Source organism: Streptomyces sp. NPDC006174, assembly GCF_040614075.1.
GTDB lineage: Bacteria > Actinomycetota > Actinomycetes > Streptomycetales > Streptomycetaceae > Streptomyces.
In genome coordinates this window covers 114,314-224,486 of record NZ_JBEXTJ010000004.1, presented here as the reverse complement: position 1 = coordinate 224,486, position 110,173 = coordinate 114,314, and the positions used below count along the sequence as shown (strand labels likewise).

The 110,173-nt window shown below is 71.6% G+C and carries 105 protein-coding genes and 6 pseudogenes (2 of these 111 cut by a window edge); 51 read left to right on the top strand and 60 right to left on the bottom strand.

Annotated features, from left to right (window positions below; genetic code table 11):
- The 3 genes in view from ABZ267_RS11025 to ABZ267_RS11015 are tightly spaced (at most 8 nt apart) and all read left to right on the top strand, a layout consistent with a single transcriptional unit that may run on beyond the window.
- Positions 1 to 445 carry the final stretch of an ABC transporter ATP-binding protein gene (locus tag ABZ267_RS11025; RefSeq protein WP_356753192.1) on the top strand. 476 nt of this gene lie to the left of the window's left edge, so only the last 445 of its 921 coding nucleotides appear in the window; the start codon falls outside the window, past its left edge; its stop codon occupies positions 443 to 445.
- Between the two features lie 8 nt (positions 446 to 453).
- Positions 454 to 1,428, top strand: coding sequence for an iron-siderophore ABC transporter substrate-binding protein (locus tag ABZ267_RS11020; RefSeq protein ID WP_356753190.1), 975 nt, complete (start codon positions 454 to 456; stop codon positions 1,426 to 1,428).
- A 2-nt stretch (positions 1,429 to 1,430) separates the two neighbouring features.
- Positions 1,431 to 3,578, top strand: coding sequence for an iron ABC transporter permease (locus ABZ267_RS11015; protein WP_356753188.1), 2,148 nt, complete (start codon positions 1,431 to 1,433; stop codon positions 3,576 to 3,578).
- 81 nt (positions 3,579 to 3,659) lie between these two features.
- Here ABZ267_RS11015 and ABZ267_RS11010 read toward each other — a convergent pair.
- A pseudogene (locus ABZ267_RS11010) lies at positions 3,660 to 3,832 on the bottom strand (hypothetical protein); the annotation flags it as partial.
- Positions 3,833 to 3,939: 107 nt separating this feature from the next.
- Here ABZ267_RS11010 and ABZ267_RS11005 point away from each other — a divergent pair.
- Positions 3,940 to 4,185: pseudogene (locus ABZ267_RS11005) on the top strand (substrate-binding domain-containing protein); the annotation flags it as partial.
- Between the two features lie 107 nt (positions 4,186 to 4,292).
- Here the strand turns inward: ABZ267_RS11005 and ABZ267_RS11000 are convergent.
- The 3 genes and pseudogenes from ABZ267_RS11000 to ABZ267_RS10990 form a co-directional block, all read right to left on the bottom strand.
- On the bottom strand, positions 4,293 to 5,465 hold the full coding sequence (locus ABZ267_RS11000; protein ID WP_356753186.1) for an MFS transporter: 1,173 nt from the start codon (positions 5,463 to 5,465) through the stop codon (positions 4,293 to 4,295).
- Positions 5,462 to 5,905, bottom strand: a complete 444-nt coding sequence (locus ABZ267_RS10995) for a nuclear transport factor 2 family protein (RefSeq protein ID WP_356753184.1) — start codon at positions 5,903 to 5,905, stop codon at positions 5,462 to 5,464. Before ABZ267_RS10995 ends, ABZ267_RS11000 begins: the two co-directional genes overlap by 4 nt.
- Positions 5,906 to 5,987: 82 nt before the next feature.
- Positions 5,988 to 7,121: pseudogene (locus ABZ267_RS10990) on the bottom strand (hypothetical protein).
- Positions 7,122 to 7,627: 506 nt separating this feature from the next.
- Between ABZ267_RS10990 and ABZ267_RS10985 the strand changes: the two are divergent.
- A complete protein-coding gene (locus ABZ267_RS10985) occupies positions 7,628 to 8,218 on the top strand; it encodes a hypothetical protein (RefSeq protein WP_356753182.1) in 591 nt (196 codons plus the stop codon).
- A gap of 132 nt (positions 8,219 to 8,350) precedes the next feature.
- On the opposite strand, the pseudogene ABZ267_RS10980 reads toward ABZ267_RS10985, so the two are convergent.
- A pseudogene (locus ABZ267_RS10980) lies at positions 8,351 to 8,602 on the bottom strand (alpha/beta hydrolase); the annotation flags it as partial.
- 70 nt (positions 8,603 to 8,672) lie between these two features.
- Here ABZ267_RS10980 and ABZ267_RS10975 point away from each other — a divergent pair.
- Positions 8,673 to 8,861 carry a hypothetical protein gene (locus ABZ267_RS10975; protein ID WP_356753180.1) on the top strand — a complete coding sequence of 63 codons (189 nt, stop codon included), beginning with the start codon at positions 8,673 to 8,675 and terminating at the stop codon, positions 8,859 to 8,861.
- Between the two features lie 603 nt (positions 8,862 to 9,464).
- Here the strand turns inward: ABZ267_RS10975 and ABZ267_RS10970 are convergent.
- Positions 9,465 to 10,247: a hypothetical protein gene (locus ABZ267_RS10970; RefSeq protein WP_356753178.1), complete on the bottom strand. Its 783-nt coding sequence runs from the start codon at positions 10,245 to 10,247 to the stop codon at positions 9,465 to 9,467.
- A 198-nt stretch (positions 10,248 to 10,445) separates the two neighbouring features.
- Here ABZ267_RS10970 and ABZ267_RS10965 point away from each other — a divergent pair.
- Positions 10,446 to 11,179 (top strand): annotated as a pseudogene (locus ABZ267_RS10965) (DUF4394 domain-containing protein); the annotation flags it as partial.
- A gap of 16 nt (positions 11,180 to 11,195) precedes the next feature.
- Here ABZ267_RS10965 and ABZ267_RS10960 read toward each other — a convergent pair.
- The 3 genes from ABZ267_RS10960 to ABZ267_RS10950 form a co-directional block, all read right to left on the bottom strand.
- Complete coding sequence (locus ABZ267_RS10960) at positions 11,196 to 11,885, bottom strand: class F sortase (RefSeq protein ID WP_356756599.1); 690 nt, start codon at positions 11,883 to 11,885, stop codon at positions 11,196 to 11,198.
- 74 nt (positions 11,886 to 11,959) lie between these two features.
- Positions 11,960 to 12,784, bottom strand: coding sequence for a hypothetical protein (locus tag ABZ267_RS10955; protein ID WP_356756601.1), 825 nt, complete (start codon positions 12,782 to 12,784; stop codon positions 11,960 to 11,962).
- A 279-nt stretch (positions 12,785 to 13,063) separates the two neighbouring features.
- Complete coding sequence (locus ABZ267_RS10950) at positions 13,064 to 13,378, bottom strand: hypothetical protein (protein ID WP_356756603.1); 315 nt, start codon at positions 13,376 to 13,378, stop codon at positions 13,064 to 13,066.
- Between the two features lie 216 nt (positions 13,379 to 13,594).
- Here ABZ267_RS10950 and ABZ267_RS10945 point away from each other — a divergent pair.
- Positions 13,595 to 14,071: pseudogene (locus tag ABZ267_RS10945) on the top strand (hypothetical protein); the annotation flags it as partial.
- A gap of 93 nt (positions 14,072 to 14,164) precedes the next feature.
- Here ABZ267_RS10945 and ABZ267_RS10940 read toward each other — a convergent pair.
- A complete protein-coding gene (locus tag ABZ267_RS10940) occupies positions 14,165 to 15,130 on the bottom strand; it encodes a pirin family protein (protein WP_356756605.1) in 966 nt (321 codons plus the stop codon).
- A gap of 160 nt (positions 15,131 to 15,290) precedes the next feature.
- Between ABZ267_RS10940 and ABZ267_RS10935 the strand changes: the two genes are divergently transcribed.
- Both ABZ267_RS10935 and ABZ267_RS10930 read left to right on the top strand, forming a co-directional pair.
- On the top strand, positions 15,291 to 15,644 hold the full coding sequence (locus ABZ267_RS10935; RefSeq protein WP_356756607.1) for a tetratricopeptide repeat protein: 354 nt from the start codon (positions 15,291 to 15,293) through the stop codon (positions 15,642 to 15,644).
- A 121-nt stretch (positions 15,645 to 15,765) separates the two neighbouring features.
- Complete coding sequence (locus ABZ267_RS10930) at positions 15,766 to 16,434, top strand: hypothetical protein (protein WP_356756608.1); 669 nt, start codon at positions 15,766 to 15,768, stop codon at positions 16,432 to 16,434.
- A gap of 12 nt (positions 16,435 to 16,446) precedes the next feature.
- Here ABZ267_RS10930 and ABZ267_RS10925 read toward each other — a convergent pair whose 3' ends face one another.
- The 4 genes from ABZ267_RS10925 to ABZ267_RS10910 all read right to left on the bottom strand — a co-directional run bounded on the left by ABZ267_RS10925 (position 16,447) and on the right by ABZ267_RS10910 (position 19,255).
- A complete protein-coding gene (locus ABZ267_RS10925; protein WP_356756610.1) occupies positions 16,447 to 17,157 on the bottom strand; it encodes a TetR/AcrR family transcriptional regulator in 711 nt (236 codons plus the stop codon).
- 33 nt (positions 17,158 to 17,190) lie between these two features.
- Positions 17,191 to 18,009: an SDR family oxidoreductase gene (locus ABZ267_RS10920; RefSeq protein WP_356756612.1), complete on the bottom strand. Its 819-nt coding sequence runs from the start codon at positions 18,007 to 18,009 to the stop codon at positions 17,191 to 17,193.
- A gap of 197 nt (positions 18,010 to 18,206) precedes the next feature.
- Complete coding sequence (locus tag ABZ267_RS10915) at positions 18,207 to 18,971, bottom strand: CbtA family protein (RefSeq protein ID WP_356756614.1); 765 nt, start codon at positions 18,969 to 18,971, stop codon at positions 18,207 to 18,209.
- Between the two features lie 68 nt (positions 18,972 to 19,039).
- The gene (locus tag ABZ267_RS10910; RefSeq protein WP_015612945.1) at positions 19,040 to 19,255 is read right to left on the bottom strand and encodes a CbtB-domain containing protein; all 216 of its coding nucleotides are present in this window, start codon (positions 19,253 to 19,255) and stop codon (positions 19,040 to 19,042) included.
- A gap of 265 nt (positions 19,256 to 19,520) precedes the next feature.
- On the opposite strand from ABZ267_RS10910, the gene ABZ267_RS10905 reads away from it, so the two are divergent.
- A complete protein-coding gene (locus tag ABZ267_RS10905) occupies positions 19,521 to 20,105 on the top strand; it encodes a histidine phosphatase family protein (RefSeq protein ID WP_356756616.1) in 585 nt (194 codons plus the stop codon).
- A gap of 10 nt (positions 20,106 to 20,115) precedes the next feature.
- Here the strand turns inward: ABZ267_RS10905 and ABZ267_RS10900 are convergent, their stop codons facing one another.
- The 3 genes from ABZ267_RS10900 to ABZ267_RS10890 all read right to left on the bottom strand — a co-directional run bounded on the left by ABZ267_RS10900 (position 20,116) and on the right by ABZ267_RS10890 (position 24,053).
- A complete protein-coding gene (locus tag ABZ267_RS10900) occupies positions 20,116 to 20,796 on the bottom strand; it encodes a 4'-phosphopantetheinyl transferase superfamily protein (protein ID WP_356756618.1) in 681 nt (226 codons plus the stop codon).
- Entirely contained in the window at positions 20,793 to 21,743 is a 951-nt protein-coding gene (locus ABZ267_RS10895) for a metallophosphoesterase (protein WP_356756620.1), read from the bottom strand. Before ABZ267_RS10895 ends, ABZ267_RS10900 begins: the two co-directional genes overlap by 4 nt.
- Before the next feature lie 141 nt (positions 21,744 to 21,884).
- Complete coding sequence (locus tag ABZ267_RS10890; RefSeq protein WP_356756657.1) at positions 21,885 to 24,053, bottom strand: hypothetical protein; 2,169 nt, start codon at positions 24,051 to 24,053, stop codon at positions 21,885 to 21,887.
- Positions 24,054 to 24,171: 118 nt separating this feature from the next.
- Here ABZ267_RS10890 and ABZ267_RS10885 point away from each other — a divergent pair, with 118 nt between their 5' ends.
- Positions 24,172 to 25,059: a glycosyltransferase family 2 protein gene (locus ABZ267_RS10885; protein ID WP_356756622.1), complete on the top strand. Its 888-nt coding sequence runs from the start codon at positions 24,172 to 24,174 to the stop codon at positions 25,057 to 25,059.
- Between the two features lie 24 nt (positions 25,060 to 25,083).
- Here the strand turns inward: ABZ267_RS10885 and ABZ267_RS10880 are convergent, their stop codons facing one another.
- Both ABZ267_RS10880 and ABZ267_RS10875 read right to left on the bottom strand, forming a co-directional pair.
- On the bottom strand, positions 25,084 to 26,283 hold the full coding sequence (locus ABZ267_RS10880; RefSeq protein ID WP_356756624.1) for an undecaprenyl/decaprenyl-phosphate alpha-N-acetylglucosaminyl 1-phosphate transferase: 1,200 nt from the start codon (positions 26,281 to 26,283) through the stop codon (positions 25,084 to 25,086).
- Between the two features lie 232 nt (positions 26,284 to 26,515).
- A complete protein-coding gene (locus ABZ267_RS10875) occupies positions 26,516 to 28,099 on the bottom strand; it encodes an amidohydrolase (RefSeq protein ID WP_356756626.1) in 1,584 nt (527 codons plus the stop codon).
- 213 nt (positions 28,100 to 28,312) lie between these two features.
- Here ABZ267_RS10875 and ABZ267_RS10870 point away from each other — a divergent pair, with 213 nt between their 5' ends.
- Positions 28,313 to 29,257: a methionyl-tRNA formyltransferase gene (locus ABZ267_RS10870; RefSeq protein ID WP_356756628.1), complete on the top strand. Its 945-nt coding sequence runs from the start codon at positions 28,313 to 28,315 to the stop codon at positions 29,255 to 29,257.
- A 14-nt stretch (positions 29,258 to 29,271) separates the two neighbouring features.
- The gene (gene ddaH / locus ABZ267_RS10865) at positions 29,272 to 30,084 is read left to right on the top strand and encodes a dimethylargininase (RefSeq protein ID WP_356756629.1); all 813 of its coding nucleotides are present in this window, start codon (positions 29,272 to 29,274) and stop codon (positions 30,082 to 30,084) included.
- Between the two features lie 269 nt (positions 30,085 to 30,353).
- Here ddaH and ABZ267_RS10860 read toward each other — a convergent pair whose 3' ends face one another.
- Positions 30,354 to 30,752, bottom strand: a complete 399-nt coding sequence (locus ABZ267_RS10860) for a VOC family protein (protein WP_356756631.1) — start codon at positions 30,750 to 30,752, stop codon at positions 30,354 to 30,356.
- Positions 30,753 to 30,890: 138 nt separating this feature from the next.
- Between ABZ267_RS10860 and ABZ267_RS10855 the strand changes: the two genes are divergently transcribed.
- Positions 30,891 to 31,865: a WYL domain-containing protein gene (locus ABZ267_RS10855; RefSeq protein ID WP_356756633.1), complete on the top strand. Its 975-nt coding sequence runs from the start codon at positions 30,891 to 30,893 to the stop codon at positions 31,863 to 31,865.
- Positions 31,866 to 31,890: 25 nt separating this feature from the next.
- Here the strand turns inward: ABZ267_RS10855 and ABZ267_RS10850 are convergent, their stop codons facing one another.
- The 3 genes from ABZ267_RS10850 to ABZ267_RS10840 all read right to left on the bottom strand — a co-directional run bounded on the left by ABZ267_RS10850 (position 31,891) and on the right by ABZ267_RS10840 (position 34,076).
- A complete protein-coding gene (locus ABZ267_RS10850) occupies positions 31,891 to 32,778 on the bottom strand; it encodes an SDR family NAD(P)-dependent oxidoreductase (protein WP_356756635.1) in 888 nt (295 codons plus the stop codon).
- 155 nt (positions 32,779 to 32,933) lie between these two features.
- A complete protein-coding gene (locus tag ABZ267_RS10845) occupies positions 32,934 to 33,506 on the bottom strand; it encodes a TetR family transcriptional regulator (protein ID WP_356756637.1) in 573 nt (190 codons plus the stop codon).
- A 93-nt stretch (positions 33,507 to 33,599) separates the two neighbouring features.
- Entirely contained in the window at positions 33,600 to 34,076 is a 477-nt protein-coding gene (locus tag ABZ267_RS10840; RefSeq protein ID WP_356756639.1) for a hypothetical protein, read from the bottom strand.
- Between ABZ267_RS10840 and ABZ267_RS10835 the strand changes: the two genes are divergently transcribed.
- Positions 34,065 to 35,618 carry a CocE/NonD family hydrolase gene (locus tag ABZ267_RS10835; RefSeq protein WP_356756641.1) on the top strand — a complete coding sequence of 518 codons (1,554 nt, stop codon included), beginning with the start codon at positions 34,065 to 34,067 and terminating at the stop codon, positions 35,616 to 35,618. The two genes, ABZ267_RS10840 and ABZ267_RS10835, sit on opposite strands and share 12 nt — an antisense overlap.
- On the opposite strand, the gene ABZ267_RS10830 is transcribed toward ABZ267_RS10835, so the two are convergent.
- Together ABZ267_RS10830 and ABZ267_RS10825 are read right to left on the bottom strand one after the other, a co-directional pair.
- A complete protein-coding gene (locus tag ABZ267_RS10830; protein WP_356756643.1) occupies positions 35,543 to 36,031 on the bottom strand; it encodes a hypothetical protein in 489 nt (162 codons plus the stop codon). The two genes, ABZ267_RS10835 and ABZ267_RS10830, sit on opposite strands and share 76 nt — an antisense overlap.
- A 58-nt stretch (positions 36,032 to 36,089) precedes the next feature.
- Positions 36,090 to 36,737, bottom strand: a complete 648-nt coding sequence (locus ABZ267_RS10825) for a GntR family transcriptional regulator (protein WP_356756645.1) — start codon at positions 36,735 to 36,737, stop codon at positions 36,090 to 36,092.
- Positions 36,738 to 36,927: 190 nt separating this feature from the next.
- Between ABZ267_RS10825 and ABZ267_RS10820 the strand changes: the two genes are divergently transcribed.
- Together ABZ267_RS10820 and ABZ267_RS10815 are read left to right on the top strand one after the other, a co-directional pair.
- A complete protein-coding gene (locus tag ABZ267_RS10820; protein WP_356756647.1) occupies positions 36,928 to 39,300 on the top strand; it encodes a SpoIIE family protein phosphatase in 2,373 nt (790 codons plus the stop codon).
- Between the two features lie 229 nt (positions 39,301 to 39,529).
- On the top strand, positions 39,530 to 40,774 hold the full coding sequence (locus tag ABZ267_RS10815) for a DUF6357 family protein (protein ID WP_356756649.1): 1,245 nt from the start codon (positions 39,530 to 39,532) through the stop codon (positions 40,772 to 40,774).
- 34 nt (positions 40,775 to 40,808) lie between these two features.
- On the opposite strand, the gene ABZ267_RS10810 is transcribed toward ABZ267_RS10815, so the two are convergent.
- The gene (locus ABZ267_RS10810) at positions 40,809 to 41,456 is read right to left on the bottom strand and encodes a TetR/AcrR family transcriptional regulator (protein WP_356756659.1); all 648 of its coding nucleotides are present in this window, start codon (positions 41,454 to 41,456) and stop codon (positions 40,809 to 40,811) included.
- A gap of 160 nt (positions 41,457 to 41,616) precedes the next feature.
- Here ABZ267_RS10810 and ABZ267_RS10805 point away from each other — a divergent pair, with 160 nt between their 5' ends.
- Positions 41,617 to 43,089, top strand: a complete 1,473-nt coding sequence (locus tag ABZ267_RS10805) for an MFS transporter (RefSeq protein ID WP_356756651.1) — start codon at positions 41,617 to 41,619, stop codon at positions 43,087 to 43,089.
- 55 nt (positions 43,090 to 43,144) lie between these two features.
- Here the strand turns inward: ABZ267_RS10805 and glgC are convergent, their stop codons facing one another.
- From glgC to ABZ267_RS10790, 3 genes are all read right to left on the bottom strand, one after another.
- Positions 43,145 to 44,362: a glucose-1-phosphate adenylyltransferase gene (gene glgC, locus ABZ267_RS10800; RefSeq protein WP_356756653.1), complete on the bottom strand. Its 1,218-nt coding sequence runs from the start codon at positions 44,360 to 44,362 to the stop codon at positions 43,145 to 43,147.
- 37 nt (positions 44,363 to 44,399) lie between these two features.
- The gene (glgA, locus tag ABZ267_RS10795; RefSeq protein WP_356756655.1) at positions 44,400 to 45,563 is read right to left on the bottom strand and encodes a glycogen synthase; all 1,164 of its coding nucleotides are present in this window, start codon (positions 45,561 to 45,563) and stop codon (positions 44,400 to 44,402) included.
- A gap of 215 nt (positions 45,564 to 45,778) precedes the next feature.
- Positions 45,779 to 47,218 carry an NAD(P)/FAD-dependent oxidoreductase gene (locus ABZ267_RS10790; RefSeq protein WP_356753691.1) on the bottom strand — a complete coding sequence of 480 codons (1,440 nt, stop codon included), beginning with the start codon at positions 47,216 to 47,218 and terminating at the stop codon, positions 45,779 to 45,781.
- Between the two features lie 114 nt (positions 47,219 to 47,332).
- Here ABZ267_RS10790 and trxA point away from each other — a divergent pair, with 114 nt between their 5' ends.
- The gene (gene trxA / locus ABZ267_RS10785) at positions 47,333 to 47,731 is read left to right on the top strand and encodes a thioredoxin (protein WP_356753690.1); all 399 of its coding nucleotides are present in this window, start codon (positions 47,333 to 47,335) and stop codon (positions 47,729 to 47,731) included.
- A 90-nt stretch (positions 47,732 to 47,821) separates the two neighbouring features.
- On the opposite strand, the gene ABZ267_RS10780 is transcribed toward trxA, so the two are convergent.
- A complete protein-coding gene (locus ABZ267_RS10780; protein ID WP_356753688.1) occupies positions 47,822 to 48,088 on the bottom strand; it encodes a hypothetical protein in 267 nt (88 codons plus the stop codon).
- A 61-nt stretch (positions 48,089 to 48,149) separates the two neighbouring features.
- Entirely contained in the window at positions 48,150 to 49,172 is a 1,023-nt protein-coding gene (locus ABZ267_RS10775) for a LacI family DNA-binding transcriptional regulator (protein ID WP_356753686.1), read from the bottom strand.
- 117 nt (positions 49,173 to 49,289) lie between these two features.
- Here ABZ267_RS10775 and ABZ267_RS10770 point away from each other — a divergent pair, with 117 nt between their 5' ends.
- The 5 genes from ABZ267_RS10770 (at position 49,290) to egtD (ending at position 54,354) form a co-directional block, all read left to right on the top strand.
- The gene (locus tag ABZ267_RS10770; protein WP_356753684.1) at positions 49,290 to 49,757 is read left to right on the top strand and encodes a type II toxin-antitoxin system PemK/MazF family toxin; all 468 of its coding nucleotides are present in this window, start codon (positions 49,290 to 49,292) and stop codon (positions 49,755 to 49,757) included.
- 172 nt (positions 49,758 to 49,929) lie between these two features.
- Positions 49,930 to 51,276, top strand: a complete 1,347-nt coding sequence (egtA, locus tag ABZ267_RS10765) for an ergothioneine biosynthesis glutamate--cysteine ligase EgtA (protein WP_356753682.1) — start codon at positions 49,930 to 49,932, stop codon at positions 51,274 to 51,276.
- A complete protein-coding gene (gene egtB / locus ABZ267_RS10760; RefSeq protein WP_356753680.1) occupies positions 51,273 to 52,640 on the top strand; it encodes an ergothioneine biosynthesis protein EgtB in 1,368 nt (455 codons plus the stop codon). Before egtA ends, egtB begins: the two co-directional genes overlap by 4 nt.
- A complete protein-coding gene (egtC, locus tag ABZ267_RS10755; protein WP_356753678.1) occupies positions 52,640 to 53,395 on the top strand; it encodes an ergothioneine biosynthesis protein EgtC in 756 nt (251 codons plus the stop codon). Before egtB ends, egtC begins: the two co-directional genes overlap by 1 nt.
- Positions 53,392 to 54,354, top strand: a complete 963-nt coding sequence (gene egtD / locus ABZ267_RS10750; protein ID WP_356753676.1) for an L-histidine N(alpha)-methyltransferase — start codon at positions 53,392 to 53,394, stop codon at positions 54,352 to 54,354. Before egtC ends, egtD begins: the two co-directional genes overlap by 4 nt.
- Here the strand turns inward: egtD and ABZ267_RS10745 are convergent.
- The 3 genes from ABZ267_RS10745 to ABZ267_RS10735 all read right to left on the bottom strand — a co-directional run bounded on the left by ABZ267_RS10745 (position 54,297) and on the right by ABZ267_RS10735 (position 57,408).
- The gene (locus ABZ267_RS10745; protein ID WP_356753674.1) at positions 54,297 to 55,196 is read right to left on the bottom strand and encodes a lysophospholipid acyltransferase family protein; all 900 of its coding nucleotides are present in this window, start codon (positions 55,194 to 55,196) and stop codon (positions 54,297 to 54,299) included. The genes egtD and ABZ267_RS10745 overlap by 58 nt on opposite strands.
- Positions 55,193 to 55,999, bottom strand: coding sequence for a GNAT family N-acyltransferase (locus ABZ267_RS10740; RefSeq protein ID WP_356753672.1), 807 nt, complete (start codon positions 55,997 to 55,999; stop codon positions 55,193 to 55,195). The genes ABZ267_RS10745 and ABZ267_RS10740 overlap by 4 nt, the downstream gene beginning before the upstream one ends.
- 155 nt (positions 56,000 to 56,154) lie before the next feature.
- Entirely contained in the window at positions 56,155 to 57,408 is a 1,254-nt protein-coding gene (locus ABZ267_RS10735) for an extracellular solute-binding protein (RefSeq protein WP_356753670.1), read from the bottom strand.
- A 203-nt stretch (positions 57,409 to 57,611) separates the two neighbouring features.
- Between ABZ267_RS10735 and ABZ267_RS10730 the strand changes: the two genes are divergently transcribed.
- Entirely contained in the window at positions 57,612 to 57,827 is a 216-nt protein-coding gene (locus tag ABZ267_RS10730) for a dodecin (RefSeq protein ID WP_356753668.1), read from the top strand.
- Here ABZ267_RS10730 and ABZ267_RS10725 read toward each other — a convergent pair whose 3' ends face one another.
- Positions 57,828 to 58,316, bottom strand: coding sequence for a hypothetical protein (locus ABZ267_RS10725; RefSeq protein ID WP_356753666.1), 489 nt, complete (start codon positions 58,314 to 58,316; stop codon positions 57,828 to 57,830).
- Between the two features lie 75 nt (positions 58,317 to 58,391).
- Here ABZ267_RS10725 and ABZ267_RS10720 point away from each other — a divergent pair, with 75 nt between their 5' ends.
- Positions 58,392 to 59,402 (top strand): MsnO8 family LLM class oxidoreductase, encoded by a 1,011-nt coding sequence (locus ABZ267_RS10720; RefSeq protein WP_356753664.1) that lies wholly within the window; start codon positions 58,392 to 58,394, stop codon positions 59,400 to 59,402.
- A 73-nt stretch (positions 59,403 to 59,475) separates the two neighbouring features.
- Positions 59,476 to 61,896 carry an excinuclease ABC subunit UvrA gene (uvrA, locus tag ABZ267_RS10715; RefSeq protein ID WP_356753662.1) on the top strand — a complete coding sequence of 807 codons (2,421 nt, stop codon included), beginning with the start codon at positions 59,476 to 59,478 and terminating at the stop codon, positions 61,894 to 61,896.
- Between the two features lie 46 nt (positions 61,897 to 61,942).
- Here the strand turns inward: uvrA and ABZ267_RS10710 are convergent, their stop codons facing one another.
- The 3 genes from ABZ267_RS10710 to ABZ267_RS10700 are packed head-to-tail and all read right to left on the bottom strand — an operon-like array spanning position 61,943 to position 65,341.
- Positions 61,943 to 62,689 (bottom strand): succinate dehydrogenase/fumarate reductase iron-sulfur subunit, encoded by a 747-nt coding sequence (locus ABZ267_RS10710; RefSeq protein WP_128848928.1) that lies wholly within the window; start codon positions 62,687 to 62,689, stop codon positions 61,943 to 61,945.
- Positions 62,686 to 64,635, bottom strand: a complete 1,950-nt coding sequence (locus ABZ267_RS10705; protein WP_356753660.1) for a fumarate reductase/succinate dehydrogenase flavoprotein subunit — start codon at positions 64,633 to 64,635, stop codon at positions 62,686 to 62,688. The genes ABZ267_RS10710 and ABZ267_RS10705 overlap by 4 nt, the downstream gene beginning before the upstream one ends.
- Position 64,636: 1 nt before the next feature.
- Entirely contained in the window at positions 64,637 to 65,341 is a 705-nt protein-coding gene (locus ABZ267_RS10700; RefSeq protein WP_356753658.1) for a succinate dehydrogenase cytochrome b subunit, read from the bottom strand.
- A 95-nt stretch (positions 65,342 to 65,436) separates the two neighbouring features.
- Between ABZ267_RS10700 and ABZ267_RS10695 the strand changes: the two genes are divergently transcribed.
- Complete coding sequence (locus tag ABZ267_RS10695) at positions 65,437 to 66,333, top strand: LysR substrate-binding domain-containing protein (protein ID WP_356753656.1); 897 nt, start codon at positions 65,437 to 65,439, stop codon at positions 66,331 to 66,333.
- 15 nt (positions 66,334 to 66,348) lie between these two features.
- On the opposite strand, the gene ABZ267_RS10690 is transcribed toward ABZ267_RS10695, so the two are convergent.
- The 4 genes from ABZ267_RS10690 to ABZ267_RS10675 all read right to left on the bottom strand — a co-directional run bounded on the left by ABZ267_RS10690 (position 66,349) and on the right by ABZ267_RS10675 (position 71,278).
- On the bottom strand, positions 66,349 to 68,523 hold the full coding sequence (locus ABZ267_RS10690) for an EAL domain-containing protein (protein ID WP_356753654.1): 2,175 nt from the start codon (positions 68,521 to 68,523) through the stop codon (positions 66,349 to 66,351).
- The gene (locus ABZ267_RS10685) at positions 68,520 to 69,338 is read right to left on the bottom strand and encodes an SAM-dependent methyltransferase (RefSeq protein WP_356753652.1); all 819 of its coding nucleotides are present in this window, start codon (positions 69,336 to 69,338) and stop codon (positions 68,520 to 68,522) included. Before ABZ267_RS10685 ends, ABZ267_RS10690 begins: the two co-directional genes overlap by 4 nt.
- A gap of 244 nt (positions 69,339 to 69,582) precedes the next feature.
- Entirely contained in the window at positions 69,583 to 70,554 is a 972-nt protein-coding gene (locus ABZ267_RS10680; RefSeq protein ID WP_356753650.1) for an SCO0930 family lipoprotein, read from the bottom strand.
- A gap of 427 nt (positions 70,555 to 70,981) precedes the next feature.
- Positions 70,982 to 71,278 carry a hypothetical protein gene (locus ABZ267_RS10675; protein WP_356753648.1) on the bottom strand — a complete coding sequence of 99 codons (297 nt, stop codon included), beginning with the start codon at positions 71,276 to 71,278 and terminating at the stop codon, positions 70,982 to 70,984.
- 11 nt (positions 71,279 to 71,289) lie between these two features.
- Here ABZ267_RS10675 and ABZ267_RS10670 point away from each other — a divergent pair, with 11 nt between their 5' ends.
- The 3 genes from ABZ267_RS10670 (at position 71,290) to ABZ267_RS10660 (ending at position 72,980) form a co-directional block, all read left to right on the top strand.
- Positions 71,290 to 71,454 (top strand): hypothetical protein, encoded by a 165-nt coding sequence (locus ABZ267_RS10670; RefSeq protein ID WP_356753646.1) that lies wholly within the window; start codon positions 71,290 to 71,292, stop codon positions 71,452 to 71,454.
- Positions 71,455 to 71,467: 13 nt separating this feature from the next.
- Positions 71,468 to 72,232, top strand: a complete 765-nt coding sequence (locus ABZ267_RS10665) for a hypothetical protein (protein WP_356753644.1) — start codon at positions 71,468 to 71,470, stop codon at positions 72,230 to 72,232.
- Between the two features lie 184 nt (positions 72,233 to 72,416).
- Complete coding sequence (locus ABZ267_RS10660; protein WP_356753642.1) at positions 72,417 to 72,980, top strand: hypothetical protein; 564 nt, start codon at positions 72,417 to 72,419, stop codon at positions 72,978 to 72,980.
- Positions 72,981 to 73,080: 100 nt separating this feature from the next.
- Here ABZ267_RS10660 and ABZ267_RS10655 read toward each other — a convergent pair whose 3' ends face one another.
- On the bottom strand, positions 73,081 to 73,563 hold the full coding sequence (locus ABZ267_RS10655) for a hypothetical protein (RefSeq protein ID WP_356753640.1): 483 nt from the start codon (positions 73,561 to 73,563) through the stop codon (positions 73,081 to 73,083).
- A 346-nt stretch (positions 73,564 to 73,909) separates the two neighbouring features.
- Between ABZ267_RS10655 and ABZ267_RS10650 the strand changes: the two genes are divergently transcribed.
- Positions 73,910 to 74,572: a class F sortase gene (locus ABZ267_RS10650; RefSeq protein WP_356753638.1), complete on the top strand. Its 663-nt coding sequence runs from the start codon at positions 73,910 to 73,912 to the stop codon at positions 74,570 to 74,572.
- Between the two features lie 54 nt (positions 74,573 to 74,626).
- Here the strand turns inward: ABZ267_RS10650 and ABZ267_RS10645 are convergent, their stop codons facing one another.
- Positions 74,627 to 75,478: a polysaccharide deacetylase family protein gene (locus tag ABZ267_RS10645; RefSeq protein ID WP_356753636.1), complete on the bottom strand. Its 852-nt coding sequence runs from the start codon at positions 75,476 to 75,478 to the stop codon at positions 74,627 to 74,629.
- Between the two features lie 141 nt (positions 75,479 to 75,619).
- Between ABZ267_RS10645 and ABZ267_RS10640 the strand changes: the two genes are divergently transcribed.
- Positions 75,620 to 76,081, top strand: coding sequence for a universal stress protein (locus tag ABZ267_RS10640; protein WP_356753634.1), 462 nt, complete (start codon positions 75,620 to 75,622; stop codon positions 76,079 to 76,081).
- A 10-nt stretch (positions 76,082 to 76,091) separates the two neighbouring features.
- Here the strand turns inward: ABZ267_RS10640 and ABZ267_RS10635 are convergent, their stop codons facing one another.
- Entirely contained in the window at positions 76,092 to 77,303 is a 1,212-nt protein-coding gene (locus tag ABZ267_RS10635) for a CapA family protein (protein ID WP_356753632.1), read from the bottom strand.
- A 269-nt stretch (positions 77,304 to 77,572) separates the two neighbouring features.
- Here ABZ267_RS10635 and ABZ267_RS10630 point away from each other — a divergent pair, with 269 nt between their 5' ends.
- A complete protein-coding gene (locus ABZ267_RS10630; RefSeq protein WP_356753631.1) occupies positions 77,573 to 78,145 on the top strand; it encodes a sigma-70 family RNA polymerase sigma factor in 573 nt (190 codons plus the stop codon).
- Here ABZ267_RS10630 and ABZ267_RS10625 read toward each other — a convergent pair.
- Entirely contained in the window at positions 78,079 to 78,276 is a 198-nt protein-coding gene (locus tag ABZ267_RS10625; RefSeq protein WP_356753629.1) for a zf-HC2 domain-containing protein, read from the bottom strand. The genes ABZ267_RS10630 and ABZ267_RS10625 overlap by 67 nt on opposite strands.
- Before the next feature lie 112 nt (positions 78,277 to 78,388).
- On the opposite strand from ABZ267_RS10625, the gene ABZ267_RS10620 reads away from it, so the two are divergent.
- Positions 78,389 to 78,910: a hypothetical protein gene (locus ABZ267_RS10620; RefSeq protein ID WP_356753627.1), complete on the top strand. Its 522-nt coding sequence runs from the start codon at positions 78,389 to 78,391 to the stop codon at positions 78,908 to 78,910.
- Positions 78,911 to 78,933: 23 nt separating this feature from the next.
- On the opposite strand, the gene ABZ267_RS10615 is transcribed toward ABZ267_RS10620, so the two are convergent.
- The 4 genes from ABZ267_RS10615 to ABZ267_RS10600 all read right to left on the bottom strand — a co-directional run bounded on the left by ABZ267_RS10615 (position 78,934) and on the right by ABZ267_RS10600 (position 82,824).
- A complete protein-coding gene (locus ABZ267_RS10615; RefSeq protein WP_356753625.1) occupies positions 78,934 to 80,151 on the bottom strand; it encodes a histidine kinase in 1,218 nt (405 codons plus the stop codon).
- Positions 80,148 to 81,650: a cation acetate symporter gene (locus ABZ267_RS10610; protein WP_356753623.1), complete on the bottom strand. Its 1,503-nt coding sequence runs from the start codon at positions 81,648 to 81,650 to the stop codon at positions 80,148 to 80,150. Before ABZ267_RS10610 ends, ABZ267_RS10615 begins: the two co-directional genes overlap by 4 nt.
- Positions 81,647 to 82,009: a hypothetical protein gene (locus ABZ267_RS10605; protein ID WP_356753621.1), complete on the bottom strand. Its 363-nt coding sequence runs from the start codon at positions 82,007 to 82,009 to the stop codon at positions 81,647 to 81,649. Before ABZ267_RS10605 ends, ABZ267_RS10610 begins: the two co-directional genes overlap by 4 nt.
- 62 nt (positions 82,010 to 82,071) lie before the next feature.
- Positions 82,072 to 82,824: a LytTR family DNA-binding domain-containing protein gene (locus ABZ267_RS10600; protein WP_356753619.1), complete on the bottom strand. Its 753-nt coding sequence runs from the start codon at positions 82,822 to 82,824 to the stop codon at positions 82,072 to 82,074.
- 71 nt (positions 82,825 to 82,895) lie between these two features.
- On the opposite strand from ABZ267_RS10600, the gene ABZ267_RS10595 reads away from it, so the two are divergent.
- The gene (locus tag ABZ267_RS10595) at positions 82,896 to 83,531 is read left to right on the top strand and encodes a zf-HC2 domain-containing protein (RefSeq protein ID WP_356753617.1); all 636 of its coding nucleotides are present in this window, start codon (positions 82,896 to 82,898) and stop codon (positions 83,529 to 83,531) included.
- A 13-nt stretch (positions 83,532 to 83,544) separates the two neighbouring features.
- Here the strand turns inward: ABZ267_RS10595 and ABZ267_RS10590 are convergent, their stop codons facing one another.
- The 4 genes from ABZ267_RS10590 to ABZ267_RS10575 all read right to left on the bottom strand — a co-directional run bounded on the left by ABZ267_RS10590 (position 83,545) and on the right by ABZ267_RS10575 (position 89,324).
- The gene (locus ABZ267_RS10590; protein WP_356753615.1) at positions 83,545 to 84,405 is read right to left on the bottom strand and encodes a DNA-formamidopyrimidine glycosylase family protein; all 861 of its coding nucleotides are present in this window, start codon (positions 84,403 to 84,405) and stop codon (positions 83,545 to 83,547) included.
- 130 nt (positions 84,406 to 84,535) lie between these two features.
- Positions 84,536 to 85,897, bottom strand: coding sequence for a wax ester/triacylglycerol synthase family O-acyltransferase (locus ABZ267_RS10585; RefSeq protein ID WP_356753699.1), 1,362 nt, complete (start codon positions 85,895 to 85,897; stop codon positions 84,536 to 84,538).
- Positions 85,898 to 86,018: 121 nt separating this feature from the next.
- Complete coding sequence (locus ABZ267_RS10580) at positions 86,019 to 88,085, bottom strand: SpoIIE family protein phosphatase (RefSeq protein ID WP_356753613.1); 2,067 nt, start codon at positions 88,083 to 88,085, stop codon at positions 86,019 to 86,021.
- A gap of 99 nt (positions 88,086 to 88,184) precedes the next feature.
- A complete protein-coding gene (locus tag ABZ267_RS10575) occupies positions 88,185 to 89,324 on the bottom strand; it encodes a DUF6777 domain-containing protein (protein ID WP_356753611.1) in 1,140 nt (379 codons plus the stop codon).
- Positions 89,325 to 89,507: 183 nt separating this feature from the next.
- On the opposite strand from ABZ267_RS10575, the gene ABZ267_RS10570 reads away from it, so the two are divergent.
- Genes ABZ267_RS10570 through ABZ267_RS10560 form a run of 3 tightly spaced genes read left to right on the top strand, consistent with a single transcriptional unit; the run spans position 89,508 to position 92,142 of the window.
- The gene (locus ABZ267_RS10570; protein ID WP_356753609.1) at positions 89,508 to 90,344 is read left to right on the top strand and encodes a YndJ family protein; all 837 of its coding nucleotides are present in this window, start codon (positions 89,508 to 89,510) and stop codon (positions 90,342 to 90,344) included.
- Entirely contained in the window at positions 90,341 to 90,853 is a 513-nt protein-coding gene (locus ABZ267_RS10565; RefSeq protein WP_356753607.1) for a DUF1990 domain-containing protein, read from the top strand. The genes ABZ267_RS10570 and ABZ267_RS10565 overlap by 4 nt, the downstream gene beginning before the upstream one ends.
- 29 nt (positions 90,854 to 90,882) lie before the next feature.
- Complete coding sequence (locus ABZ267_RS10560; RefSeq protein WP_356753605.1) at positions 90,883 to 92,142, top strand: lipase maturation factor family protein; 1,260 nt, start codon at positions 90,883 to 90,885, stop codon at positions 92,140 to 92,142.
- A 15-nt stretch (positions 92,143 to 92,157) separates the two neighbouring features.
- Here the strand turns inward: ABZ267_RS10560 and ABZ267_RS10555 are convergent, their stop codons facing one another.
- Positions 92,158 to 92,334 carry a hypothetical protein gene (locus ABZ267_RS10555; RefSeq protein ID WP_015612873.1) on the bottom strand — a complete coding sequence of 59 codons (177 nt, stop codon included), beginning with the start codon at positions 92,332 to 92,334 and terminating at the stop codon, positions 92,158 to 92,160.
- Between the two features lie 380 nt (positions 92,335 to 92,714).
- Complete coding sequence (locus ABZ267_RS10550; protein WP_356753603.1) at positions 92,715 to 94,199, bottom strand: SDR family NAD(P)-dependent oxidoreductase; 1,485 nt, start codon at positions 94,197 to 94,199, stop codon at positions 92,715 to 92,717.
- A gap of 236 nt (positions 94,200 to 94,435) precedes the next feature.
- Between ABZ267_RS10550 and ABZ267_RS10545 the strand changes: the two genes are divergently transcribed.
- The 5 genes from ABZ267_RS10545 (at position 94,436) to ABZ267_RS10525 (ending at position 99,424) form a co-directional block, all read left to right on the top strand.
- On the top strand, positions 94,436 to 95,332 hold the full coding sequence (locus ABZ267_RS10545; RefSeq protein ID WP_356753601.1) for an RNA polymerase sigma factor SigF: 897 nt from the start codon (positions 94,436 to 94,438) through the stop codon (positions 95,330 to 95,332).
- A gap of 224 nt (positions 95,333 to 95,556) precedes the next feature.
- Positions 95,557 to 96,786, top strand: a complete 1,230-nt coding sequence (locus ABZ267_RS10540; RefSeq protein WP_356753697.1) for a SpoIIE family protein phosphatase — start codon at positions 95,557 to 95,559, stop codon at positions 96,784 to 96,786.
- Entirely contained in the window at positions 96,783 to 98,432 is a 1,650-nt protein-coding gene (locus tag ABZ267_RS10535; protein ID WP_356753599.1) for an ATP-binding protein, read from the top strand. Before ABZ267_RS10540 ends, ABZ267_RS10535 begins: the two co-directional genes overlap by 4 nt.
- Positions 98,429 to 98,872: a response regulator gene (locus tag ABZ267_RS10530; RefSeq protein WP_356753598.1), complete on the top strand. Its 444-nt coding sequence runs from the start codon at positions 98,429 to 98,431 to the stop codon at positions 98,870 to 98,872. Before ABZ267_RS10535 ends, ABZ267_RS10530 begins: the two co-directional genes overlap by 4 nt.
- A 96-nt stretch (positions 98,873 to 98,968) precedes the next feature.
- Complete coding sequence (locus tag ABZ267_RS10525; protein WP_356753596.1) at positions 98,969 to 99,424, top strand: ATP-binding protein; 456 nt, start codon at positions 98,969 to 98,971, stop codon at positions 99,422 to 99,424.
- A 59-nt stretch (positions 99,425 to 99,483) separates the two neighbouring features.
- Here ABZ267_RS10525 and ABZ267_RS10520 read toward each other — a convergent pair whose 3' ends face one another.
- On the bottom strand, positions 99,484 to 100,659 hold the full coding sequence (locus ABZ267_RS10520) for a PP2C family protein-serine/threonine phosphatase (protein ID WP_356753594.1): 1,176 nt from the start codon (positions 100,657 to 100,659) through the stop codon (positions 99,484 to 99,486).
- An 86-nt stretch (positions 100,660 to 100,745) separates the two neighbouring features.
- On the opposite strand from ABZ267_RS10520, the gene ABZ267_RS10515 reads away from it, so the two are divergent.
- Complete coding sequence (locus ABZ267_RS10515; RefSeq protein WP_356753592.1) at positions 100,746 to 101,261, top strand: MarR family transcriptional regulator; 516 nt, start codon at positions 100,746 to 100,748, stop codon at positions 101,259 to 101,261.
- A gap of 221 nt (positions 101,262 to 101,482) precedes the next feature.
- On the top strand, positions 101,483 to 101,845 hold the full coding sequence (locus ABZ267_RS10510) for an STAS domain-containing protein (protein WP_356753590.1): 363 nt from the start codon (positions 101,483 to 101,485) through the stop codon (positions 101,843 to 101,845).
- A 53-nt stretch (positions 101,846 to 101,898) separates the two neighbouring features.
- Here the strand turns inward: ABZ267_RS10510 and ABZ267_RS10505 are convergent, their stop codons facing one another.
- Positions 101,899 to 102,603 (bottom strand): (2Fe-2S)-binding protein, encoded by a 705-nt coding sequence (locus ABZ267_RS10505; protein WP_356753588.1) that lies wholly within the window; start codon positions 102,601 to 102,603, stop codon positions 101,899 to 101,901.
- A 243-nt stretch (positions 102,604 to 102,846) separates the two neighbouring features.
- Between ABZ267_RS10505 and ABZ267_RS10500 the strand changes: the two genes are divergently transcribed.
- Complete coding sequence (locus tag ABZ267_RS10500; RefSeq protein WP_356753586.1) at positions 102,847 to 103,944, top strand: DMT family transporter; 1,098 nt, start codon at positions 102,847 to 102,849, stop codon at positions 103,942 to 103,944.
- Positions 103,945 to 104,030: 86 nt separating this feature from the next.
- Here the strand turns inward: ABZ267_RS10500 and ABZ267_RS10495 are convergent, their stop codons facing one another.
- On the bottom strand, positions 104,031 to 105,434 hold the full coding sequence (locus ABZ267_RS10495) for a transglycosylase family protein (protein WP_356753584.1): 1,404 nt from the start codon (positions 105,432 to 105,434) through the stop codon (positions 104,031 to 104,033).
- 226 nt (positions 105,435 to 105,660) lie between these two features.
- Here ABZ267_RS10495 and ABZ267_RS10490 point away from each other — a divergent pair, with 226 nt between their 5' ends.
- A complete protein-coding gene (locus ABZ267_RS10490; RefSeq protein WP_356753582.1) occupies positions 105,661 to 106,737 on the top strand; it encodes a LacI family DNA-binding transcriptional regulator in 1,077 nt (358 codons plus the stop codon).
- A gap of 16 nt (positions 106,738 to 106,753) precedes the next feature.
- On the opposite strand, the gene ABZ267_RS10485 is transcribed toward ABZ267_RS10490, so the two are convergent.
- Positions 106,754 to 108,100: an ROK family transcriptional regulator gene (locus tag ABZ267_RS10485; RefSeq protein WP_356753580.1), complete on the bottom strand. Its 1,347-nt coding sequence runs from the start codon at positions 108,098 to 108,100 to the stop codon at positions 106,754 to 106,756.
- A 141-nt stretch (positions 108,101 to 108,241) separates the two neighbouring features.
- On the opposite strand from ABZ267_RS10485, the gene ABZ267_RS10480 reads away from it, so the two are divergent.
- Both ABZ267_RS10480 and ABZ267_RS10475 read left to right on the top strand, forming a co-directional pair.
- The gene (locus tag ABZ267_RS10480) at positions 108,242 to 109,552 is read left to right on the top strand and encodes a sugar ABC transporter substrate-binding protein (protein ID WP_356753578.1); all 1,311 of its coding nucleotides are present in this window, start codon (positions 108,242 to 108,244) and stop codon (positions 109,550 to 109,552) included.
- Positions 109,553 to 109,563: 11 nt separating this feature from the next.
- Positions 109,564 to 110,173, top strand: partial view of a sugar ABC transporter permease gene (locus ABZ267_RS10475; protein ID WP_356753576.1) — the 5' portion only. Its footprint extends 401 nt past the window's final position; 610 of the gene's 1,011 nt are visible here — the first part of the coding sequence; it begins with the start codon at positions 109,564 to 109,566; the stop codon falls past the right edge of the window.

The window sequence follows — 110,173 nt, the reverse complement described above, 5'->3', positions numbered from 1 at the left end:
CGACCACGCGCTCGCCGTCACCAACCTCACCGACTTCGCCGAGCGCGGTGTCGAGAGCCTCTCCGGCGGCCAGCTGCAGCGCGTCTGGTTCGCCTGCTGTCTCGCACAGGACACCGACGTGCTGCTGCTCGACGAACCGACGACCTACCTCGACCTGCGCTACCAGGTGGAGATCCTCGATCTCGTCCGCGATCTCGCCGACACCCACGGCGTGACCGTCGGGGTCGTCCTGCACGACCTGGACCAGGCCGCCGCCGTGGCGGACCAGGTCGTCCTGCTCTCGTCGGGGCGGATCGCCGCCTCCGGCACCCCCGCGGAGGTCTACGAATCCGAGCGGCTGACCCAGACCTACGGCATCCGGATCGACGTCGAACCGGACCCCTCCACCGGCATCCCGCGCACCCGCGCGGTGGGCCGCCACCACCTCCGTACCGAAAGGCCCTGAACCCTCTCATGAAGAACCAGTACCTGACCTGGCCCGTCCTCGCCGCCACGGCCGCGCTCGTCCTCTCCGGCTGCGGCACCACCGAGGCGCCGAAGGAGGAGTCCGCCAAGGAGGGCTCGGTGACGGTCACCGACTCCCGTGGCAAGAAGGTCACGCTGGACGGTCCGGCCAAGCGGGTCGTCGGCACCGAGTGGAACGTCGTCGAGACGCTCGTGACGCTCGGCGTGCAGCCGGTCGGCGTGGCCGACGTCAAGGGCTACACGGCGTACGACACCTCCGCGCCGCTCACCAAGGGCGTCAAGGACATAGGCACCCGCGGCGAGCCCAGCGTCGCCACCGTGGCCGGTCTCAAGCCCGACCTGATCGTCGCCACCAGCGACCTCTCCGACTCCGCCATCGCGCAGCTGTCCAAGGCCGCGCCGGTCGTCGTGGTGCGCTCGGCCGACGCCGGCCGGCAGATCGACCAGATGGTCGACAACGTCAACCTCATCGCCGAGGCCACCGGCACCGAGGAGAAGGCCAGGAGCGAGATCGCCTCCTTCCGCAAGGCGGTCGAGGACGGCAGGAAGAAGCTTTCGGCGGCCGGGCTCGGCGGCAAGGAAGTGGCCTTCGCCGACGGCTGGCAGGAGGGCAACCAGGTCTCGGTGCGGCCGTACGTCAAGGGCTCGCTGCTCGCCGATGTGAACACCGAACTCGGCCTGGTCAGCCCGTGGAAGCTGGATGGCGACAAGGCCTACGGACTCGCGGCCACCGACGTCGAGGGGCTGACGAAGATCGGCGACGCGCGGTTCGCGTACATCGCCAACGACGCCGACGGCGGCGACCCGTTCAAGGACGGGCTCAAGGACAACGCGGTGTGGAAGTCGCTGCCGTTCGTGAAGAACGACCAGGTCCACCGGCTGCCCGACGGCATCTGGATGTTCGGCGGGACCGCGTCCATGCGGGACTACATCGACGCGCTCGTCGGCGCGCTGACCGCCTGACGATGAGCACCCGCACCACTCCCGCCCCGCCCGCCGCCGTCGACACGGTGGCGGGCGCGGCCGGTCACGCCGATCCACCCTCCCCGGCCGCGACCGGCCGCCCGGCCCGCCGCGGCCGCCTGTTCCTCCTCGCGCTCGCCACGCTCCTGGCCCTCGGCGCCCTCGCGGTCGTCCACCTGAGCCAGGGCACGGCAGCCGTCGACCTGCACACGCTCTGGCAGCTGCTCACCGGTCCGGCCTCCGACCGGAGCGCCGACGAGCAGAGCGCCGCCGTGGTCCTGGACTCCCGGCTTCCCCGGCTCGCGGCCGGGCTCCTCGTCGGCTGCGCGCTCGGCGCGGCGGGCGCGGCCCTCCAGTCGGTGTCACGCAACATGCTGGCCTCGCCCGACACTCTCGCCGTCAACGCGGGCGCGTACCTCGCGGTCGTCGCCGTCGCCGCGTTCGGCATCACGCTGCCCGCGCTCCCGGCGGGCGGTACGGCCTTCCTCGGCGGGCTGCTCGCGGCGGGCGTCGTCCTCGGTCTGTCGCGGGCGGGCGCCGGTCCGATCCGGCTGGTGCTGGCGGGCTCGGCGCTCACTCTCGCGCTCTCCGGGCTGAGCGGGATGCTGCTGCTCCTGCGCTCCCAGCAGACGACCGGTCTGTTCGCCTGGGGCAACGGGTCGCTCGCGCAGATCGGCATGCAGTCCATCGACCGGCTCGCGCCCGTCGCGCTCGTGGCGTTCGCCGGGCTGATGCTGATGGGCCGGCGGCTGGACATCCTGGCGCTCGGCGACGACGGTGCGGCGGCCGTCGGCGTCAGTCCCCGGCTGACGCGCTCCGTCGCCGTGGTCCTCGCCGTGCTGCTCGCGGCGGTCGCCGTGACGGTGGCGGGGCCGATCGGCTTCGTCGGGCTGTGCGCGCCGGCGGTGGTCCGCCTGCTCAGTACGTGGGTTCCGAGCCTGGTCCGCCACCACGTCTTCATCCCGGCGTCGGCGCTCGCGGGCGTGCTCGTGGTGCTCGGCGCGGACGTACTGCTGCGTGCGGTGTTCGGCGCGCAGGCGGGAGCCGAGGTGCCGACCGGGATCGTCACGACCTGCTTCGGCGCGCTCGTCCTGGTCTTCCTCGCCTACCGGTCGCGGGACATGGGCACGGACACCGGCTCGACGGCGTTCGCGCGGCTGCGCAGCCGGCGTGCGTTCGTCGTCACCGTGGTGGTGACGGCTGTGGGACTGCTCGGCGCGGTGGTGGCGGCGACGCTCCTCGGCGACGCCACGCTGCTCCTCGGCGATGTGGTCAACTGGCTCGCGGACCGGTCCGGACAGTTCACGACGTACGTCCTCGACACCCGCGTCCCCCGGGTCGCCGCGGCCCTGCTGGCCGGTGCGGCGCTGGCGGTGGCGGGCACGGTCGTCCAGGCGGTGTCGCGCAATCCCCTGGCGGAGCCGGGCGTCCTCGGCGTCGTCAGCGGGGCCGGGATCGGAGCGGTGGCCGTCCTCACCGTCGTACCGCTGGCGAGCTTCTGGCTGATCGGCGGTTCCGCGCTGGCGGGTGCGGCGGCGGCCGCCGCACTGGTCTTCGGTCTGGCCGCACGGCGTGGGCTGGAGCAGAACCGGCTGGTGCTGATCGGTATCGGCGTCCAGGCGGGCGGCGGTGCGCTCGTATCGCTGCTGATCGTGCTCACCGACCCGTACAACGCGACGAAGGCGCTGGCCTGGCTCGGTGGTTCGACCTACGGGCGTACGTTCCCGGAGCTCATCCCGGTCCTGGTGGCGCTGGCGGCCGCGCTGCCGGTGCTGGCCGTGCTGCGCCGCGACCTCGACCTCATCGGTCTTGACGGCGACACGCCTCGGTTGCTCGGTGTCCGCCTGGGCACCACCCGGCTGGGGCTGCTGTCCATCGCCGTCGTCCTGACCGCCGGGGCCGTGGCGGCGGTCGGCGTGATCGGCTTCGTCGGCCTGGTCGCGCCGCACGCGGCCCGGGCGCTGGTGGGCCGGCGGCATGTGCGGGTCGTCCCGGTGAGCGCGCTGCTCGGTGCACTGCTGGTGGTCGTCTCGGACACGGTGGGCCGGACGATCATCGCTCCGGCCCAGATCCCGGTGGGCCTGCTGACCGCGGTGATCGGCGCGCCGTACTTCATCTGGCTGCTCTGGCGGTCCCGCGGCGAGGGGTGAGGGGCTTACGAAAACGGAGCCGGGTCCGGTGGCGTACGAAACGCACCGGGCCCGGCTCCGTTTTCGTACCGGGCGGACGGGTCAGGCCCTGAAGTGGTGGTCGCCGGAGCCGACCGCGAAGACGGCGCAGCCGTCCGCCATCCGCAGGTGCCGGGCGCCGCTGTGTTGGAGTCCCACCGCTCCCACATCGTCGTGGCGCCCCGGTCGATCTGGTAGCACCAGCTGGGGAAGGTCGGTCGGAGCAGGAGCCGGTACCCGGCGAGGAGGCCGAGTACCTGTCGCTCTTCGCCGAGCAGCGGGTGCGCGGTGTGCTGCTCACGCCGGCCGACGCGACCGGGCGCGACATCGCGGCCTTCCGGCGCCACGGCATCCCGTTCGTCCTCGTCCCGTGTTCTGCGCCAACGACCTGCTGGCGCTGGGCGTGCTGCAGTCGCTGTTCGCGGCCGGGGTGTCCGTCCCCGGCGATCTGGCCCTGGTGGGATACGACGACATCGAGTTCGCGGCGGCCGCCGCCGTACCGCTCACGTCCGTACGGCAGCCCGCGGTGGCGATGGGGGCGCCGGCGGCCGGGCTGCTGCTGGAGGAGACCGGGACCGGCGGCGATCCGGCGGCGCACGAGCACCGGCGGGTGGTGCTCCAGCCGGAGCTGGTGGTGCGGCGCTCCAGCCTCTCCGCGCGGTGGAGGAGGCCGTACGGTGGTGGCTCCGGCGTCCGTCACGCGCGGGCGGCGGTGCTCCGGGCCAGGTGCAGGCCGACGCTCAGCGCCAGGACCAGCACACACGCGGCGAAGGTCAGCCCGGCGTTCCTGAGACCGATCCAGAGGGTCAGGGCGCCGACGCCGACCACCGGCAGCGAGATGCCCAGGTAGGCGACGACGAAGAACGTGGAGACCGTCGCGGCCCGGTGCTCGGCCGGTGCCGCCGCACTGATCGCCGTCACCGCGCCCCGGAACGCCAGCCCCTGGCCCAGGCCGCCGCAGAGCGCTCCGGCGACGAGCAGCGGCAGCGAGGCGAAAAGCAAGGAGGCTGCCACCAGCACCAAGCCGCCGACCAGGACGAAGCACCCGCCAGGCAGCGCCCGCCGCTCCCCCACCCGGCCCATGAGCGCCTGGCCGGCCGTCGACGCGAGGAAGACGGTGAAGACGACAAGGCCGGTCAGGGCCAGGTTGTGCACGTCGAGCGTCTCGGCCACGAACGCCGGCGCGACCGCTGTGAAGAGGCCGAGCAGCGAGAACCCTGCGAAGGCGGCCAGCGCCGATGGGGCGAACACGCCGCGCACCTGAGGCGGGACGGCGAGCCCTTGCGGGCGCAGTCGTGGCCTTCGTACGCGGGAGGTGACGGTCTCCGGCAGAAGCCAGGTCAGCACGGCGGCCGCGGCGAGCAGCGCCAGGTGCACCAGGAAGGGCAGGCGCAGGGGCCAGGGTGCGTACTCGGCGAGGAGCCCGGCCAGGAGCGGGCCGCACCCGAGGCCGCCCATGTTGGCGGCGGTCGCGGCGAGACCGGCTCTCGCCGCCCGTCCCGGTGGCGCGAGTTCCATCACCGTGACGGTCGCGGCACCGCTCAGCAGCCCGGCGGCGAACCCCGACAACAGACGGCCCGCGAAGAGCGCGGGCAGCCCGCCTTCGAAGAGGAAGCAGAACGCGCTGACCGCCGAGAAGCCGAGCGCGGCCAGGAGGACGGGCCGCCGGCCGGCCTCGTCGGAGATGTTCCCGGCGAGGAGCAGCGTGGCGATGACACCGAGCGCGTAGACGGCGAAGACGACGGTCACCATCAGTTCGGAGAAGCCGAGCTCCTCGCGGTAGAGCCCGTACAGCGGTGTGGGCAGCGTGGTGCCGGCCATGCCGATGGCGAAGACGGCGGCGGCCGCCGGGTAGCCGAGGCGGCTCATGAACCCTCGGGTAGGGCGGCGGGCGTGATGTGGCTCAGCACGCACCGCCACTGGCCGCCGCGCCGGACGAAGATGTCCGTGGTCCATTCGTCGGCGTCGAAGCGGTCGCCGCCGTAGTGCGCGGTGTTGGTGATTCGTGCGGTGACCACGGCGGTGTCCCCGTGAACGCGGATCCTCGGCGGGGTGATGGCCCGCATCGCCGAGTGGGTGAGGTCGCCGGAGGTGACGTAGGCGAGGAAGGTGTCGCGGTCCGTGATGCCGGACTCGGAGACGATGACCCACTCGTCCGCCATGAAGGCGGCGATCCGCTCGGCGTCGTTCGCGACGATCGCGTCGGCCCATGCGTCCACGGCGGAGGCGAGCAGCGCGTGGGTCGCTGGGTCCGCCGGGCCTTCGGGGCTGTCCGGTGGCGGCTCGGGCCGGTCTCCGCTGTCTGCCATTTTTCGAGCGTAGCCGTGGGCGGCGCGGGCCGCAGTTCATGGCGTGCGGCCCGCGCCGCCGTGCCTCAGTGGCGGCGCAACGTCAGCGCGATCCGCCGTACCGCCGCTCGAATCCGGCGAACGCCGCCTCCTGGCGCCACTGGGTCGCGGCCTTCGGATTGCTCTCCAGGTGGCGGACGCAGTCCGGTGCGGGCGGAACGATGCCGGGCCTGGCTCCGGCGCAGGCGCGCACCGGGCGGTAGCCGGCGCGGATGAATCCGGTGGCCCACAGGCCGTCGCCGTCGAGGAACGCGTACTCCAGCGAGGCGCGGGCCAGGTCCTTCAGCTCGGTGTAGCTCAGGCCGTAGGTCTCTCGCGCGTACTGGTACTCGTGGCTGATGTCGATGCGCGAGACGCCCGGGTCGTCGGTGGCCAGGACCACGGGAACGCCGTAGTGGCGGTAGGCGTTGAACGCGTGGTCGCCCCCGGCCACGCCGAGGATCTGCTTGTTGCTGCTGAACGGCACCTCGACGGCGACGCCGCGCCGGGCCATGGTCCGGGCGAGTCCGCGCCAGTCGTCCTCGTGGACCAGGTCGACACCGTGGCCGATGCGCTCGGCTCCGGCGACGAGGACGGCCTCGCGGATGTGGAAGGTAAGGTCCTCGGGCTTGACCAGGCCGGGCGTCAGCTCGCCGGCGCGCAAGGTGATCCGGACGTTCCGGATACTGGGTGCGCAGGTACTGGAGCATCCGCATCTGGAGGCTGTAGTTGCGCAGCGCGCTCTCGCCGTCCTCCGGCTGGACGAGGTTGACCGCGACGAACCGCGGGTCGCGCTCGGCGAGGCGCAGGCCGACGGCCATCTGGGTGAGCACGCGCTCGTTCGAACTGCCGCGGGAGAGTCGATGCACAGCCCGTTCTCGCCCCGCGAGCTGGATGAGGTACTCGGTGGTGACCGCTCCGGACAGGTGGTTGTGGAGGTCGCCGCCCCTGGGCAGCGCGGCGAAGAAGGCCTTCAGCCGGGCCGGGTCGCTCTGCAGGACGTCGAGCCGGGCGTCGGTCCGGCGCTCGGCCTGCGTGGTGAGGCGGTGCGGTGCCTGGGCGGTGGTCCGGGCCGCCGGGTCCTGCGCGGGTGCGGCGGCGGTCGGGACGATGGGAGCAGCGTGAGGAGAGCGAGTGCGCCGATCCCGGCTGGGACCAGGGAGTTGGGACGGTGTGCCGTCCTCATCGACGAGATCACCGCCGAATGATCGCGTCGGCGGCCACGCTTCCCACCCGAGCCGCGTGGATCAGGAGCAAGATCCACCCGATCGAGTGGGGAGCCGTGTCCTCCTCCTTGGCACCGGCTGTTCAGACACCGGGTTTCCGTACGGCGATACGGTCATGCGGTCGGCGGCCGCACGGAGTTGGAGCCGTACGAGGTGCGGCTCGACGGGCAACCCGCACCTGTGCGGAAGCCGCTGGTCGGCGAGCCGGCGGGAGCCGTCGCCCTCGGCCTCGTCGTGATCGGTGGAGACGCTGACGTGCCGCCACTTCTCGTCCTCCTCCACACGGCCCGCCCAGGCTCCACGTCCGTACGTGTACGCGTCGAGACCAACAGCAGGCGCAGCGGCGGCTCGTCGAGACCGCTTCCTGCCCGGCGGAGGCGACGGGCCGGTCGTCACCGGAGCCTCGCCTACGATGAGGACCGACCACAGGGCCGCCGTACAGCGGGCGCCCTGATCCGACGGGCGGGGGCCTCAACGCATGGACGACTACCCCCGGGTGGACCGCGACACGGCACCCGACCTCTACGGCCGGCTGCGCGTGCGCGCCGACGGCCTCGACCCGGCACGGTGGCTCACCGGACTCACGGAGGCCGAGGGCGGTTTCGGCAGGGTGGCCGGGATCTCCGGCCCCGGCTTCGCCGCCTACGCCCGCGTCCTGCACCCGGCGACGGAGGACGGAGACGCGGCCGAGGGCCCGACCCCGCCGGACGTCGCCGAGGCGCTGATCCCTGTCCTGGCCCGGCACACCACCACCGCCGACACCTGCTGGTTCGGCCTGTGGCAGGGCTACGGCCGGTGGGACTTCGACCGCTTCCCCGCCTTCCTCACGCCAGGCCGCGAAGAGGTGCTGCTCTCCGGGACGTTGGCGGATGTCGTGTCTCCGGTGGAGCTGGACGAGTTCGCGGAGCTGCCGGACCTGTGGTGGCCGGAGGACCGTGCGTGGTGCGTCGGCGGGGACGTGGGTCTGGTGAGCACCTATGTCGGCGGTTCTCGGGAGCTGATCTCCGCGCTGCTGGCGGCGCCCGGGATCGAGGTGCACGCGGTGGGGCCGCGCGACCCGGTGCGCTGAGACGACGACGTACGACGGGCTTGTCCCGAAGCGGACGACGGGGCGGGACCCTCATGTCGCGGGTCCCGCCCCTTATTCACCGCGTCACACGGCTTTCACCGCGTCATACGGCTCTGTCCCGTACGAACTGACTCAGAACCGGTCCGGAGCGCGCTCCGGGAGCGGGGAGCCGGGGATCTCGTCCCGCCGCTGGTTCTGCCGTGCCTCCGCGTTCGACTCGGCGGTCGCGCGGCAGGACACGTCCTGCGCCGGCAGCTTCCCGATGAGCAGGTATCCGGTGACCCTCCCGTCCGCGCACGCGTTGCCGCTCGGGTAGATGCCGTGGCCCTCGCCGCCGAGGACGGTGACCATCCGGGAGCGCTTCAGGTCCTGGTGCAGAGCCCGGGGTGTCGGAGGGACCTTGCTGTACTTCGGTCTTCCCAGCAGTGGACCGGTCAAGTGCGGTGACGCCGTGATGTCCCCCAGAGAGTGGTGCGGACGGGCGGGCCACACCCAGCTCCACGGCGGCAGCAATTACGACGCCATGGCCGCCGAACAGCACGCCGCCTCGGTGCCTCTGGTGGTCTTCGGCACCATCCTGCTCGTGCTCGGACTGCTCTGGTTCATCGCCCTCGTCTACGCGACGCTCCGTGACAGCCGCTGAACTACCTCCCGGAGAGAACCGGAGCTTTCACCACACCCGTCCGCCCGACGCCGGTTCGGGCGATCGTCCCAGCTCGGCGCACCCTCCTACGCGCCTTCAGCGGCGTCGCGGACAAGAACTTCCTGTTCGAGAACGACTACATGCGCAAGCACAAGCTGCGGCAGGTCCTCGACATCGCCTTCGGAGTCCACGACGACCGCGCCGTCGCACTCGGCCGTCGCTGTCTTCGTCCAGGAGCGCGAGACTCCTCGCCACCCGGTCCGGGCTCATTCCCCTGCACAGTGCCGTGGCGAGTCGGCGGTAGGTGAAGCCGTCGGCTGAATCGTGCCGCAGCAGCACCACTTCGACGGCGACCGGCGGCGCATCGGGCGCTTCGAGCGGGTGAGCGGCATGGTGCACGGCTCCATCGTCGGCGGGGGCCCCGGAAGGGAGGGGCCCTTCAATGATCTTATTGCAAACTATATGCAGATGCGCAATTCGACTCATAAGGGTCGCGGCCTCTACGCTTCCGCAGAGGTCTGCTGGTCGTCGGTTTCCTCTTCCCACCGCCACTCGCTGCCCTCCGCCGAGTCGCGGACCCGGACGCCCCCGGCTGCCACGGCCTCACGCACCGCATCCGCCAGCTCGTAGGCGCCCTCCGTGCGAAACCTCGTACGGAGCTCCAGCAGAGGAGCCACGATCCGCCCGAGTGTGCGCTCCGGCTCGCTCAGACCGCGTCCGGCGGCCCCTGCGAGACGGCGGATCAAGCCATGCAGAACCGTACGGGCCCATTCCCCGCCTTGGGTCCTCCTCCATGTCGGCGCTCCACGTCGCGATCACCGACTCCAGCTCCACCACGACGTCGGCCATTCTCGCGGCGTCCCTCGCCTTCTGCACGGCGCTGAAACTCAACTCGGCCGCAGCAACTGTCTCTTGGAGCGTGGCCGCGTCGCTCCTGGCCCTGTGCGCGGCGTCGCCGGCCACTTCGGCGGACTGACGGGACGAGGGAACCGCCGCGGGCCGTGTGCCTTTCACCAGCCCGCGCAGCTGCTCCAGGGTCAGCGCGGTGCCGCCGAACACCGGGGCACTGATCCCCTGACGTCGGATCGTCATGGCACCCCGACCCCACACTCGTACCAGCGAGGTGTCGAGATCGACGATGACGGCTGTGTGCTCGTCGATGCCGAGGACGGCACTGTCGTCAGGAAGTTCCTCTTCCAGAGCGGTGAGGCGGGGTTCGCCGAGGCAGCAGAATCGACTGTCGTGCGTGCCGCCCTCGGTGTTGTCGTAGTGCGGGATCACCGCTACCCGCAGTCCGAGCGTGCCCATCAGGTCCAGCCCGGTGAGCCACTCGGGGGGATGTCCGGCCTTGTAGATCTCGTAGGCGGGCAGCGCCGCGAATCCCACCGTGCATGCCGCCGGAAGCCATGACCGTCACGCCGTACCCGCGCCTCACTCGCTCGCGGAGAATCTCTCCGAGGCGCTGGGTGTTCCAACGGCCCAGCGCGTACGAAGGGCTGCCGGGCCCGGAGAACACCCACTCCGCTCTGCGGATTCGGTCGCGAACCCTGTCCGCGCCGCCGGCGTCCAGGAGGCGGTCGTTCAGGGCTGACCACCGACCAGCGGCTGGTCGCGTTCGGGATCGACCGGCCCGCCGAGACCTCGGCCATCAGGAAAGTGGCCGGGCTGCGCGGGGACACCAAGATCGTCGGGGTCGACTTCCGCGTCCAGAACGGGAAGCTCTACGGCGTCGGCGACAAGGAGGCGGCATCTACACCCTCGGCACCTCCGACGCCCAGGCCCGGAAGGTCTCCCAGCTCACCGTCTCCGGCAAACGGTTCGGCGTCGACTTCAACCCCGCCGCCAACCGGCTCCGCGTCATCAGCGACACCGGACAGAACCTGCGGCACAACATCGACGACAACACCGCTCCGCCCGGCACCACCACCGACGGCACCCTCACCAACCCCACCACACCACCCTCCACCGCCCAGGGCGTCACCGGCGCCGCCTACACCAACAACGACCTCAACACCGCCACCGCGACCACCCTGTTCGACATCGACCCCCTCACCGACCGCCTCTCCCTCCAGTCACCCGCCAACGCCGGCAACCTCACCCCGACCGGAAACCTCGGCATGGACACGGGCCCGGACGCCGGCTTCGACATCTACTTCTCGCCGAAGCACGGCACCAACCACGGCTTCGCCACCCTCAACACCGCGGGCGCCGCCCACCTGTACGCGATCGACGTGCTCACCGGCACCGCCCGCGACCTCGGCACCTTCCCCCGGCACCACCAGGTCACCGACCTCGCCCTACCCCTCGACCAGCACTGAGCGCCAGCCCGCTGAGTCATCTGCCCCGGTGGCCGGTCAGGCTGGCGTAGACGACGACGTTGTCGGCGTAGCGGCTGTCCTTCTCGGAGAAGTCGCCGCCGCAGGTGATCAGTCGGAGTCCGGCGTGGTCGAGGTTGCGGTAGACCTCGACCGTGGGGAAGTCGTCCTTGGGGTAGGTGGCGGTCCGGTCGACGGCGAACACCGCCGTCGTGCCGTCCGCGCGCCTGACGTCGATGCGGTCACCGGGTTCGAGTTCGGTGAGCTTGAAGAAGACGGCCGGTACTCCGTCCCAGGTGACATGTCCGGCGATCACGGAGGGACCGATCGCGCCGGGGGTGGTTCCGGGGCGGTACCAGCCGGCCTTCGCCGGGTCCTTCGGCGTCTCCATCGCGCGGTTCTTTCCCAGCCCGAGCTGTTCGAGGTCCGACGTGACCTTGAGTGACGGGATCGTGATGCTGAGGGGACGGGCGGGCGGCAGTGCGGTGGTCCGCGCCTCGGCGGAAGGCGCCGGTGAGCGTGCCGGTGTATGTGGGGCGGCGGACGGGGCGCCCTTGTCGGCCGCGGGGGGTGGGGCGGGTTGCTGTCGCGCGGTTCCCAGCGCCAGCAGCAACCCGCCCGTCACGAGTAGCGCGGCGATGGCGAGGAGAGGGACCCGGCGCCGCCAGGACGACCTGCGGGGCGGATTCTCGTCGGGTGCCCTGTCCATCGCTTCACCTTTTCCTGTTGCCTGTTTCCTGTACTCGGCCGTGATGGGGCGTCAATCAGGTACGGAGCCGGTGGTCAGCCGTCGTGACGGGCTTCCGACGTCCGCGTCCGGCGGCGTACGGCGAACAGTCCGCCGGCCGCGAGGACGGCCGCGCCTCCGGCGGCGAGCATGCCCGGCGACTCCACGCCCTCGGTGGTCCCGCCGCCGGTCTCGACACCGCCCGCCGGCATGGAGCCGACCGCGGCGCCCTTGACCATGCCGCAGTTGGCCGGGGCGGTGGCCTCCTGAGGCAGCTTGGGGTCGAGTTCGCTCTTGCCCGCGCCGAAGTCGTACTTCCCGTCGTTGTTCCGGTCGATGCCGTGCTGCACGACGTGCAGGTCCTTGAGGTGGTCCGCCACGTCCTTGGAGACGGTGATCGTGCGGGAGTAGGTCAGCTTTCCGTCCTTGTCCGCGACGGGCATCCGGTCCACCGCGAGGCCGCTGTCCTTGGATGTGTCGCCCTTGGTGGTCAGGGAGATGTTGATGTCCCCGTACATGGGCAGGCCCTCGGCGGTGGTGACGATGCCGTCGCCGTCCTTGTCCGCGCTCTTGTCCGGGCAGCGGAAGTCGTGGCCGTCGGTGGAGCCGTGGATGTGCTGGGCGTGCGGCTGGCCGGGGACCAGCCCCTGCGCGTCGATCTTCACGGTCAGCTTGTCGCCCTCCAGGCTGACCAGGGCGGCGCCACTGGCGCCGGAGTCGTTCAGCTGCTCCAGGTCGATCTGGTACGTGTCGCCGTCGACCGCCTTCGTTGTGCCGGCGGGGTGCCCCTCGTGAGCCAGGGCCGGCACGGACACCCCGAGGGTGAGCGCGGCGGGCAGAACGAGCAGTGCGGCGAGGCGGGTTGTACGGCGGGCTATCACGAAGACGCATCCCCTTCCGGAAGTTCCGGCGCGGAGCCGGAGCTTCATTCGGTTGCTGATGTCGTCTATTCGGAGCCGGACACGGGATCGATTGGTCTGGCCACGACAAATTTTTCCTGCCGCCCGGCTCCGGCAGGAACCGCCCTGCTCAACCGATGCGTTCCGGGCACTGCACCACCGTATTCACGTGGATGTGAAGCAGGGCCCTGGTGCGGTCAGGCCGGCAGATGCGGTTCTGTGCGCGTGCGTCGCGAGGTGTCGCGTAGCCGTGGTCCGGGACTACCGGCCTTCCTGACCGGCGCCACGGGCGATGCCGAGCGTCGACAGCAGGTCCTCGCGGAACTTCATCCAAACCGCTTGGCAACGCGGTACCTTCACGCCCGCCACCCACTGCCCCTCTCCCGCCCGAACGCGGGTCAGTGCGGCGGCGAACCGGTCGCCGTAACCGTCGAACCGGGTCAGCGGGTCGGCCATGCCGCGGACGAAGTCGGCCAACTCCGCACTGAAAGAGGTGAGTTCGTCAAGCGCACGGGCGTCCCACGCCAGGTCGCTGTGGTCGTCGGTCGCCAGCCGGTCGTCCTCGGTGGGCCTCAACTGCCTGTCGGTGCAGCCGAGCCTTCGCAGGGAGGCGTCGAGCCGGCCCGGATCACCTTGCGGCCGGCGCCGTCGGAGTTCGGGTCGAAGGGCGCCATGCTGCCGCCGAACTTCGTGGCCGGGATGACACCACCGCGGCGCCCCGGGCGCTGGGTGAAGTAGCGGCCCAGGGTTTCCTCAGAGGGTGCACTTCGAGAGTTGGCGCCGGGCGGTTTCATGCGAGCCACGACGCTGCGGGTCGTGGTGGGGAGGCGAACTACGCGGCGGAGGTACGCGCACTGGGGAAGCGGGTGCCGCGTGCTTATCACCGCGCCAGGGCAGCCAGAGCCAGCAGCGGCAGATCGGTGCCCACACTCACCGCCGTACCCGGCTGAAGCTCCCCTCCGGGCAGCACATCGGACAGCCGACGGAACCGAACTGGCCCGCGGCTACTTCCACGAGCGCAACCCCCACGACCACGCCGAGGAAGGAGTCCTGCCTCAGCTCGCCGCCGATGACGTACGACTCGCCACCGCGACGACCTACAGCTCCCTGGAGCCCCGTGCCAGGCGAACATCCCGACCTCACCCCTGCGCCCAGCTCATCCAGCACGTCGGCCTCCGTCGCGTCGTAACCGCGTGGAGCGAGCCCGACACCTTCGTCACGGCTGCTGCGGGCACCGAGATTCTGGAAGCCACTGGCGTAACCGTCATCGCACTCCCCGCATACGCGAACGCTGCACAGGTCCCCAACCGCCACCTGCTCCGATGTGGAAGAACGGCCAGACCGTCCATAGGTTTCCCCAGTTCAGCGTACTCGTCCACGTGGCCTCAGCGGGGTCGCGGGCAGTTCCGGGGCGGGCAGGCGGGCGCCGTCGTAGCCCCGTACCTCACCGAACCGCGAGCCCTCCTCCCAGTCGTTTCGCGCCTGCACGATCTCCTCACCGGAGCGGCCGATGAAGTTCCAGAACATCACGATCTCCTCCTCGAACGGCTCGCCGCCCAGAAGCATCAGGCCCGCGTCGGAGAGGGCGCGCAGCGGCAGTTCGGTGCGGCCGCAGCCGAGGTAGAGCATCGAGCCGGGCAGGACCGGTACACCGTCGACCTCGGCCTCTCCGGACATCGACAGGACCGCGTACTCGAAGTCCGGGTCCAGCGGGAGGCGGGTCTCGGCGCCTTCGGTCAGGGTGAGGTCGGCGCCGACGATCGGGGTGTAGGCGGTGCCGGGTGAGGCCGCGCCGTCCAGTTCGCCGAGGATCACGGTGGCGGTGAGGCCGGGGGCGGTCACGGTGGGGAGGTCCGTGTGGTGCTGGAAGTGCGGCTCGACGTTGCGGTGGGCGTCGGGGAGGGCCACCCAGAGCTGGGCGCCGTGGAGGAACCTGGCGTGCGGCTTCGGGCTTTCCTCGGAGTGGCTGATGGCGCGGCCCGAGGTCATGAGGCCGAGCTCTCGGGGGCGTACGGTCTGCAGACTGCCCAGGCTGTCGCGGTGCAGGACCTCTCCGTCGTGGAGCCAGCTGACGGTCTGGAGGCCCATGTGCGGGTGCGGCGGCACCTGCATACCGGGCTCGTCCGCGATGTCGTCGGGCCCGTAGTGGTCGACGAACGCCCACGCGCCCACCATGCGGCGGCCCAGATTGGGCAGCAGGCGGCGCACCTCGGTGGATTCGCCGAGCGGTACGCGGCGCGGATTCAGAAGTTCACGGACCGGCTCGGCGACGACGAAACCACGCCCTCCGCAGACGGAGGGAGTGGCCTGGCGATCGAGATTGCTCATGGCGCTCAACCTATTCCCGTACGGGCGTGGAGCGTCGGCATCCACGCCAAAGTTTTAGTGGAATGTTCAACCATTATGCGGTGTTGTGCTGACCGACGGATGGCGGGACGCCTGGTGGTCGCCGCCGGACACGTAACCCGCACGATGACGAGGAGGACACGTGAACGAGACCTACTACGAGTTCGGCACGGCCGCCGACCGATGGGACCGGGCGCAGATGTTCTTCGAGGCAAAGGAGTACCTCACGGCCGCCCGGATCCTCGGCGGGCTCGTCGAGGAGGCGCCGGAGCAGGTCGCGCCGCGGCTGCTGCTGGCCCGCTCCTACTACCACTCCGCCCGGCTCGGCCGCGCCGAGGAGGAGCTGCGCGCGGTCCTGGAGCGCGACCCGGTCGAGAGCTACGCGCGCCTCATGCTCGGCCGGACGCTGGAGCGCCAGGGGCGGCGGGCCGAGGCGGCGACGCAGCTGCGAATGGCCGCCGCGTTCGACGGCGACTTCGGGCCGCGGGAGAGCTGACTCCGGTCCGCACGAGGACGCGTACGACGACAGGGCCGCGCCGCTCCGGTGCGGCCCTGCCCTCCTTTACCCGCCCGTACGAGCAACCGATAATGAGTTTTCCGGGACGAAGGGGCGGGGGATGCGCGGAGCCAGAGGTGCGGAATTAGGCCGGGCGCGGGCGGTCGCGCTGATCGCGGCGGTGGCGGCGTTGACCGTGTCCGGCTGCTCCGGGAGCGGCCAGGACGGGGCCGGGGCCTCGGGCAAGTCCGCCGCCCGCGCGCCCGGGGTGCACAGCTGGACCGGCCGCCCGTGCGCACTGCTCACGGACGCGCCGCTCGCCGAAGGGTTCGCCGTCGGCTCGACCACCGATTCCGCCGACCCGGACACCAGGGAGGACATCGGCGAGAACGGCACCCGGCCCCGCTACCGCCAGACGGGTTGCCTGGCCGGTCTCACAGGTCCGGACGGGGCGCTGTGGGAACTCAGCACGACCGCCACCGTGTACGAGGACACCGCACCCGCCCGCCACGCGTACCGCGTCAAGGAGGACCTCGACCGGGCGCACGGGCGCGGGCCGGAGCGGGTCCACGCCACCGCGTACGCCAAGCCGGCCGACGACCAGGGCCGTCCCGGCCGCACCCTCGTGCTGTGGAACGGCGACCTGCTCCTCTCGGTGACCGCGTACGGCCCGTACGGCAGCAAGCAGCACGACGTACGCGACGACCTTGCCGGCATCGTCGAGACCACCGCCCGCCTCATGGAGGACGGCCTGCGCGACCGCGACGCCCCCTCCCCCACCACCTCCTGACGGCGTGCCAAGTCAGTCCTCCGGGCCGGTGTTCGCCACCCGGTCGAGCCACTCCTTCATCAGCGCCGCCTCGGCGGTGCTGAGCCCCGAACCCTGCGCCTGGCGCAGCAGAGCACTCAACCTGGCGGCGGCCGGTGGGATTTCGATCTGCTCCGGCGCGCTCGGCGCCGCGTCGGGGGTGAGGATCGAGGCGTGCACGGCGTCGCGCACCCGGCGGGACAGGTCGGCGTCGTCGAAGGTCGCGGGGCGGGCGACCAGCATCAGCGCCACCCCCACATTGGCCGACATGACCATCTGGGCGGCGAGCTCGGGCGCGACCCTTATCCGGCCCTGCGCGGCCGCCCGTTCCAGGTCGCGGGTCAGGATGCGGTGCGACTCCAGCGCCGCGGCGGGAGGCGTCCGCATCGCCGGTGAGTTCATCAGGCGGTAGAGGTTCGGGTTGCGGACGGCGAATTCCACGTGGCTGTCCCAGCCGCGGCGCAGGTCCTCCACCGGGTCCGTGCTCTCGTCGCGCTGCCGCTTCGTCGCGAGATAGCGCTCGAAGCCGTGGTCGACGACGGCCGACAGGAGGCCTTCCTTGTCCCCGAAATGGCGGTAGAGCGCGGGAGCTCCGACCTGGGCCGCCTCGCACACGGCGCGCGTGGAGATGTCACCGTCCGGCGAATCGCCGACCAGCTCGGCGGCCACCTGGAGGATGCGGGTCCGCGTGTTCGTCGTACTCATCGCAAGGACGCTATCAAGGCGGGCCCCAGCCCCTCAGACGATGCCGCCGTTGGCTCGCAGGACCTGACCGTTGACCCACCGGGCCGGACCGGCGAGGAAGGAGACCACCTCGGCTATGTCCTGCGGGGACCCTAGCCGCTCCAGCGGAGGCTGCGCGGCCATCCGTGCGACGGTCTCCTCGTCCTTGCCGTCCAGGAAGAGAGCGGTGCCGGTCGGTCCGGGAGCGACGGCGTTGACCGTGATGTCCCGGCCGCGCAGCTCGCGGGCGAGGATCAGGGTCATCGCCTCGACGGCCCCCTTGGTGGCGGCGTACGCCGTGTAGCCGGGCAGTGCGAGCGACAGCACGGAGCTGGAGAAGTTGATGACGGCCCCGCCGGCGCGCACCCTCCGCGCGGCCTGCTGGTCGACGACGAAGGTGCCGCGGATGTTGGTGCGGTACATCCGGTCGAGCTCGGCGAGGTCGAGTTCGGCCAGCGGCGCGAGCGCCATCACGCCCGCGGCGTGGACGACCACGTCGACGCCTCCGTACGCCGCCTCGGCCGCGTCGAAGAGTCCGGCCACCGCGGCCTCGTCGGCCACATCCGCCTGGTGCGCCATCGCCTGGCCGCCCGCCGCGGTGATGGCGGCGACGGCCGCTTCCGCCTCGGTCCGGTTGCCCGCATAGGTGACGACGACCGCGAGGCCGTCGCCGGCGAGCCGCTCGGCACTCTCCCGGCCGATGCCCCGTGATCCGCCGGTGACCACAGCCACCCGGCGGGACGCACCGGCGGTCGACACGGCCTCGGACCCGGCGTCGGACCGGGTCTTCGACCGGGCATCCGACTCGGCCTGGGTCTCGGTCTGTTCGGTCATGACATCACTCCCGGCGACAGGGGTCGCGGCGGTTCCGTGGATCCCGATGACATCAACGCTAACAGCAGCACGTTAGCGACGCTACTCCAGTTGGCCCCCGCATCCGTAGCCGTGCTATCCCCACCACCGGACCCGGAAACGACAGAACCCGCCGGATACACCCCGGCGGGTTCCGTACAGGACGAGAGCGTGGACGGTCAGCCCACGGGCGTCGCCACTCGGGGCGCGTCGGCGCCGTTCGCGGAGACCAGCAGCCGCTCGGTGAGGTGGCCGAAGATCAGGCCGAACCCGGTCCAGAACGTGGTCTGGACGGCGAGCGTGGAGAGCCGGAACTTCCAGAGCAGGGTGGCCGGGAAGTCCTTGCCGACCTCGTCGAAGGAGGGCAGGAAGGCGTAGGCGAGGCCGATCACCAGGACGAAGCCGGCGGCCGCCGCGATGGTCGCGTTCCAGTTGCCCAGGCTCGGTGCGAGCCGCTTGCCGATGATCACGGCGGCGACGGCCAGCAGCACGCTGAGGGCGACCATCAGGAAGAACAGGGTGGTGCGCTGCCCGATGGTGTCGGGGTTGCCGACGGCCGGCGGGTTGGCCGGGTACTTCAGGAACGGCACGATGTAGACGGTGAGCAGGGCCGCTCCCGCGATCAGCGCGGCCGTGGCGCGCGGGCCAAAAGCGCCGATGCGCCCCAGCGCGTACGAGAAGACGAGCGCGGCGATCCCGCCCACCGCGACACCGAAGACCAGGAGTGCGGTGGCGAGGCCGCCGGTCGCCTGCATGGTACGGCTGACCAGTTCCTCCTCCTCACCGCCACCGTGGCCGGCATGGCTGTGCGCCTCTTCGAGCGCGATGGCGGCGTCCACCTGGGACTCGCCGAGGAAGTACGCGACGGCGAGGGCCAGCACACCCGCGATCACGCCCGCGATCATGCCGCGCACGAGCAGAGCTCTGACAGATATGGAGTTCACGAGACGTTCCCTGTTTTCCTGGTTCCCTGGATTCCTTGACCACGTGCCTGCCGGATACCGCAGGCGGCTCAGTGGCAGGGGAAACCGAGCAGGTGACGGCCGTCGTGGACCCATTCGTGGACGCCTTCGCCCGAGATGAGCGCGGTGGCACCCTGTTCGGCGCCGACGAAGTACAGCAGTACGAGCGCCAGGATGCCGACGAAGACAGCCCAGGGGGCGATGGCCTTCGCCGAGATCGGGGTGATCGCGGGTGCGCCGGTTGCGGGAGCGGCGGACTGCGCCATGGCGGAACCTCCTGTGGGAACACGCGTCCCTGTCGTGGTGCCTCGGACGAAGGTGCTGGGTCTGACTTCCCGCACAGGTACGGGTACACAGTGGCGCGACCGTGCCGGATTCTCACCGGGCTTCCGTCACATCCTCGTCAAGTTCGACGTGACCATACCGCCTGTACGCAGGCACCGCCATGGTGCAATCTGCGGAGCTTCAGGCCTCGAATCGCCTGCCGGTCATGGGCGTTGAGGCCTCCACGGAACGACTTGAGGCAGGAACATGACAGTACGGGTGATGTTGGTCTCACCGGCGATGAACGCGGCGCTCCGGGAAGTCCGCTTCGACGGTGACGCACCGCTGGACCGGGCCGGTGAGCGGAGCGCGCGGACGGCGGGCGCCGCCGTGCCGAAGTCCGGCGCGGCTCTGAGCGGCCCGTCCGAGCGGTGCCTCGGGACGGCCGCCGCGCTCGGTCTCACCGCCCGCACCGAACCTGCGCTCACCGGCTGGGACCTCGGGCGCTGGAGCGGCCACCGGCTCGACGAGGTCGGCGCCACCGAACCCGACGCGGTGGCCGCCTGGATGGGCGACCCCTCGGCGGCTCCGCACGGTGGTGAGTCGCTACGGGCGCTGGTGGAGCGGATGGGCGGCTGGCTGGACGGGGTCGGCGGCGGAAAGGCGGCGAGCCTCCTCGCGGTCGCCGAACCCGCCGTCGTACGAGCCGCCGTCGTGCACGCGCTCGCGCTGCCGGTGGAGGCGTTCTGGCGGCTGGACGTCGCGCCCCTCGTCCTCACGGAGCTGAGCGGCCGGTCGGGCCGGTGGAACGTCCGGCTGGGACGGCCGCTCGCCTCGCCTGACGGGTCCTGAGATTCGCTCCTCAGGAATCCTTCCAGTCCGGCCGCAGCAGCACCGCCGTGGCGACGATGCCGTCCTCCACCCGCCATGTCCCGTCCAGCACCGGCGGCACGGCCGGATCGGTGCGCAGCAGCCGTGCGGTGAAGCTGCCTTCCGTTGCCTGGTCGTCCTTCCGGTGGAACGTCAGATCCGCCTCGTCGAAGTCCAGCTCGGTCAGGGTCAGCGGATACCAGGTCTTGAAGACGCTCTCCTTGGCGCTGAACAGCAGCCGGTCCCAGTGGATCCCGCCCGCCTCCCCGGACGATGGCGCGGCGAACCGTTCACGCTCCGAGGGACGCACCACCAACTCCCCCACGCCTTCCGGCAGCGGAGCGTGCGGCTCGGCGTCGATGCCGAGCGAGAGCACGTCCGCCGCGCGGGCCAGCGCCGCCGCCCGGTACCCGTCGCAGTGCGTGAGGCTGCCGACGATCCCGTCGGGCCACAGGGGCATGCCGCGCTTGCCGTGGAGTACGGCGACGGGCTCCAGGCCGAGCGGGCGCATGGCCCGCCGTGCGCAGGCCCGCGCGGTCGCGAAGTCGTTGCGTCGTTTGGTCACGCTCCGGGCGATCAGCTCCTCCTCCTCGGGGAAGAGGACTCCGTCCGCCACGCTCTCCTCGCGCGTCGCGGCGCAGGAGACGTCACCGGGCAGCAGCCGCTCGATCACAGGGAACCTCCGGAGGTGGCGTTGCCGGTACGGGCCGGAGGCGCGGACTCCCGTTCGTACGGGAGGATCTGGCGCAGGAGGCCGCGTGGATGGCCTCTCTCTCGCCACTCCCTCGGGTAGCCGATCGAGACCTCCTCGAAGCGCACACCGTCGTACCAGGTCGTACGCGGAATGTGGAGGTGCCCGTAGACGACGGCCGCGACGTTGAAGCGGCGGTGCCAGTCGGCGGTGAGCACGGTGCCGCACCACTGGGCGAACTCCGGATACCACATCACGTCCGTGGGTTCGCGGACCAGTGGCCAGTGCCCGGCGAGGACCAGCGGGATCTCCGGGTCGTGCGCGGCGAGTCTGCGCTCGGTCTCCGCGACCCGGGCCCGGCACCAGTCGTCGCGGGTCGGATAAGGGTCGGAGTCGAGGAGGTACTCGTCGTTGCAGACGATGCCGGACTCGTGGGCGACGGCCAGCGACTCCTCCTTCGTGTGCGTCCCCGGGGCGCGGAAGGTGTAGTCGTACAGGAGGAACAGCGGCGCGATCGCCACCGGTCCCTCGGGGCCCGGCCACAGCGGGAACGGGTCCTCGGGCGTGATCACGCCGAGTTCGCGGCAGAGCTCGACGAGGTGCTCGTACCGGGCCTGGCCGCGCAGCTGGACCGGGTCCTTGTCCAGGGTCCACAGCTCGTGGTTGCCGGGCGTCCAGATCACCTTGGCGAAACGTTCCGCGAGGAGGCCGAGCGCCCACCGTATGTCCTCCGGGCGCTCCGCCACATCGCCGGCGACGATGAGCCAGTCGGCGTCGGAGGCCGGGCGGAGGGACTCCACGATGGGCCGGTTGTCGGTGACCGCCGCGTGCAGGTCGCTCACGGCCAGCAGGCGTCCGGCTCCTCCTGGAGCGGCGGCGGAGCCGGGCGAGGGAACACTGGACGGTGCGGGATCGCTCGGAGCGGTCATGTGCGCTGGTTCCCCGTTCTGTCGGCCGTCGTGCGGCTCCGTCCGCAGGTGCGGGGCCGCTGAAGACGTAGCCTCTCATGTGCCTCTGACACCCGCCCCGGAGTTCGTCCGCAACCTTGTCGTCGATCAGCTGACGTGAGGTCACCGACGTTTTTGGGAACGGTGGTTGTTCAACTCCTCCACCGCGCCGAGCGCGTCACCGACGGTCGTGTAGTCGACGGCGACGAAGTTCACCGGACTGCCGCGCTCCGCCTCGCACTCCCGGGCCCGCTCAAGCAGCCAGTCACGGGAGTTGATCCGGCCCGCGTCCAGTCGGCTGCCGCCTCCGTTTGTGACGAAGTGGTTGAGCAGGAAGAGGCGTTTGCCGGTGTCGCCGCGGTTCGGTTCGCAGGTCATCTCGCCGGGGCTGCGGAAGGCGAACGGGGTCTCCATCCCGTACCGGTAGAAGTTGCGGTACCAGGGCGCCGGGCCGTCCGCCTTCTCGGCGAACACCACCAGCCGCCGGCCGCTGTCGACCATCTCCTCCAGCGTCGGCCACGGTTCGTCGGGGTCCTCGGACGGAGTGTGGAGCAGGTCGTCGAGCCCGGCCCGGCGGAACGCCTCCTCGGTCTCCTCGGCGCCGATGTCGTCCTGGACGATCAGCGTCACGATCTCGGTGGGATGGTCGCGGAGCCAGTCGCCGATGTCCTTCAAGGTAGGTGTCAGTCCGATCGCGCCGGCCCGGCAGACGCTGTGGCAGAGCCAGAGGCCCGCGCGCGGCGGGTTGGCCTTGTCGACGGCGGAGGAGATGAGCCGGCGCTGCTCCGGCGTGAACTCCGGGTTGTCGAGGCGGGCGGCGATGTCCTGCGGGCTCTCCCAGTGGTACGTGTCCAGCATGAGCGCCCGGACGCCGGTGTTGAGCTGGGTCGTGATGTCGGGGTCCTGGAGGGGTCCGATGAACCGGTCGGCGGTGGTGGACATGGCGTTGTGGGCCGTGAGGTGCGCGACCTCGTCGTAGCGGAGCTCGCAGAGTTCGGCGCTGCCCTGGCAGCGGCGGGGCGCGGACGGGCCGAGTACGGGCGGGACGAGCAGCGCGCCGGCCAGCGCGGCGCAGGTGACGCCGGCGGCCACACCGCGTACGGCGGTGGGTGCCGGGAGCGTACGCGGGCGTACGAGGAAGGCCCAGCCGGTGGCGGTGAGGAGGGTGCCGCCGACGAGGGCGGTGAGCGCGGCGGTCAGTCCGGTGGCCACCGCCTGGTCCACGGCGTTGCGCTGGAGGTCCTCGACCAAAGCGGTGACGCTCGGCGGCCAGGAGGCCTCGGTCGCGAGGAAGCGGCCTCCGGTGACCAGCCGGGTGAGCAGGACGGCCGCCGCCGCGAGGATTCCGCCGCAGGCGATCGCCTGGCCCAGCCGCATCAGCCGCCGGGCCGGGGCGCCGGGGCCGGTGGCCCAGAGCGTCGCGAGAGAGGCCAGAGCCAGGACGGTGGCCAGGATCTGGAGGTACGTCAGCCACTGGACCCGCTCGCGCGCCTGCTCCAGGGCGTCCAGGTCGTTGCCCGCCGCCGCCAGGGTCGCGGTGAGGTCCCACGTACCCCCCTGGAGCGTGGTACGCAGGTCGGCGGCGGCGGTCCGTGAACCGTCGGCGAGTGCGGCGGCCGCGGTCGTCGCCAGCGCGGTCGATACGTCGCCGCTGCTCAGGGCCGTTTCGAGTTCGGTGCGCAGCTCCGTCCGGTCCCGCTCGGGCACCAGCCTCAGCAGGGCGTCGGTGGCGCGGGTCGCCTGGTCGCCGGTGAGCGGCAGGGTGGGCAGAGTGGGCGCGCGGCCTTGCCTGAGGGCTTCGAACGAGGTGGTGAGGTCGTCGGTGAACCGGGCGAAGTCCGGTTCCTCCTGGCCCTGGAGGCTTGCGACCAGGTCACCGAAGTAGATCCGGGCGAGGTCGGCGAGGTTCGCCAGCACCGGGTCGATGTCGACGGCGAGCCGCAGTTCGTCGGTGTCACCGCGCAGGTAGCCGGTGAGCGCGAGGATCTGCTGGTCGGTGAGCGAGCGGACCGTCTCCGGCGGCAGGACGACCTTGATGTTGGAGGTCACGAGCGCCTCGGGCACCGGCAGGTGGGCGAGGAGGTCACGGGTGACGGGAGCGATGGCCGGGTCGACGAGCACCTCGCTGTAGAGACGGTCGTACGCCGACTCCTCGTCCAGGACGGACCGGTAGTACTCCGGTGAGAGGACGGTGGCGCGGACCGTCGAGGTGAACGCCACCGTCATCACGCTCAGCGCGGCCAGCACGAACGCCACCACGCGCACCGCCCGGCGGGTCCGGCCCGGGGCCATAGGACCGGGTTCCGGGGGAAAGGAGTACTCCATCGGTGCGGCGCTCACTCACTCAGCCTATGCGGATTATCAGCTTTCATGCATGAATGATGAGATTCGTGCAGTGAGGAGCTCCGCCGTGCACTCCGTCCACCTGGCCGTGCTGATGACGAGTCACAACCGGCGCGCGAGGACCCTGTCGGCGCTGAGTGCCCTGGCGAACCAGCAGGGCCTTCCGGCCCACGCCACGATGGGCGTGCATCTGGTGGACGCGGGCTCCACCGACGGCACTCCGCAGGCCGTCCGGCTCCTCCATCCGTCCGTCGAGGTGATGTCGGTGGGCGCCGACGTCCCCCGTAACCAGGCCATGCGCATCGCCAGCCGCAACAGCCGCAGCGGCGGAGGCGGCGGCGGCTCGCACCGCGGCAGACCGGGCGGCCCGAGCCACCGGTGGACTCACCAGCTCTGGCTCGACGACCGGGTCGAGCTGCTCCCGGACGCCTTGGTCCAGCTCCTCGGCGCGGCGGATGTGGTCGGGGCCGGTGCGGTCGTCGTCGGTGCGGTCCGGGGTGCGGACGGGGCCACGGTGTACTCGGGGCGGCGCGGACGGTCGCTCACGCTGGTGGACCCGGACGGGGAGCGGCCCGAGTCGTGCGATACGTACGACGGCCGGGTGGTGCTGCTCTCGCGGGCCGCGTACGACCTGGTCGGGGATCTCGACAAGGTGTTCCGCCACCGGATGGGCGACTACGACCACGGCTTCCGCGCCCGGCGGGCCGGAGTGCCCGCATTCGTCGCGCCGCGGCCCGTCGGCGTGTGCGCGGAGGGCCCAGGTGTCCCCGGCTCCAGGGAGCCGGGGATCGGGATGCGGGAGGCGCTGCGCCGGGTGACCTCGGTGACGGAGCTGCCGCCGCGCCAGTGGTGGGTGTACTGCCTGCGTCACACCTGGCCGTGGGCGCCGTTCCTGATGGTGTCCCCGTACGCGCGGACGGCGGCCCGGGCCACGCTCGGCCGGTGGCGGGCGTGAGGGATGCGGGCGGGCGTGTTCGGGTCAGCTCCGGTCGGCGGTGAGGCCGACGGCGGGGCGGCCGGTGGGCGGCGGAGGCACGGTGGGGCGGCCGGCGGGCGTCCTGGCCGGTTCGGCGGCCGCCGGTGAGGTGCGGGTCGGTGCTGCGGTTCCGGCCGGTGCGGGGCGCGTCGGCCGTGCGGTCGGTGCTGTCGCTCCGGTGGCCGGGCGGCGGGCGGCGGGCCTGGGCGGAGCTACGTACGCCGGGATCCTGAGCAGCGCGAGGACGGCCAGGGCGCTGCCGGCCGGCGGTACGAGGGCGAGCGCGGGGTGCACCACGTCCGCGTACACCAGCGTGCCGAACACCACCGCCACGCCCGCCCACAGCCCGAGGACCACGGCCGTGCCGGGCACGGTGACCCGGATCCGGCGCAGCCGGTGCCCGATGTGGTCGCCGCAGTCCTGGAGCAGCGGGCGCGAGGCGCGGCGGCGGGAGACCAGGACGAGCGCGGTGTCGGCGAGAGCGACGGTCGCGAGGACGGGCAGCGCGGCCCAGGCGGCGCGCTCCGGCGGGGCCGCCAGGTGGATGAGCACGCCGGAGGAGGCGAGGACGAAGCCGGTGAAGAGGGAGGCGGACGCGCCGGGGCGGATGCGCGCGGGGTGCCAGTTGTGGAGGAGGAAGCCGATGAGGCCCGCGAGGAGGACGGCGGGCAGCAGGGCGAGGTCCGACCGGCCGTCGACGGCGGCGCAGGCGAGCAGGCCGGCGGCGGTGACAGCGCCTACGGTCGCCAGGGCTCCGTCGGAGGTGTCGAGCAGCGCGAAGGCCTGTGTGACGGCGACGATCCAGAGCACGGCGAGAACACCGGCCGCCGGCGACAGACCGGCGAGGCAGACGGCGAGCGTGGCGGCGGCCGTCTGGACCACCACCCGCACCGGCACTCCGAGCGGCCGTACATCGTGGACGAGCCCCAGCACGGCGACGGCCCCGGCCCCGGCCAGCAGTCCGGTGACGGCCCGTCCGGAACCGTCCGCCGCGCCGAGTGCCGTACCGGCGGCGGCAGCCGTGCCGACGCCGAGGACGACCGCCGCGCCGCCCAGTCTCCGTACCACCCCGGCGCGCGAGGGGCGCCCGCCCGGCGCGCGGCCGGCGCCGGAGCGGAGCGCCGTACGGCGGACGCCCTTGGCGAGTACGACCGTGATGAACAGCGCGGCCAGACCGGAGGCGATGATCCCAAGCACGTTCACCTGTCCTGCCTTTCCTCGTTCGTGAACAGCGGCGCGCGGGGCGCCGGGCGACCGGTGGAACACGGCGGCCCGGGCGCTCGTCCGGTTGCGGTGTCGGGGTGACGTAGGACGCCAGTGGAGTGGCGGTCTCCCCAACCTACGGGGCCGATGTCCCTATTCACCCTGAATAACACGAAAAAGGCGGTGATTCCCTGATCTCCTGGCGAAGGACAGAGCCTGATGCCCGGGCCCCTCAGGCCGCGGCGGCCTCCCGGGTGTCCCGTCCGTCCACGTACGTCGTCACGATCTCGATGTCGCCGATCCGTCCGACGTCCACCCGGTGCGGGTCGTCGCCGAGGACCACCAAGTCGGCGTGCTTGCCCGGCGAAAGCGTGCCGGCCACCTCGTCCCAGCGGCAGGCGTGGGCGCCGGCGACCGTGTAGGCGCGTACGGCTTCCGCGGTGCCGATCGCCTCGTCGCCGCCGATGAGCCGGCCGGAGGTGGAAGCCCGTTCGGCCATGAACTGGATGGCCCGCAGCGGTGAACCGTCGGTGACCGGCCGGTCGGAGGAGCCGACGAGGGTGACGCCGTGGTCCAGGAACCCGCGGCCGCGGTACATCCAGCCGGCCCGCCGCTCCCCCATCACCGTCGCGTAGTCGTCGCCGAAGTACCGCAGGAAGTTGGGCTGGACCACCGCGCTCACGCCGAGCGCGGCGAAGCGCGGCAGTTGGTCGGGGCGGATCAGTCCGGCGTGTTCGATGCGGTGGCGCGCGTCCGGCCGGGGCTTCAGCTTCTGGGCCTGTTCCAGGGCGTCGAGCGCGAGGTCGGCGGCGCGGTCGCCGATCGCGTGGACGGCGAGCTGCCAGCCGGCGAGGTGGCCTTCCACGATGAGCCGGGTCAGCCGCTCGGGATCGTCCTGGAACCGGCCGGTGTTGCCGTCCGTTCCTTCGTACGGGGAGGTGAGCGCGGCCGTGCGGGCCATCATGCCTCCGTCGGTGTAGATCTTCAACGCGCCCAGCGAGAGCCAGTCGTCGCCGAATCCGGTGCGCAGCCCGAGGTCCAGCGCCTGGGTGAAGCCGTCGTCGGCGTGGGCCGCGCGGGTACGGAGGGTGTCGCCGGACGCCATGAGCTGGACGCGCAGAGGCAGTCGGCCCCGGTCGCGGAGGAGTTGGTAGGCGCCGAGTTCGACGGGGCTGTGGCCGAGCAGCCCGCCGCCGATGCCGGCCTCGGCGCAGGCCGTGATCCCCTCGGCGAGGCAGCCTCGGGCGGCGTGCTCGATCGCGTCGGCCAGCTCCTCCTGGGAGTACGGCAGCCGCAGCCGTCGGGCGGCGGTCATGGCGCTCTCGGCGAGGAAGCCCTCCTCGTGCTCCACCTCGGCCGGCAGCAGGTCCAGGACCGCGCTGTTGACGACGCAGGCGTGTCCGGAGTCGTGCATCAGGAAGACCTTGCGGCCGTGGCTGACCCGGTCCAGTTCGGCGGCGGTCAGGTGGCGGCCCAGCGCCCGTTGGTCGTAACCGGCGACATCCAGCCAGGCGCCGGGAGGTGCGGGACGGCGGGCGGCCTCGTCGACGGCGGCGAGGATGTCCTCGGCCCGCTCGCACGGGGCGACGCTCGGCGTACGGGCCTTCAACCCGGCCCAGGCCAGGTGGACATGGCTGTCGATGAAGCCGGGCAGCACGGTGGCGCCCTGGAGGTCGACCACCTCGCGGGCCGGGAGTGAGGTCACCGCCTCGTCCACTCCGACGATCCGGCCCCGCCAGATTCCCAGGTCACGGGCGACCGGACGGTGCGGGTCGAGCGTGAGGAAGCGGGCGTTCGTCAGCCTCGTACAGAGCATGGGAGGTCCCTCCCCGTCGCGGTCGGACCCACGGCGCGCGGCCGGAGAGCGGGCCGGGCCAAGCTAGCCCGCGCGGCCTCGCCTGTCGACGTGAGGGTGCGTTTCCGGCCGACCTGACCTCTCAACCCCGCTGTGAATCATGGGCCGTTGTGCTCTTAGGTAAGGCTTGCTTTACTGAGTCGCCGGTCATCGCTCTTCCAAGGAGGCACCTCCATGCGGGTCGTCATGTTCGGTTACCAGACCTGGGGGCACCGCACCCTGCAAGCGCTGCTGGACTCCGAGCACGACGTGGTGACCGTCGTGACGCACCCGAAGAGCGAGCACGCCTACGAGAAGATCTGGAGCGACTCGGTGGCCGACCTGGCGGAGAAGCACGGGATCCCCGTGATCATCCGCAACCGGCCGGACGCTGAACTGGTGGACCGCCTCGAGGAGGTGGCCCCGGACATCATCGTCGCCAACAACTGGCGGACGTGGATGCCGCCGGAGATCTACAACCTGCCGGTCCACGGCACGCTGAACATCCACGACTCCCTGCTGCCGGCCTACGCGGGATTCTCGCCGCTGATCTGGGCGCTCATCAACGGCGAACCGGAGGTCGGCGTCACCGCCCATCTGATGGACGAGGAGCTGGACGCGGGAGACATCGTCGTCCAGCGTTCGGTAGCTGTCGGTCCGACGGACACCACCACCGACCTCTTCCACCGTACGGTCGACCTCATCGCCCCGGTCACCACCGAGGCGCTGGGCCTGATCGCCTCGGGGCGGACCGAGTTCACACCGCAGGACCGCTCGAAGGCCAGCTTCTTCCACAAGCGGGCCGAGGAGGACATCCGTATCGACTGGAACTGGCCGGCCGAGGACCTGGAGCGCCTGATCCGCGCCCAGTCCGCTCCTTACCCGAGCGCCTTCACCTTCCACAAGGGACAGCGGCTCGACGTGCTCTCCGCTGTCGTGTCCGAGGGCCGCTACGGCGGGACCCCGGGCCGGATCTTCTACCGCGAGGGCGACGGCGTCGTGATCGTCGCCGGAGCCGACGCCCGAACCGGCCGCAACCACGGTCTGGCCATCACCCGCGTACGGACCGAGGACGGCCGGGAACTTCCCGCGACCGAGTACTTCACCTCGATGGGCGGCTATCTCACCGGCCGCCCCTGACGATCGGGACACCCATGCGTACCGCACGTGCCCGGCACTACCTCATGTGCCGGCCCACCTACTTCGACGTGGTCTACTCCATCAACCCGTGGATGGACCCGAAGAAGCCTGTCGACACTCCGCTGGCCATCGCCCAGTGGGAGCGACTGCGCGAGGTCTACCTGAGCCTCGGGCACACCGTCGACACCATCGAACCCGTCCGCGGTCTCCCCGACATGGTCTTCGCCGCCAACGGCGCCACCGTCGTCGACGGGCGCGCCCTCGTGGCCCGCTTCCGGGACGCCGAACGGATCGCCGAGGGTCCGGCGTACCACGACTGGCTGCGCGACCACGGCTTCCCGGAGGCGCGCACCGCGAGCGTCGTCAACGAGGGCGAAGGCGACCATCTGCTCGTGGGCGACCTGCTGCTCGCCGGTACGGGCTTCCGCAGCGATCCGCGTTCCCATGACGAGGCCCAGGAGTTCTTCGGCCGCCCGGTGATCGGGCTGACACTGGTGGACCCCGACTACTACCACCTGGACACCGCTCTCACGGTGCTCAACGAGAAAACGGTCGCCTACTACCCGGGCGCCTTCTCGCCCGGCAGCCTCGCCGTGCTGCGACGGCTCTTCCCGGACGCCGTGATCGCCTCGGCGGAGGACGCGGCGGTGTTCGGGCTCAACGCCACGTCGGACGGGCTGAACGTGGTCCTGCCGCAGAACGCCACCGCTCTCGCCGACCAGCTCCGCGACCGCGGCTTCCGCCCGGTCGGCGTGGACCTCTCCGAACTCCTCAAGGCGGGCGGCAGCGTGAAGTGCTGCACGCTGGAGCTCCGGCCGGCGCGCTGATCCACCACTTCCGATGCCCTCGTCCCGGTCGACGGCCGGGACGAGGGCATCGCGGTGGCCCTCGCCCAGGGGGTGTCCGGCGGATCAGGGCCGGATGGGCCGCGGCGTCCGGTGTGGTGCATCGCAAGGCGCTGGAACGTCCTCATCGCGGAGCGATCCGGGCGTTTCGGCAACGCCGCGGGGGATGGGGCCTCCCCTGCTCGAGCGCAGCCGAGAGCTTGGGGAAGTGCCAGACGCCGCGGGCCTGGCTCTGGTCCGCCGGGCACGCCCTAACCGACGTTGACCATCCAGGTGATGCCGAACCGGTCCACGAGCGCGCCCGCCTCGTCACCCCATGCCTGCTTCTCCAGCGGCATGGTCACCGCGCCGCCGACGGACAAGCTGTCGAAGTGTCTGCGGAGTTCGGCGCCGTCGCCACCGAGGTAGAGCGCCACATCGCCGCCCGCGTGGTGCGGCATCCCCTCCGGCACGTCCCAGGCCATCAGCGTGTATCCGTCCGGCGTGTCGAGCCGGGCGTGCATGACCTTGTCGGCGCGGGACGAATCCGGTGAACCGAAATCGGCGACCGTGCCCAACTCCAGCTCGCCGCCGAAGACTTCCCTGTAGAACGCCATCGCCTGACGCGCGTTCCCGTTGAAACCGATGTACGGGTTGAGTCGGGACCCCATCCGCTGCTCCTTCGTGTGTGCGGACCTGCCGGACGGCCCTGGCGGCCCGTGTGTGCGGGACCTGCCGCCGGTCGGAACGCCTTGAGCCTCGCAGCGATTCACGACACCTCATGTCATGTATTCCTTTAGGGTTTTCGGATGCGTGCCGATCGGCTGGTCTCCCTGGTCCTACTGCTGCGCCAGCGCGGCCGGCTCTCGGCGACCGCGCTGGCGCGCGAGCTGGAGGTGTCGCCTCGCACCGTGCTGCGCGACATCGAGGCGCTGTCCGCGGCCGGCGTCCCGGTCCACGCCGAGCGCGGGCGGCACGGCGGTTTCGCGCTGCTGCCCGGCTTCCGGACCGAGCTCACCGGGCTGAACCACGACGAGGCGCTTGCGCTGCTGGTCGCCGGATCGCGGCGCGGCGCGCAGGCGTTCGGCCTCGGCTCGGCGCTCGCCTCGGCCATGCTCAAGGTGGTCGACGCGCTGCCCGCGAGCCATCGGGACACCGCGGCCGGTGTGGCCGAGCGGCTGCTCATCGACCCGGAGACCGACCTGCTCTCGCGCCGGCTGACCACCGATGAGGTACCGGCCCCGGTTGCGGCCGAGGTCCGGCGCGCGGTCCTCGCCGGACACAAGCTGCGCATCCGGTACGCGGCGGTGGACCGGGCGCCACGGTGGCGCACCGTGGACCCGATCGGCCTGGTCACCGTCCGGGAGCAGGGGTACCTGCTGGCCACGCGCTCCGGTGAGGACCGTACGTACCGCCTCTCCCGGATCCTGGCGGCCGAGGAGCTCGCCGAGCCCGCGCAACGGCCGGACCGGGTCGATCTGGACCGGGCCTGGCAGGAGCGCGGCGTACGGTTCCGGACCGGCGGCGACCAGGTCACCGCGCTGGTACGCGTGGAGGCGGCGCGGCGGGAGGAGTTGGCGGGCACGGCGGTGGCCGTCCTCACCGAGGAGGCCGAGGCGGACGGCCGGCTGCGGCTGGAGGTGACCTTCCAGGACGCGCGGCACGCCGAGTGGGCGCTGTGGAAGCTCGCCACGGAGGCGGAGGCCCTGGAACCGCGGTGGCTGCGTACCGCGCTGCGTGAACGCGCCACCGCGCTCGCCTCGCGCTACGGAGCGTCCTCCTGAACGACCGGACCGGCCGCCGGCGTACTCACGGGTGGTGCGGGCCGTTCAGCGGTGCCAGCTCACGGCTGAACCGGAGGACGCTCTCGATGGACCGAGGGTCGTCGGCGCCGCGGAACAGCCGTACGGGCCGGGCTTCGGACCCGATGAGCAGGCCGGTCTTCCCGTCGAGAGAGGCGTCTGTGGCGGCGAAGAGGGACGACCGGGCGGCCACGGAGGCGGGTCCGGAGGTGCCGCGTGCGAAGGCGCGGCGGACCAGCGGCCACAGCAGGCGCAGCGGCGGAGAGACGATCCTCGGTGACGTCATCGTGCCGTTGGTCATGTCGGTGGCGGCGCCGCCGGGGTCGGCGGCGAAGACCGCCACTCCGGTGCCTTGGAGGCGCTCGGCCAGGTGCACGGTGTAGGCGAGGTTGGCGAGCTTGGCCCGGCCGTACCAGTGGAAGCCGTAGTAGCCGCCCGGAGGTTCGACGGCGTCGAAGGTGCGCTTGGCGTTCCTGATCGCGGCGGAGGAGACGTTGACGATCCGGCTCGGCGCGTCCGCCCGCAGCCGGTCGAGCAGCAGCTCGGTCAGCAGGTACGGCGAGAGGTGGTTCACGGCGAACGACGCCTCGATCCCGTCGACGGTCCGCTGCCGGTCGGCGAACATCGCGCCGACGTTGTTGACCAGCACTCCCAGCGGCCCTTCGTCCGCCAACTGCGCGGCCAGCTCGCGTACCTGGCCGAGCGACGCCAGGTCGGCGGCCACGAAGCGCGGTGCGCCTCCGGTCGCGACCGCCGCCATCTCCTGGACCGCCTTCGCGCCGCGCTCGGCGTTGCGGCCGACCACCGTGACGGCGAAGCCCCGCTGCGCGAGTCCCTTCGCGGTCTCCAGGCCGATCCCTCCGGTCCCCGCTGTCACCACTGCCCGCCGGTTCATCGGCACTCCTCCACCCACGCCACAAACGGATGACTATCCGTTTCTATGGGCGCACGCTACCACGAACGGATAGCTATCCGTTTAGTGCGAGGGGCGGCCGAGATTCCGAGGCTTCTCGCCACCACCGGATGCGGGTTTCGCAGGATGTGCCGCCGTCAGCGCGGCGGGTGCAGGCCCTCGAGCAGAAGGTCGAGGTAGAGATCCCGGACGTCGCCGCTTCCGGAGCGCACCGCGTGGGCTACGCCGCAGAGCAGGCGGCGTACGTCGTCGGCCTCGATGGAGCCGCGGACCGCACCGGTCCGCCGGACGCCATCCAGCAGACCGGTGACCGCCCGGTCGAGCTCGGCCTTCATCTCTGAGGTCGGCGCGTCGGCCTCGCCCGCGGACTCCAGCACGGCCGCGAAGTCGGGGTCGTCCAGCATGCGGTCGAGCGTGAAGCGCAGGAGCCGGCGCAGGCCGGCGTGCGGGTCCGGGACGGCGGCAGCGGCCCGCGCCTCGGCGACCAGCTCCCGGAAGCGTTCCGTGGAGAGCGCCTCGACCAGGGCATGGCGGTTGGGGAAGTGCCGGTAGACCGTGCCGACACCCACGCCGGCGAGCCGGGCGACGGCGTTGAGTTGAAGGGAGTTGTCACCGGCGGCCACCTGCTCGCGGGCGGCCTGGAGGATGCGGACGCGATTGCGGGCCGCATCGGCCCTCAGCCCCTTCTCCTGCCCCGCTCTCGGTGTCACCAGGACAGCATAGGCAGAGCCGACGGCTGGACCTCCGGTGCATCGGTCACCCAGGCAGCGCGCGACCGCCGACCGCCCGGCAGATCCCGCTCGTCACCGCGACCCTCCCGGGATCAGCACGCTCTGCACCGCCGGCCCGACGAGCGCGGTCAACTGCTCGCGCTCCGCGCCACTGAGCGTAGGGACGCCGACGACACCACGGCCCACCACGAGGCCGACGAGCATCGACGACACGATGCCGACCCGGAGCGTCACGTCCTCGTCCGGTACGCGCGACGCGAGAGCGTCCACGAACAGCCGTTCCTGGAGGAACTCACGGAGTTGCTCGTTGGCACCGTCGTTGGCGATGGCGCCACGGAGCATCGCCATGAGCGGCTCCGAGCTCTGCACGTCCCGCTCCCACACGTCGAAGAAGGCGCGGACCACCCGTTCACCGAGGCCGGCTTCGAGCCCGGCACCCGGACGCTGGAGGCGGGCTTCCGCATCGCTCCGCCGTTCAAGCCGCTGCCCGTCGACATCGTCTTCGACAAGGACGTTCCGGTCACCCTGCGGGATGGCGTGACGATCCACGTGGACCTCTTCCGGCCCGCCGGGGCCGAGCGGGTGCCGGTCATCGTGGCGTGGAGCCCGTACGGGAAGGGCCAGGGGACGTCCGCCAGCGTGATGGGCCTCTTCGGCATGGTCGGGCTGGACAACGCGGTCGTCTCGGGCCTCGCGAAGTTCGAGGGTCCGGACCCGGCGTACTGGTGCGCGCAGGGCTACGCGATCTGCAACCCGGACATCCGGGGCGTGGTGGATTCGGAGGGCGACAGTGTCCTGTGGGACCGGCAGGAGGGCCGGGACTGCTACGACCTGATCGAGTGGCTGGGCGTCCAGGACTGGTGCACCGGCAAGGTCGCGATGAGCGGTACGTCGTATCTCGCGGTCTCGCAGTGGTTCACCGCCGCCGAGCAGCCTCCGCACCTGGCGGCGATCAACCCGTGGGAAGGCGTGAGCGATGTCTACCGCGACCTGGTGATGCGCGGCGGGATGCCGGACAACGGGTTCGCCGAGCAGCTCCAGAACAACAGCTTCTGGGGCAAGGGCCAGCGGGAGGACATCCTCGCCGAGGCGGAGCGCCACCCGCTGATGAACGAGCTGTGGGAGAACAAGATCCCGCGGTTCGAGAAGATCGACGTGCCCGCCTATGTCGTCGCCAGCTACTCCAACAGCTTGCACACCGCCGGCACCTTCCGCGCCTGGCGGCGGATGGCGTCCGAGGACAAGTGGCTGCGCGTCCACAACAGCCAGGAGTGGCCCGACTACTACGACGCCGCCAACACGGAGGACCTGCGCCGGTTCTTCGACCACTTCCTCAAGGGCGAGGAGAACGGCTGGGAGCGGACACCACGGGTGCGCTACTCCCTCCTCGACCTCCACGGCGGCGACCGGGTGAACGTTCCGGCGGAGGAGTTCCCGCCGGCGGACGTCACGCCGGTGCGGTACTACCTCGACGGACTGACGCGGAGCCTGGCGACGACAGCACCCGGCGTCGGGGCGGCGGCGGACTACACCGTCGGAACCGACCTCGACCTGGTGTCCTTCGTGACCCGCTTCGACCAGGAGACCGTGCTCGTCGGATACCCGAAGGCCCACCTGTGGGTCGAGGCGGAGGGCGCGGACGACATGGACCTCTTCCTCCTCGTCCAGAAGCTCGACGCGTACGGCACACCTCTCCAGGCCTTCACCGTGCCGAACCGGAACGCGCGGGTGCACGACGTCACCGAGCGCGGCACGTCGATCCTGCGGTACAAGGGCTCGGACGGACGGCTGCGCGTCTCGATGCGCCACCTGGACGAGAAGCTGTCCACCGAGGACGTCCCGGCGCACAGCTTCGACCGGGTGGAGAAGCTCTCTCCCGGCGAGGTCGTGGAGGTGGAGATCGATCTGCTCCCGCTCGGACTCACCTTCCATCCGGGCGAGCAGCTGCGCCTCGTCGTCAGCAGCCGCTCCCCGCTCGGCACGATGATGCCCGGAAACCGTCCGTACACCACGCCTCACGGTGGACGCCACATCGTCCACACCGGCGGCGACCGGGCCTCGTACCTCCAGCTGCCGGTCAAGCCCGCCTGACCGGCGTGCTGCTCGCGCGACCCGGTCGGTCGCTGCCCTGGAGCCACTCCGAGGTCTCCGCGTAGAAGGCCGCCGTCGCGGTCGCCCAGCAGGGACTCGTCGGGCATCCGCCGGTCGGCCGCGGGTTCGGGGTCGGTGAGCAGGAGGAGCGTGTGCAGCGTCGCGGCCTCGGTCCCCATCCGCAGCGTCTCGAACGGGGCCGGTCCGCCGCCGAAGTCCGGGACCTCTCGGGTCATGGTGCGGGCCAGTTCGCGGCCGGTGGTGACGGCCCAGGCGACAGGTCCGGGACCGAGGCGTTCGGTCGCCTCGGCGAGGCCCTGCGGAGAACTGGCGGGCGGTGGCGGCGGTTCCGCCGGGTCGGGCGCGAGCAGGAAGATCCAGTCCGACGGGGAGCCGTCCCGGTGAGCCGCCATGGCACCCTCCTTGCCGTCGTCGGAGCGGTGTGCGCCCGGAGCGCCGAGCCGGTCGCGACTACACCGCCGTGGCGGGGTCCTTCGCGATGACCGTGCGCAGCGCCTGCGAGGTGCGGTCGATGTGCCGGGCGAGCAGTGCCGTCGCGGCGTCGGCGTGCCGGCGCAGCACGGCGTCGACGATCTCCTGGTGCTCGGCGGCCACATCACGTTCGGTGTCGTGGCCGACCGGCCGTGACCAGCGCCGGTACAGCGTGGCCTCCTTCCTCAGCCCGGTGGCCACGGCCAGCGGCCGGGCGTTGCCGCACGCGGCGAGCAGGGTCTGGTGGAACTGCTCGTGGACCGTGAACCACTCGCTGTCGAGCGTGCCGTCCGGCCGTACGGCAACGGTGCCGGCCAGGTGGTGGTGGGCGGCGACCACGGACGCCTCCCACCGGAGGTCGCCGCGCTCCATCGAGCGGCGCAGGACCAGGGTCTCCACCTCGGTCCGGGCGTCGGTCAGCTCGTCGAGGTCGCGCAAGGAAATGGTGACCACGCTGAAGCCCTGCTGCGGTACGGCCTTGACGAGGCCCTGCTCCGAGAGACGGGTCAGGGCCTCGCGGACGACCGACTGGCTCACCGCGAAGCGCTGGGCCAGCTCGACCAGACGCAGCCGCTGTCCAGGCGCGAGTGACCCCTGGAAGATCTCCTCGCGGATCCGGGCGTGCACGATGCCGCCTCTTGTCGCCTACTCACCAGCAGTGACCGCAGAACATAGCAGCCGAACGGACGACAACCTCCTCGATGATCGCTAATCCGCGCCTTTCCGGGTGCCGGTGGCGGCCACTGCGATCTCGTAAATCGTAATGAACCAACATAATAAGGATGACCAGGGTCTCGAAGAGTTGGTGAGGGCCAGCGTGGACACCTTCACAGGCAACGACAACGGCACCCATGAGTTCAGCGGCACGCTGATGGACCTCGTGGCCGCGCTGATCGACGATCTCGGGACGGTCAGGCAGTGGTCCTGCGCCGCCGCGCGGCTGCTCGGCCGGCCCGCCGACGAGGTGTGCGGCCGGCCCGCGACGGAGCTGTTCGCCGGCAGCGCGGACGACGCCCTTCCCGACGACGGCGCGAGCGCGCTGCTGCGTGACGGCGACGGCCGAGGCCTCGCCGTCCGGTGCCGGATGCTGCCGCTGCGCGGAACCGCCCACCGACTGCTGCTCGCCGTCCCCGTCGACCGTGCCGAGGCGTCCGAAGGTGAGGCGGCGGCTCTGGTGCGCGCCCTGCTCGTACGGGAGCGGATCGGCGTCGAGGTGCGGGATGCCGGTCTGCGGCTGATGCACGGCAACTTCACGGCGGCCGGGATGCTGGGGCTGCCGACGGACGGCGCCTCGGCCGGCGTGCTGGAGGGGCCCGACGCCGCGGCCGCGGCCGGGCTCGGCGCCGTACTGGAGGCCGGGACCGTGCCGGGCGACGAGGCCCGGCCGGAGCCCGACCCGTCCGGACCGGCACCCTGTCACCTCTTCACGGTGGCCGCTGTACGCACCACGGACCGCGACGGGCGGTCCTCGGGCGTCACGGTGCTGCTGACGGACGCGGCGGCGCAGTGGCGCGCCACCCAGCGGCTCCGGGTGCGGCACCGGGCCGCCGTCACCATCGGCCTCTCCCTGGACGTGCACCGCACCGCTCAGGACGTGGCCGATGTGCTGGTGCCCGACTTCGCGGATCTGGTGGCGATCGACCTCGCCGAGTCCGTCCTGGTGGGCAACGAGCCGTCCAAGGTGTTCGGCGCCGGCGACCTGCACCTGCGCCGGGTGGCCGTACGCGGCACCGACGGCTGGCCCGCCGGGCTCCTCAGCCCCGGCGAGGTGTTCCCCACGCTGCCGGACCGGCCCACCATCCGCAGCCTCCAGGAAGGACGGACGGTCATCGCCGACCGCGCGCTCCTGGACCGGGCGATCGGCGACGGCCCGACGCGGCGGATGCTGATCCCCGAGAACGGCCGCTCCCTGGCCGTCGCCCCGCTCTACGCCCGAGGCCTGGTGCTGGGAGTCATCGGAGTGTGGCGCACGGACCGCTACGAGCCCTTCGACGAGCACGACGCGGATCTGCTGACGGAGATCGCCGCGCACGCCGCGCTCAGCATCGACAACGCTCGCCGGTACGACCGGGAGCACCGCGCCGCCGTGACCTTGCAGCAGAGCCTCCTGCCCGCCGCCGCCACCCGCACCCCGGCACTGGACGCCGTGGGCCGGTACCTGCCGGCGGCGGGCGGCGCGGAGATCGGCGGCGACTGGTTCGACGTACTGCCCCTGCCGTCGCTCCGGGTCGCGATGGCCGTCGGCGACGTGCGAGGCCACGGACTGCACGCCGCGGCCACCATGGGGCGGCTGCGCACCGCCGTACAGACGCTGGGCGATCTGGAGCTGGCCCCGGACGAGCTGCTCACCCGGCTGGACGAACTGGTGGCCCGGCTCGCGGCCGAAGCGAGTCCCACCGAGCGCGACTCGGTGGGAGCCACCTGCCTGGTCGCGCTCTACGACCCGGTGACGCGGCGGTGCACCTTCGCCAGCGCCGGCCATCCGCCGCCGGTCGTGGTCGCGCCGGACGGGACCGCGCGCTCCGTCCCCGTACCGCCGGGACCGCCTCTGGGCGTCGGCGGGCTGCCGTTCGAGACGGCCTCGGTCGAGCTGGCCCCGGACAGCTGGATCGCGCTGTACACCGACGGGCTGCTCTGCGGGCAGGACGGTGACATGGACGCGGATGTGGACCGGCTCGCCGTGCGCATCGCCGAGCTGCACCGGTCGGGAAGCCCGCTGAAGGAGGCCTGCGACTCCCTGACGGCCGAACAGGCACGACGGCCCGCCTCCGACGACACCGCGCTGCTCCTCGCCCGCATCCGGCCGCTGCGTCCCGACGCCGTCGCCGAGTGGGAGTTCCCGGCCGACCCCGCCACGGTCGCCGAGGCCCGCGCGGCGGCCTCCGCCAAACTCACGGAGTGGGGTCTGGAGCTGCTCGACTTCTCGGTCGAACTGATCGTCAGCGAGCTGGTGACCAACGCGGTGCGCTACGCCGGCGGCCCGATCGGTCTGCGCCTCATCCACGACACCCTCCTGTACTGCGAGGTCAGTGACCCCAGCAACACCCAGCCGAGGCTGCGCCGCGCCGCTCTCGGAGACGAAGGAGGCCGCGGCCTCTTCCTCGTGGCGCAGCTGAGCAGCCGCTGGGGCAGCCGGTACGGGCAGTCGGGCAAGACGATCTGGGCCGAGCTGGAGACGGGCCCGACGTGAGGATCCGGCCTCGGGCCGCACAGCCCTCTCCACGACAACCCAAGCAATGACCACCCAGATCCTCGTCCGCGTGCACCTCGCCCCGCGCCTGCGGCAGACCTCCTCGGAGCCGGGCCGCGCAGGCTAGGCGAGGTGGTCCTCGGCTCCCCCGGCCAGGAGTCCTCCGAGCGGTCCATCTCGACGTTGGGGGCCCGTCCCTGAGCCTCGTCGGATGGGCAAGACTGGCCCCATGAGAGACATCGTTTTCACGCGCCTGAGCGGCTGGATCCCGAACGTGATCCGCGAGGACGGTGAGCTGAAGCTGACGCTGGGTGCCGGGGCCGACGCCAACCACGATCCGCGCACGTTCACGTTCCCGATCAAGGAAGCCCACCATGTGGTGATCCAGGAGGATCTGGCCAGACACCTGCTGCTGTGGAGTGCGGTCCTTCCGCTGTGCGACGCCGCCGGAACCCGGGGCAAGCTCGATGAGAGCGCCGCCGTCGCGCTCCTGGACCCGATCCTCCTCTCCGCGCCCGAGGACGTCGACGCGCTCTTCCGGCGCATCCCGTGGGACCGAGGCCGGCTCATCGCCCACGGGGCCGGCATCGATCTGCTGGAGCGCGGTCAGGTCTGCGCGGCGATGCGCACGGCGACCGAGACGTCCGACGCGAAGCGAGCACAGGAGTACCACGCGCGCCGCCGCCGCGCCGATCGCGGAGTCGTCCTCGGTCCGCTCGACGCCGCGATTCTGCGGTACACGGGCCAGTACCTGCACGGCGCGACGATTCCGAGGCGGACGCCCGACGCCGTCGACCCCGCGCTGCTGCCCGAGGTCGTACGGGTGGTCGCCACCGCCGAGCAGGCGTGCGCCGGGATGCGGATCAGCCGGGATCCACGGCGAGGAAAGCGCGCCACGGACAAGCGCGACTGGGACCGGATGGCGGCGGCGGTGGAAACCGCCGTGCGCCGCGCACACGCCGAGCTCGCCGATGACGCGGTGCGTTCCGTGAGCTTCCTGATGTGCTCGGAGGCCGCGGACCGCTCCAAGAACGCGCCCATGGAGGATGACGAGGCGGGTGGAGGCGGAAGTGCGAGGAAGACGGCTCTCTCCTTCACCGACGACAAGGGCGTCGAGAAGAAGTGGCGCCAGGGCGGTCCCCGTACCGCCACCGCGGAGTTCTGGGAGTTCGTCGGCGATCGCTCCGCCGCGGACAACGAGGTGTTCACCATCGAGGACGAGGAGATGGGCGAAGGGATCCAGCTCCACTTCTACGCGGACTCCATCGCCCGGGTCACCACGGTACGAAAGGGTCGTGGCGGGTCGGATCCGGAGTACCGGGTCGAGTACAGCCTCGTCGACGGGATCGGCGGGTACCGGAAGCTGGTGAGCACCTTCGTCCTCGGCGGCTGCGCCGCACTCGGACAGCACGGCCCCTGGATGACGGATGTCGCCGAGTTCGAGCGCGCGCGCCGACGGCGCGACGCCAAGTAGTCCCGCCCGGCCTCGCGTCGCCCGGGCGACGCGTTCAGGCGCCGGCCTGGAGGCGCAGCCCCGCCAGGGTCAGGTCCAGCGCGGCGCGGAACTGCTCGATGTCGTCGTGCCCGTCGAACTCGTCGACGATCTCGTGCACGAACGGGAAGTCGGCGGCATCGAGCTCCCGCCACGTCGCGGCGAAGCGGCCGAGGAACTCGTCACGGCCGAGGGCACCGTCGAGAACCTCCTGAGGCGGTTCCTGACCCAGGTCCACCGCCGATCCGACGACGACCGTCGTGATCGCCGAGACGGCGTGGAACCGCTGGCGCGCGGTGAGCTTCAGCCGCAGGGTCGGCTGCCCCAGCTTCTCGTACAGGCGCAGGGCGTTGCCCTGGACGTCCGTGTTGCGCATGAAGTAGTTCCCGAGCCAGGGCCGCACCAGGATCGCGTCGAACAGGGTCAGTGACATCGCGCGCAGGTCGTCGATCGGGTCGTCGCCGGGCTCGATCGCCTCGATCTCGGCGAGGACGCCGCCGATGACGTGATCGGTGGCGCGGTCGAGCAGCTCGTCCTTGCTCGCGACGTACCAGTAGATGCTGGCCACGCCACCTCCGAGGCGCTGCGCGAGCGCGCGGAACGTCAGCGCCGAGGGGCCTGCCTCATCCAGAAGTGCCACCGCCTCGGTGAGCACGGACTCCATCGAGTGCGAAGCCCGGCGGCGGCCGCCCGCGGCGGCGCGGTTCTGGTGGCGCGGCATGACCTCTGTCCCTTCGTTTGCATCTCTATCGAACGCTGTTCTATCGTACCTCATGGAACACCGTTCGATAGTCGAGCGGCGTTCGATAGAAAGGAGCGCCGCCATGACGACCGCGATACTCAAACCCCCCGCCTCCCGCACCTATCCCTCCCTGCGCGCCGCGTGGATCCCGCTGGCCGCTCTCTGCCTGGCCTTCTTCGTTGAGATGGTCGACAACACCCTGCTGTCGATCGCGCTGCCCACCATCGGGCGCGACCTCGGCGGCGGGACCACCGCACTGCAGTGGGTCACCGGCGCGTACTCACTGACCTTCGGCGGCCTGCTGCTCACCGCCGGCTCCATGGCCGACCGGCTCGGCCGCCGCCGCGTCCTGCTCGTCGGGCTGACCGTGTTCGGCGCGCTGAGCCTGTGCGCCGTCTGGGTCACCACCGCGGGCGAGCTCATCGCCCTGCGCGCCCTGCTCGGCATCGCCGCCGCGGCGATGGCCCCGATCACGAACTCGCTGGTGTTCCGCCTCTTCGACGACAAGGCGCTGCGGATGCGCGCCATGACGGTGATGATCGTCGTCGGCATGTCCGGCTTCATCCTCGGACCGCTGATCGGCGGCACGGCCCTGGCCCATGTGCGCTGGGAGTGGCTGCTCGTCGTCAACGCCCCGATCGCGGTGATCGCCTGGATCGGGGTCCGCCTCGGCGTCTCGGCCGACCGGCCCGAGGACCTGACCCGCGACCGGCTCGACGTGCCGGGCGCCGCGCTGAGCGTCGCCACCATCGGGCTCGCCTGCTACGCGCTGACCAGCGGCGTCGAGAACGGCTGGCTCTCCGTCCTCACCATCGGTTCGGTCGTGGGCGCGGCCGTCGCCGCGACCGCCTTCGTCCGCCACGAGCGCCGCAGCCCGGCACCCATGCTGGACCTGCGCCTGTTCTCCGACGGCACGGTCCGCGGCGCCGCCGTGGCGCAGATCGGTACCTCCATCGCGATGGCCGGCGTGATGTTCGGACTCATCCTCCACTTCCAGTACGCGTACGGCTGGAGCCCCGTACGGGCCGGCCTCGCCAACCTGCCGCTGATCGTGACCATGCTGCTCGCGACGCCGGTGTCCGAGGGACTGGCCCGCCGCTACGGCCACCGCGTCGCCTGCCTGGTGGGCGCGGCCTGCCTGGCCGTCGCACTGGCGGGACTGTCCTGGGGTGTCGAGCACGGCTACCTCGTCATCGCGCTCTGCATGGTGATCATGACGATCGGACTGCGGACCGTCATGACGATCTGCGCGGTCGCGCTCGTCGACGCGATGCCGGCCAACCGCACGTCCATGGGCACCGCGCTCAACGACACCGCGCAGGAGGTCGGCACCAGCGTCGGCACCGCCGCGGTCGGCACGCTGATCGCCGCGCTGGTCACCACCCAGCTCCCGGCCGGCGTGTGGAGCAGCGACCTCGTCGCCTCCTTCTTCCACGGCGAGCGGATCGCCTACGCCGTACTCGCCGTCGCCGTCGGCGTGATCGCGACGGTCGGCGCGCTCAGCCTCACGAACTCCCGCAGCGTGGAGGAGGCAGCGCCCGCGGAGGCCGCCTGACCGTGCACGGGCGTAGGGGTGTCTTGCCTATCCGCTCCTGATAGGCAAGACACCCCTAGGACACCGCCTGGCCCTTGCCGAGAGCGATGACGCCGTTGCGCGAAACGGTGTAGAGCTTACGGTCCCGTTCGGGGTTGACGCCTATCGTCGCCCCGGGCGGGACGTCGACGTTCTTGTCGAGGATCGCGTTGCGCACGACCGCTCCCCTGCCGACGCGCACGCCGTGGTGCAGCACGGAGCCCTGGACCACCGCGCCCTGCTCGACGATCACACCGGGCGAGAGCACCGACCCGGTGACCTGGCCACGGATCACGCAGCCCGGGCTGACGATCGACTCGCCGGCGATGCCTCCGGAGACGAAGCGGGCCGGGGCCTGGTGGTCCGCGTGGGTGTACATGGGCCAGCGTCGGTTGTAGAGGCTGAACAGCGGCTGCTCGGAGATGAGGTCCATGTGGGCCTCGTAGTAACTGTCCAGAGAACCCACGTCCCGCCAGTACCCGTGCTCGCGCCGGGTCTCGCCCGGTACGTGGTTGTCGTCGAAGTCGTAGACGTGCGCGGCCCCGCGCTCGGTGAGCATGGGCAGGATGGACCCGCCCATGTCGTGGACGGAGTCGTCGTCCTCGGCGTCCTGGTGGAGGGCGTCGACGAGAACCTTCGTGGAGAAGAGGTAGTTGCCCATCGAGGCGAAGACCTTGGTCGGGTCGTCGGGCAGGCCCGGTGGGTCGGAGGGCTTCTCCAGGAAGCGTTCCACGCGTGAGCCGTCGGAGGCCGGGGTGATGACGCCGAAGGCGGAGGCTTCCGCACGGGGCACCTTGATGCCGGCGACGGTGACGCCGGCGCCGCTCTCGATGTGCCGCTCCAGCATCTGGCGTGCGTCCATGCGGTAGACGTGGTCGGCTCCGAACACGGCTATGTAGTCCGGCTGTTCGTCGTGGACGAGGTTGAGCGACTGCAGGATGGCGTCCGCGCTGCCGAGGTACCAGCGCGGGCCGAGGCGCTGCTGGGCCGGGACCGGCGTGACGTAGTTGCCGAGCAGGCTGGACATCCGCCAGGTGGTGGTCACATGGCGGTCCAGCGAGTGCGACTTGTACTGGGTGAGGACGCAGATCCTCGTGATGTCGGCGTTGACGAGGTTCGACAGGACGAAGTCGACCAGCCGGTAGGTCCCGCCGAAGGTCACCGCTGGCTTCGCCCGGTCGGCCGTCAGCGGCATCAGCCGTTTACCCTCTCCTCCCGCAAGGACGATCCCGAGCACCGAAGGTCCAGCGCGCATGGCCACTCCCCCTCCTGAAACACCGAACCGTTCTCGGCTACACCTTTTTGACGGTCTCCTCGTACACCTCGAGAGTCCGCCGGGCGACCATGTCCCAGCCGAACTCCCGCACCGCACGTTCGCGGCCCGCCTCGCCCATCCGCCGGGCCGCCGGACGGTCGGCGAGCACCTGGCCGATCGCTTCGGCGAGATCCGCCTCGAACCGGGCCGGCTCGTCGGCCTCGTACGGTACGAGCAATCCCGTGTCGCCGTCGGAGACGACCTCGGGGATGCCGCCGACCGCGGAGGCGACCACTGCCGTGCCGCAGGCCATCGCTTCGAGATTGACGATGCCCAGCGGCTCGTACACGGAAGGGCAGACGAACACGGCGGCTCTGCTGAGGAGTTGGATGACGTCGGGGCGCGGAAGCATGTCCGGGATCCAGTGGACCCCGTCGCGCGAGCCCTTGAGTTCGCCGACGAGTTCGCGGAACTCGGCCTCGATCTCCGGGGTGTCGGGCGCGCCCGCGCAGAGCACCAGCTGTGCGGAGGGGTCCAGGCGGTGGGCGGCGCGCAGCAGGTGCGGGACACCCTTCTGGCGCGTGATGCGGCCGACGAACAGGACGAAGGGGCGGTCCGGATCGACGCCCAGGCGGCGCAGTACGTCGACTCCGGGGACGGGCCGGTACAGGCGGGTGTCGATGCCGTTGTGGACGACCCTGACCCGGTCGGGATCCAGCTGCGGGTAGCAGCCGAGGATGTCGGCGCGCATTCCGTGCGAGACGGCGATCACCGCGTCGGCGGACTCCACGGCGGTGCGCTCGGCCCAGCTGGACAGCGCGTAGCCGCCGCCGAGCTGTTCGGCCTTCCAGGGCCGCAGAGGCTCCAGCGAATGGGCGGTCATCACATGCGGGATGCCGTAGAGCAGTCCGGCGAGGTGGCCCGCGAGGTTGGCGTACCAGGTGTGCGAGTGGACGAGGTCGCGGCCTTCGAGCGCGGCGGCGATGGACAGGTCCACGGAGAAGGCGCGCAGCGCGTCGTTGGCACCGTCCAGCTCCCGGCCGGGCCGGTGCCGGACCAGCCCGTCCGAGGCCCCCTCGCCCCAGGAGTGGACCTGCAGATCGGTGAGCGCGCGTAACTCCCGTGCCAGGAACTCGACATGGACACCGGCGCCGCCGTAGACGTCCGGCGGGTACTCACGGCTCAGCAGTCCCACCTTCACGCCGGTCCCCCTCATGTCGACGATGACTCTCTTCCCTTGATGGCCACTCACATGCCTCTGCGGGGAAGAACACGGCGGCGCGCGGTCCCTTGTACCGGGAAAATGGGGTTTTGCCGGGGCCTCGGCCGTATACGGCCGAGGCCCCGGGGCGATGCGGTCGAGGCGGGCCGGCACGGTCTCCGGGACCGGCATGTCGCGCGCCTCGGCGGCGGCTCCTACCCCCGGTACGTCTCCAGCAGCCGCAGCCACACCTCGCTGATCGTCGGGTACGCCGGAACCGCGTGCCACAGCCGGTCGATCGGGACCTCGCCCGCCACCGCGACCGTCGCGGAGTGCAGGAGTTCGCCGATGCCGGGGCCGACGAAGGTCACGCCGAGCAGGATCTCGCGGTCCAGGTCCACGATCATCCGGGCCCGGCCCCGGTAGCCGTCGGCGTACAGGCCGGAGCCGGCGACCGAGGCGAGGTCGTAGTCGACCGCGCGGACGCGGTGGCCCGCGCGTTCGGCCTCGGCGAGGGTCAGACCGACGGACGCGGCCTCCGGGTCGGTGAAGACGACCTGCGGGACGGCCGCGTGGTCGGCGGTGGCCGCGTGAGGGCCCCACGGGGACGTGTCCAGAGGCGTGTCCTGTCGGGCGCGGGCGGCGATCGCGGCGCCCGCGATACGGGCCTGGTACTTGCCCTGATGGGTGAGGAGGGCGCGGTGGTTGACGTCTCCGACCGCGTACAGCCAGTCGGTGTCCTCGACGCGGCAGCTGTCGTCCACCGTCAGCCAGGATCCGGGCTTCAGACCGACCGTCTCCAGGCCCAGGTCGTCCGTGCGCGGCGCCCGGCCCGTGGCGAAGAGGATCTCGTCGGTCTCGATCCGGCCGCCGTCGTCCAGCTCCACGGTGGCGGGCGCGTCCGGCGCGGGCCGGTGGACGGCGGTGACGGAGACGCCGGTACGGATCGTGGCTCCGGCCTCCTCCAGCGCCTCGGCCACCAGCTCGCCCGCGAACGGCTCCATCTTCGGGAGCAGGCCCTCGCCGCGGATCAGCAGCGTCACCTCGGAGCCCAGCGCCTGCCATACGGTCGCCATCTCCACGCCGACCACTCCGCCGCCGACCACCACGAGCCGGCCGGGCACCTCCTTGGCGCTGGTGGCCTCGCGGCTGGTCCACGGGCGGGCCTCGGCGATGCCGGGGAGATCGGGGACGACGGCCCGGGTGCCGGTGCACACGGCGACGGCGTGGCGGGCGGTGAGCCGGTGTTCGGTGCCGTCCGGAGCCGTGACGGTGACCGCACGTGGGCCGGTGAGGCGTCCCGTACCGCGGTAGATGTCCGCTCCGACGCCTTCCAGCCAGTCGACCTGTCCGTCGTCCTTCCAGTCACTCGTCTTGTCGTCGCGATAGGCCAGGACGGCCTGGACGTCGAGAGGGCCCTGTACGGCTCCGCTCAGGCCCGGGACGCGGCGCGCGTCGGCGCGGGCGACCACGGGGCGCAGCAGGGCCTTGCTCGGCATGCAGGCCCAGTACGAGCATTCACCGCCGATCAGCTCGGACTCCACCACGGCCGTGGTCAGCCCCGCCGCGCGGGCCCGGTCGGCCACGTTCTCCCCCACCGGACCAGCACCGATGACCACAACGTCGTACGAGGAAACATCCACTGCATCAGTCATGGAAACAGTGTCCTCAAGAGTGTGCCCACCGGCCACATGGGCAGGCGGAATAGCGCACGTGCAGTCACCGTTGTGCCGGACACGTCGAAACGGGCACAGAAAGAGGTATCTCGTATGAGCACCGTAGAGCTCACCAAGGAAAACTTCGATCAGGTCGTCAGCGACAACGGCTTCGTCCTGATCGACTTCTGGGCTTCCTGGTGCGGCCCCTGCCGACAGTTCGCGCCGGTCTACGACTCGGCGTCCGAGCGCCACCCCGACCTGGTCTTCGCCAAGGTCGACACGGAGGCGCAGCAGGAGCTGGCGGCCGCCTTCGAGATCCGGTCCATCCCGACCCTGATGATCGTCCGGGACAACGTCGCCGTCTTCTCGCAGCCCGGCGCTCTGCCCGAGGCGGCCCTGGAGGACGTCATCGGCCAGGCCCGGAACCTGGACATGGACGAGGTCCGCAAGTCCGTGGAGGAGCAGAAGCGCGCGACGGAGGCCGGACAGGGACAGCCGGAGGGCCAGTAGCCGCCGTACCGGCGCACGGCGCGACCTGAAGGGCCCTGATCACACGGTCGGGGCCCTTCCGCCATGCCCGGACACGGCCGGCCACTGCGTTCAGCGCGTCGGGCGGTTTCCCTCGGCGACCTGCACCGACATGCCCGGATCCAGCTCCTCGCCGTCGATCAGCACGGCCTCCACCGTGCGGGTCGCCGGGTCGATGTCCGCCTCCATGCCCTCGCCCGCGTAACGCGGATAGCCGGAGGCCCCGGTCTCGCCGGTGGCGGCCACGACCGCCGAGCGGATCGGCCGGCCGGGGGCTCCGGTGCGCGTCCTGCTGTGGTCGGGGATCAGGAGGAGCTCGTAACTCTGCGGGTGGCTCATGGCCCCGACGCTAGACACCCGCCGTACTCCGCGCATGTCGTCGCCGCGCCGCTCCGGGCGGTCAGCTGGACTCGCGGTGCACGGCGCTGGTGCGCAGCAGGTCGTGATGGACGGGCGCGATGCCGGGATGCTGGACGAGACGGTCGATCGTCTCGGCCAGCGGGTCCGCCATGGCGAGCTCCATCCGGACGGTGGAGAGGCGGGGTCGGAGCAGTCTGCCGAGGAGCAGATCGTCCGCTCCGACGACCGCGGTGTCACCCGGTATCGCGACGCCCGCGTCCTGGAGGGCCCGCATCAGCAGCATGGCGTACTCGTCGTTGTACGCGAACACCGCGTCCAGCCCCAGCTCCGGCCACCGGTGCGCCAGCTCCGCCGCGGACTCCTCCTCGTAGTGGAGCGGGAGGGGCCGCACGTGCGCTCCGGCCGGTTCCGCCGTCTGCCGGGCGCCGGCGAGGCGGGGTTCGGAGAACGGCGTGAGGCCTTCCTCCCGGGGCATCACCACTCCGATCCGGCGCCGGCCCCGCGCGAGGAGGTGGCCGACCGCGCTGGCGCCGACCCGGCGCTGGTCCATGACCAGTCCGTGAGCGCCCCGCACCGGCTCCGGGCCCAGGGTGATCACCGCCTTGGCGCCGGAGCGGGTGAGGATCTCCGTGCCGTGCGGGGTGAGGGTGATGCCGGGCGGTACGACGACGGCGACGGGCCGCAGTTCGGCCCAGGCGCGGACCGCCTCGTCGTCCGCGAGGCCGGCGCTGCCGTACTGGACGACGGTGTAGTCCAGGCGGCGCAGTCCGGCCTGGAGCTCCTGGAAGAAGTGCTGGTGGAGCGGGCCCGCCGGTATATGGCCCGAAGGCAGCAGGACCAGGCGGCTGTGTCCGGCGCGCAGACTGCGGGCGGCGGCGTGCGGGACGTAACCGAGCTGGGTGGCGGCCTCTCTGACGCGGTGCCGGGTGGGTTCGCTGATCCGGACGGTGGCGTTGTTGTTCAGTACGTACGACACGGTGGCCCGGGAGACTCCGGCGAGGCGCGCGACATCGGCGCTGGTCGGTACGGAGACTTCGGCGGGCTGCTTGGGTAACTGGCTCATGGCGTGCGGCAGTCTTCCAGATCCGCCGGGCCGGGCCGCGCGCCGGGTGCGCCTCGCCACGACCCTGTTCGGCGGACCCGCTCCCGGAATGGGGCGTGCGGGTCCTACGGTGTTGCGATGACGTTCCACCACAGCGCACAGCGCACCGACGCCCCGCCCGTACCGCCCGGCAGCACGGGTCCCACCGCCACCGTCCAGGCCGATCCGCACGAGGTGGGCCCGGTCCGCACCTCGTACGCGCCCGACCGCGACGGCGACCCCGATCCGGGTGAGATCGTCTGGACCTGGGTGCCGTTCGAGGAGAACGACGGGCGCGGCAAGGACCGGCCGGTTCTCGTCGTCGCCCGGGAGGCGGCGGGGACGCTGCTGGCGGTCCAGCTCTCCAGCAGGCAGCACGACATGGACCACGAGTGGGTGGCGCTGGGCGCCGGCCCGTGGGACAGCTCCGGCCGGCCGTCCTGGGTCGATCTGGACCGGGTGCTGCGGGTCCACGAGGACGGCATGCGGCGCGAGGCGTGCGCGCTGGACCGGGACCGGTTCGCTTCCGTCGTGGTACGGCTGCGGGAGCGGTACGGCTGGAACTGACCGGACGGCTGTCGCAGTCGTGGGGCCGTCGCTCGCCGGTGCGGAGCGGGCGGCGCATGCTGGTCGTGACAGGAGTGTGAAACCACCGGTTCACGGTGGCTCAGGGGCACTCTTGTGCGATCCCGGGGTACGGGTTTGGGTGGTAGGTACGCAACGGAGAAGGAGGCACTTCATGTCTTCGGACGCTCGCGGAGGCCCCGGCTCGCGCCCGGACTCCGCCACCCTCGACGAGGGCGCGGCACAGGATTTACTGCGCGGCATATGTTTCAAGACAGGTCCTCCTCGCATCGTCGGGGTGGAACTCGAATGGCTCATCCATGACCAGGAACATCCGGCCGTCCCGGTGGACCAGGACCGGCTGGACAGCGCGGTCGCGGACCTCCGCGAACTGCCCCTGTCCGCCGCACTGACGTTCGAGCCGGGCGGGCAGGTGGAGCTCAGCTCCCAGCCGGTCGGCTCGCTGATGGAGTGCGTCGAGACGACCGCGGCGGATCTGGCCGCCGTACGCGGATCGCTCGGCCGCGCCGGGCTCGCACCGGTCGGCCTCGGTGTCGACCCGTGGCAGACCCCGCACCGCAGGCTCAGCGAGCCGCGGTACGCCGCCATGGAGGCGGCGCTCGACCGGGCGGGCCCGTCCGGGCGGGCGATGATGTGCACCTCCGCGTCCGTCCAGGTCTGCCTGGACGCGGGTGTGGAGGAGCCGGGGCCGCTCGGTTACGGCCGGCGCTGGCAGCTGACCCATCTGCTCGGTGCCGTCCTGGTGGCCGCGTTCGCCAACTCGCCGTTCCGGCAGGGTCGCCCTACCGGCTGGAAGTCCACCCGGCAGGCTCTGTGGGCCGATCTCGATCCCGTACGGACGCTGGCGCCGGTCGGCGGGCTGCCGCCGCGCGACGCCTGGGCCGCACATGTGCTGGACACGACGGTCATGTGCATCCGGCGCGAGGAAGGCCCCTGGGACGTGCCGGAGGGCCTCACCTTCCGGGAGTGGATCCGCACCGGCGCGCCCCGGCCACCGGTCCGCGCCGATCTCGACTACCACGTCACCACCTTGTTCCCGCCGGTCCGGCCGCGCGGGCACCTGGAGCTGCGCATGATCGACGCGCAGAGCGGCGCGGACGGGTGGCTGGTACCGCTCGCCGTCGCCACCGCCCTGTTCGACGACCCGGAGGCCGCCGAGACCGTGTACCGCACCGTGAAGCCCCTGGCCGAGACGGCGGGATCCGCTCCCGCGCCGCGCAATCCGCTCTGGACGACCGCCGCCCGCGAGGGCCTGGCCGATCCGGAGCTGCGGGCGGCGGCCACCGTCTGCTTCGACACGGCGCTCAGCGCGCTCGACCGGATGGGCGCGAGCAAGGCGGTACGGGAGACCGTGGCGGCCTTCAACGACCGGTATGTGGCCCGGGGCCGATGTCCGGCCGACGATCTGCTCGAACCGGGCGCTCTGACCGAACTGAGCCGGCCGGCGGGCTCCATCGGCTCCACGGACGGCCCGCACACCGGAAGGGTGGCCTCAGCATGACCGACGACCGTGCCCCCTCCATCACCGCCGCGGACGGCTTCCCGCCGGGCTCCGGCGGCCACGACCCCGAGGCGCTCCGGCAGCGCGCGCTCGACGCGCTGCTGACCGCCCGCGCACGCACCGCCACCCTCACCGACAGTGTCGAAGACGGCGAACTCACCGCCCAGCACTCGCCGTTGATGTCTCCGCTCGTCTGGGACCTGGCCCACATCGGCAACCAGGAGGAGCAGTGGCTGCTCCGCGCGGTCGGCGGACGTGAGGCGCTGCGACCGGAGATAGACGGGCTGTACGACGCCTTCGAGCACCCGCGCTCCGCGAGGCCCTCGCTGCCGCTGCTGGCACCGGCCGAGGCGCGGACGTATGCCTCCGACGTACGGGGCAGGGCCCTGGACATCCTGGAGGCCGCGCCGCTGCACGGCGGCGGGCGTCCGCTGGAGCGGGCCGGATTCGCCTTCGGGATGATCGCGCAGCACGAACAGCAGCACGACGAGACCATGCTGATCACCCATCAGCTCCGCACGGGCCCGGTCGCACTGACCGCTCCCGCCCCGCCCGAGCCCACCGACGCCGGCGCCCTGCCCGCCGAAGTCCTCGTCCCGGAGGGCCCGTTCACCATGGGCACCTCCGCCGAGCCATGGGCCCTGGACAACGAACGGCCCGCGCACCAGCGGGAGGTGGCGGCCTTCCATCTGGACACCGCACCCGTCACCTGTGGCGCGTACCAGCGGTTCATCGCGGACGGCGGGTACACCGACCCGCGCTGGTGGGCGCCCGAGGGATGGGACATGGTCCGCGAACACGGCCTCACCGCACCGCTGTTCTGGCACCGGGACGCCGGGCAGTGGCTGCGCCGCCGGTTCGGCGTGACCGAGCCGGTACCGGACGACGAGCCGGTGCTCCACGTCAGCTGGTACGAGGCCGACGCGTACGCCCGCTGGGCCGGCCGGCGGCTGCCCACCGAGGCCGAGTGGGAGAAGGCCGCCCGGCACGATCCCGCCACCGGCCGTTCGCTCCGCTATCCCTGGGGCGATGCGGACCCGACACCCGAGCAGGCCAACCTGGGCCAGCGCCATCTGCGTCCGGCGCGGGCCGGTGCGTATCCGGCGGGCCGGGCGCCGTCCGGCGCGGGTCAGCTGATCGGCGATGTGTGGGAGTGGACGTCGAGCGACTTCCTGCCCTATCCGGGGTTCGTGGCGTTCCCGTACCGGGAGTATTCGGACGTGTTCTTCGGACCGGGCCACAAGGTGCTGCGCGGCGGCTCGTTCGCCGTGGACCAGGTCGCCTGCCGGGGCACGTTCCGCAACTGGGACCTGCCGGTGCGGCGGCAGATCTTCTCCGGGTTCCGCACCGCGAGGGACGCCTGATGTGCCGTCATATCGCCTATGTGGGCGATCCGGTGGCCCTCGGGTCCGTACTGTCCGAGCCGCCGCACTCGTTGGTGCGCCAGTCCTGGGCGCCGCGCCGCCAGCGGTACGGGACGGTCAACGCGGACGGTTTCGGCGTCGGCTGGTACGCGGACGGCGACCCGGTGCCCGGCCGCTACCGGCGCCAGGGACCGATCTGGCACGACCAGACCTTCGTGGACCTGGCCCGGGTGGTGCGGACGACCGCGCTGCTCGCCGCCGTACGGGACGCCACCGAGGCGGGTGCGGACGGGGAGGCCGCGGCCGCTCCGTACGCCGCCGGGCGACTCCTCTTCAGCCACAACGGCGCGGTGCCGGGCTGGCCGGCCTCCCTCGCGGCCCCGGCCGCCGCCCTGCCCGCCGAGGAGCTGCTGGCGCTGGCCGCCCGCAACGACTCGGCGCTGCTCTGGGCGCTGATCCTGCACCGCGTCGCCGCCGGCGACGGCGTGGAGACGGCGGTGGCGGAGACCGTACGGGAGGTCGCCGAGGCGGCACCCGGCTCCCGGCTCAACCTGCTGGTCACGGACGGCACCACCATCGTGGCCTCCGCCTGGGGCGACACGCTCTGGTATCTCCACAATCCGGGCCGCGCGACCGCCGTGGCCTCGGAGCCGTACGACGACGATCCACGCTGGCGCGAGACACCCGACCGCACCCTGCTGGTCGCGACCTCCGCAGCCGTCACCCCCACACCGCTCAAGGAGCCCGCCGCGTGAGCCCTTTCCTGCTGACCCGCACCCTGCCGGAGGACGCGACGGACGCGGCGCTGCGCGCCGACGTCCTGAGCGGGCTGACCCGGCATCCGAAGACGCTGCCGCCCAAGTGGTTCTACGACGCGCGCGGCAGCGAGCTGTTCGAGGACATCACCCGGCTGCCCGAGTACTACCCGACGCGCGCGGAGCGGGAGATCCTGGAGGAGCGCGCCGAGGAGATCGCCGCCGCCTCGGGCGCCAGGACCGTGATCGAGCTGGGCTCGGGCTCCTCGGAGAAGACCCGCCATCTGCTGAACGCCTTGGAAGGGCTGGAGAGTTACGTCCCGGTGGACGTGAGCGAGAGCGCGCTGACCGGGGCGGCGGAATCGCTGCTGGCCGAGCATCCGGGGCTCTCCGTCCATGCGCTGATCGCCGACTTCACCGGTGGTCTGGCGCTGCCGGGCACTCCTGGGCCGCGGCTCGTCGCCTTCCTCGGCGGCACGATCGGCAATCTGCTGCCCGACGAGCGGGCCGGCTTCCTGCGTTCGGTCCGCTCGCTCCTCTCCCCCGGCGACGCGCTGCTGCTCGGCACGGACCTGGTGAAGGACGAGGAGACGCTGGTCGCGGCGTACGACGACGCGTCGGGCGTGACGGCGGCCTTCAACAAGAACGTGCTGAACGTCGTCAACCGGGAGCTGGGCGCGGACTTCCCGCTGGAGGACTTCGAGCATGTCGCCGTGTGGAATCCGGAGCAGCGCTGGATCGAGATGCGGCTGCGCGCCCGCCGGGCGCTGAGCGTGAAGATCCGGGAGCTGGACCTGGTGGTGCCGTTCGAGGCCGGTGAGGAGCTGCGTACGGAGGTGTCGGCGAAGTTCCGCCAGGAGGACGTGCGCGAGGAGCTGGAGGCGGCCGGGCTCCAGCTGGCTCAGTGGTGGACGGATGCGGCGGGCCGGTTCGCGCTGTCGCTGGCCACGGCGGTCTGAGCCACGCCTGTAGCAGGAGCCGTCGTCGTCCGGTCCGTACCGGCGACGGCGGCTCCTGCCGTACGGGCCAGGCCACGGCGGCCCGGCTCACCGCCCGGCGAGGCGGATGCGAAATCGCCTGCCGGGATCGGTGCGAGCACCACGACCTCGGCGGCGAGCCCGGCGGCCCGCACCACCCGCCACAGCGAGGCGGCGAGCGGATCGTCCCCGACGAACGCGACGGCTCCGGCGGGTCGGTAGGTGACGCGCACCGGCCGTACGGAGACCTCCGCGTCGATCGCCGCCTGGAACACCGCCGGCCGGAACACCCCGCCGCTTTCCCGCCCGCACCAGGTGCTGCCTTCAGGAAACGCCACGACCCGCGAGCCGGAGCGCAGGGCTTCGGCCACGGTGCCCACGGCTCCCGGCAGCGCGCGCAGCCGGTCCCGGTCGATGAAGAACGTGCCACCGAGCCCGGCGAGCCGTCCGAGCACCGGCCAGCGTCCGACCTCGCTCTTGGCGAGCATCCGGCCGGGCAGCACGGCGGCGACGAGCGGGATGTCCAGCCAGGAGACATGGTTGGCGACGACCAGCTCGCCGCCGGTGTCCGGAGCGTACGGATGGCCCCGGACGGTCACCCGTACGCCGAAGGCACGCGGTACGCCCCGCGCCCACCACCGCACGAGCCGACCGCGCGGGCCCGCCGCGAGCAGCCGGACCGGCAGCGCGCAGGCCACGCCCACCAGCGTCCACGCGCAGCCGGCGAGGAGCCGCAGGACGGCGGTGAGCGGGGCCCGGACCGCTCCGGTGTGCCGGGCGCAGAGCTGCGGGGTGCAGGGAGCGACGGGCAGCCAGGCGCTCATGCCTGCGGTACGAGTGAGAGGAAGTGGCGCAGGTAGCGCGGGTCGGTCCGGCGCAGCGAGAGCAGGACGTACAGATCGGCCACGTTGAACTCGGGGTCGTACGCCGGAGCTCCGCAGACCCAGGCGCCGAGCCGCAGATAGCCGCGGAGCAGCGGCGGCAGGTCGGCCCGGGAGCCGGGGCCGGCGTCGGGGTGCGCGGCGGAGTCCCAGAGGCGGTGCGGGGTGACCCAGTACTCCTCGGGCGCCAGGTGCGCGGTGCGTACGGTGTTCCAGCTGCGGGCGGCGAGCGTGCCGCCGTCGGCCAGCGGCAGGGAGCAGCAGCCGGCGAGCCAGGTGTGGCCCGAGCGCTGCGTGTAGCGGGCGAGTCCGGCCCAGACGAGGGCGATGACGGCGCCGTCGCGGTGGGCGGGGTGGACGCAGGAGCGGCCGACCTCGACGAGGTCGTCGCGGATGGGCGCGAGGCGGGTGAGGTCGAACTCGCTCTCGGCGTAGAGCCGTCCGGCTATCCGGGCGCGGTCCGGCGGCAGCAGGCGGTAGGTGGCGACGACCTCGTCCGTGGCGGTCTCGCGGACCAGCAGGTGGTCGCAGTACGCGTCGAACGCGTCGCTGTCGATGCCCGGTTCGGGCCCTTCGAGGCGGGCGCCGAGCTCACCGGCGAACACCTGGTGGCGCAGCCGCTGGGCGGCGCGTACGTCCTCCTGGCCGGTGGCGAGGGAGACCCGGTAGGCGGCCGGTCGCGAGGTGCGGTGAGCGGCGGAGGTCGGCGCCGAAGGGGCGGGCGGGGCGGTGGGCAGCACGGTCATGGCGGTCTCCGGGGACGGATCAGCAGGGACGGCTGCCGGGCCCTCGGGGTGTGAAGGCCCGGCCCCTTACTTCTTCCGTCACCGGCTGGATTCGACGTGACCGCTGTGGAGCGCGGGGATGTGCGACGGCTGAATCCCCGGAGACCGGCCGCGGCTCAGCTGCCGGCGAGCATGGCCGTGATGCGCTCCGACGCCTTCTTCGCCTCGGCGGCCGCGTCGGCACCCGTGAGCACCGCCGTCATGTACGGCTTGATCGGGTTCTCCGCCTCGACCTTGGCCCACTGCGAGGAGTTGGGCGTGGCGCGGCCCTGGCTCGCGCCTTCGGCCATCGCGGCGGTGCCCTCCTCGCCCTCGACGACATGGGCGAGCTTGGGCTTGTTGGGAACGTAGCTCATGGTCCGGGCGAGTTCGGTCTGCCACTTCTCGCTCGCCAGCGCCTTGACGACGGCGATCCCGGCGCTGCGCTGATCGGCCTTCTTCGGGACGATGAGGTCCGAGCCGCCGGTGAAGACGGAGCCGGGGGCCTTGGCGGTCTTGCCGGGGATGGGGAAGTAGCCGAGCTTTCCCTTGAGTTCGGGATTCTTCTGCTCGATGAGCGCGGCGCTGCCGGGGAGCGAGATGATCTGCGCGACGTCGCCCTGGGCGAATACGTCGTTCTGCGGCGGCTTCTCCTCGTCGGAGTCCGCGGGCCCCTCGCCGAGCGCCTGGAGTTCCTTGTAGAAGTTCATTCCGGCGAGCGCCTGGGGCGTGTCCAGCGTGCCCCGCCAGTCGCCGCCGCCGCCTTCGGCGAGTTCGCCGCCCTCGTCCCAGACGAATCCGGCCAGCACGTACCAGTTCTGGCCGGCCAGGTAAATTCCCTGGTTGCCTTGGGTGTTGAGCTTCTCGGTGTCCGCGATCCACTCGGCGCGCGTCTTGGGCAGGTCGTCCACGCCGGCGGCCTCGAAGATGTCCTTGTTGTAGATCACCACGCGGTTGGCCGCGTACCAGGGGATGCCGTACTGCACACCGCTGATCTGGCCGGGCTGGGCGAGACCGGGCAGCCAGTCCTCGCTGCCCAGGTCACGCATCGATTCGAGCGTGAGGTCACGGAGGCCGCCGCTCTCCGCGTACTGCGCGACCTGGGTGTTGCCGACCTCGATCACATCGGGCGCGTCGTCGCTCTCCAGGGCTTCGAGAACCTTGGGGCCGATGCCGCCCCACTCCTGGATCTTGAACTCCAGCTTGACGGAGGGATTCTCCTTCTCGTACGCGCTGGTGAACTTCTCCAGGAATCCCTGCGAGACGCTGTCCTTCATCAGCCAGACCGTCACCGTGCGGTCCCCGCCACCCGAACCGGAGAAGTAGCCACATCCGCTGAGCGTGAGTGACGAAACGAGCGCGACGGCTCCGACGAGTATGCGGTTCTTCACGTAGTCACCTTCTGCGAAACGGCACGACGAAATCGGGACCCGGTGTGGGGGGATTGCGGGCGGCGCTCGCACGGGCGTTTGGCTGAATTTTGGTATGGACCAATCAGTAGGTCAAGGCGCGTGCTCGTCCCGATTCGTCCAGCTCGCCCCCTCGCGCGACACCCGGGATTGAGGCACCGTGGTCACCAGAGAGGAGACAAACCATGTCCAACCACACCTATCGGGTCACCGAAATCGTAGGAACCTCCGAGGAAGGCATCGACGCGGCGATCCGGAACGGCGTCGCAAGAGCCGCGGAAACGTTGCACAATCTCGACTGGTTCGAGATTGTGCAAGTTCGCGGCCATATCGAGGATGGCCGAATCGCGCACTACCAAGTCGGCCTGAAGGTGGGCTTCCGGCTCGACGAGAACGCCTGATCAGGTACGCCCGTCGCGCTCCTGCGCGTCCTTCAGTTCAGGTGACGGGTCGAACCAGCGGGCCCGCGCCACACGGAATCCGGCCACTTCGGCCGCATCGCAGACCAGCTCGTCGTCATCGACGAGCACCCGCACCTCACGCGAGCGGCCCAGCCTCCGGAGGATGTCCAGCTTCGTCCGCCGGGCCGGGCGCCGGTCGTCGTCGCGCCGCATGAACAGCCGCCCCTCGGGCAGCCCCTGACGGCTCAGCCACTCCACGGTGGCCCGGCGGCACCGCTCGGGCCGCCCGGTCAGATAGACCACCTCGCACTCCTCGGCGCTCGCGAGCACCAGCGCCACGCCTTCGGCGAGCGGCGGATCGTCCGGCGCGGCGGCGAAGAAGCCGTTCCAGTCACGCTTCGGCCCCTTCAGGAAGTGCTGCCGGTGGGCCGTGTCGGCGAGGGTCCCGTCGAGATCGAATACGGCAAGCGGCCGGGTGTCGTCGTTCACCCGGCCAGACTAGGGGTGTCTTGCCGATCATGCCGGGTCCGGGAATCCTCACCGGGCGGGCGCGTTGAACAGGGTGTGAGCTCTGTGATCGCGTCGGCCCGCTTCTCGTTCCTCGACCGCTCCCGCACCCGTGAGCGGCACGACGGTCCCGAGGCGCTGCGCGACACCGTGGCGCTGGCGCGGGAGGTGGAGGCGCTCGGCTACCACCGCTTCTGGGTCTCCGAGCACCACAGCGTGCCGGGCGTCGCGGGGTCGGCGCCGACGGTCCTGGCCGCCGCCGTCGCCGCCGCGACCTCCACCATCCGGGTCGGCACCGGCGGAGTGATGCTCCCGAACCACCAGCCGTTCGTCGTGGCCGAGCAGTTCGGCGTCCTCGCCTCGCTCTTCCCCGGCCGGATCGACATGGGGCTCGGCCGCTCCGTCGGATTCACCGACGGCGTACGCCGGGCGCTCGGCCACGGCAAAAAGGACGCGGAGGACTTCCCAGGACGCCTCGCCGAACTGCTCGGCTGGATCGACGGCACCCAGCAGGCCCACCCGCAGGTCCACGCCCGGCCGGCGGAAGGCCTGGACATCCCGGCGTACGTCCTGGCGATCGGCGAAGGCGCGGCGGTCGCGGCCGCCGCCGGCCTCCCGCTCGTCATCGGCGACCTGCGCGGCCGGGAGAAGGTGCTCCGCGCCATCGAGGTGTACCGCAAGGACTTCCGGCCCTCCGCCCGCGCCGAGCGCCCCGAGGTCATCGTCTCCGGCACGGTCGCCGTCGCCGCCACCGAGGAGGAGGCCCGGCGCCTGCTGATCCCGGAGGCCTGGGCCATGGCGTACGCACGCACCCACGGCAGCTTCCCACCACTCGCGCCCGCCGAGGAGATCGAGAGCCGCACGATGACGGCCAAGGAACGCGCGCTGTACGAGCGTGGGCTCGACGGCCACATCCACGGCACCGAGGAGCAGGTGACGGAGCAGCTGGAGCGGGCGATCGAGGAGACCGGTGCGGACGAGGTGCTCGTGACGACGAGTACGTACGACCGTGAGGCGCTGGTGCATTCGTTGCGGCGGCTGGCCGGGATCGTACGGCGCGGACGCTGACCGGGGCGGTGCCGATCGGACGCCCGCACCTAGAATCGAACTGTTTGTCCCCTCATGTACGGAGCCGAGCCCCATGCACTCCCCCCACGATCCGTACGTCCGGGTGAGCGGTGCGCGCGAGCACAACCTCCAGGACGTGCACGTCGACATCCCGCGCGACACCCTCACGGTCTTCACCGGCGTCTCCGGATCCGGCAAGTCTTCGCTGGCGTTCGGCACGATCTACGCCGAGGCCCAGCGCCGCTACTTCGAGTCCGTCGCACCGTACGCGCGCCGCCTGATCCACCAGGTGGGCGCACCCGCCGTCGGAGAGATCACCGGGCTGCCGCCGGCCGTCTCGCTGGAGCAGCGCCGCTCGGCGCCGGGTGCCCGCTCGTCCGTGGGGACGGTGACCACGCTCTCCAACTCGCTGCGGATGCTGTTCTCCCGGGCCGGCGACCATCCGGCGGGTGCCGAGCGCCTCGACTCCGACGCCTTCTCTCCCAACACCGCGGCCGGAGCCTGCCCCGAGTGCCACGGTCTCGGGCGGATCCACCGGACGGACGAGGAGCTGCTGGTGCCCGACCCTTCGCTGTCGATCCGGGACGGTGCGATCGCCGCGTGGCCGGGTGCCTGGCAGGGGAAGAACCTGCGCGATGTGCTGGATGCTCTCGAGTACGACGTCGACCGGCCCTGGCGTGAGCTGGAGGCGGAGGACCGGGAGTGGATCCTGTTCACGGACGAGCAGCCGGTGGTGACGGTTCATCCGGTGCGGGACGCGGGCCGCATCCAACGCCCGTACCAAGGCACGTACATGAGCGCCCGGCGCTATGTGCTGCACACCTTCGCCGACACCAAGAGCCGCACACTGCGGGCGAAGGCGGAGCGCTTCCTGACAAGTGTGCCGTGTCCGGTGTGCGGCGGGAGCAGGCTGCGGCCGGAGGCGATGGCGGTGACCTTCGCCGGGCGGACCATCGCGGAGCTGGCCGCGCTGCCGCTCTCCGCGCTGGCGGAGGTGCTGTCGGGCGCCGGAGCGGGCGGTGAGGAGACGGCCCGGGTGCTGACCGCCGATCTGCTGGCCCGCATCGAGACGGTGACCGAGCTGGGGCTCGGCTATCTGAGCCTGGACCGGACGGCGCCGACACTCTCCTCCGGTGAGCTGCAGCGGCTGCGGCTGGCGACCCAGCTGCGTTCGGGACTCTTCGGAGTGGTCTACGTACTGGACGAGCCGTCGGCCGGACTGCACCCCGCCGATACGGAGTCGCTGCTCGGGGTGCTCGGCCGGCTCAAGGAGGCCGGCAACTCGGTCTTCGTGGTGGAGCACCAGATGGATGTGGTGCGGCGGGCGGACTGGCTGGTGGACGTGGGCCCGCTGGCCGGGGAGCACGGCGGGCGGGTGCTGCACAGCGGGCCGCCGGAGGGGCTGGCGGAGGTGCCGGAGTCGGCGACCCGGCGGTTCCTGTTCCCGGTGGAGAGCGAGGCGACGCCCCTACGGGAGCCGCGCACGCCGACGGGGTGGATCCGTCTCTCCGGCGTGGAGCGGCACAATGTGCGCGGCGTCGACGCGGCGTTCCCGCTCGGCGTCTTCACGGCGGTGACCGGCGTGTCGGGCTCGGGCAAGTCGACCCTCGTCGGCCAGGTGCTCGCCAGTGCGCTGGCGGACCGGCAGGCGGGCGAGGAGGCCGGAGCGGGTGAGCGGTTCTGCGCTGCGGTGAGCGGCCTGGAGGCGGTGGACCGGCTCGTCCAGGTCGACCAGAAGCCGATCGGGCGGACGCCCCGGTCCAACCTGGCCACGTACACCGGACTCTTCGACACCGTACGGAAGTTGTTCGCGCAGACGGAGACGGCCCGGGAGCGCGGCTACACGGCCGGGCGGTTCTCGTTCAACGTCAGCGGCGGACGGTGCGAGACGTGCCAGGGCGAGGGGTTCGTCTCGGTGGAGCTGCTCTTCCTGCCGAGCACGTACGCGCCGTGCCCGGACTGCCATGGCGCGCGCTACAACCCGAAGACCCTGGAGGTCACGCTGCGCGGCCTGACGATCGCTCAAGTACTGGACCTGACCGTGGAGTCGGCCGCCTCCTTCTTTGCCGGTACTCCGGCCGCCGAGCGCGCGCTGACCACGCTACTGGACGTCGGGCTCGGCTATCTGCGGCTCGGCCAGCCCGCCACCGAGCTGTCCGGCGGTGAGGCGCAGCGGATCAAGCTCGCATCCGAGCTCCAGCGCACCCGGCGCGGCCACACGCTGTACCTGCTGGACGAGCCGACGACCGGTCTGCATCCGGCCGATGTCGAGGTGCTGATGCGGCAGTTGCACGGTCTGGTGGACGCGCACAACACGGTGGTGGTCGTGGAGCACGACATGGCCGTGGTGGCGGGCGCGGACCAGGTGATCGACCTGGGTCCTGGCGGCGGCGACCGGGGCGGGCGGATCGTGGCGACCGGGACGCCTGAGGAGGTGGCGCGGTCGGCGGAGAGCCGTACGGCGCCGTATCTGGCGAAGGCACTGCGCAGCTGATCCCGTACGGCCCGGAGTTCACGACCGTACGGGATCAACTCACCTGTCAGCGGCGGACCTTACGCGTCGCGCGCAGCCACTCCTTGTTCATCGCCGCGATCGACGGCAGCGGGATGCCCTTCGGGCAGGCGGTCGCGCACTCGCCGGCCAGCGTGCAGCCGCCGAACCCTTCCTCGTCCATCTGGGCCACCATGTCCAGCACCCGGGTCTCGCGCTCCGGGGCTCCTTGCGGCAGGACGTTGAGGTGGTTGACCTTGGCGGCCGTGAAGAGCATCGCCGAGCCGTTCGGACAGGCCGCGACGCAGGCGCCGCAGCCGATGCATTCGGCGTTCTCGAAGGCGAGTTCGGCGTCCGGCTTGGGCACCGGGGTGGCGTGTGCGTCGGGTGCGGTGCCGGTCGGTGCGGAGATGTAGCCGCCGGACTGGATGATCCGGTCGAAGGAGGAGCGGTCCACGACCAGGTCCTTGACGACCGGGAAGGCGGAGGCCCGCCACGGCTCGATGTCGATCGTGTCGCCGTCGGCGAAGGACCGCATGTGGAGCTGGCACGTGGTGGTGCGCTCCGGGCCGTGGGCGTCGCCGTTGATGACGAGGCTGCACGCGCCGCAGATGCCTTCGCGGCAGTCGTGGTCGAAGGCGACGGGCTCGTCCCCGGCGAGGATGAGCTCCTCGTTGAGGGTGTCGAGCATCTCCAGGAACGACATGTCCTGGGAGATGCCGTCGACTTCGTAGGTGGCCATGGCGCCGGGCGTCTCGGCATTCTGCTGGCGCCAGACGCGCAGGGTGAGCTTCATGCGTAGCTCCGCTGAGTGGGGTGGACGTACTCGAAGACGAGGTCTTCCTTGTGCAGGACGGGTGCGCCGCCGGTGGTGGTGAACTCCCAGGCGGCGGCGTACGAGAATTCCTCGTCGCGCCGCTCGGCCTCGCCGTCCGCGGTCTGGGACTCGGCGCGGAAGTGGCCGCCGCAGGACTCGGCGCGGTGCAGTGCGTCGAGGCACATGAGCTCGGCGAGCTCCAGGTAGTCGACGATGCGATTGGCCTTCTCCAGCGACTGGTTGAACTGCTCGCCGGTGCCCGGCACCTTGATGCGGCGCCAGAACTCCTCGCGGATCTCCGGGATCTTGGCGAGCGCCTTGCGCAGTCCGTCCTCGGTGCGCGCCATCCCGCAGTACTCCCACATGAGTTCACCGATCTCGCGGTGGAAGGAGTCGGGCGTGCGGTCGCCGTCGACGGAGAGCAGCAGGTTGATGCGGTCCTCGGTCTCCGCCACCACCTCGGCCACGGCCGGGTGTTCGGCGTCGACCATCTCGGCGTGCGGGTTGCGGGCGAGGTAGTCGTTGATCGTGGACGGCAGGACGAAGTAGCCGTCCGCGAGGCCCTGCATCAGCGCGGAGGCGCCGAGCCGGTTGGCCCCGTGGTCGGAGAAGTTCGCCTCGCCGATGGCGAAGAGGCCGGGAATGGTGGTCGAGAGGTCGTAGTCGACCCAGAGGCCGCCCATCGTGTAATGCACGGCCGGATAGATCCGCATCGGGACCGTGTACGGATCCTCGTCGGTGATCCGCTGGTACATGTCGAAGAGGTTGCCGTACTTCGCCTCGACCGCCTTGCGGCCCATCCGGCCGATGGCCTCCGCGAAGTCCAGGTAGACGCCTTGGCCACCGGGCCCGACGCCGCGTCCCTCGTCGCAGACGTTCTTGGCGGCGCGGGAGGCGATGTCACGCGGCACCAGGTTGCCGAAGGCCGGATAGATGCGCTCCAGGTAGTAGTCGCGCTCGTCCTCGGGGATCTGGTCGGCCGGGCGGTCGTCGCCCTTGGCCTTGGGCACCCAGATGCGGCCGTCGTTGCGGAGCGACTCGCTCATCAGCGTGAGCTTGGACTGGTGCTCGCCGGTGCGCGGGATGCAGGTGGGGTGGATCTGGGTGAAGCAGGGGTTGGCCATGTAGGCGCCGCGCCGGTGGGCCCGCCAGATGGCGGTGGCGTTGGAGTTCATGGCGTTGGTCGACAGGTAGAAGACGTTGCCGTAACCGCCGGTGGCCAGGACGACCGCGTCGGCGAAGTAGGTGTCGATCTTGCCGGTGACGAGGTCGCGGGCGACGATGCCGCGTGCCTTGCCGTCGACCACGATGAGGTCCAGCATCTCGGTACGGGCGTGGAGTTCGACGCCGCCCGTGGCGATCTGCCGGGAGAGCGCCTGGTAGGCGCCGAGGAGGAGCTGCTGGCCGGTCTGGCCGCGCGCGTAGAACGTACGGGAGACCTGGACGCCGCCGAAGGAGCGGTTGTCGAGGAGTCCGCCGTACTCACGCGCGAACGGGACACCCTGGGCGACGCACTGGTCGATGATCTCCACCGAGATCTGCGCCAGCCGGTGGACGTTGGACTCCCGGGCGCGGAAGTCGCCGCCCTTGACGGTGTCGTAGAAGAGCCGGTGGATGGAGTCGCCGTCGTTGCGGTAGTTCTTGGCCGCGTTGATACCGCCCTGTGCGGCGACCGAGTGCGCGCGGCGCGGCGAGTCCTGGAAGCAGAACTGGACGACGTGGTAGCCCTGTTCGGCCAGCGTCGCACCGGCCGATCCGCCGGCCAGGCCGGTGCCGACGACGATGACCGTATGTTTGCGCCGGTTGGCGGGGTTCACGAGTTTGGCTTGGAAGCGGCGGGTGTCCCAGCGCTCGGCGACGGGGCCTTCAGGTGCCTTGGTGTCGACGACGGGCTCGCCGGTGGCGTACTGCGTGTAGTCGGGCATCTCAGCTCACCACTCCGGTCATGACGGCGACGGGTACGGAGACGAAGCCCAGCGTCAGCACCGCCGCGAGGACGTTCGCGAGGGTCTTCAGGACACGGTCGCGGGTCGCGTTGCCGACACCCAGGGTCTGTGCGGCGCTCCAGAAGCCGTGCTGGACGTGCAGGCCCATGGCCAGCACGGCGACGATGTAGATGACGTTGCCGTACCAGGTGGAGAAGGTGTCGATGACGTTCTGGTACGGGTGTCCGGCCTGGAAGCTGGTGTGGACGGTGCCGGTCGTCAGGTCGAGGATGTGCCAGACGATGAAGAGCGCCAGGATGATCCCGCCCCAGCGCATGGTCCGGGTGGCGTAGCTGGCGCGCGGCCGCTTGTGGACGTACTTCGTCGGCCGCGCTCTGATGTCGCGCCGGCTCAGCTGGTACGCGGAGATGCCGTGCAGCACGACGGCGGCGACCAGCCCCACGCGGACGATCCACAGCGCCCACTCGTAGTGCAGGATCGGTTCGCCCATGGTGCGCAGCCAGTGGGCGTAGCCGTCGAACTCGCCGGGTCCGAAGAAGATCTTCAGGTTGCCGACCATATGGGCGACGAGGTACCCGAGCATGATCAGGCCGCTCACGGCCATGATGGTTTTCTTGCCGACGGTCGAGTCCCAGAGCGTACGCGTCATCGACGGCCGTCGGTCCGTCCGCGTTGCCAATGCCATGAACCTGACGGTAGGGGTCGCGGGCCGATCAGTCCAAGACATGGAGTGGCTGATCTTCATAGGCACCATCTATCGAACGATCGTAGCCTCGGTGTATGCACTTCCAGCAGCTCACCTATTTCGTGGCCGTGGCCGAGACCCTGCACTTCACCCGGGCCGCCGAGGCCGTGCATGTCTCGCAGCCCTCGCTCTCCCAGCAGATCCGGGCGCTGGAGAGCGAGCTGGGCGCCGAGCTGTTCAGCCGGGCCCGCGGCAACATCGCGCTCACCGACGCGGGTGAGGCGCTGCTGCCACTGGCCCGGCGGATCCTCGCGGACGCGGAGACCGCGCGCCACGAGGTGCAGGAGCTGGTGCAGCTGCGCAGCGGCCGGGTGCGGCTCGGTGCGACGCCGAGCCTCTGTACGGGGCTGCTGCCCGATGTGCTGCGTGCCTTCCACGACCGCCATCCGGGTGTCCGGCTGCTGCTGGAGGAGGGCGGCTCGCACGATCTCGTACGGCAGCTGGCGCGCGGCGCTCTCGACCTGGCACTGGTGGTGCTGCCGCTGCCCGCCGCCTCACCCGCGCTGACGACGGTGGAACTGCTGCGGGAGGACCTGGTGGTGGTGTCGTCGGCCGCCGGGCCCGCGCCGGGACACGGTGGCCGGGTGCGGATCGCGGATCTCGAAGGAGCGCCGCTGGTGATGTTCCGGCACGGCTACAACCTGCGGGAGCTGACGCTCGCCGCCTGCCGGGCGGAGGGGTTCGAGCCCTCGTTCACGGTGGAGGGCGGCGAGATGGACGCGGTGCTCGGTTTCGTACGGGCGGGGCTCGGCATCGCCGTGGTGCCGGGCATGGCCGCCAACCGGGCCGGCCCCGACCTGCGCAGGACTCCGCTGGCCGAACCGGGGCTGCGGCGCACGATCGCTCTCGCGCACCGCAGCGACGTGGCCCCGCCCCGGGCGGCCCGGGAGCTCCAGCGGATGCTGCTGGAGCACGGGCCGGAGGACGGGTGACCGGAGCCGGTCGGCTCAGACCGCGTCGGCCAGCAGCAGCGAGTGGATGCGGTCCGGGGCGCCGGGACGGGCGTAGTACCAGCCCTGCGCGGTGTCGCAGCCGATCCGGCGCAGCTGCTCGGCCTGCGCGCCGGTCTCCACGCCTTCCACGGTGACGGCCAGTTCCAGGCTGTGCGCCAGCGAGACGATCCCCTCGACGATCTTCAGGTCGACCGGGTCGGCCGGATGCTGCTGCATGCCGCGGGTGAAGGAGCGGTCCAGCTTGAGGACGCTGACCGGCAGCCGCCGCAGGTTCGCCAGGTTCGAGTAGCCGGTGCCGAAGTCGTCGAGCGCGATGTCGACGCCCATCTCGGCGAGCTGCCGCAGCGGCTTGAGGAGATCGTCGTCGGCGCCGATCAGCGCGGACTCGGTCACCTCCAGGCAGAGCGCGCTCGGCTCCAGGCCGGAGCGTTCCAGTACGTCGACGGTCTCGGCGACCAGCCTCGGGTGGTGCAGCTGGGTCGGCGAGAGGTTGACGTTGATCCGCAGCGGGCCGCCGTCGCTGTGCCGCTCCTGCCAGAAGTTGGCCTGCCGGACGGACTCCTCCAGCACCCAGCGGCCGAGCGGCACGATCAGGCCGGTGTGCTCGGCGAGCGGGATGAACCGGTCGGGCCCGAGCACGCCGTGCTGCGGATGGCACCACCGTACGAGCGCCTCGGCGCCGTGGACCGTGCCGTCGCCCAGGTGGACGAGCGGCTGGTACTCGATGAAGAACTCGCCGCGGTCCAGCGCGGCGGGCAGTGCGGTGGTCAGCCCGTGGCGGGTGATGGCGCGGGCGTCGGCCTCGGCGTCGGCCAGCTCGAAGCGGTTGCCGCCGGCCGCCTTGGCCCGGTACATGGTGATGTCGGCACTGCGCAGCACCTCGGCGGCGTTGCGCTCGCCGGCCGGGCCCTCGACGACGCCGATGGAGCCGCGCACGGTCAGCTCGCGGCCGTCCAGCCGGATCGGCGTGGCGAGCACGTTGAGGATGCGGCCGGCCAGCTCGTCCACCGCCTCGGCGGTCCCGGGGCCGGTGGTCAGCGCCACGAACTCGTCGCCGCCGAGCCGGGCCACCATCTCGCCGGGTGCGGTGGCGCAGCTCTGCAGCCGGTCGGCGACCTCGACCAGGAGCCGGTCGCCGGCCGCGTGGCCGAGGCTGTCGTTGATGGCCTTGAACCCGTCCAGGTCCAGGTAGCAGAGGCCGAAGCGAGCGCCGTCCTTGGCGGCGAGCACCTTCTCCAGCCGCTCGAAGAACAGCGTCCGGTTGGGCAGTCCGGTGAGCGCGTCGTGCGTGGCCTCGTAGCGCAGCCGCAGGTTGAGCAGGCGGCGCTCGGTGGTGTCCTCCATGAGCGCCAGCTGGTACTGCGGGCGGCCTTCGGGGTCGCGGAGCAGCGAGACGGTGAGGTTGGTCCACAGGACCGTGCCGTCGTTGCGGTAGTACGCCTTCTCGACCCGGTAGTGGTCGCGCTCCCCTCGTACCAGCTCGTTGTAGTACTTCCATACCTGCGGCGAGTCCTCCGGGTGGACCCACTCGTTCACCCTGTGGCTGCGGACGTGGTGCTCCAGACCGCCGAACATCTTGGTGAGGGTGTCGTTGATCTCCAGGATGTTGCCGTCCAGGTCGGCGATGCCGATGCCGACGGCGGCGTCCTTGAAGACCGCGCGGAAGCGGGCCTCGGTGGCGTGGAGGGCCTGCTCGGCGTCGGAGCGGGCGGTGAGCGCCGAGCGGGCGATGGCCTCCTGCTCGGCGAGCGTCCGCTCGCGCAGGGCCTGCGAGAAGCCGGAGGCGAGCGTGTGCTGGATCCGGGCGCAGCGGGCGCGGGCGTCCTCGGTGGACAGCTCGCCGGGCCCGTTGCCGCCGCAGTACAGCACGAGGTAGGAGTCGACGACGCCGAGCGTGGAGCTGAGCGCGTCCGGGTCGGTGCAGTGCGCGTCGACCAGCGCCGCGCCGATGCGGGCGGCGGGCGAGGCGTCGAACGGGTGGGCGTGCAGGGTCAGGCTCAGCTCACGGGCGAGCGGCAGCAGGTGCTGCTCGAACTCGGGCCGGGTCAAGGAGGTGGCCGTCAGCGGGAAGATGGCCCGGCTCCAGATCGTGGCGAATCTCCGGAGCCGGCCTTCCGGCCCGTCCGGTTCCGCGTCCTGCTCACCGGAGGCCTGGGCGGGAATACTCACGCCTTACGCCCGACCCCGCCGAAGCCCGAGAAGGCGTACGGGTCTTCCTGCTCCGGCGACTGCGGAGTGTCCGGCCGCCACTCGGGCATCGACACGAGGCCGGGCTCGACCATCTCGTACCCCTCGAAGAACGCGGCGATCTCCTCGCGCGTCCGCATGATGAGCGGGTTGCGGATGTTCCGGTACACGCCGACCGTGCCGTCCGCCTCCTCGCGGGAGAGCGGGATCCCGTCGTACGCGGCGTGGGTCAGGATGATCAGGCTGCCGGGCGCCAGCGCCTCGCGCAGTTCGGCGACCGCTCCGCGCGGGTCGTCGGCGTCCTCGATGAAGTGGAGGACCGCGACGAGCAGGAGCGCCACCGGCCGGTTCAGATCGAGCAGTCCGGTGACTTCGGGACTGGCGAGGATCTCCTTGGGCCGGCGCAGGTCGGCGGCGGCGATGACGGTCAGGTCGTTGCCCTCCAGCACGGCCTGGCTGTGCGCGACGGCGACCGGGTCGTGGTCGACGTAGGCCACCTTGGCGTGCGGATCGGCTGCCTGCGCGACCTCGTGGACGTTGCCGAAGGTCGGGATGCCGGAGCCGATGTCCAGGAACTGGTCGATCCCCGCGTCGACCGCGTACCGCACGGCCCGGCGCATGAAGGCCCGATTGGCCTGCATGATCTTGGGAAGGCCCGGCAGGAACTCCATGGCCTTCCGCGCGGCTTCCCGGTCCACCTCGAAATTGTGCGATCCGCCCAGATAGAAGTCGTACATGCGGGACACGCTCGGCACCGAGATATCTATGCCTTGCGGTGCCCAGGCGGGACGCTCCATCAATGTCTCCAACAAGTTCGCCACGGCGATCCGGCCATGTTCATGGTCAGTGTGGACCAGAGGCTACTGATCGGCCGCCAAGAGAGCGAGTGGAAACGGAAATTAGGGATCCGTTATTGGTCACACTCCGGTGGCGACAACGGCCGGTCCGTCGCTGCGCGTACACACGCAGCGACGGACCGGAGCTTGGTCGCCGATTCCCGGTGGTTCGGGGCCACTTGGGAGCCAGGAGGTGCCTTGGTGGTTACTGCGTGGTCTTGACGAGCTCGGAGTCCGGTGAGACCGCGAACCACGTGCCGCCGACTCCCTGGCCGTTGACGTCGCCCGGCTTCTCGTCGCCGGCGAACGTATAGAGGGGCCAGCAGTCGATGGTCTGCTGCTTGATCCCGTCGGGACGGTCGAAAGTGACAAATCCCTTCTTCGTGACGCCTTCCACGGAGTTTTCGGACACGGGAGCGACTACCGGCCACTTCTCGAGGCACTCGCCGGTGCAGGCCGTCTTCATCGGCCAGGCGGAGTCCTTGGTGAACCGGTAAACCGTCATACCGCGCTTGTCCACCACGATGTCGCCGAGTTCCGGGTCCTTGCGGACGGAAAGTCCCGCCGCGTCGACCGGTTCGGCATCGTCGCCGACGGCGGCCGGGCCGTCGGCGTTGACCGCGGCCTTCTTCCCGTCGGGCGCGGAGGCGAACCATGTGCCGCCGACACCCTGCCCGTTGGTCTGACCCGGTACGGTGTCCTTCGCGTACCGGTACATCGGCCAGCCGTCGACGGTGAGCTGCTTGGAGCCGTCGGTCCGGACGACCTCGCCGAGCAGCGAGGCATCGGTTCCGGCCGCGGCGGTGACGTCGCCCGCGGGCACCACGGGCCACGCCGTCGCGCAGTCGCCGTCGCAGTTCGACTTCGGCGGCTTGGCGGTGTCCTCGTCGAACCGGTAGAGCGTGAAGCCCTCGCTGTCGGTGAGCACCTTCCCGAGCTTCTTGCTGTCCTGTACGGCGAGTTGACCCGCCGCCTTCGGTGCGGCCACGTCCGCGCCGGAGCCGTAACCGCCGCCGGACGAGCCGTAGCCGCTCTCGGCCGGCTGCTGCGCCGGAGCCGCGTTGCCGACCGCCTGGCCGTTGGGCGAGGCCGTGCCCTGCTCCTGACCGCACGCCGTCGTCAGCGTCAAAAGGGCCACGGCGGTGACCGCGAGCGAGGCGTTGCGCCAGGTGTTCATGTCGACTCCCGTAGTACGTCGTCGTATGCGCTGCGATGGCGACGCGAGGCCGCGCCGTCCATGGCCCTAGGTACGCGGCGTCACGGGGGTGGTGTTCAACGCGGGCCGAGAAGAATTCAGCGGAACGCTCATCCGGTTGGTGGCCGGAAGCATCTGTCGGGCCGTCAACCGTGCGCAAACATGAACGGCCCATTGTCCCACCATCAGGCGAATCCCCCACGGAACCACGCGTGTCGCCGGACGTCATGGATCAGGCTCCTGGTCGTGTACGCATCCCGCATCGGGCGGCTCTCGACAGCCGCCGCACTCGTCTGGCTGATAGCCGTACCGCAGCCCGCGACCGCCGACGCCTGCGCGGTGGCCGTCGTCGGGCCGGACGGCGGCAGCACGGCGGTCGCCGTGGCGGGCGGCGGAGACTGCGCGGCGATCACCACGCCGGAGCCACCGCCACCCCCGCCACCCCCGCCGCCTCCGAAACCACCGCCGCCACCGCCTCCGCCACCGCCACCGCCGCCTCCGCCACCAGCCCCGGAGCCACCACCGCCGCCACCACCTCCTCCCCCGCCGCCCCCGGCGCCGGACCCGGCACCACCGCCCCCGCCACCTCCTCCACCGGAGCCGCCACCACCACCACCCGCGCCGAAGGCACCACCCGCACCGAAGCCCGCACCCGTACCCGTACCGAAGGCCCCGCCGGCGCCCAGGCCCGTGCCGAAGCCGTCACCGACGCCTTCCGTGCGGCCGGCACCGCCGGAGCCCAAGGCCGTGGCGCTGCCGACGTACCGGAAAACGACCCGCAAGGAGCCTCGGAGCGGGCCCTCCTTGGTGTCCACGACCCTGCTGATCACCGCTCCGGCGGTGTTCGCCGTCGCCGTGCTGCGGCCCCGATCGTCCCGCTGACGAGGAGAAATCCATGTCCGAATGGCTCGTGCTGAGCATTGCCATGGCCTCGGCCTGCGCGGTCGTGCTCACCATCGCCGTCCTCAACAACCGCCGGATCGCCGACGACGACGATCCGTCCGAGACGCCCGACGTCATCGAGTACATGACGATGATGATCGGTGTGGTCTACGCGATCGTGCTGGGTCTGGCCATCGCCGGCGTCTGGGAGGGCCGCAGCGCCGCTCAGGAGTCCGTACGGCTGGAGGCGCAGGCGCTGCACGAGGTGAAGGCGCGGTCCTCCGTCTATCCGGTGGAGGTACGCGACCGGATCCGCGCGGACGTCGACGCGTACGTCGCCCATGTCATCGACGACGAGTGGCGGGCCATGTCGGAGCGCGGCGCTCTCACCGAACGCGGCACCGAGCTGCTGAACCGGGTGCGGGCCGACGTCACGGACTATGAACCGCGGACCGACCACGAGGGGCAGGCGTACCAGCCGCTGGTGGACCAGGTGGCGGCTGCGGACGACGCCCGCAGCTCACGGGCGCAGAACGCGGGAGCGACGATGCCCGGCGTGGTGTGGTTCGGCCTGATCATCGGGGCTCTGGTGACGGTCGGGCTGATCTTCACGCTGCAGATCCGCAGAACGTTCCGGGAACTGCTGCTGGCGGGGCTCTTCAGCGCACTGATCGCGTTCCTGCTCTTCCTGATCTGGAATTTCGACGCGCCTTTCGGCCGGGGCATCTCGGCCACCGCCGAGCCCTTCCTCGACCTGTTCCCGGAGGCCGCCCGCTGATACGCGCTCTCCCCGGCCGGTGAACCGTCGAGTGCGCCGGTCGGGGGACGGAATGACCCGTTCGCCCGACCCCGATAGCGGTAGGTCCGCTCCGCTCCTAGCGTGTCGCGCATCGAGGTGCATTTTTCCTGCTATGTGGAAATTCATTCCGCAGCTGCCCCTCGGGGAACCCGGAGGATCCACCATGCGCGCGATACGTGTCGCACCCTTCGCACTTCTGGGCGCCAGCGCCCTCGCCCTGCTGGCCCCGTCCGCCGCCCATGCCGCGCCGGACGGGGCCATCAACACGTTCAACCCGACGATCAGCCCCTCGGTGATCGCTCCGGGCGGCCGGGTGACCCTCGGCGCCGGCGGGTGCACCGGCGAGACGACCGTCACCTCGGGCATCTTCGACACGACCGTCATCCCGAGCGGCAGCACCACGGCCAACGCCACCGTCGACACGGACGCCCGGCGGGGCGCGGTCTACGCGGTGACGTTCGCCTGTGGTTCCACCGGCACCACGCGCAACGTCAACCTCACCATCACCGGCGGGGCCACCAGCACGCCGACGCCCACGACCGCTCCGACCACGGCTCCGACCGTCAGCTCCACGGCCATCGCGCCGAGCGGTGTACGCGGCGGACTCGGCGGCAGCTCCGGCACCATGGACACGGTCGAGGTCGCGGCGGGCGCGGCCCTCGTGCTCGCGGCCGCCACCGGCACCCTCTACTTCGCCCGCCGCCGCGGTGCCGACCGCCGGCACTGACGGCGTACGGCCCGAGGTGGAGCGCATGACAGTCGCCCCGGGTCCTGACCACAGGACTCGGGGCGACGGGCGTATCGGGCCGGGCGGGAGGTCCTGCGTCCTAGAAGGCCGCATGGCTCGTCCGCCGGCGCCGGACCAGGAAGACCGCGCCACCGACGGCCGCCGCGGCCACCAGTCCGCCGCCGACCTGCATCTCCGTGGAGTTCGGACCCATCGAGCCGCCGAGCCCGCCCTGCGCGCCGTTGCCGGCGAGCACGGTGAACTTGTGCGTCGCGATCCGATCGTTGTCACTGCACTTCACCGAGAGGTGGTAGTGACCCGGCGTGGTGTTGTTGCGGACCCGGGCGTGGGCGTAGTTGGTGCCGTCACCCGCCGAGAGGCTGGTCGTCGGGAACGCGTTCGACCAGACCTTGCCGCCGTGACCGCAGCCCTGCGCGGTGATCTTCAGCGTGCCGCCCTGGTGGACCGCCTGCGGGTTGACGGCGACGTTGACCGGGCCGTTGGTGGCGGCGGCCATGGGGGCAGCGAGCCCGACAGCTGCGAAAGCGGTGACGGTGACCGCGAGAGCGCGTGAAGCACGCATCGTGTGGACCTCCAGCGGGAAACGCCCCGGAGTCCTGTCCTCCGGGCATGGATCGACGTGAACGCCTCCCATGACGAACACTTGCCAGCCGTCCATCGGCTCGCACTTCGGCGCTGCTCCACCCGGTGACACGACACGCCGTACAGAAACTCCTGCGTCTGACGGATCCGCAGGTCACAGGCCATCAGAATTTTTATCTGCTCATTACTCCGAAGGGCAGTCACCTACGGGCCCGGAAGCGGTCGCCTCGGAGGCCGGGATCGGCCCGCCACCCGTTCGCCTCTCCCTGATCGCCGCCCGGCCGCACCGCCCTTAACGTTCCAAGCGTCGCGACGAAGGGAGCACCATGGGCCAGCACTACGCCGGCACCGAGCGGACCAGACGCGTGCCGTGGGGTGCTGTCGCCCTGGTCATGCTGACGGGCCTCGCCCTCCTGCGCAACGGGGCGGAGTTCGGGGAGGAGGGGCCGCCGCAGCCCGCGGCCGCCGCCTCGCTGGACCTGAGCAGCGACACCGCGGGTCCGCCGGTGGAGGGCGAGCCGGTGCAGGCGCTGCCCTACGCACCGGCCTCCCGCGTGAAGATCTCGTCCATCGACGTGGACGCCCCGATCGTCGACGTGAACCTGGACGCCAACGGCTGGATCGACGCCCCGCCGGCCGAGGACCCGAACCTCGCCGGCTGGTACCAGAACGGCATCGCGCCCGGCCAGCGCGGCACCGCCGTGGTCGTCGGCCATGTCGACAACAACTCCGGGCCCGCGGTCTTCTACGGCCTCGGCTCGCTCCAGAAGGGCCACCAGGTCGAGGTGGAGCGCTACGACGGCCGGGTCGGGGTCTTCGAGGTGTACGGCGTGGAGGTCTTCTCCAAGGGCGACTTCCCCGGCGCCCGGGTCTACGGCGACACGGGCCACGCCGAGCTGCGGGTGATCACCTGCGGCGGCGCGTACTCGAAGGCGGGCGGCTACGACGGCAACGTGGTGGTCTTCGCCCGGCTCGTCGAGACCCGCTGAGCTCGCGCGTACGGCGGCGCCCTCCGCGGTCCGCCGGGGGCACCGCCGTACGCCTCAGACGCGCTGCGGCACCGTGATGCGGTAGCCCTCGTCGAGCAGCCGGGGCAGGTAGCGGCGCAGGGCCGCCACGCTCTGGGAGCGGTTGCCGCCCGCGTCGTGCGAGAGGACGACGACACCGGGCGACGCGCCGTCCAGCACCCGGCGGACGATGGTGCCGGTGCCCGGCGTGGTCCAGTCGAGCGTGTCGACGGTCCAGGCCATCGGCTCCATGCCGAGATCGGCGCCGATCTCGAAGGAGTTGCGGTTCCAGGCGCCATAAGGGGCCCGGTACCAGAGCGGCGCGGTACCGAGCACCGTCTCGACCACATCGCTGGTGCGGCCGAGCTCGTCGCGGATCCTCGCGCGGGAGAGGCCCGGGACGAGCGGGTGCGACCAGGAGTGGTTGCCGACGACATGGCCGTCGTCCGCCATCTCGCGGAGCAGGTCCCGGTTGGTGTCGGCCATCTCGCCGCAGACGAAGAACATCGCGCGGACCCGGTGCTTGCGCAGGGTGGCCAGGATGTCGGGCGTGTAGCGGGGGTCGGGGCCGTCGTCGAAGCTGAGCACCATCGAGTGGCCGAGGTCGGGAAGCTCCTCGAACGGGCGGGTGCGCACCGGAGGTCTGGCCGGCCGGAAGCGGGGCGGTGTGCCGGCCGTCATGGGCTGCAGGCGGTACGCGGGCGGCCTGGCCGGTAGCCCGGCGGGCGGCCCCGCGGCCGCGGCGGGCGGAGTGCCGGCGGCCCGTGCGGGGCGGGTGGGCGTCGAGGCCGGATCGGCGGCGATCAGATGCAGCGTGGTGGCGGTCCCGAGGCCGAGGGCGACCTTCAGCAGGGTGCGGCGGTCGGGCCGGAGGTGATCACGTCTCATGGCCAACTGCTCGCACGACCAGGCCTCCGCACCGGCCGACGACACCGAGGCCTGACCGTTTTGCACCCATTCGACGCAGCGGCCGGTCCGGGCCGCAGGCCCTCCTCCACGACGTACGGGCGAGCCGATAGCCTCGGAGCCGTGACAGAGCATCAGCCTCATCAGTTCGAACGCGGTACGGACGGGCCCAAGGTGATCGTCGCGGGCGTCGACGGCTCCGACTCGTCCATGCGCGCGGCCGCCTACGCCGCCGGTCTCGCCCGGCGGCAGAACGCCACGCTGGCCCTCGTCTACGTCCAGCCCGTGATCCCGTCAGGTGCCGCGCTGGGCGTGCCGGTCGGCGACACCACGGGCGAGGTCGCGCAGGAACTGGTGGACGAGATCAAGGAGTCGGCAAAGCGGCTGAAGGACACCTGGGACGTGCGCTGGGAGTTCCACACCTTCCGCGGTGACCCGTACAACGGGCTGGTGACGGCGGCCGACGAACTCACCGCCGACGCCGTGGTGGTGGGCGCGTCGGAGTCGGCGGGGCACCGGTTCATCGGCTCGGTGGCGGTGCGGCTGGTGAAGGCGGGCCGCTGGCCGGTCACCGTGGTGCCGTAACCCTTCCGCGCTACTCCCCCATCATCAGGCCGTCCTTCTCCGCGCCTCGGCCGAGGACCACGTCGCGGATCCGGTCGCGGACCTGGCGGTGGTGGTCGGCACCGGCCTTGATGGAGGCGTTGAGGTCGACGACGCGCCCGGTGTCCGTGTCGTACCACTGCGGCACGAACTCGGCCTTCTTCACCGTCCAGCGTCCGTCCGGCCCGGCGGGCGGTGCGAAGGTGAAGCGGCCCATCGAGCTCTGGTTGCCGCGCGGGTCCTGGACGCCCTGGTAGTTGATCATCGCACCGGCGATCTGGTCGCCCATGCCGTAGATGACCCAGGTGCCGTTGACCTTCTCGTACGCCTGCGGGACGTGCGCGTGCGTGCCGATGATGAGGTCGATGTCGGGGCGGCCGCGGTCCTTCGATGCGGTGAGGCGTTCGGCCAGTTCCAGCTGCCGGGCGTCCGGTTCGTCCTGCCATTCGGTGCCCCAGTGCGCGGAGAGGACGACGACGTCGGCGCCCGCCCGCCGGGCCTTCCGCGCCTCCGCCACGATCTTCCGCTCGTCGGTCACGTTGACCGTCCACGGCTTGCCTGCGGGCAGCGGGATGTCGTTGGTGCCGTAGGTGTACGCGAGGTGCGCCACCTTCGCCGCCTTCTTGCCCGGGCCCGTCGACAGGATCGTGGGGCGGGCGGCCTCGGCGGCGGAGCGGGCGGATCCGGCGTGCCGGATGCCTGCCTTGTCCAGGGCTCCGAGCGTGCGGGCGACGCCTTCGGTGCCGTCGTCCAGCGAGTGGTTGGAGGCGGTCGAGCAGGAGTCGTAGCCGGTGGCGCGCAGGGCGGTGGCGACCTCGGGCGGCGACTTGAAGCTCGGATATCCGGTGTAGGGGCCGCCGTCCTTCCCGTACACCGTCTCCATATGGCAGATGGCCAGGTCGGCGGCGGAGACGACCGGTGCGGCTCCCTTGAGCATCGGCGCGAAGTCGTAGCCCTGGCCGCCCGCGTCGGCCGCCGCCCGGTCGATGACGGAGGAGTGCGGCAGGACGTCGCCGGAGGCGAGGAGGGTGAAGGGACGCGGCACGTCGGCGTCCTGGCCGGCCGCGCCTCCGGCGGCCGTGGGAGCGGTGGTGGGCGGTGCGCTGGGGACGGGCGCCTGGGGCTGCTGGCCGGTGCAGCCGGTGGCCGCGGCGAGCAGGAGGGCGAGAGCGGCCACGGTGCCCGGTCGGATGCGCTGCGTCATCTGCTCGACTCCATGTTCGGATGATTACGACCATCCGACTACACATATTGTCATACCGCTGAATCAAGGAGCATTGCCGCATACCTAGCTGAACTGGTCGTACCGTCCGACCCCGACGGCCCCTTGACCGTTCGCCGCACCATTCGCCGCACTGAGCGACCGCTCGTCGCACGCCTCGGTGCACCGGGTGTTCCCGCGCCGCCGAATGCGTTCGGATACGCCAGGCGGCAGCGAGGCCGTCCAGGGGCCTCCCGCGGGAAAGGACGTTCATGAAGACCACGACGACGACCGATGAGCGGGCCATCGCGGAGTTGCAGCGGGAACACGGCCCCGCGCTCTTCCACTTCCTGCTGGGCCTCACCTTCGGCGACCGGCAGCGGGCCGAGGACCTGGTGCAGGAGACCCTGGTACGCGCCTGGCAGCATCCGGAGGCCTTCGACGCGCCCTACGAGTCGATGCGGCCCTGGCTCTTCACCGTCGGCCGCCGCCTCGCCATCGACGCCCGCCGCTCCCGCCAGGCGCGCCCGACCGAGGTCAGCGATTCTGTGCTGGAGAGCACTCCGGCCGACCAGGACACCGCGGACTCGGCCGTCCGCGCGCTGGACGTCCGCGAGGCGGTGCGCACGCTCAGCCCGGAACACCGTGCGGTGCTGGTGCAGATCTACTTCCGCGGGCTGAGCGTCGGCGAGACCGCAGAGGTGCTCGGCATCCCGGCCGGGACCGTCAAGTCCCGTTCGTACTACGCCCTGCGGCTGCTCTCACGCAATCTGCCCGGCTACTCACGGAGGTCCTCCGCCCGCAACAGCGCGAGCAGGGCCGAGGCCTCCGCCACCGCCACGTAGTCGCGGGCGCAGGCGTCGCAGAGCTGGAGGTGGCGGGCGACCCGGCAGGTCTCCTCGGCGTCCAGCGCGTCCAGGACGTACGCGCCGAGCAGCAGGCGCACATGCGGGTCGTCGCCGGGGTCGGCACTCATTCGCAGCCTCGCATCTCCTGGGCGATCCTCCGCTTCTGCCCACGCGGGGCGTCCGCCCCCGGTTCAATGCTGCGTGAAGCCCGGTACCGAGCAAGGAAAGAGGCGAGAGGGGATGCGTCCCGAGGATACGGATGGAACCGGTGGGGGCGGGCTGCCGGTACCGATGGCCTGGCTGTACACGGAGTACGTCGCGGACGAGCTGTTACGCACCGGCGACCTGATGGAACCGACCACGCTGGAGTTCCGGGCCGGCCGTGACGCGCTCGCGCTCACGATATTCCTCTCCGGCCTCCTCGGCGAGGCTCCGGCTCCCGGCGCCCTGTCCGAGGCGCGCGTCGACGAGCTGCGGCTGCTCACGGCGTACGGGACCACCTGGCGGAGCTGGGTCTGCGAGCGGCTGGCGGAGTCGGAGCGGCGGGCCGGGCCCGGCGACGCCGATCTGGCGCTGGCGCGGGCGGCCTGGCGGTGGCTGGAGGAGACCGAGCTGCTCGCCGCCGACCTCGACGCGATCGTGCCCGCGCCGTGGGACCCGGTGGCCGCAGGCCCGCACGAGGATGAGGGAGAGGCCCAGGTGTGGACTCCGGCGTGGCAACTGGGTCTGCCGCTGGGGCACTTGGCCGTGCATCTGTGCTGAGCAGGCCGGACGCGGCCCCGGCCTCATGAACCGTGCACGCCCGCTCGGTACTTGGGCAGCCGGAGCGTGATCTTCATGCCCGCGCCGAGCCCGGTCTCGATGACGAGCCCGTACCCGTCGCCGTACACCTGGCGCAGCCTCTCGTCCACGTTGAGCAGGCCGATGCCGGTGGAGGTGGTGGCCTCGCCGCGCAGGATGCGTCGGAGCCGGTCGGGGTCCATGCCGTTGCCGTTGTCCTCGATCACCACCTCGGCCTCCGATCCGGCGTCGAGCGCGCTGATGGTGATGCGGAACGGAGTGTCCGCCGGCCGTTCGCGCGGCGGGCCGGCGGCTCCTTCCAGGCCGTGCTTCACCGCGTTCTCCACCAGCGGCTGGAGGCAGAGGAACGGCAGCGCGACCGGCAGCACCTCGGGCGCGACCTGGAGCGTAACGGAGAGGCGTTTGCCGAAGCGGGCGCGGACGAGCGCCAAGTACTGGTCGATGGAGTGGAGTTCGTCGGCGAGCGTGGTGAACTCGCCGTGCCGCCGGAAGGAGTAGCGGGTGAAGTCGGCGAACTCCAGGAGCAGTTCGCGCGCCTGCTCGGGGTCGGTGCGGACGAACGAGGCGATGGCGGCGAGGGAGTTGAAGATGAAGTGCGGCGAGATCTGGGCCCGTAGCGCCTTGATCTCGGCCTCGATCAGCTGCGTCCGGGAGCGGTCCAGCTCGGCCAGTTCCAGCTGTACGCAGACCCAGCGGGCGACCTCGCCGGCCGCTCGGGCCAGCACCGCCGACTCGCGCGGGGCGTAGGCGACGAGCGCGCCGAGGACCCGGTTCTCGACGGTGAGCGGGACGGCGACCGCCCAGCGCAGCGGGCAGTCGAGGTCGGCGCAGCCGCTGTCGAAGGCGGCGCCGCGGCCGCCTTCGAGCAGCTCCTCGATGTGGCCCATGACGTCCTTGCCGTGATGGTGTCCGGCGCCGTCCCAGACCAGGACACGTTCCCGGTCGGTGAGGCAGAGCGCGTCGGTGCCGAGCAGCGAGCGCAGCCGGCGGGCAGAGCGCCGGGCGCTCTCCTCGGTGAGGCCGGCGCGCAGCGGAGGCGCGGCGAGCGAGGCGGTGTGCAGCGTCTCGAAGGTGGCGTGTTCGACAGGCGTGCCGACATCGCTGGGCCGCACCGACCGGGCGGTGCGGCGGCCGAGCAGGAAGCCCGTACCGAGCAGCAGGGCCACCAGGACGGTGAGGACGGCGATCGCGGCCCCGGTCATCGCTCCCTCCCGGCGGCCCGCGCCGAGGTGAGCGCCTCGGGAAGGTGGAAGCGGGTCATGGCCGCGTTGGTGCCCGGCGGTATCCGGCCCGGCGTCGCGAGCGAGACGAGGATCATCGCGAGGAAACCGACGGGCACGGACCAGACGGCGGGCCAGGCGAGCAGCGCGTGCGGCCAGCCTGGCGGGGTCACGGCTTCGCTCACGGTGATGGCGACGGCGAGGAGGGCCGAGCCTCCGCCGAGGACGAGTCCGGCGATCGCGCCCGGCGGAGTGAGGCGCCGCCACCAGATGCCGAGGACCAGCAGCGGACAGAAGGAGGAGGCGGAGACGGCGAAGGCCATACCGACCGCGTCGGCCACCGGCACCCGGCTGACCAGCAGCGAGATGACGAGCGGCACGGCGATGGCGAGCCCGGTGGCGAGCCGGAAGTGGCGGACGCCGCGCGACGGCAGCACGTCCTGCGTGATGACCCCGGCGACGGCCATGGTGAGCCCGGACGCGGTGGAGAGGAACGCGGCGAACGCACCGCCCGCGATCAGCGCGCCGAGCAGATCGCCGCCGAGCCCGCCGATGACCCGGGCGGGCAGCAGCAGCACGGCCGCGTCCGCGTCGCCGCCGTGGCGCAGCTCGGGAGCGTACAAGCGGCCGAGGGCTCCGTAGACGGGCGGCAGCAGGTAGAAGAGGCCGACCAGAGCGAGGACGGCGACGGTGGTGCGGCGGGCGTCGCGGCCGTTGGGGCTGGTGTAGAAGCGGACGACGACGTGCGGCAGGCCCATGGTGCCGAGGAAGGTCGCCACGATCAGTCCGTACGTGGCGTAGAGCGGGTGGTCGGCGCGGAAGACGGCGATCTGGTCGTCGAAGCTGACCCGGGGCCGGCCGTCGCCCTGCCAGGCGAGGACGAGGAAGAGGGCCGGGACGAGGAGCGCGGTGAGCTTCAGCCAGTACTGGAAGACCTGGACGAAGGTGATCGACCGCATGCCGCCCGCCGCCACCGCGACCATCACCACGGTCGCGACCAGCACATCACCTAGCCAGCCGGGCGCACCGGTGAGGATCTTCAGCGTCAGCCCGGCGCCTTGGAGCTGCGGCACGAGGTAGAGCCATCCGGCGCCGACCACCAGGATGCTCACCAACCGCCGGACGTGCAGCGATTCGAGCCGTCCTTCGGCGAAGTCCGGCAGCGTGTACGCGCCCGAGCGGCGCAGCGGTGCCGCGACGAAGACCAGCAGCACCAGATATCCGGCGGTGTAGCCGACCGGATACCAGAGCATGTCCGGGCCGTGCAGCAGGACGAGACCCGCGACGCCGAGGAAGGAGGCGGCGGAGAGGTATTCGCCGCTGATCGCGGCGGCGTTGAGCCGGGGCCGCACGGTCCGGGACGCCACGTAGAAGTCGGAGGTCGTACGGGAGATGCGCAGGCCGAAGCCGCCGACGAGGACGGTGGCGAGGACGACGAGGGCGACCGCCACCCAGGACGCCGTGTGGTCGGGAGTGCTCACGGCGTCGGGCGGCCCTCCACCAGCCGGGCGAAGTCGCGTTCGTTGCGCTCGGCCCGGCGCACGTACCACCAGGCGGCCAGCGTGAGCGGCGGATAGGTGGCGAAGCCGAGCACCGCCCAGACCAGCGCGGCGCTGTTCAGCGCGGCGAACAGGAGCGGCAGCGTGCCCGCGACGAAGGCCAGCACCACGAAGACGGTGAGCCCGGCGCGGAGCTGGCTCCGCATCAGAGAACGCACGTAAGCGCCGCCGAGCGCGGTCTGCTCCTCGATCTCCGCCTGGGTGCGGTAGCGCGGCAGCGGACGCACCCGGCGGGGCTCTCCTGTGACGACTTCGCGCCGGGGTGCGGTCTCCGGTGACATGGGCTCGGAGTGTAGGCGGCGCGGAGCGGTGCTGGGAAGGCTTCGGGGAAGGTCGCCCCAGGTCAGCGGCCGCCCTGGCGCATCAGCAGGTCGCGCAGGGCCCGGGTGTGGCGGCGGCTCACCGCCAGCTCGGCCTCTCCGATCCGTACGCTCATGCTGCCCGCGTCCAGCCGCAGCTCGTCGATCCGGCTCAACGCCACGAGGTGGCGGCGGTGGATCCGGACGAAGCCGCGCGAACGCCAGCGCTCCTCCAGAGTGGTGAGCGGGATGCGGACGAGGTGGCTGCCGGCCGCGGTGTGCAGCCGGGCGTAGTCGCCCTGCGCCTCGGCGTACGCGATCTCGTCGATCGGGATGAAGCGGATGACGCCGCCGAGCTCGACCGGGATCTGGTCGGTGGCGGTGTCGTTGACCGGCGCGGACCGCTCCCCCACCTGCTCGGCGACCCGGCGCACGGCCTCGGCGAGCCGTTCGCGGCGGACCGGTTTGAGGACGTAGTCGACGGCCTTGAGGTCGAAGGCGTGCACGGCGAAGCCTTCATGCGCGGTGACGAAGACGATGAGCGGCGGCGAGGCGAATCCGGCGAGGAGCTGGGCGACGTCGAGGCCGGTGAGGCCCGCCATGTGGATGTCCAGGAAGACGACGTCGATCGCGGACGGGTCGTCGGGGCCCGCGTCCACGGCGCCGCCGATGCGGCGCAGCGCCTCGGTCGCACCGGTGGCACCTTCGGCGCTGCGGATGCGGGGGTCGGCGCGCAGGAGGTAGAGCAGCTCCTCCAGGGCGGGTGGTTCGTCGTCGACGGCGAGTACGCGCAGCATGAGCCCGGAGTTTAGGGCGTGCGGGGCCCGATGGCTTGAGTGAATCCCGGCTTGTTCCCGTACCGCAGTACATGCAGACGACCGAGCCCCACATCCGCGTGGGGGCCTACGCCCTGGGCGTCCTCGGGAGGGCCGACGCCTTCCGGTTCGAGGAGCATCTGGAGGAGTGCCCGCAGTGCCGTGTCCGGGCGCGCGAGCTGGCCCCGGTGGCGGCCCGGCTGGCGGTGGCCGGGCCGGTGGTGCGGCCCTCTCCCGGCCTCGCGGACCGGCTGGTCGCGGCGGTGGCGGCCGGGCGGCGCAGGGCGGGCCGGCGGCGGCTCGCGCTGGTCGCGGCGGCGGTGGTGCTGGCGGTGGGCGGGCCGTTGGCGGTGGCCGGGTCGTCGGGCGGTCCGGCGGAGGCGGCGCGGGTGCAGCGGTGGGTGGGGGCGGATCAGGCGTCGGGTGCGGCGGCGGTGGTCACGGCGGCAGGGCACGAGTGGGGTACGGCGGTGGCGCTTGAGGTCGTCCGGGTGCCGGTCGTCGGGGTGTGCGCGCTGATCGCGGTGGGCCGGGACGGCAGCGAGGAGACGGTGAGCAGCTGGTCGGCCCGGGGCGCGGCGGACGGGCTGGTGGAGGTGGAGGGCGGGGCGGCTCTGCGGCCGGAGGGCATCGACCGCTTCGAGGTGCGGACGGCAAACGGTCGGCGGCTGGTGACGGTGGAGCGGTGAGCGGCGACGGGTCTCACTTCAGGAACTTCGACGTCCTGCGGTCGGCCAGCGGTTTGCCGCCGGTCTGGCAGGTCGGGCAGTACTGGAGCGAGGAGTCGCTGAAGGAGACCTCCAGAATGGTGTCTCCGCAGACCGGACAGGCCTCACCGGTGCGTCCGTGGACGCGCATGCCGCTCTTCTTCTCGGACTTGAGCTTTCCGGCCTCCACTCCGCCGGTCCGCGCCACGGCGTCCTGGAGCGTGGTGCGCAGCGCGGTGTACAGGCGCGTGATGTCGTCCTCGTCGAGGTCGGCCGTCCGCTTGAACGGCGACATCTTCGCCACGTGCAGGATCTCGTCGCTGTAGGCGTTGCCGATGCCCGCGATGAGCGTCTGGTCGCGGAGCGCGCCCTTGATCTGGCGGCGCGCTCCGGCGACGATCGCGGCGAACGTGTCCCGGTCGAAGGCGTCGGAGAGCGGGTCGGGGCCGAGGCGGGCGATGCCGGGGACGTCCATCGGGTCGCGGACGAGGTGGACGGAGAGGCTCTTCTTGGTGCCCATCTCGGTCAGGTCGAAGCCGTCGCCGTCCACGGTCACCAGGCGCAGGGCGAGCGGCCCTTTGCCGGGGCGCGGCGGAGCGGCCGGGAAGGAGTCCTTCCAGCGGAGCCAGCCCGCCCGCGCCAGATGGGTGCAGAGGTGGAGCCCGTCCGCCGCGATGTCGAGGAACTTGCCGTGGCGGGTCACCGAGGTGACGGTGGCGCCGTCGAGTGCGGTGAGCGGCGGGTCGTACGTCTTCAGGACGCTGATCGCCAGCGGGAGGACGCGGGCGATCTCCTTGCCGACCAGATGGTCGTCGAGGAAGACCCGCAGGGCTTCGACTTCGGGCAGCTCGGGCATGGGTCCAGCCTGCCGCAGACGGCGTACGGCTGCCCGTCAGAACACCGGCGCCGGGCCTCAAAACCTCTCAGAACACCGGCGCCGGGCTGGAAGCCTCTCGGAACACCGGTCCCGGAGATCCGTAATACGCTCAGGACACCGCCGCGGCCACCCGGCCGCCGGTCACCAAGTCGCGCAGCTCCGCGAACTCCTCCTCCACCGCCTCCGCCAGCCGGTCCAGGTCCCCGAGCGCCTTGCCGTCCGCCACCAGGCCGACATGGACGCGGCCGCCGTACGTCGACAGCGCGACGGCCAGCGACTGTCCTCGGGCCAGCGGGGCCATCGGGTACAGCGCGCTCAGCGGGCAGCCGCCGAGCGAGAGCGCGGAGCGCGGCAGCGGGACGCTGGTGACCAGCAGGTCGAAGAGCATCCGGGCGGCGTTGGCGGCCAGCGGCGCGCCGAACCGGTGGGCCAGCGGGTGGAGTTGGTCGGCGAGTACGGCGACGGCACCGGCGCCCTTCAGCGGTCCGGCCGCCTTGTTACGGTCCATCGCGGCCCGGACCGTCCGGAGCCGCTCGCGCGGGTCTGCCGCACCGACGGGCAGGTCGAGGAGGTAGGCGGAGAGCCGGTTGCCGCTCACCGCGCCGCTGGGCCTGCGCCGGGAGACGGGGACCAGGGCGCGCGGATCGGCGTCCGGGACCGCCTCGCCGCGTCCGGCCATCCAGCGGCGCAGGGCCCCGGCGACCACGGCGAGCAGGATGTCGTTGGCGGTGCCGCCCTCGGCCCGCCGGATCCGCTGGAGGGCCGTGGCGTCCAGGTCCGCGGTGGCCAGGCGCCGGGTGCCGCTGGAGGGTGCGGTGAAGGCGGTGGAGCGCAGGTCGAGACGGCCCGCCCGGACGACGGAGGCGCCCACGCCCAGCGCCCGGCCCACCTCGCCGATCCGGCCGAGCGCCATGCCGGCCATCTCGCGCGGGTCGGGCAGCCAGGAGCGGGGCGGCACGGCGGGACGGCCGCGCGCGCCGGACCGGACCGTGGTGGCGGCGATCTCGTCGAAGATCCCTGCGCCGATGGCGACCGCCCGCATCCCGTCGGCCAGCGCGTGGTGCAGCTTGACCAGCACGGCGAAGGGCCCGTCGGCGGCGCCGCCGATCAGGTACATCTGCCAGGGCGGCAGTCCGCGGCCGAGCGGCCGTTCCATCAGCTCACCGGCCAGCCGGGTGGCGCCCGCCATGAAGTCACCGCCGTCCACGGCGACGTGGCGGACATGCCGGTGCACGTCGAAGTCCTGGTCGACGGTCCAGGCCGCACCGCCGACCGGCAGCAGGACGTCCCGTACGCACATCCGCAGTCGCGGGATCGCGGCGGCCCGGGTGCGGAGGAGCTCCAGGATGTGGTCCGGGGTGGCGCCGGGCACCGGGTCGAAGACGGCGAGCGCGCCCAGGTGCATGGGGTGGGCTTCGGATTCGAGGTGCCAGAAGGCCAGATCGAGCGGGGCCAGAAGTTCGGTACCCAACAGAGGCCTCATGTCGTCGAGTGGAGGTGGAACGGCCGTATCGCCGCAGTCAATCGCTCGCGGTCGGTTACGGTCAAGTACAGACATATTACTTAACGTTACGAAACCATGCCCCCGCTCATCACGCCCGGTCCGGGATCAGGAACTCGCACCACACGCACTTGCCGCTGCCGCGCGACTCCACGCCCCAGACGTCGGCCAGCCGGTCCACCAGCATCAGCCCGCGCCCGGAGACCCCGTCGTCCCCGGCGTCCCGGCGGCGGGGCAGGGCGCTGGAGCGGTCCTCCACATCGACGCGCAGCCGCCGTTCGGATCCGGCCATCACGCGGATCGTCACCACGGCACCGCCGTCGGTGTGCATCAGCGCGTTGGTGATCAGCTCGTCGGCGGCCAGCTCGATCTCGTCCGCGCGCTCCTTGGCTCCCCAGGCACGCACCGCCGCCCGGATCATGTGCCGGGCCGAGCTGAGCGCCTCCGGGTCGTTCTGCGCGACGTGCTGCTGGAGCCGGCCGCCGGGCTGCGGCGCCTGGACGGCCCTGCGGCGGAGCAGCAGGAGCGCCACGTCGTCCTGGCCGCCGCGCACGTCGACGGCGTCGCAGAGGTCGTCGGCGAGCTTCTGGAGGTCCTGAGGCCCGTTGGAGACCAGAGTGGTCAGCAGCTGCATGCCCTCGTCGAGGTCGGAGCCGGGCAGCTCGACGAGGCCGTCGGTGAACAGGATCATCGTCTGGCCCGGGTCCAGTTCCGCCGTACCGACCGGGTACTCCAGCCGCCCGAACTCCGCGGAGAGGCCCAGCGGCAGCCCGCCCTCGGCCGGCATCCGGCGGCAGCTGCCGTCCACGTCCCGTACCAGCGGGTCGACATGGCCGGCGCGGACCACCTGGACGACCCCGGTGGTCAGGTCGACCTCGGCATAGGTGCAGGTGGCGAAGCGGTCGGTGTCCAGCTCATGGAGGAAGACGGAGGCGCGGGCCATGACGGTGGCGGGGCTGTGGCCCTCGGCGGCGTAGGCGCGCAGCACGATCCGCAGCTGTCCCATGACGGCGGCGGCGTGCGTGTCATGGCCCTGTACGTCTCCGATGACGGCGCCGACCCGGCCGCCGGGCAGCGGGATCAGGTCGTACCAGTCGCCGCCGATGTCCCGGCCGAGCCGGGCCGAGCGGTAGCGGACGGCCACCTGCGCGCCGGGGACGGCGGGGATCCGGCGCGGCAGCATCGCCTGCTGGAGGCCTTCGGCGAGGTCGTGCTCCTGCTCGTAGAGCATCGCGCGCTGCAGGCTCTGCGCGATCGAGGTGCCGAGCGCCATGAGCAGGTTGCGCTCGTCCGGGGTGAAGCCCGCCTTGTCGCGGTAGAGCAGGCCGAGTGCGCCGATCGGGCGGGCCTGCGCGATCAGCGGCATATAGGCGGCCGAGGTGATCCCGAGGTGGCTGATGTCGGGCCAGAGGATCGGATAGGAGGAGGCGAAGTCCTCGGCGGACTCGATGAAGCGCGGCGCGAGCGTGCGGACGACCTCACTCATCGGGTACCGCTCGTCCACCCGGGTGAACCGGGTGCCCGGGACGTACGCGCCTTCGGGTCCGTCGGCCACGAGGTGGATACGGCCGGACTCCAGCAGCCCCATGACCAGGCTGGTGGCGCCGAGGTGGGCGAGGCCCTGGGAGTCCTTGAGGACGGCGATGACGTCCTTGACCGTACGGGCATGGGCCAGGGCAGCCGTGGTGCCTTCCACCAGGCTGGTGCGCCGGCGCCGCTCCAGGTCCAGCTCCTGCCGGGCGGAGGAGTCGGCCAGCTCGTCGGTGGCGTCGCGGACGATGCCGATGATGCGGCGCGGACGGCCCGTCCCGTCCCGGCGGACGAAGCCCTGGGTATGGGTCCAGCGCAGGGTGCCGTCGCCGCGCAGGATGCGGAAGTAGGCGCCGTAGTTGACGCGTCCGCTCTTGAGCGCCTGCGAGACCATCCCGTCCAGGCGCTGCGCCTCGTCGGTCGGCACGCGGTGGGCGAGGGAGGACGGGCGGTTGTCGTACTCCTGCGGGGTCAGCTCGAACACGTCGAGGGCGGCCTGGTCCATGTGCATGAGGCCGGTGTCCAGATCCCAGTCGAAGCTGCCCATACGGTTCAGGGCGAGGCTGAGGTCCGGGTGGGCGGGCCAGTCGTCCGGGAGTGACAGGGCACCCGCTACCCGATCATCCATGTGGGCCACTCTGCCACCATTTGTCCGATTCTTCGAGTGATCCGTTACGGCGGCCGGAGCGGTCGCCACACGGGCTGGAGGAGGTCCGGGCGCGGCCGGTCAGCCGGCGAACGGCTCGGGAACGCCGGAGTCCATCGGCTCGTCGAACTCGTCCGGCTCGTCCGGGAAGACCTGGGTCGGCTCGGGCACCACGCCGAACTCGTCCTCCTCCATCTCCCAGGGCTCGTCGGTCGGCATGCCGTCGAAGTCGTCCGGCGGCTCGGTGCCGGGGTCGGGGTCCATGGGCGGCGGGCAGCCGGGCGGCAGCTCGGCGGGGTCACCGAAGGGGTCGGGGCACTCCGTCTCCTCCGGTTCGGCGGGAGCGGGGGTCGACGGGGTGGACGGGGACGGTACGGGGTCGGAGGGGCGGTCCGGGGACGGGAAGAGCAGGTCCTCGCTCGGCTCGAAGGGCGGCGGGTCGTCCGGGGTCCGGTCGCGCTTTCCGTCGTCGCCGGCGGTCCGCTCGATCCAGGTGTTGTCGGCGGCGTTCACGATGATCAGGCTGCCGACCGGCTTCACGCCGGGGTCGACGGCCAGGATCCGCGCGGGGTCGTATCCGGGCCAGCGCTCGCCGCGATGGGTGACCTGCCCCTTCGCGATCACCGGCCGGTCCAGCGGATTGCCGCCGGCGCAGCGGACCCGCGGCAGGCCCCGGCTGTCGACCAGGACGGCGGTGCCCGCCTGGAGCACGGCCTGGAAGGCGGTGGTGGAGCCGGCGCTGTAGCCGTGGTCGGTGACCTGGGTGTCGGCGCGCAGGGTCACCGGGGTGAGCGAGCGCAGGTAGCCCGGAATCTGGACGGCCTCGATGCCCGCCTCCTCCGCGAAGGCGCGCGCCTCGTCCTGGTCGGCGGTGAGCAGGCGGGCCTGCTGCTCGACATCGCAGGACGCCTCGGAGCGGACGCCGCCGTAGAGGCCGGGCACGGCGCCCGAGACGCGGTGGACCGTCCGGGTGGCGGAACCTTCGCTCTCCTGCGGCGAACGGGTGGCCGACGGCGAGGGCGCCGCTCGCGCGGTCGACTTCGTGAAGGGTCCGGGACCCGGCTCGGCGACCGGCTGGAGGAGGACGTCCTCCGCCTCCGCGGTGCCGGTGGTGCCCTTCGTGGTGCGGTCGGCGGCGCTGTCGCAGCCGGCGACGGCGAGCAGGATCCCGGCGGACAGCGCGGCTAGCGCCGCACACCGGAAACGTCTGGGTGAGCGCACAGAGCTCTCCTGCCTGTCCATGACGAATGTCCCTGACGAACGGATGGATCCGTCACCATCTGTGCCGCACCGGACGACGGCCCGCAAGCGGACAGGGCCACGACACAGCCGTCTTGAACGCGTTCAAGAAAACCTCTACTCTCACCTCAGGCATTGAACGCGTTCACATACGGGGGTGTGGCCATGACCGTCCTGGTCAACGTGATCGTGATGCTGGGCATGCTCCTGGTCGTCCCGGCCGGGCTGCGGCTGACCGGGCTGCCGGAGCTGGACCGGATCCGGAGGCTCTGGCCGCTCTTCGCGGTGCCCGGCGCGGTGGCCCTATGGCTGCCGCGTGGCCCTACCGCCATCGCGTTCGCCTTGTGCTACGCAATGGGCACCGTTCTCCTCGCGCTGCACGGCGTCCGCCGCGCGGTCCGCGACCGGGACCTCTCGCCTGCCGGAATCGCGCTGCTCACCGCACTCGTCACTCCGGCCGTCGCCGCGCTCGCGCTGGTCGCGGAGCGGTGGGGACACGAGCTGTTCGGCTTCGAGCTGGAGATCCTGGCCCTGACCGTGCCGCACTTCCACTTCGCCGGTTTCGCGGCGGCACTGGTGGCCGGGCTGGTCTGCCGGGTCGCCGGGGATCCGGCGGGCCGGTTCGCCGCGCTCAGCGTGCCGCTGGGCACGCTGCTCGTCCTCGTCGGCTACTTCATCGGCGACTGGGCCGAACTGGCCGGTGCCGTGGTGCTGACGGCGGGCATGTGGGCCGTCGGCCTGCTCACCTGGCGCCTGGGCCGCGAGGAAGGCCGGGACAGGACGACGCGGCTGCTGCTCCTCACCTCCGCCGCCGTCCTGGTCGCCACCATGCTGCTCGCGCTGAGCTGGGCGGTCGGCGAGGCAACCGGACTGCCCCATCCCACCCTGACCTGGATGGCCGCCACCCATGGCCTCGGCAACGCACTGGGCTTCGCCCTCTGCTCGCTCCTCGCCTGGCAGCGCCTCCGCACCACCGCCCACTCGGAAAGCAGGACCGCATGAGCACGCTCACCTACACCGAGGTCGGCGCCACCCGCCTCGGCCCGCTCCCCAAGGGCTACCACCACCTCCACCACCGCACTCGGGTCGGCCAGGGCGCCGACGACTTCGCGGCGGCGGGCGCGGCGGTGACCGAGTGGCGGATGCACCGGGCCTCGGGTACCCGGGTCAAGTCGTCCGCTCCACGGGCGGAGCCCGGCTCCACCGTCACGATGGCGCTCGGCGTGGGCCCGCTACGGCTGGCCGCCACCTGCGAGGTGATCTGGACGACGTACGGAGAGGAGGGCCGTACCGGATTCGGTTACGGCACCCTCGCCGGGCACCCGGAGATCGGCGAGGAGTGCTTCGTGGTCGACCTGGCGGACGACGGCTCGGTCTGGTTCACGGTCATGGCCTTCTCCCGTCCCGGCGTCTGGTACGCACGCCTCGCCGGACCGATCGTGCCCCGCGTGCAGCTCTGGTACGCGCGCCGGCTGGGCCGGACGCTGCGGCGGCTGGTCGCGGCGGGCTGAAGGCGGCCGCCGGGCCGATACTGGCAGGGATGGAGTGGTTCTCCGCCGACGGCTACGGGCTGAGCAGGCTGATCTTCCAGCGGACGCTGGCCGTGATCTACCTGGTCGCCTTCCTCTCCGCCGCCCTCCAGTTCCGCGCGCTGATCGGCGAGCGCGGCATCCTGCCCGTACCGGACCTGCTCCGGCGCACACCGTGGAAGGCGGCGCCGGGGCTGTTCCGGCTGCACTGGTCCGACCGGTTCTTCGCGGCCGTCGCCTGGACCGGCTGCGCGGTCTCGGTGGCCCTGATCGCCGGGCTGGACGGCCACCTTCCGCTCTGGGGCGGGATGCTGCTGTGGGCGCTGCCGTGGGTGCTCTACCTGTCGATCGTCCAGGTCGGACAGGTCTGGTACGGGTTCGGCTGGGAGTCGCTGCTCCTGGAGACCGGGTTCCTCGCCATCTTTCTCGGTACGGGCGACACCGCGCCGCCCGTGCTGGTGCTCTGGCTGCTGCGGTGGCTGCTGTTCCGGCTGGAATTCGGCGCCGGACTCATCAAGCTGCGCGGCGATGAGTGCTGGCGGAAGCTGACCTGTCTGGATTTCCACCACGAGACGCAGCCGATGCCGGGGCCGCTCAGCTGGTTCTTCCACCATCTGCCGCGGCCGGTCCACCGGATCGAGGTGGCCGCCAGCCACGTCACCCAGCTGCTCGTCCCGTTCCTGCTGTTCACGCCGCAGCCGGTGGCGAGCGCGGCCGCCGGTCTGCTGGTCCTCACACAGCTCTGGCTCGTCGCGTCGGGCAATTTCGCCTGGCTGAACTGGCTCACCATCGCGCTGACGCTCTCGGTGATCGACTGGACCCCGCTCGCCGGACAGCCGCCCGGCCTGGCCGCGCCGCCGCTCTGGTACGAGGTGGTGGTCATCGCGGTGACCGTGCTGGTCCTGGCGCTCAGCTACCGGCCCGCGCGCAATCTGCTCTCGCGCCGCCAGGTGATGAACCGGTCCTTCGACCCGCTGCACCTCGTGAACACCTACGGGGCGTTCGGATCCATCAGCAGAATGCGGCTGGAAGTCGTGGTGGAGGGCACCGCCGATCCGGTCGCGGACGAGGACGCCGACTGGCGGGAGTACGAATTCCGCGGCAAACCGGGCGATGTACGGCGGCTGCCGCGCCTGTTCGCTCCGTACCACCTGCGGCTGGACTGGATGATGTGGTTCGCCGCGCTCTCACCGGCGTGGGAATTCATGCGGCCCGTCTCCCGGCCGCTTCCGCCGGAGCGGGAGGGCCGGGAGACGGGCCGTGGGACGTGATCCGCGCCGGAGCGGTCAGTCGATGCCGGGCAGGATGTGCGGCTCGGCGAGGTCGTCCTCGTAGCCGGCCAGCCGGATCGGTGCGGACCTGGCCCACACCTCGATGTTCCGGAGCTTCTCGGGCCGGGCGGTCCGCTCCCCGTACCGTTCGGCGGGTCGCTTCTCGCGCATCGTCAGTTCTGGTGTCGTCACCGCGCACTCCTCTGTGTCGCGTCACCCGGGGCATGGCCGACGCGCCGGCTGCGACGCCGGTGATCGACCGCCCCGGAGTGGGGCAGGGGCTTGGAACATGTCGGTCGCGGTGGCGCCGTGTCGGGGCGGGACGGCGGTCGGGTTGCAGACCTGTCCCGGGACGGTCGGAGAACCTTCGTGGGCTCCTCGATGGCGTCCGTTCGCCTCAGAGTAACCAAATGAGCGGCTCCGCGCTCGATAGAACGTGTGCAGTGGGTCACTTTCGGCCACGGCGGACAGCGAAAACCCGGCCCAGGATCCATCCTGGGCCGGGTCTGCGGCCACCGCACGGAAGGTGCGGTTCCGGTTGAGCCGGTCGGGTCACGCCGACCGGGGCCGCGCTACCAGTTGGCGGGGGCGTAGTCCTTGAGGAAGCAGCCGTAGAGCGGCTCGCCGCCTTCGCCGCGCACGATCGGGTCGTAGACGCGGGCCGCGCCGTCGACGAGGTCCAGCGGGGCGTGGAAGCCCTCCTCGGCGAGCCGCATCTTGTCCGGGTGCGGCCGCTCGTCGGTGATCCAGCCGGTGTCCACGGCCGTCATCAGGATGCCGTCCTTCTCGAACATCTCCTGGGCGCTGGTGCGCGTGAGCATGTTGAGCGCGGCCTTGGCCATGTTGGTGTGCGGGTGGCCCGCGCCCTTGTAGCCCCGGCTGAAGACGCCCTCCATGGCGGAGACGTTGACCACGTAGGAGTGCTGGGCGGCGGTGGCGGCCATCGCTGGGCGGAGCCGGCTGATCAGGATGAACGGCGCGGTGGAGTTGCAGAGCTGGACTTCGAGGAGCTCGATCGGCTCGACGTCCTCGACCGTCTGGACCCAGCTGTTGGTGTCGTGCAGGTCGGGGACGAGCCCGCCCGCGTCGATCGCGGTGCCCGCGGCGATCCGGGCCGGGGAGGCGGAGCCGGTGACCAGGGCGAGGCCGGTGACCTCCTGGGCCGTGAGGCCCTCCTTGCGGGCGGCGGGCAGGGCCGCCACGCGGTCGACCGTGCCGCTGTTGAAGGTGCCGATGACCTCGGCGGCGGGCAGTGCGCCGGCGGGCAGCGGAGCGGACTCGGCGGAGACCAGCTCGCTGTAGGCGCCCGGTGAGCGGCGGACGGTCTGGGCCGCGTTGTTGATCAGGATGTCGAGCGGGCCCTCGGCGGCGACGGAGTCGGCCAGCGCGACGACCTGGGCCGGGTCGCGGAGGTCGATGCCGACGATCTTCAGCCGGTGGATCCACTCGTCGCTGTCCTCCATCGCCTTGAAGCGGCGGATCGCGTCGTTGGGGAAGCGGGTGGTGATGGTGGTGTGGGCGCCGTCGCGCAGCAGCCGCAGCGCGATGTACATGCCGATCTTGGCCCGGCCGCCGGTGAGGAGCGCCCGGCGCCCGGTGAGGTCGGTGCGGGCGTCGCGGCGGGCGCGGTTCTCGTTGGCGCAGGGCCGGCAGAGCTGGTGGTAGAACGCGTCCACCTCGACGTACCGCGTCTTGCAGATGTAGCAGGAGCGGGGCCGTTGGAGGATGCCCGCGATCTCGGCCTGGGCGGTGGAGGACGGCAGGACGCCCTGGGTCTCGTCGTCGATGCGCTCGGCCGAGCCGGTGGCGGTCGCCTCGGTGACGGTCCGGTCGTGGGCGGTCTTGGCGGCCCGGCGCTCCTGGCGGCGGCGCTGCTTCACGGTGCGGTAGATCCCGGCGGTGGCCCGGCGGACGACGATCGCGTCCGGGTGGTCCACCTCGATGCCGTCGAGCTCGTCGAGCACGCTCAGGCAGACGGCCAGCCGCTCCGGGTCGATGCCGGGACCGAACTCGTCGATTCCGGGAGCGAGCTCCGGGCTGTCCTCTGTCACCGTCATTGCCGTTCCTCTGTCATCCTCATCGCCGCGGGTCAGGGGTCACCGCAGGCCGAAACACCCCGATCAAGTCTGCCATGCGCGCGAGGCTGCTCCGTTCGGGTGGGCACCGGCCCGGACAGGGGCTTGCGGGAGGGCCGGCGAGGGGCCGGAAAAACTTTCTTGAAAAGGCAGGCATGACTTCGGAACGACCGGGAAGGCGACCGTCCGACACATTGGGTGACAGGGAGGGTGACACCATGACGGCGATGTCTGTGCGAGCCACCGGAGCGACGGCGCCTCTGAGCGACGACCTGGCCGGCACGCGGAGCGACGTCGGCGCCGAGGAGCTTCCCTGGGTGGAGGACGCCGGAAAGGTCGCCCCCAAGGACGCGCGGGCCCTCTCCAAGGTGTTCTTCGACCGCCTCCAGGTCCTGGAGGAAGGCACGCACGAGTACCAGTACGCGCGCAACACGCTGATCGAGATGAACCTCTCGCTGGTCCGGTTCGCGGCCAACCGCTTCCGCAACCGCGGCGGCGACGACACCGAGGACATCATCCAGGTCGGCACGATCGGGCTGATCAAGGCGATCGACCGCTTCGACCTCTCGCGCGAGGTGGAGTTCGCCACCTTCGCCGTCCCGTACATCGTCGGCGAGATCAAGCGGTTCTTCCGGGACACCACCTGGTCCGTGCATGTGCCGCGCCGCCTCCAGGAGCTGCGGGTCGACCTCGCCAAGGCGAAGGAGCAGCTCTCCGCCGAGCTGGACCGCGACCCCACGGTCAGGGAGCTCGCCGCCCACCTGGACCTGCCCGAGGAGGAGATCATCGAGGGCCTCGTGGCCGCCAACGGCTACTCCGCGGGCTCGCTCGACACTCCTTCGGCCGACAGCGACTCCGGCCAGGAGCAGCGGGCGTACGCCGATGTGCTCGGCGAGGCGGACCCCGGCATGGAGACCGTCGAGAACCTCCACACCCTGGCGCCGCTGCTGGAGCAGCTGGACGACCGGGAGCGCCGGATCGTGCAGATGCGGTTCGGGGCCGAGATGACGCAGGCGCAGATCGGTGCGGAGCTGGGTGTCTCCCAGATGCACGTGTCGCGGCTGCTGACCCGGATCGTCAAGCAACTGCGTAAGGGCATGAGCATCGAGGCGTGAGTCCGCTCACGTCCTGAACGATCGGGGTCTGCCCCGGTTCCGCCGTCAGTCCGGTCGGGCACCCTTCAGGGTGCCCGACCGCTTCCTGTCAGAGGGCGGCCCGTGGCGCCTGCCGGGGCCGCCGATCACATATGCTTCCCGACGATCGGCCAGATGGGCTGAGCTGTTCGTGTGTGGGGGTGGAGGGGTTGGCCGAGTCACCCATGGGCATGTCTCTGAAACCTGTGGGCACCGTCGACATCCCCGCGCAGCAGGAGATCACCGGCGACTTCTCCCCCTCCGCCCTCCTGTGGAACGTCGACGCCGCCATCCTCCTGGTGGAGGACGACGCGGGTGACGCGCTGCTGGTCGAGGAGATGCTCACGGACAGCGAGCTGGACTCCGCGCTCACCTGGCGCAAGACCCTCGCCGAGGCCCGCGCCTTCCTGCGTACGTGTGCCACTCGGGTCTGCGTCCTGCTGGACCTGCACCTCCCGGACGTCCACGGCCTCGACGCCGTACGCCAGATCCTGGAGTCCGACAGCGACGCCGCCATCGTCGTCCTCACCGGACTCGACGAATCGGGCACCGGGCTACGCGCGGTCGCCGGAGGCGCGCAGGACTACCTGGTCAAGGGCCGGCTGGACCCGGAGGTGCTGTCGCGGGCGATCCGCTACGCACTCCAGCGCAAGGAAGTGGAACGGGCGGCGGCCGCGCTGCGGTCCAACCAGCTGATCGCCCAGGAGAACGCCCGCCTGGAGCGCGGCCTGCTGCCTGTGCCGCTGCTGCGGGACGACCGGTTCCAGGCGCGCGCCCGGTACGAGCCGGGGCGCGTGCACGGGCTGTTGAGCGGTGACTTCTACGACGTCGTGCAGACCACCGACGGCGCGGTGCACGCGGTGATCGGTGATGTCTCGGGGCACGGCGCGGCGGAGGCCGCGCTCGGGGTCTGCCTCCGGGTGGCGTGGCGGACCGCCGTGCTGTGCGGCACCTCGCACCTGGAGCAGATCGAGCTGCTGGAGGAGATCCTGGTCGCCGAGCGCTCGGACTCGCACGTCTTCGCCACGATGACCTCGCTGGCCTTCGCGCCCGACGGCCGGAGCGTGCAGATCGTGCGCGCCGGCCACCCCGGTCTGCTGCTGCGCCGGGGCGAGGCGGTCCACTGGGTGGAGCCGGAGGGCGGTATGGCGCTCGGGCTGCTGCCCGGGGTCGGCCGCTGGCCGACGGTCGACCTGCCGCTGGAACCCGGTGACGGTCTCGTGCTCTTCACCGACGGACTCTTCGAGGGGCGCGACGGCCCGGACAGCCGCCTCGGTGAGGAAGGGCTGCTGGAGCTGGCCCGGGCCCACGCACATCTGCCGGGCCGCGGCTTCATCGACGCGCTGGTGGCCGGAGCCACCGAGGGAGCCGCCCCCTACGGCGGTCTGGCGGACGATGTGGCCGTCCTGCATCTGGGCTGGGGATCGGAATCATGAGTACGGAAAAGTCGGCGCGTACGGACGCGGGAACGGTTCCGTCATCCGCCGGCGCGCCCGCACGGCTCTCGGTGCAGAACTGGGTGCACCTGCTTCTCGCCGGGTTCATCGTGGTGGTCTGCGGCTGCCTGGTGATCGGCGGGCTCGTGCTGGCCCGGATGTCGGATCACACCACCGATCTGGTCGACCGAATACAGCCCGCCCGCTCGACCTCCTTCCAGCTGCAGAACGCGCTGCTGGACCAGGAGACCGGGGTGCGCGGTTTCGCTCTGACGGGCGACGACTCGTTCCTTGAACCGTACGAGGCGGGCAAGGCCGCCGAACGGGAGCGGCTGGCCCGGGCCCGGCAGCTGATCGGCGGGCAGAAGCAGTTCGCCGAGGATCTCGACGCCATCGAGACCGCCGCGCGGCAGTGGCGCGAGAAGAAGGCCGAGCCGCTGCTGCGGCTGGTCCGGGAGCAGGGACCGAGCGAGGCCGGCGCCTCGACGCAGCTGCAGAGCAGCAAGGAGGACTTCGACACGCTGCGGCAGGCCTACGGCGCCCAGCAGACCCACCTGTCCGAGGCCCGGGACACCGTACGGGCCGAGCTGAACGACGCACGCACCCTCCGCGACCAGGTGCTGTTCGCGCTCGTCGCCGTCTTCGTCCTGACCGTGGTGGCGCTCAGCGTGCTGCTCCACCGGGTGGTGGGCGTTCCGCTGAACGACCTGCGCGCCGCGTCCGAGCGCGTCCGCTCGGGCGCCTTCGGCCAGCGGATCGAGGTCAAGGGGCCCTCCGACGTCCAGGCCGTGGCCGGGGCCGTCGAGGACATGCGGCGGCGGCTGGTCGACGAACTGGACGCGACGCAGAGCCGCGAGACCCTGCTCGCGGAGCAGACGGAGGAGCTGCGCCGCTCCAACTCCGAGCTGGAGCAGTTCGCGTACGTCGCCTCGCACGACCTCCAGGAGCCGCTGCGGAAGGTCGCCTCCTTCTGCCAGCTCCTAGAGAAGCGGTACGGCAAGGAGCTGGACGACCGCGGCAAGCAGTACATCGCCTTCGCGGTGGACGGCGCCAAGCGGATGCAGGTCCTCATCAACGACCTGCTGACCTTCTCGCGGGTGGGCCGGGTCCACGAGGGCTGGAAGCCGGTCGATCTGGGCCGGTCCCTGGACCGCGCGCTGGGCAACCTGACCGTGGCGATCGAGGAGTCCGGGGCGGTGGTTGAACATCCCGAGGAGCTGCCCGAACTGCTGGGCGACAGCACGGCGCTCACGATGGTCTGGCAGAACCTCATCGGCAACGCGGTCAAGTTCCGCCGGGCGGACGTGGAGTGCCGGATCACCGTCACGTGCGTACGCGAGGACGAGAGCTGGCAGCTGACCGTCTCGGACAACGGGATCGGGATCGCGCCGGAGTTCGCGGACAAGGTCTTCGTGATCTTCCAGAGGCTGCACGCGCGCGACGAGTACGAGGGCACGGGCATCGGTCTGGCGCTCTGCCGGAAGATCATCGAGTTCCACGGTGGCCGGATCTGGCTGGACGCCGAACCGGGCGAAGGCACCCGCATACACTTCACTCTGCCTGCCCAGCCGGAGGCGCCTCAGCACACCACGGCGGAGCTCCTCGCTCCGGCCCTGACCGTCAGCCAGCCGGGAGACACTTCGTGACCAGTTCCGTACAACCGATCGAGGTTCTCCTGGTCGAGGACGATCCCGGCGACGAGCTCATGACCCGTGAGGCGTTCGAGGACAACAAGATCCGCAACACCCTGCACGTCGTGCGCGACGGCCAGGAGGCGCTGGACTTTCTCTACCGGCGCGGCGAGTACACCGACGCGCCCCGTCCCGACCTGGTGCTCCTCGACCTGAACCTGCCCAAGTACGACGGCCGGCAGGTCCTGGAGCAGATCAAGGGCGACCCCGAGCTGTCGCTCATCCCCGTGGTCGTCCTCACCACCTCCTCGGCCGAGGAGGACATCCTGCGCAGCTACAAGCTGCACGCCAACGCGTACGTGACCAAGCCGGTGGACCTGGACCAGTTCATCGCGGCGGTACGTCAGATCGACGAATTCTTCGTGACCGTGGTGCGGCTGCCCGGTCGTGCGTAGGATCGATCCGGATCGCCTGGAGTGGGATCCCTGGACGCGGGTAGACGAATGGCGGAATAGGGTCTGCGACCTTACTGCGGCGCCTGGCTGGAGCACATGAACAAAGAGGTCACCTCACCACCGGAAGACCCCGACCAGGGTCTGCGGTCCCCGGAGGTACTGCTCAGCGCCGAGGTCTTCGACGGCGAGCCTGGCTGCATCGCGCTCGCGCGCGCCCTGGCGGACCGTTTCCTCACCCGGCTCGCGGTGGAGTGCCTGGCCCCCATCGGCGAGCACACCCGCAGCGATCTGATGCTGGCCGTCAGCGAGCTGGTCACCAACGCCGACCGCTACAGCCACGGTCCGTACCTCCTGGAGCTGGAGGGGAACGCGCAGACCATGAGCGTCACGGTGTACGACAGCAGTACGGCGATGCCCGTGCTGTACGGCCCCGACCCCTCGCGGCTGGGCGGACACGGCATGGAGATCGTCGTGGCCCTGTGCGACCGGCTCACGGCCGAGCGGGTGCCGGTGGGCAAGCGGATCCGCGCGGAGTTCCAGCTCTCCATCTGAAGCAGACACAACGACGCCCCCGGGACGCGCGATGCGTCCCGGGGGCATCGTGTTCCGGTTCAGCCGGTCTTCTCGTCCTGGCGGCCGAACCAGTCCAGGCAGACCACCAGCGCGTCGTCGAGGTTCTCCGTGACGCGGTACTCGGCCAGTTCGCCGAGGACGGCGCCCGGGACGGTGGCCGCCGGCAGCAGCCGCGTCGACTGGATGGACCGGGCCAGCGCCCTCTCCCCGTACGACTCCCCCGCCGGCGACACCGCCTCGTAGACGCCGTCGCTGAGCAGCAGCAGCCGGTCGCCGGGCTCCACGTGGAACTCCTGGACCGTGTAGTGCGACTCCTCGAACATGCCGAGCGGGAGCTGGGCCTCCAGCTCCATGCGCCGGACCGTGCGGCCGCGCTGGATCCACAGCTGCGGCGATCCGGCGTCCACGACGCCGACCCGGCCGGTCGCCAGCTCGAAGCGGAGCAGCAGCGTGGAGACGTGGGAGGCGCCGCGGTGCTGGTCGTAGAGCGCCTGGTCGGCGAGGGCCGCCTGGTCCGCGATGCCGATGCCGGCCCGGCGGGCGTTACGCAGGGCGTTCACCGCGAGGTTGGTCAGCAGCGAGGCCTGTATGCCCTCGCCCATACCGTTGGTCACCGCGAGGGTCAGTTCCTCGGCGTCGGCGGCCCAGTCGAAGTTGTCGCCGTGGATGGAGTACGCCGGCTCCAGCTGGGCGCCGATGGCGAACTCGGCGGCGGTGCAGGACCGGGCGGGCAGCAGCTGCCACTGCATCTCGGCGGCGAGAGTGAGCCGGGTGGTGCGCCGGGCGCGCTGGTAGATGTCGGTGTCCCGTTCGGCGACCAGGATCTCGTGGCCCAGCAGATCGGCCACATACGTCAGCTCGCCCACCATGTCCGGCGTCGACCGCGCCGCGGGGAGCCGGACGGTGAGGATGCCGAGGCGTTCGCCGCGTACGGTCACCGGGAGGTAGTGGTCGACCGCGTCGCCGTGTCCGACCTGCTCGCGCGGCTCCTGGCTGCCGAAGGCCCGGCCCTCAGGGCTGTTGTGCAGCGAGAGCGGCTCCTCCTCGCCGTCCGGCCGGTCCAGGCGCTTGAGAACGCGCAGACCGTAGTCGGCCAGGTGCAGATCCACCGCGAGTGCTCCGTGGACCTCGGCCAGCATGGTGCGCAGCGTCGCCAGCAGGGCATGCGGAGGGGCGGCCCTGACGGCGCTCTCGATGTCCGGTCTTCTGTTCACGGTCTCTCGTGCATTCTTCGTCCTGCGACGTGGTAGGGGCCCGGGCCGGGCTGACAAGTGGGGCCGACGGATGACAGAGTGGACGGATGTCCCACCGTGCCAGCCGCCCGCGCAGTCGCGCAGAGGTGTCCGCCGACGCCTCCGCGGCCTCGGAGCTGCTGGAAGTGCTCTGGGGCCGTGGTCAGGAAGCGGCCGCTTCGGGCACCGTATCGCCCTCCCAGCTCCGCGCCCTGCTCGTGATCGAGAAGCAGGAGGGCACCAATCTGCGCTCGTTGGGCGAGGCGTTGGGCTCGCGCGCGCCGTCGGTCAGCCGGCTGTGCGACCGCATGGAGGCGATGGGTCTCGTGCAGCGGGCCCAGAGCCCGACGAGCCGTCGTGAGGTGGAGCTGCGGCTGAGCCTGCGCGGCCGGACCCTCCTCGAAGAGTACCGGGCGCTGCGGGGGCGCGAGGTGAGTGCCGTGCTGGAACGGATGGAGCCGACTGCGGTCGCCGCGCTCGCGGAGGGCCTGGCGGCCTTCCATGTGGCCGCATCGGAGCGGCTCTCGCCGGAATCGCGTGCGGCGGGCCGCCTGCTCCGGGAAGATGTCGCCGACAGCGCCTAGCCTCATCCAGCCCCTGCTTCCGCTTCTCTCGGTGCGTCACCGCCGACGGCTGGTCCTTCAACCGTTGCGGATCAGATTGTTACCCAATGGCAAATGTTGTCAAATGGCAACTGTTCCTTCTATCGTTGTCCCGTACCCCGCCGTGAGCAGGGACGGAACGAGGCCGACCCGTCCGGCGAACCGGCGTCCGTCGTCCGCCCGAACCGCCCGAGGTGCCTTCCGTGCAACCATCGCCCAACGAAGACAGAGCAGTCAGAATCAACACCCGTCGAGAACGGGGCGCTCTGGTCCTCACCGTGTCGGGTGACCTCGATATCGACAGCGTCCCGCCGCTCGGCCGGGCACTGGAGACAGCGGCCGAAGACGGTTCCGGACCGGTCGTCGTGGATCTCTCGGGGGTGGGCTTCGCCGACTCCACCACGGTCAATGTGCTGCTCCAGGGGCAGACCGCGCTGGGCGGCCGGCTGCGGCTCGCCGCGCCGTCCCCGTTCGTGCAGCGGCTGATCGGGATGATCGGGCTCGACAGCGCCATCCCCGTACGGCAGGACGTCGACGAGGCCATAGACGCGGCCCTGCCCTCCTGACACCTCCGGCCCGGCGGCCGTGGGCGGCGGGCCGTGACGGCCCTGCCCCGCGATTACCGGGCCGCGTCCGTGCGGCCCGGCGCTCGGTCGAAGACGCAGTCGCCACAGAGCCCGCCGCCCGGACACCGCCAGTACAGGCAGCAGCTGCGCCGCCGGAACGCCGGGCCGTGCGGGGCGCCGGTGGAGCGCAGGTCGGGGTGGTCGAACAGCTCGGCCGCCAGTGCTCGGGCCCGCTGCGCCACATCCGGCCGGTTCTGCGCGCGCGACCAGGTGACCAGCTCGCGTACGGCACCGGCGAGCGCGGACCCGGCGTTGCCCCACAGCAGCTGCGCCGACATGTTCCCGTCGCGCCGGACGGCCTCTGCCAGTGGCACCAGGTGCCCGTAATGCACCTGCTCGCGGATCCGCTCGGCCGTCCCCGGCAGCTCCTCGTGGTCCGCGAGCCAGAGGTCGTCCGGCGAGGTGTGGAGCGGGTCCCAGTGCAGGGTCTCCGGTGCGAGGGCGGGGATGCGGCCGAAGAGCGCGGCGGGGCCCAGTGCGATGGACCAGAGCCGGGCGGCGAGGCCGAGGTGCGCGATGGAGGCGGCGACCCGGCGTTCGGGGGCGCCCAGCCGGTCCGCGACCTTGCCGACCCGTACCGTCAGAGGCGCCGCTCCGCCCGCGTAGAGCTCCGCCAGCGGCCGGTGGGAGCCGCTGCGGACCGGATCGGTCCGCAGCGCGAAGAAGCCGCCCACCGAGGCGCTCTGCGCCAGGTCCATGCCCCGCTCCTCACTCACCACGATCACCGGGTCGGCGCCGGAGCGCGGCCGGCGTCCGGCGACGGCGTGTGCCGCCCGCGTGGCTCACCGTATCCGCCGGTGCACAACTTCTGACGGCCGGGCCCGGCAGGACTACCGTCGAGGGGAGGACCTCGGTCCTCCGTCCGTACTACTGGGGCAGTACGCGGAAGTGACGTCTCAAGGACGACGACGTGGCGCCCCGGACAGGACATCGTGGTGTACATGAGCTCCCTCGCGCTGTCTGTGCTGCTGTCACTGGTCTCCGCGGTCGCCTACGCGGCCGGGGCGATCGTCCAGGAGCGGGTGGCCGCGCGTGGTGACAGCGCTCCGCACGCCTTGGTGCGCAACGGCGTCTGGTGGGTGGCGGTGCTGCTCAACGGGGTCGGCGCGGTGCTGCACGTGGTGGCCCTCGCCTACGGTCCGCTCAGCCTGGTCCAGCCGCTCGGTGCGCTGACGATCGTCTTCGCCCTGCCGATGGCGGCCCTCTTCGTCGGCGGCAGGGCCGGGGCGACGGCGTGGCGCGGTGCGCTCATGGCCACAGCCGGTCTCGTCGGGCTGCTGGCTCTCACGCGCGGCGCCGAGCCGCACACGCTGAGCGGGCCCGAGCAGCTGGCGCTGGCCACGGTCACCTTCGGAGCGGTGGGCGCGCTGACCCTGCTCGCGCGGGCGCTGCGCCGGCCGGTGCTGCGGAGCATCGTGCTGGCCACGGCGGCCGGCGGGGCGTTCGGTATGGCCTCGGTCTTCACCAAGACGGTGGCCATGGAGTGGACGTCCGGCTCGGTGCGCTCGGGGCTCCCGTCGCTGCTGGTGATCGCCGGACTCGCGGCAGCGGGCCTGCTGCTCGCTCAGGCCGCTTACCGGGGCGCGGGACTGGCCGCGCCGCTGGCGACGGTCACGGTGGTCAACCCCGTGGTGGCCGCCGCGATCGGGATCACGCTGTTCGGCGAGCAGTTCCGCCACGGTGCGGCGGGCACGGTGCTCGCGCTCGCGTGCGGAGCGCTGGCGGCGGGCGGCCTGGTCCTGCTGACGAAGGAGCGGCTGAGCGCGGAGCGGGCGGAGGCGGTGCGCGCGCGGCCCCGGGACGGGAGGGTCGCGGCCGATGCGGCCATGGATGCCGCGACTGCGGCGGCCGGGGCCGGTGAAGCGGCGGGCACCGGGTCGACGTACGTTCCGCCGCTGCCGCTGCGGCCGGGCAGCGCGGTTCCCCGCGTGGAGCTCGGCGGCCCGCGCCGGGCGCGTCACGGCCGACGAGGCGAGCAGGCCGCCGCCTCGCGCACGGAACGCACCGTTCAGACGCTGAAGCCGCCTGCGCTGAGATAGGACCGTTCAGACGCTCACGCCGCCCGCCCTGAGATAGGACCGTTCAGACGCGACACCGCCGGCCCTGAGGCAGGCCCGCGGACCGTTCAGACGCTCACGCCGCCCGCCCTGAGGTAGGCCAGCGGGTCGATGTCCGACCCGTAGGCCGGGCCGAGGCGGATCTCGAAGTGCAGGTGCGGGCCGGTGCTGTTGCCGGTGGAGCCGGAGCGCGCGATCCGCTGTCCGCCGGAGACCGACTGCCCCTCCTTCACATGGAGCGCGGAGAGGTGCGCGTACTGGCTGTACCGGCCGTCCTCGTGGCGGATGACGACCTCGTAGCCGTACGCCCCCGCCCAGCCGGACGAGACGACCCGGCCGGAGGCCACGGCCTTCACCGAGGTCCCGGTCGGTACGGGGAAGTCGACGCCCGTGTGGTAGCCGCTGGACCAGGAGCCGGCCTGGCGGTAGGCGGTGCCGGTGGAGGCGGCGACCGGGGCGCTCATGCCGGAGCGCTTCACGGCGCGCTCGGCGGGCGCCTGCTTCTGCGGCTGGGACGCGGTCCTCTTCCGCTCGGCCCGCTCGGCCTCCGCCTTCCGCTGCGCCGCCTGCTCGGCATCGGCCTTCTTCTGCCGTTCCGCCTTCTTCCGCTGTTCGGCCTTCTGCTGTTCCGCCTTCCGCAGCTCGGCCTTCTTCTGCTCCTCGGCCTTGGCGGCGGCCGCGCGCTGCGCGGCCTTCCTCGTCTCCTGGCCCCGGGGCTCGGGCGCCTGCCGCTCGGGCGCGGCCTGCTTCTTCGGCGTCTGCCGTGGCGCAACCGTCCCGGAAGCGGCCCCGTCCCCGCCGCGCGGCGTGAGGGTCAGCCGCTGGCCGGGGAAGATCAGGTCGGGGTCGTCGCCGACGACCGTACGGTTGGCCGCGTACAGCTTCTGCCAGCCGCCAGGCACCTGTTGGGCGTCCGCGATCCCGGAGAGCGAGTCGCCGCCGGCGACGGTGTACGCGTCACGCTTGCCCGGCACGTGCGTCGGCGTCGCGGCGGCGGGCGTGACCTTCGGCTGCCGGGGCGGAGCGCTCAGCGGCACGGCGGCCTGGGCGGGCCGGCTGCCCGCGCTCTGCGGAGTGGTGTCGGGCGCGTCGCCGCCCCGGGTCAGCCCGGCCTTCACGGAGCAGGTCGGCCACGCTCCGGGTCCTTGGCCGTCGAGCACCCGCTCCGCGATGACGATCTGTTGGTCCCGGGTGGCGAGGTCGGCGCGCGGCGCGTACTCCGTACCGCCGAAAGCAGCCCAGGTCGGACCGCTGAACTGCAGCCCGCCGTAATAGCCGTTGCCCGTGTTGACGGCCCAGTTGCCGCTCGACTCACAGGCGGCGACCTTCTCCCAGACCTCCCCCGACGCGGCCCCGGCCGAGGCGGCGGTGATGAGCGGGATCGCTATGCCCGCGCCGCCCGCGGTCACCGTGAGCGAGACACGGTTGATCCGGCTGGGCTGGTATCTGCGGTGCCGACCGTTTGCGGCCATGACTGGGCTCCCCCACTGGCGTTGGGACGTCGCAGCGGCAAACGTAGGGCGGCGCGAACGCTGATCACAAGGGAAACGAGATACTCGGCCGCCGTAGCCGGGTGTGTGGCCGGATTCCGACCCCGGCACGCCAACAGGGCGCCCGCACCCGCCTCTTGGCCAACGCGCGCGCAGCGGCGGACCGTTGCGATGGAGAGCGCTCTCCGCAAGTGCTATAAAGGCGCTCATGACGGATGATCTGCGGTCGGCCGGAGCACCGACTCTGGAGGACGTGGCCCGGGCCGCCGGTGTCTCGCGCGCCACGGTCTCCCGGGTCGTCAACGGTGTGCGCAACGTGGATCCGGCGATCCAGGAGGTCGTCCGGCAGGCGGTCTCCGTCACGGGGTACGCGCCGAACCGGGCGGCCCGTTCGCTGGTGACCCGGCGCGCCGATGCCGTTGCGCTGGTGGTGACCGGGGCGGGTGTCGAGGCGGAGGCCGGCCGGGAGCGGGTGGGCGGAGGTGACGGATCGTTCACCGCTCAGGTGTTCGCCGACCCGTTCTTCGGGCGGGTGGTCACTGGCGTCGTCAACTACCTGCGGCCGCGCGGGATGCATCCGGTGCTGATGTTCGCGGAGACCTCGCGGGCCCGCGACGAGGTGGTGGCGTATCTGCGGCAGGGCAGTGCGGACGGGGCGCTCATCGTCTCGACGCACGCCGAGGACCCGCTGCCCGGCCTGCTCACGGAGGCGGGGCTCGCGGCGGTGCTCTACGCGCGACCCGCCCGGCCCGTCCCCATCAGCTACGTCGACCTGGCCCACCAGGACGGTGCCCGGCTGGCGGCCGAGCATCTGCTGGCCCGGGACTGCCGCCGGATCGCGACGATCAGCGGTCCACTGGACGTGCCGGCGGGCCAGGCGCGGCTGGCCGGCTTCCGGGACACGATGGCGCGCCACGGGCACCCGTACACGCCCATCGCCGAAGGGCGGTTCACGCAGGAGAGCGGTGAGGCGGCGATGGAGCGGCTGCTGGCGGAGCATCCGGATCTGGACGGGGTATTCGCCGCCAACGACCTGATGGCGATGGGCGCCTGCCACGTGCTGCGGGAGCACGGCCGCCGGGTGCCGGAGGACGTGGCGGTGGTCGGCTTCGACGACAGCAGCGCGGCTCTGGCGTGCCGGCCGCCGCTGACCACGGTCCGCCAGCCGGTGGAGGAGATGGCCGCCGAGATGACCCGCCTGCTCCTGGACCGGCTGGCCCGCCCGGCCTCCCCCGCCACCTCGGTCATCTTCGAACCGGAGCTGGTGGTACGGGGGTCGGCGTAGGGCCGGTGTCCGGCACTCAACTCGTCGGTGTGCGGCTCCGGTTGCGCACGGTCTCCGTCGCCGTCCGCGACGGTGGGCCGCCGGCGTCCGGCCGGACGCCCGGTGCCGGGCGGCTGCCGCCGCGGGTCAGGAAGTCGGCCAGCGGGAGCGTGGCGGCGCCGACGGTGACCGCGTCCGGGCCGAGGCGGCCCATCTCGATGGTGGTCCGGGCCGCCGCGTGGCGCAGGGCGTACTCGTTCGCGTACCGGCGGATCTCCGGGAGTAGATGAGGGCCCAGGAGAAGGCCGGCCCAGCCGCCGAGCAGGATGCGTTCGGGCAGGAAGAGGTTGACCAGGTCCGCGAGGGCCGCGCCGAGGCATTCCGCGGTCTCGTCGAGGAGTGAGAGCGCGACCTGGTCCGGTGCGGGGCCGCCGGGCGGCGGGTAGGCGGCGGCGAGGAGCGCGGCGAGGGCGGTCTCGTCGTCAGCGTCCTCCGGGAGCGGGCCGCCGGCCTCGCGCCAGCGCTCGCGCAGCGCCTCCGCGCCGGCGTACGCCTCCAGGCAGCCGATCGAGCCGCAGCGGCACCGACGGCCGCGCAGCTGGACGGTGGTGTGGCCCCATTCCAGAGCGAGGCTGGTGCGGTCCTCGGCGAGGATGTCGCCGTGGTCGACGCAGGCGCCGACGCCGGAGCCGATGAGCGCGATGGCGGCCGCGCCCGCGCCCCGCCCGCCGCCGAACCACATCTCGGCGCGGCCGAGCGTCTTGGCGCCGTTGTCGATGAAGAGGGGCACCTCGGGCGGTACGTCGACGGCCTCGCGCAGCAGTTGCTCGAACGGGACCGCCTGCCAGCCGATGGTCTGGCCGTGCACGACGGCGGTGCGCCTGCCGTCGGGGCCTTTTGGCCCTTCGCGCTCGATGATGCCGGGGACCCCGACGCCGATGCCGAGCAGTCGGTGCGGGTCGGCTCCGGCGTCGCGCAGGACGTCGGCGACGCCCGTACGGACATGGGCGACGATGCGCTCGACGTCGTACCCGTGCTGGGCCAGCAGCCTTTCGGTGCGGGCCAGTTCGGTGAGGGAGAGGTCGAAGAGCTCGACACGCACCCGGGTCTCGCCGATGTCGATGCCGACCAGCAGCCCGCCGTCCGGCGCGACCCTCAGCAGCGTACGGGGACGGCCGCCGTCGGAGTCGACGATGCCGGCCTCCTGGAGGAGGCCCTCGGCCGCCAGTTCGGCGACGACGTTGCTGATGGAACCCGAACTCAGCCCGGTGGCCGGTCCGAGCTCCTGGCGGCTCAGCGGACCGTCGAAATACAACCGTTGCAATACCCTCGCCCGGTTGCCCCGCCGCAGGTCACGCACGGTTCGTCTGTTGCGCTCGGCCATGGTGCTCCTTCCCGTCCAGGAACATACCTGGTCCCAGACCTTGACGCGACCTTCTCTCACCTCTTAAATCACGGCATAAATTAAGTCATGGAGGCCGTTCGGTTCCCGAACGCAGCCATCCCCGGAAAGGGGCCACCTCACATGCGTCACCTCAGAGCCGCAAGCGCCATCACCCTCGCGATCGCCGTCACCGTCGCCGCCACCGGCTGCGGCGGCGGGTCGGGCGACACGGGGAGCAACGAGTCCCCGAAGACCCTGACGTACTGGGCGTCCAACCAGGGCCCCAGCATCGAGGCCGACAAGAAGATCCTCACTCCCGAGCTGAAGAAGTTCGAGAAGGAGACCGGGATCAAGGTGAAGCTGGAGGTCGTGCCGTGGGCCGACCTGCTGAACCGGATCCTCGCCGCCACCGCGTCCGGTCAGGGCCCGGACGTGCTGAACATCGGCAACACCTGGTCGGCCTCGCTCCAGGCGACCGGCGCGCTCCTGCCGTGGGACGACAAGAACTTCGAGGCGATCGGCGGCCGGGACCGCTTCGTCGACTCGGCGGTCGCCTCGGCCGGCAAGGAGGGCGAGCCGCCCGCCGCCGTACCGCTGTACTCGCTGGCGTACGCGCTCTACTACAACAAGAAGATGTTCGCCGAGGCAGGCATCGAGAAGCCGCCGGCCACCTGGGACGAGCTCGTCGCGGCCGGCAAGAAGATCTCCAAGGGCGACAAGTGGGGTCTGGGCGCCGAGGGCGGCAACCTCTCCAACAACATCCACCAGACCTTCGTCCTGGGCCAGCAGCACGGCGCCGACTTCTTCGACAAGGACGGCAAGGCGACCTTCACCTCGGACGGTGCCGTCGCCGCCGTGAAGCAGTACATCGACTTCATGGCCAAGGACAAGATCATCGCTCCGGGCAACGCGGAGTACGCCCAGAACCAGTCGCTCACCGACTTCGCCAAGGGCAAGACCGCGATGGTGCTGTGGCAGGCGGCCGCCTCCACCTTCGCCGCCCAGGGCATGAAGCCGGAGGACTGGGGCGCGGCCCCGGTGCCGGTCCCGGCAGGCGCTCCGGGCACGGGCAAGCAGGTCAACTCAATGGTCGCCGGCATCAACATCGCGGTGTTCAAGAACACCAAGAACATCGACGGCGCCAAGAAGTTCGTGAAGTTCATGACCAGCGACGCGGAGCAGAAGCACCTCAACAAGACCTACGGGTCGATCCCGCCGGTCAAGGAGGCCCAGGCCGACGAGGCGTTCGGCGCCCCCGACCTCAAGGTCCTGCGCGACACCCTCTCCACCAGCGCCGCCCCGCTCCCCCAAGTCCCCAACGAGTCGCAGTTCGAGACGGCCGTGGGCACCGCGGTCAAGGAGCTGTGGGCGGACGCCGCCGCCGGGCGTCCGGTGACGGAGGCGTCCGTCAAGGCACGCCTCGAAAAGGCCCAGCAGTCGATGCAGCAGTGAGGCCCTGATCCATGACCGCCACCGTCACCGACCCCGAGGTCGACAAGTCGGCCGATGGGAGTACGAGCCGGGGCACCGGGGGTGCGCGCAGGAGACTGCCGCGCGTCCCCGACCGGATCCGCCAAGGCGGACTGCCCTATCTCCTGCTCCTGCCCGCCGTGCTGCTGGAACTCCTCATCCACATCATCCCGATGATCATCGGGATCGTGATGAGCTTCCGTCAGCTCACACAGTTCTTCATCAACAACTGGGGCGCGGCGCCCTGGATCGGCCTCGACAACTACAGGATCGCCGTCGACTTCGACGCGCCGATCGGCGAGGCCCTGCTCCACTCCTTCTTCGTGACCTGCGTCTTCACGTTCTTCTCGGTCGGGTTCGCCTGGCTGCTGGGGACGGCGGCGGCGATCCTGCTCCAGGAGAGCTTCCGCGGCCGAGGCATCCTGCGGGCGATCTTCCTCGTGCCGTACGCCCTGCCGGTCTACGCCGCCGTCATCACCTGGGCGTTCATGTTCCAGCGGGACAACGGCCTGATCAACCACGTGCTGCACGACCAGCTCGGCATCACCGACGAGCCGTCGTTCTGGCTGATCGGCGACAACAGCCTCTACACGCTGATCATCG

Bases quoted from the DNA above. Each gene is read 5' to 3' on its own strand.
- ABZ267_RS10500 (WP_356753586.1), top strand. From the start codon at position 102,847: ATGAGCTCCCTCGCGCTGTCTGTGCTGCTGTCACTGGTCTCCGCGGTC.
- ABZ267_RS10620 (WP_356753627.1), top strand. From the start codon at position 78,389: ATGCGTCCCGAGGATACGGATGGAACCGGTGGGGGCGGGCTGCCGGTA.
- ABZ267_RS10705 (WP_356753660.1), bottom strand. From the start codon at position 64,635: ATGCCCGACTACACGCAGTACGCCACCGGCGAGCCCGTCGTCGACACC.
- ABZ267_RS10635 (WP_356753632.1), bottom strand. From the start codon at position 77,303: ATGACGCAGCGCATCCGACCGGGCACCGTGGCCGCTCTCGCCCTCCTG.
- ABZ267_RS10605 (WP_356753621.1), bottom strand. From the start codon at position 82,009: ATGTCACCGGAGACCGCACCCCGGCGCGAAGTCGTCACAGGAGAGCCC.
- ABZ267_RS10910 (WP_015612945.1), bottom strand. From the start codon at position 19,255: ATGGCGCAGTCCGCCGCTCCCGCAACCGGCGCACCCGCGATCACCCCG.
- ABZ267_RS10480 (WP_356753578.1), top strand. From the start codon at position 108,242: ATGCGTCACCTCAGAGCCGCAAGCGCCATCACCCTCGCGATCGCCGTC.
- ABZ267_RS11020 (WP_356753190.1), top strand. From the start codon at position 454: ATGAAGAACCAGTACCTGACCTGGCCCGTCCTCGCCGCCACGGCCGCG.
- ABZ267_RS10565 (WP_356753607.1), top strand. From the start codon at position 90,341: ATGAGCACGCTCACCTACACCGAGGTCGGCGCCACCCGCCTCGGCCCG.
- ABZ267_RS10790 (WP_356753691.1), bottom strand. From the start codon at position 47,218: ATGACTGATGCAGTGGATGTTTCCTCGTACGACGTTGTGGTCATCGGT.
- ABZ267_RS10740 (WP_356753672.1), bottom strand. From the start codon at position 55,999: ATGACCGTGCTGCCCACCGCCCCGCCCGCCCCTTCGGCGCCGACCTCC.
- ABZ267_RS11000 (WP_356753186.1), bottom strand. From the start codon at position 5,465: ATGAGCCGCCTCGGCTACCCGGCGGCCGCCGCCGTCTTCGCCATCGGC.
- ABZ267_RS10775 (WP_356753686.1), bottom strand. From the start codon at position 49,172: ATGAGCCAGTTACCCAAGCAGCCCGCCGAAGTCTCCGTACCGACCAGC.
- ABZ267_RS10615 (WP_356753625.1), bottom strand. From the start codon at position 80,151: ATGACCGGGGCCGCGATCGCCGTCCTCACCGTCCTGGTGGCCCTGCTG.
- ABZ267_RS10665 (WP_356753644.1), top strand. From the start codon at position 71,468: ATGTCCGAATGGCTCGTGCTGAGCATTGCCATGGCCTCGGCCTGCGCG.
- ABZ267_RS10920 (WP_356756612.1), bottom strand. From the start codon at position 18,009: ATGACCGAACAGACCGAGACCCAGGCCGAGTCGGATGCCCGGTCGAAG.
- ddaH (WP_356756629.1), top strand. From the start codon at position 29,272: ATGCGTACCGCACGTGCCCGGCACTACCTCATGTGCCGGCCCACCTAC.
- ABZ267_RS10930 (WP_356756608.1), top strand. From the start codon at position 15,766: ATGCGCGGAGCCAGAGGTGCGGAATTAGGCCGGGCGCGGGCGGTCGCG.
- ABZ267_RS10985 (WP_356753182.1), top strand. From the start codon at position 7,628: ATGGACGACTACCCCCGGGTGGACCGCGACACGGCACCCGACCTCTAC.
- ABZ267_RS10630 (WP_356753631.1), top strand. From the start codon at position 77,573: ATGAAGACCACGACGACGACCGATGAGCGGGCCATCGCGGAGTTGCAG.
- ABZ267_RS11015 (WP_356753188.1), top strand. From the start codon at position 1,431: ATGAGCACCCGCACCACTCCCGCCCCGCCCGCCGCCGTCGACACGGTG.
- ABZ267_RS10655 (WP_356753640.1), bottom strand. From the start codon at position 73,563: ATGCGTGCTTCACGCGCTCTCGCGGTCACCGTCACCGCTTTCGCAGCT.
- ABZ267_RS10685 (WP_356753652.1), bottom strand. From the start codon at position 69,338: ATGGAGCGTCCCGCCTGGGCACCGCAAGGCATAGATATCTCGGTGCCG.
- ABZ267_RS10660 (WP_356753642.1), top strand. From the start codon at position 72,417: ATGCGCGCGATACGTGTCGCACCCTTCGCACTTCTGGGCGCCAGCGCC.
- ABZ267_RS10830 (WP_356756643.1), bottom strand. From the start codon at position 36,031: ATGGCGGCTCACCGGGACGGCTCCCCGTCGGACTGGATCTTCCTGCTC.
- ABZ267_RS10925 (WP_356756610.1), bottom strand. From the start codon at position 17,157: ATGAGTACGACGAACACGCGGACCCGCATCCTCCAGGTGGCCGCCGAG.
- ABZ267_RS10780 (WP_356753688.1), bottom strand. From the start codon at position 48,088: ATGAGCCACCCGCAGAGTTACGAGCTCCTCCTGATCCCCGACCACAGC.
- ABZ267_RS10485 (WP_356753580.1), bottom strand. From the start codon at position 108,100: ATGGCCGAGCGCAACAGACGAACCGTGCGTGACCTGCGGCGGGGCAAC.
- ABZ267_RS10745 (WP_356753674.1), bottom strand. From the start codon at position 55,196: ATGAGCGCCTGGCTGCCCGTCGCTCCCTGCACCCCGCAGCTCTGCGCC.
- ABZ267_RS10975 (WP_356753180.1), top strand. From the start codon at position 8,673: ATGTCCCCCAGAGAGTGGTGCGGACGGGCGGGCCACACCCAGCTCCAC.
- ABZ267_RS10710 (WP_128848928.1), bottom strand. From the start codon at position 62,689: ATGAAGCTCACCCTGCGCGTCTGGCGCCAGCAGAATGCCGAGACGCCC.
- ABZ267_RS10700 (WP_356753658.1), bottom strand. From the start codon at position 65,341: ATGGCATTGGCAACGCGGACGGACCGACGGCCGTCGATGACGCGTACG.
- ABZ267_RS10625 (WP_356753629.1), bottom strand. From the start codon at position 78,276: ATGAGTGCCGACCCCGGCGACGACCCGCATGTGCGCCTGCTGCTCGGC.
- ABZ267_RS10995 (WP_356753184.1), bottom strand. From the start codon at position 5,905: ATGGCAGACAGCGGAGACCGGCCCGAGCCGCCACCGGACAGCCCCGAA.
- ABZ267_RS10890 (WP_356756657.1), bottom strand. From the start codon at position 24,053: ATGGCCCCGGGCCGGACCCGCCGGGCGGTGCGCGTGGTGGCGTTCGTG.
- ABZ267_RS10695 (WP_356753656.1), top strand. From the start codon at position 65,437: ATGCACTTCCAGCAGCTCACCTATTTCGTGGCCGTGGCCGAGACCCTG.
- ABZ267_RS10545 (WP_356753601.1), top strand. From the start codon at position 94,436: ATGACGGCGATGTCTGTGCGAGCCACCGGAGCGACGGCGCCTCTGAGC.
- ABZ267_RS10855 (WP_356756633.1), top strand. From the start codon at position 30,891: ATGCGTGCCGATCGGCTGGTCTCCCTGGTCCTACTGCTGCGCCAGCGC.
- ABZ267_RS10645 (WP_356753636.1), bottom strand. From the start codon at position 75,478: ATGAGACGTGATCACCTCCGGCCCGACCGCCGCACCCTGCTGAAGGTC.
- egtC (WP_356753678.1), top strand. From the start codon at position 52,640: ATGTGCCGTCATATCGCCTATGTGGGCGATCCGGTGGCCCTCGGGTCC.
- ABZ267_RS10805 (WP_356756651.1), top strand. From the start codon at position 41,617: ATGACGACCGCGATACTCAAACCCCCCGCCTCCCGCACCTATCCCTCC.
- ABZ267_RS10525 (WP_356753596.1), top strand. From the start codon at position 98,969: ATGAACAAAGAGGTCACCTCACCACCGGAAGACCCCGACCAGGGTCTG.
- egtA (WP_356753682.1), top strand. From the start codon at position 49,930: ATGTCTTCGGACGCTCGCGGAGGCCCCGGCTCGCGCCCGGACTCCGCC.
- ABZ267_RS10490 (WP_356753582.1), top strand. From the start codon at position 105,661: ATGACGGATGATCTGCGGTCGGCCGGAGCACCGACTCTGGAGGACGTG.
- ABZ267_RS10570 (WP_356753609.1), top strand. From the start codon at position 89,508: ATGACCGTCCTGGTCAACGTGATCGTGATGCTGGGCATGCTCCTGGTC.
- uvrA (WP_356753662.1), top strand. From the start codon at position 59,476: ATGCACTCCCCCCACGATCCGTACGTCCGGGTGAGCGGTGCGCGCGAG.
- ABZ267_RS10870 (WP_356756628.1), top strand. From the start codon at position 28,313: ATGCGGGTCGTCATGTTCGGTTACCAGACCTGGGGGCACCGCACCCTG.
- ABZ267_RS10810 (WP_356756659.1), bottom strand. From the start codon at position 41,456: ATGGAGTCCGTGCTCACCGAGGCGGTGGCACTTCTGGATGAGGCAGGC.
- ABZ267_RS10580 (WP_356753613.1), bottom strand. From the start codon at position 88,085: ATGGATGATCGGGTAGCGGGTGCCCTGTCACTCCCGGACGACTGGCCC.
- ABZ267_RS10600 (WP_356753619.1), bottom strand. From the start codon at position 82,824: ATGCTGCGCGTACTCGCCGTCGACGACGAACCACCCGCCCTGGAGGAG.
- trxA (WP_356753690.1), top strand. From the start codon at position 47,333: ATGAGCACCGTAGAGCTCACCAAGGAAAACTTCGATCAGGTCGTCAGC.
- ABZ267_RS10590 (WP_356753615.1), bottom strand. From the start codon at position 84,405: ATGCCCGAGCTGCCCGAAGTCGAAGCCCTGCGGGTCTTCCTCGACGAC.
- ABZ267_RS10730 (WP_356753668.1), top strand. From the start codon at position 57,612: ATGTCCAACCACACCTATCGGGTCACCGAAATCGTAGGAACCTCCGAG.
- ABZ267_RS10850 (WP_356756635.1), bottom strand. From the start codon at position 32,778: ATGAACCGGCGGGCAGTGGTGACAGCGGGGACCGGAGGGATCGGCCTG.
- ABZ267_RS10505 (WP_356753588.1), bottom strand. From the start codon at position 102,603: ATGGACCTGGCGCAGAGCGCCTCGGTGGGCGGCTTCTTCGCGCTGCGG.
- ABZ267_RS10875 (WP_356756626.1), bottom strand. From the start codon at position 28,099: ATGCTCTGTACGAGGCTGACGAACGCCCGCTTCCTCACGCTCGACCCG.
- ABZ267_RS10535 (WP_356753599.1), top strand. From the start codon at position 96,783: ATGAGTACGGAAAAGTCGGCGCGTACGGACGCGGGAACGGTTCCGTCA.
- ABZ267_RS10560 (WP_356753605.1), top strand. From the start codon at position 90,883: ATGGAGTGGTTCTCCGCCGACGGCTACGGGCTGAGCAGGCTGATCTTC.
- ABZ267_RS10650 (WP_356753638.1), top strand. From the start codon at position 73,910: ATGGGCCAGCACTACGCCGGCACCGAGCGGACCAGACGCGTGCCGTGG.
- egtB (WP_356753680.1), top strand. From the start codon at position 51,273: ATGACCGACGACCGTGCCCCCTCCATCACCGCCGCGGACGGCTTCCCG.
- ABZ267_RS10680 (WP_356753650.1), bottom strand. From the start codon at position 70,554: ATGAACACCTGGCGCAACGCCTCGCTCGCGGTCACCGCCGTGGCCCTT.
- ABZ267_RS10895 (WP_356756620.1), bottom strand. From the start codon at position 21,743: ATGACCGCTCCGAGCGATCCCGCACCGTCCAGTGTTCCCTCGCCCGGC.
- ABZ267_RS10770 (WP_356753684.1), top strand. From the start codon at position 49,290: ATGACGTTCCACCACAGCGCACAGCGCACCGACGCCCCGCCCGTACCG.
- ABZ267_RS10960 (WP_356756599.1), bottom strand. From the start codon at position 11,885: ATGGACAGGGCACCCGACGAGAATCCGCCCCGCAGGTCGTCCTGGCGG.
- ABZ267_RS10860 (WP_356756631.1), bottom strand. From the start codon at position 30,752: ATGGGGTCCCGACTCAACCCGTACATCGGTTTCAACGGGAACGCGCGT.
- ABZ267_RS10815 (WP_356756649.1), top strand. From the start codon at position 39,530: ATGAGAGACATCGTTTTCACGCGCCTGAGCGGCTGGATCCCGAACGTG.
- ABZ267_RS10515 (WP_356753592.1), top strand. From the start codon at position 100,746: ATGTCCCACCGTGCCAGCCGCCCGCGCAGTCGCGCAGAGGTGTCCGCC.
- ABZ267_RS10905 (WP_356756616.1), top strand. From the start codon at position 19,521: ATGACAGTACGGGTGATGTTGGTCTCACCGGCGATGAACGCGGCGCTC.
- ABZ267_RS10550 (WP_356753603.1), bottom strand. From the start codon at position 94,199: ATGACGGTGACAGAGGACAGCCCGGAGCTCGCTCCCGGAATCGACGAG.
- glgC (WP_356756653.1), bottom strand. From the start codon at position 44,362: ATGCGCGCTGGACCTTCGGTGCTCGGGATCGTCCTTGCGGGAGGAGAG.
- ABZ267_RS10595 (WP_356753617.1), top strand. From the start codon at position 82,896: ATGCAGACGACCGAGCCCCACATCCGCGTGGGGGCCTACGCCCTGGGC.
- ABZ267_RS10940 (WP_356756605.1), bottom strand. From the start codon at position 15,130: ATGAGCAATCTCGATCGCCAGGCCACTCCCTCCGTCTGCGGAGGGCGT.
- ABZ267_RS10495 (WP_356753584.1), bottom strand. From the start codon at position 105,434: ATGGCCGCAAACGGTCGGCACCGCAGATACCAGCCCAGCCGGATCAAC.